The 109,540-nt window shown below is 61.6% G+C and carries 126 protein-coding genes and 3 tRNA genes (2 of these 129 running past the window's edge); 62 read left to right on the top strand and 67 right to left on the bottom strand.

The window, feature by feature from the left end:
* Together V7650_RS05725 and V7650_RS05720 are read left to right on the top strand one after the other, a co-directional pair.
* Positions 1-1,043, top strand: partial view of an alpha/beta hydrolase gene (locus V7650_RS05725; RefSeq protein ID WP_335655280.1) — the 3' portion only. It extends 202 nt beyond the left edge of the window; the window shows 1,043 of its 1,245 coding nt (coding positions 203-1,245); its start codon lies beyond the left edge, outside the window; its stop codon occupies positions 1,041-1,043.
* 21 nt (positions 1,044-1,064) lie between these two features.
* A complete protein-coding gene (locus tag V7650_RS05720) occupies positions 1,065-1,652 on the top strand; it encodes a uracil-DNA glycosylase family protein (protein ID WP_335655279.1) in 588 nt (195 codons plus the stop codon).
* Here V7650_RS05720 and V7650_RS05715 read toward each other — a convergent pair.
* Positions 1,649-2,140, bottom strand: coding sequence for a flavodoxin family protein (locus V7650_RS05715; RefSeq protein WP_335655278.1), 492 nt, complete (start codon positions 2,138-2,140; stop codon positions 1,649-1,651). The two genes, V7650_RS05720 and V7650_RS05715, sit on opposite strands and share 4 nt — an antisense overlap.
* Positions 2,141-2,204: 64 nt before the next feature.
* Between V7650_RS05715 and recJ the strand changes: the two genes are divergently transcribed.
* The 3 genes from recJ to V7650_RS05700 all read left to right on the top strand — a co-directional run bounded on the left by recJ (position 2,205) and on the right by V7650_RS05700 (position 5,370).
* Entirely contained in the window at positions 2,205-3,971 is a 1,767-nt protein-coding gene (gene recJ, locus V7650_RS05710) for a single-stranded-DNA-specific exonuclease RecJ (protein WP_335655277.1), read from the top strand.
* A gap of 111 nt (positions 3,972-4,082) precedes the next feature.
* Positions 4,083-4,157 (top strand) — tRNA-Glu (locus V7650_RS05705).
* 451 nt (positions 4,158-4,608) lie between these two features.
* A complete protein-coding gene (locus V7650_RS05700; protein ID WP_335655276.1) occupies positions 4,609-5,370 on the top strand; it encodes an NRDE family protein in 762 nt (253 codons plus the stop codon).
* A gap of 18 nt (positions 5,371-5,388) precedes the next feature.
* Here the strand turns inward: V7650_RS05700 and V7650_RS05695 are convergent, their stop codons facing one another.
* The 5 genes from V7650_RS05695 to V7650_RS05675 form a co-directional block, all read right to left on the bottom strand.
* On the bottom strand, positions 5,389-5,946 hold the full coding sequence (locus V7650_RS05695) for a DUF421 domain-containing protein (protein WP_335655275.1): 558 nt from the start codon (positions 5,944-5,946) through the stop codon (positions 5,389-5,391).
* A 29-nt stretch (positions 5,947-5,975) separates the two neighbouring features.
* The gene (locus tag V7650_RS05690; RefSeq protein WP_335655274.1) at positions 5,976-6,425 is read right to left on the bottom strand and encodes a hemerythrin domain-containing protein; all 450 of its coding nucleotides are present in this window, start codon (positions 6,423-6,425) and stop codon (positions 5,976-5,978) included.
* Between the two features lie 432 nt (positions 6,426-6,857).
* Positions 6,858-7,088: a hypothetical protein gene (locus V7650_RS05685; RefSeq protein WP_335655273.1), complete on the bottom strand. Its 231-nt coding sequence runs from the start codon at positions 7,086-7,088 to the stop codon at positions 6,858-6,860.
* A gap of 67 nt (positions 7,089-7,155) precedes the next feature.
* Positions 7,156-7,893: a Crp/Fnr family transcriptional regulator gene (locus V7650_RS05680; protein ID WP_335655272.1), complete on the bottom strand. Its 738-nt coding sequence runs from the start codon at positions 7,891-7,893 to the stop codon at positions 7,156-7,158.
* Positions 7,893-9,404, bottom strand: coding sequence for a sensor histidine kinase (locus tag V7650_RS05675; protein ID WP_335655271.1), 1,512 nt, complete (start codon positions 9,402-9,404; stop codon positions 7,893-7,895). Before V7650_RS05675 ends, V7650_RS05680 begins: the two co-directional genes overlap by 1 nt.
* A 146-nt stretch (positions 9,405-9,550) precedes the next feature.
* Here V7650_RS05675 and V7650_RS05670 point away from each other — a divergent pair, with 146 nt between their 5' ends.
* A complete protein-coding gene (locus tag V7650_RS05670; RefSeq protein ID WP_335655270.1) occupies positions 9,551-10,036 on the top strand; it encodes a pyridoxamine 5'-phosphate oxidase family protein in 486 nt (161 codons plus the stop codon).
* Positions 10,037-10,129: 93 nt separating this feature from the next.
* Here V7650_RS05670 and V7650_RS05665 read toward each other — a convergent pair whose 3' ends face one another.
* Positions 10,130-10,420 carry a DUF883 family protein gene (locus tag V7650_RS05665; protein ID WP_335655269.1) on the bottom strand — a complete coding sequence of 97 codons (291 nt, stop codon included), beginning with the start codon at positions 10,418-10,420 and terminating at the stop codon, positions 10,130-10,132.
* A 165-nt stretch (positions 10,421-10,585) separates the two neighbouring features.
* On the opposite strand from V7650_RS05665, the gene V7650_RS05660 reads away from it, so the two are divergent.
* The gene (locus tag V7650_RS05660) at positions 10,586-11,371 is read left to right on the top strand and encodes a response regulator (protein WP_335655268.1); all 786 of its coding nucleotides are present in this window, start codon (positions 10,586-10,588) and stop codon (positions 11,369-11,371) included.
* A gap of 138 nt (positions 11,372-11,509) precedes the next feature.
* Here V7650_RS05660 and V7650_RS05655 read toward each other — a convergent pair whose 3' ends face one another.
* Both V7650_RS05655 and V7650_RS05650 read right to left on the bottom strand, forming a co-directional pair.
* The gene (locus tag V7650_RS05655; RefSeq protein WP_335655267.1) at positions 11,510-12,100 is read right to left on the bottom strand and encodes a sigma-70 family RNA polymerase sigma factor; all 591 of its coding nucleotides are present in this window, start codon (positions 12,098-12,100) and stop codon (positions 11,510-11,512) included.
* A complete protein-coding gene (locus V7650_RS05650) occupies positions 12,097-12,261 on the bottom strand; it encodes a NepR family anti-sigma factor (protein WP_335655266.1) in 165 nt (54 codons plus the stop codon). The genes V7650_RS05655 and V7650_RS05650 overlap by 4 nt, the downstream gene beginning before the upstream one ends.
* 227 nt (positions 12,262-12,488) lie before the next feature.
* Here V7650_RS05650 and V7650_RS05645 point away from each other — a divergent pair, with 227 nt between their 5' ends.
* Positions 12,489-12,704 (top strand): hypothetical protein, encoded by a 216-nt coding sequence (locus V7650_RS05645; RefSeq protein ID WP_335655265.1) that lies wholly within the window; start codon positions 12,489-12,491, stop codon positions 12,702-12,704.
* Positions 12,705-12,803: 99 nt separating this feature from the next.
* On the opposite strand, the gene V7650_RS05640 is transcribed toward V7650_RS05645, so the two are convergent.
* Together V7650_RS05640 and V7650_RS05635 are read right to left on the bottom strand one after the other, a co-directional pair.
* On the bottom strand, positions 12,804-13,229 hold the full coding sequence (locus V7650_RS05640) for a BLUF domain-containing protein (RefSeq protein WP_335655264.1): 426 nt from the start codon (positions 13,227-13,229) through the stop codon (positions 12,804-12,806).
* Positions 13,230-13,329: 100 nt separating this feature from the next.
* Complete coding sequence (locus tag V7650_RS05635; protein WP_335655263.1) at positions 13,330-14,733, bottom strand: mechanosensitive ion channel domain-containing protein; 1,404 nt, start codon at positions 14,731-14,733, stop codon at positions 13,330-13,332.
* 132 nt (positions 14,734-14,865) lie between these two features.
* Between V7650_RS05635 and V7650_RS05630 the strand changes: the two genes are divergently transcribed.
* From V7650_RS05630 to V7650_RS05615, 4 genes are all read left to right on the top strand, one after another.
* Complete coding sequence (locus V7650_RS05630; protein ID WP_335655262.1) at positions 14,866-15,306, top strand: PA2169 family four-helix-bundle protein; 441 nt, start codon at positions 14,866-14,868, stop codon at positions 15,304-15,306.
* 37 nt (positions 15,307-15,343) lie between these two features.
* Positions 15,344-15,529, top strand: coding sequence for a PLD nuclease N-terminal domain-containing protein (locus tag V7650_RS05625; RefSeq protein WP_335655261.1), 186 nt, complete (start codon positions 15,344-15,346; stop codon positions 15,527-15,529).
* A 120-nt stretch (positions 15,530-15,649) separates the two neighbouring features.
* Positions 15,650-16,054, top strand: coding sequence for a YidH family protein (locus V7650_RS05620; protein ID WP_335655260.1), 405 nt, complete (start codon positions 15,650-15,652; stop codon positions 16,052-16,054).
* Positions 16,055-16,126: 72 nt separating this feature from the next.
* Positions 16,127-16,258: a hypothetical protein gene (locus tag V7650_RS05615; RefSeq protein WP_335655259.1), complete on the top strand. Its 132-nt coding sequence runs from the start codon at positions 16,127-16,129 to the stop codon at positions 16,256-16,258.
* A gap of 17 nt (positions 16,259-16,275) precedes the next feature.
* On the opposite strand, the gene V7650_RS05610 is transcribed toward V7650_RS05615, so the two are convergent.
* Complete coding sequence (locus tag V7650_RS05610; protein ID WP_335655258.1) at positions 16,276-17,688, bottom strand: phospholipase D-like domain-containing protein; 1,413 nt, start codon at positions 17,686-17,688, stop codon at positions 16,276-16,278.
* 85 nt (positions 17,689-17,773) lie between these two features.
* Here V7650_RS05610 and V7650_RS05605 point away from each other — a divergent pair, with 85 nt between their 5' ends.
* Both V7650_RS05605 and V7650_RS05600 read left to right on the top strand, forming a co-directional pair.
* Positions 17,774-18,658 carry a mechanosensitive ion channel family protein gene (locus V7650_RS05605; protein ID WP_335655257.1) on the top strand — a complete coding sequence of 295 codons (885 nt, stop codon included), beginning with the start codon at positions 17,774-17,776 and terminating at the stop codon, positions 18,656-18,658.
* Positions 18,659-18,739: 81 nt separating this feature from the next.
* Entirely contained in the window at positions 18,740-19,354 is a 615-nt protein-coding gene (locus V7650_RS05600; protein WP_335655256.1) for a GNAT family N-acetyltransferase, read from the top strand.
* A gap of 200 nt (positions 19,355-19,554) precedes the next feature.
* On the opposite strand, the gene V7650_RS05595 is transcribed toward V7650_RS05600, so the two are convergent.
* Entirely contained in the window at positions 19,555-20,136 is a 582-nt protein-coding gene (locus V7650_RS05595) for a DNA-3-methyladenine glycosylase I (RefSeq protein ID WP_335655255.1), read from the bottom strand.
* A gap of 31 nt (positions 20,137-20,167) precedes the next feature.
* The gene (locus tag V7650_RS05590; RefSeq protein WP_335655254.1) at positions 20,168-21,496 is read right to left on the bottom strand and encodes a methyltransferase family protein; all 1,329 of its coding nucleotides are present in this window, start codon (positions 21,494-21,496) and stop codon (positions 20,168-20,170) included.
* 153 nt (positions 21,497-21,649) lie between these two features.
* Here V7650_RS05590 and V7650_RS05585 point away from each other — a divergent pair, with 153 nt between their 5' ends.
* Positions 21,650-22,816, top strand: a complete 1,167-nt coding sequence (locus tag V7650_RS05585; RefSeq protein ID WP_335655253.1) for a PQQ-dependent sugar dehydrogenase — start codon at positions 21,650-21,652, stop codon at positions 22,814-22,816.
* Between the two features lie 17 nt (positions 22,817-22,833).
* On the opposite strand, the gene V7650_RS05580 is transcribed toward V7650_RS05585, so the two are convergent.
* On the bottom strand, positions 22,834-23,646 hold the full coding sequence (locus V7650_RS05580) for a DUF1499 domain-containing protein (protein WP_335655252.1): 813 nt from the start codon (positions 23,644-23,646) through the stop codon (positions 22,834-22,836).
* A 186-nt stretch (positions 23,647-23,832) separates the two neighbouring features.
* Between V7650_RS05580 and V7650_RS05575 the strand changes: the two genes are divergently transcribed.
* The 5 genes from V7650_RS05575 to acs all read left to right on the top strand — a co-directional run bounded on the left by V7650_RS05575 (position 23,833) and on the right by acs (position 28,782).
* Positions 23,833-24,345, top strand: coding sequence for a GNAT family N-acetyltransferase (locus V7650_RS05575; RefSeq protein ID WP_335655251.1), 513 nt, complete (start codon positions 23,833-23,835; stop codon positions 24,343-24,345).
* 47 nt (positions 24,346-24,392) lie between these two features.
* On the top strand, positions 24,393-24,953 hold the full coding sequence (locus V7650_RS05570; protein WP_335655250.1) for a DUF1285 domain-containing protein: 561 nt from the start codon (positions 24,393-24,395) through the stop codon (positions 24,951-24,953).
* A complete protein-coding gene (locus V7650_RS05565; RefSeq protein WP_335655249.1) occupies positions 24,950-25,549 on the top strand; it encodes a CoA pyrophosphatase in 600 nt (199 codons plus the stop codon). The genes V7650_RS05570 and V7650_RS05565 overlap by 4 nt, the downstream gene beginning before the upstream one ends.
* The gene (locus tag V7650_RS05560; protein ID WP_335655248.1) at positions 25,546-26,751 is read left to right on the top strand and encodes a CCA tRNA nucleotidyltransferase; all 1,206 of its coding nucleotides are present in this window, start codon (positions 25,546-25,548) and stop codon (positions 26,749-26,751) included. Before V7650_RS05565 ends, V7650_RS05560 begins: the two co-directional genes overlap by 4 nt.
* Before the next feature lie 114 nt (positions 26,752-26,865).
* Complete coding sequence (gene acs, locus V7650_RS05555; protein WP_442955265.1) at positions 26,866-28,782, top strand: acetate--CoA ligase; 1,917 nt, start codon at positions 26,866-26,868, stop codon at positions 28,780-28,782.
* Between the two features lie 179 nt (positions 28,783-28,961).
* Here the strand turns inward: acs and V7650_RS05550 are convergent, their stop codons facing one another.
* The gene (locus tag V7650_RS05550) at positions 28,962-29,639 is read right to left on the bottom strand and encodes a nitroreductase (RefSeq protein ID WP_335655247.1); all 678 of its coding nucleotides are present in this window, start codon (positions 29,637-29,639) and stop codon (positions 28,962-28,964) included.
* 104 nt (positions 29,640-29,743) lie between these two features.
* Between V7650_RS05550 and V7650_RS05545 the strand changes: the two genes are divergently transcribed.
* Entirely contained in the window at positions 29,744-29,923 is a 180-nt protein-coding gene (locus V7650_RS05545; RefSeq protein WP_335655246.1) for a hypothetical protein, read from the top strand.
* Positions 29,924-29,951: 28 nt separating this feature from the next.
* Here V7650_RS05545 and V7650_RS05540 read toward each other — a convergent pair whose 3' ends face one another.
* The 6 genes from V7650_RS05540 to V7650_RS05515 form a co-directional block, all read right to left on the bottom strand.
* Positions 29,952-31,706 (bottom strand): sodium:solute symporter family protein, encoded by a 1,755-nt coding sequence (locus tag V7650_RS05540; protein ID WP_335655245.1) that lies wholly within the window; start codon positions 31,704-31,706, stop codon positions 29,952-29,954.
* Between the two features lie 9 nt (positions 31,707-31,715).
* Positions 31,716-32,009, bottom strand: coding sequence for a DUF4212 domain-containing protein (locus tag V7650_RS05535; RefSeq protein WP_335655244.1), 294 nt, complete (start codon positions 32,007-32,009; stop codon positions 31,716-31,718).
* Between the two features lie 105 nt (positions 32,010-32,114).
* Positions 32,115-32,288 carry a hypothetical protein gene (locus V7650_RS05530; protein ID WP_335655243.1) on the bottom strand — a complete coding sequence of 58 codons (174 nt, stop codon included), beginning with the start codon at positions 32,286-32,288 and terminating at the stop codon, positions 32,115-32,117.
* 129 nt (positions 32,289-32,417) lie between these two features.
* Positions 32,418-34,691 (bottom strand): DNA topoisomerase IV subunit A, encoded by a 2,274-nt coding sequence (gene parC / locus V7650_RS05525; RefSeq protein WP_335655242.1) that lies wholly within the window; start codon positions 34,689-34,691, stop codon positions 32,418-32,420.
* Positions 34,692-34,913: 222 nt separating this feature from the next.
* The gene (locus V7650_RS05520) at positions 34,914-35,696 is read right to left on the bottom strand and encodes a ceramidase domain-containing protein (RefSeq protein ID WP_335655241.1); all 783 of its coding nucleotides are present in this window, start codon (positions 35,694-35,696) and stop codon (positions 34,914-34,916) included.
* Entirely contained in the window at positions 35,693-36,157 is a 465-nt protein-coding gene (locus tag V7650_RS05515; RefSeq protein WP_335655240.1) for a hypothetical protein, read from the bottom strand. Before V7650_RS05515 ends, V7650_RS05520 begins: the two co-directional genes overlap by 4 nt.
* Before the next feature lie 174 nt (positions 36,158-36,331).
* On the opposite strand from V7650_RS05515, the gene purC reads away from it, so the two are divergent.
* The 5 genes from purC to purQ all read left to right on the top strand — a co-directional run bounded on the left by purC (position 36,332) and on the right by purQ (position 40,946).
* Complete coding sequence (gene purC / locus V7650_RS05510) at positions 36,332-37,108, top strand: phosphoribosylaminoimidazolesuccinocarboxamide synthase (RefSeq protein WP_335655239.1); 777 nt, start codon at positions 36,332-36,334, stop codon at positions 37,106-37,108.
* Positions 37,109-37,248: 140 nt separating this feature from the next.
* Positions 37,249-38,490: a hypothetical protein gene (locus V7650_RS05505; protein ID WP_335655238.1), complete on the top strand. Its 1,242-nt coding sequence runs from the start codon at positions 37,249-37,251 to the stop codon at positions 38,488-38,490.
* Between the two features lie 9 nt (positions 38,491-38,499).
* Positions 38,500-39,918 carry a surface lipoprotein assembly modifier gene (locus V7650_RS05500; RefSeq protein WP_335655237.1) on the top strand — a complete coding sequence of 473 codons (1,419 nt, stop codon included), beginning with the start codon at positions 38,500-38,502 and terminating at the stop codon, positions 39,916-39,918.
* Between the two features lie 117 nt (positions 39,919-40,035).
* Complete coding sequence (purS, locus tag V7650_RS05495; RefSeq protein ID WP_335655236.1) at positions 40,036-40,290, top strand: phosphoribosylformylglycinamidine synthase subunit PurS; 255 nt, start codon at positions 40,036-40,038, stop codon at positions 40,288-40,290.
* The gene (purQ, locus tag V7650_RS05490; protein WP_335655235.1) at positions 40,290-40,946 is read left to right on the top strand and encodes a phosphoribosylformylglycinamidine synthase subunit PurQ; all 657 of its coding nucleotides are present in this window, start codon (positions 40,290-40,292) and stop codon (positions 40,944-40,946) included. The genes purS and purQ overlap by 1 nt, the downstream gene beginning before the upstream one ends.
* Before the next feature lie 254 nt (positions 40,947-41,200).
* Here the strand turns inward: purQ and V7650_RS05485 are convergent, their stop codons facing one another.
* A complete protein-coding gene (locus V7650_RS05485; RefSeq protein ID WP_335655234.1) occupies positions 41,201-42,310 on the bottom strand; it encodes an OmpA family protein in 1,110 nt (369 codons plus the stop codon).
* Between the two features lie 709 nt (positions 42,311-43,019).
* Between V7650_RS05485 and V7650_RS05480 the strand changes: the two genes are divergently transcribed.
* Positions 43,020-43,223: a hypothetical protein gene (locus tag V7650_RS05480; protein WP_335655233.1), complete on the top strand. Its 204-nt coding sequence runs from the start codon at positions 43,020-43,022 to the stop codon at positions 43,221-43,223.
* On the opposite strand, the gene V7650_RS18200 is transcribed toward V7650_RS05480, so the two are convergent.
* The 4 genes from V7650_RS18200 to V7650_RS05465 form a co-directional block, all read right to left on the bottom strand.
* Positions 43,165-43,293, bottom strand: coding sequence for a transposase (locus V7650_RS18200; RefSeq protein WP_442955264.1), 129 nt, complete (start codon positions 43,291-43,293; stop codon positions 43,165-43,167). The two genes, V7650_RS05480 and V7650_RS18200, sit on opposite strands and share 59 nt — an antisense overlap.
* Entirely contained in the window at positions 43,259-43,996 is a 738-nt protein-coding gene (locus V7650_RS05475; RefSeq protein ID WP_335655232.1) for an IS1595 family transposase, read from the bottom strand. Before V7650_RS05475 ends, V7650_RS18200 begins: the two co-directional genes overlap by 35 nt.
* An 84-nt stretch (positions 43,997-44,080) precedes the next feature.
* Positions 44,081-45,874, bottom strand: coding sequence for a cyclic nucleotide-binding and patatin-like phospholipase domain-containing protein (locus V7650_RS05470; protein ID WP_335655231.1), 1,794 nt, complete (start codon positions 45,872-45,874; stop codon positions 44,081-44,083).
* A gap of 59 nt (positions 45,875-45,933) precedes the next feature.
* Positions 45,934-47,013, bottom strand: a complete 1,080-nt coding sequence (locus V7650_RS05465; protein WP_335655230.1) for a DUF2855 family protein — start codon at positions 47,011-47,013, stop codon at positions 45,934-45,936.
* A 145-nt stretch (positions 47,014-47,158) separates the two neighbouring features.
* On the opposite strand from V7650_RS05465, the gene V7650_RS05460 reads away from it, so the two are divergent.
* The 3 genes from V7650_RS05460 (at position 47,159) to V7650_RS05450 (ending at position 50,942) form a co-directional block, all read left to right on the top strand.
* Positions 47,159-48,715: an alanine/glycine:cation symporter family protein gene (locus V7650_RS05460; RefSeq protein ID WP_335655229.1), complete on the top strand. Its 1,557-nt coding sequence runs from the start codon at positions 47,159-47,161 to the stop codon at positions 48,713-48,715.
* A 197-nt stretch (positions 48,716-48,912) separates the two neighbouring features.
* Positions 48,913-49,494 carry a YqaA family protein gene (locus tag V7650_RS05455; protein ID WP_335655228.1) on the top strand — a complete coding sequence of 194 codons (582 nt, stop codon included), beginning with the start codon at positions 48,913-48,915 and terminating at the stop codon, positions 49,492-49,494.
* Positions 49,495-49,568: 74 nt separating this feature from the next.
* Positions 49,569-50,942, top strand: coding sequence for a glutamate--cysteine ligase (locus tag V7650_RS05450; protein ID WP_335655227.1), 1,374 nt, complete (start codon positions 49,569-49,571; stop codon positions 50,940-50,942).
* Positions 50,943-51,179: 237 nt separating this feature from the next.
* On the opposite strand, the gene dinB is transcribed toward V7650_RS05450, so the two are convergent.
* The gene (dinB, locus tag V7650_RS05445; RefSeq protein ID WP_335655226.1) at positions 51,180-52,289 is read right to left on the bottom strand and encodes a DNA polymerase IV; all 1,110 of its coding nucleotides are present in this window, start codon (positions 52,287-52,289) and stop codon (positions 51,180-51,182) included.
* A gap of 39 nt (positions 52,290-52,328) precedes the next feature.
* Complete coding sequence (locus tag V7650_RS05440; RefSeq protein WP_335655225.1) at positions 52,329-53,894, bottom strand: pentapeptide repeat-containing protein; 1,566 nt, start codon at positions 53,892-53,894, stop codon at positions 52,329-52,331.
* A 92-nt stretch (positions 53,895-53,986) separates the two neighbouring features.
* Here V7650_RS05440 and V7650_RS05435 point away from each other — a divergent pair, with 92 nt between their 5' ends.
* A complete protein-coding gene (locus V7650_RS05435; protein WP_335655224.1) occupies positions 53,987-55,243 on the top strand; it encodes a multidrug effflux MFS transporter in 1,257 nt (418 codons plus the stop codon).
* Positions 55,244-55,266: 23 nt separating this feature from the next.
* On the top strand, positions 55,267-55,701 hold the full coding sequence (locus tag V7650_RS05430) for a DUF2147 domain-containing protein (protein WP_335655223.1): 435 nt from the start codon (positions 55,267-55,269) through the stop codon (positions 55,699-55,701).
* 90 nt (positions 55,702-55,791) lie between these two features.
* Here V7650_RS05430 and V7650_RS05425 read toward each other — a convergent pair whose 3' ends face one another.
* From V7650_RS05425 to V7650_RS05395, 7 genes are all read right to left on the bottom strand, one after another.
* Complete coding sequence (locus V7650_RS05425) at positions 55,792-56,811, bottom strand: SO2930 family diheme c-type cytochrome (RefSeq protein ID WP_335655222.1); 1,020 nt, start codon at positions 56,809-56,811, stop codon at positions 55,792-55,794.
* Positions 56,811-58,004, bottom strand: a complete 1,194-nt coding sequence (locus V7650_RS05420; RefSeq protein ID WP_335655221.1) for a parallel beta-helix domain-containing protein — start codon at positions 58,002-58,004, stop codon at positions 56,811-56,813. Before V7650_RS05420 ends, V7650_RS05425 begins: the two co-directional genes overlap by 1 nt.
* 86 nt (positions 58,005-58,090) lie before the next feature.
* Positions 58,091-58,786 carry an aspartate/glutamate racemase family protein gene (locus tag V7650_RS05415; RefSeq protein WP_335655220.1) on the bottom strand — a complete coding sequence of 232 codons (696 nt, stop codon included), beginning with the start codon at positions 58,784-58,786 and terminating at the stop codon, positions 58,091-58,093.
* Positions 58,787-58,819: 33 nt separating this feature from the next.
* Complete coding sequence (locus tag V7650_RS05410) at positions 58,820-60,364, bottom strand: NAD(P)(+) transhydrogenase (Re/Si-specific) subunit beta (protein WP_335655219.1); 1,545 nt, start codon at positions 60,362-60,364, stop codon at positions 58,820-58,822.
* The gene (locus tag V7650_RS05405; RefSeq protein ID WP_335655218.1) at positions 60,364-60,660 is read right to left on the bottom strand and encodes an NAD(P) transhydrogenase subunit alpha; all 297 of its coding nucleotides are present in this window, start codon (positions 60,658-60,660) and stop codon (positions 60,364-60,366) included. The genes V7650_RS05410 and V7650_RS05405 overlap by 1 nt, the downstream gene beginning before the upstream one ends.
* Positions 60,661-60,670: 10 nt before the next feature.
* A complete protein-coding gene (locus tag V7650_RS05400; protein WP_335655217.1) occupies positions 60,671-61,801 on the bottom strand; it encodes a Re/Si-specific NAD(P)(+) transhydrogenase subunit alpha in 1,131 nt (376 codons plus the stop codon).
* A gap of 16 nt (positions 61,802-61,817) precedes the next feature.
* Positions 61,818-61,940 (bottom strand): aa3-type cytochrome c oxidase subunit IV, encoded by a 123-nt coding sequence (locus V7650_RS05395; protein WP_335655216.1) that lies wholly within the window; start codon positions 61,938-61,940, stop codon positions 61,818-61,820.
* A 168-nt stretch (positions 61,941-62,108) separates the two neighbouring features.
* Between V7650_RS05395 and V7650_RS05390 the strand changes: the two genes are divergently transcribed.
* Positions 62,109-63,536 carry a sigma-54-dependent transcriptional regulator gene (locus tag V7650_RS05390; protein ID WP_335655215.1) on the top strand — a complete coding sequence of 476 codons (1,428 nt, stop codon included), beginning with the start codon at positions 62,109-62,111 and terminating at the stop codon, positions 63,534-63,536.
* 103 nt (positions 63,537-63,639) lie between these two features.
* Complete coding sequence (locus V7650_RS05385) at positions 63,640-64,242, top strand: hypothetical protein (RefSeq protein WP_335655214.1); 603 nt, start codon at positions 63,640-63,642, stop codon at positions 64,240-64,242.
* A 7-nt stretch (positions 64,243-64,249) separates the two neighbouring features.
* On the opposite strand, the gene V7650_RS05380 is transcribed toward V7650_RS05385, so the two are convergent.
* Positions 64,250-65,656 (bottom strand): DEAD/DEAH box helicase, encoded by a 1,407-nt coding sequence (locus V7650_RS05380; RefSeq protein WP_335655213.1) that lies wholly within the window; start codon positions 65,654-65,656, stop codon positions 64,250-64,252.
* Between the two features lie 107 nt (positions 65,657-65,763).
* On the bottom strand, positions 65,764-66,174 hold the full coding sequence (locus tag V7650_RS05375; RefSeq protein ID WP_335655212.1) for a hypothetical protein: 411 nt from the start codon (positions 66,172-66,174) through the stop codon (positions 65,764-65,766).
* 234 nt (positions 66,175-66,408) lie between these two features.
* On the opposite strand from V7650_RS05375, the gene V7650_RS05370 reads away from it, so the two are divergent.
* Together V7650_RS05370 and V7650_RS05365 are read left to right on the top strand one after the other, a co-directional pair.
* Complete coding sequence (locus tag V7650_RS05370; RefSeq protein ID WP_335655211.1) at positions 66,409-67,857, top strand: FAD-binding oxidoreductase; 1,449 nt, start codon at positions 66,409-66,411, stop codon at positions 67,855-67,857.
* 51 nt (positions 67,858-67,908) lie between these two features.
* Complete coding sequence (locus V7650_RS05365; protein WP_335655210.1) at positions 67,909-68,694, top strand: SapC family protein; 786 nt, start codon at positions 67,909-67,911, stop codon at positions 68,692-68,694.
* Positions 68,695-68,914: 220 nt separating this feature from the next.
* Here the strand turns inward: V7650_RS05365 and V7650_RS05360 are convergent, their stop codons facing one another.
* Complete coding sequence (locus tag V7650_RS05360; protein ID WP_335655209.1) at positions 68,915-69,799, bottom strand: N-formylglutamate amidohydrolase; 885 nt, start codon at positions 69,797-69,799, stop codon at positions 68,915-68,917.
* A 138-nt stretch (positions 69,800-69,937) separates the two neighbouring features.
* On the opposite strand from V7650_RS05360, the gene cpdR reads away from it, so the two are divergent.
* Complete coding sequence (cpdR, locus tag V7650_RS05355; protein WP_335655208.1) at positions 69,938-70,315, top strand: cell cycle two-component system response regulator CpdR; 378 nt, start codon at positions 69,938-69,940, stop codon at positions 70,313-70,315.
* A gap of 43 nt (positions 70,316-70,358) precedes the next feature.
* Positions 70,359-70,433 (top strand) — tRNA-Val (locus V7650_RS05350).
* Positions 70,434-70,446: 13 nt separating this feature from the next.
* On the opposite strand, the gene V7650_RS05345 is transcribed toward V7650_RS05350, so the two are convergent.
* The 4 genes from V7650_RS05345 to rpmF all read right to left on the bottom strand — a co-directional run bounded on the left by V7650_RS05345 (position 70,447) and on the right by rpmF (position 73,842).
* Positions 70,447-71,487, bottom strand: coding sequence for an AraC family transcriptional regulator (locus tag V7650_RS05345; protein WP_335655207.1), 1,041 nt, complete (start codon positions 71,485-71,487; stop codon positions 70,447-70,449).
* A gap of 111 nt (positions 71,488-71,598) precedes the next feature.
* Positions 71,599-72,570, bottom strand: coding sequence for a beta-ketoacyl-ACP synthase III (locus V7650_RS05340; protein ID WP_335655206.1), 972 nt, complete (start codon positions 72,568-72,570; stop codon positions 71,599-71,601).
* Positions 72,567-73,610 (bottom strand): phosphate acyltransferase PlsX, encoded by a 1,044-nt coding sequence (plsX, locus tag V7650_RS05335; RefSeq protein ID WP_335655205.1) that lies wholly within the window; start codon positions 73,608-73,610, stop codon positions 72,567-72,569. Before plsX ends, V7650_RS05340 begins: the two co-directional genes overlap by 4 nt.
* A gap of 52 nt (positions 73,611-73,662) precedes the next feature.
* Positions 73,663-73,842 (bottom strand): 50S ribosomal protein L32, encoded by a 180-nt coding sequence (gene rpmF / locus V7650_RS05330; RefSeq protein WP_082788395.1) that lies wholly within the window; start codon positions 73,840-73,842, stop codon positions 73,663-73,665.
* A gap of 212 nt (positions 73,843-74,054) precedes the next feature.
* Here rpmF and V7650_RS05325 point away from each other — a divergent pair, with 212 nt between their 5' ends.
* Complete coding sequence (locus V7650_RS05325; RefSeq protein WP_335655204.1) at positions 74,055-74,450, top strand: MAPEG family protein; 396 nt, start codon at positions 74,055-74,057, stop codon at positions 74,448-74,450.
* Positions 74,451-74,578: 128 nt separating this feature from the next.
* Here the strand turns inward: V7650_RS05325 and V7650_RS05320 are convergent, their stop codons facing one another.
* Genes V7650_RS05320 through V7650_RS05310 form a run of 3 tightly spaced genes read right to left on the bottom strand, consistent with a single transcriptional unit; the run spans position 74,579 to position 76,557 of the window.
* Positions 74,579-75,145 (bottom strand): DUF1993 domain-containing protein, encoded by a 567-nt coding sequence (locus tag V7650_RS05320; protein ID WP_335655203.1) that lies wholly within the window; start codon positions 75,143-75,145, stop codon positions 74,579-74,581.
* A gap of 37 nt (positions 75,146-75,182) precedes the next feature.
* Positions 75,183-75,845 carry an MBL fold metallo-hydrolase gene (locus V7650_RS05315; RefSeq protein ID WP_335655202.1) on the bottom strand — a complete coding sequence of 221 codons (663 nt, stop codon included), beginning with the start codon at positions 75,843-75,845 and terminating at the stop codon, positions 75,183-75,185.
* Positions 75,846-75,900: 55 nt separating this feature from the next.
* Positions 75,901-76,557: a S24 family peptidase gene (locus V7650_RS05310; protein ID WP_335655330.1), complete on the bottom strand. Its 657-nt coding sequence runs from the start codon at positions 76,555-76,557 to the stop codon at positions 75,901-75,903.
* Between the two features lie 129 nt (positions 76,558-76,686).
* Between V7650_RS05310 and V7650_RS05305 the strand changes: the two genes are divergently transcribed.
* Together V7650_RS05305 and V7650_RS05300 are read left to right on the top strand one after the other, a co-directional pair.
* On the top strand, positions 76,687-76,875 hold the full coding sequence (locus V7650_RS05305; RefSeq protein WP_335655334.1) for a hypothetical protein: 189 nt from the start codon (positions 76,687-76,689) through the stop codon (positions 76,873-76,875).
* A complete protein-coding gene (locus V7650_RS05300; RefSeq protein WP_335655201.1) occupies positions 76,865-77,257 on the top strand; it encodes a hypothetical protein in 393 nt (130 codons plus the stop codon). Before V7650_RS05305 ends, V7650_RS05300 begins: the two co-directional genes overlap by 11 nt.
* Here V7650_RS05300 and V7650_RS05295 read toward each other — a convergent pair.
* The gene (locus V7650_RS05295; RefSeq protein WP_335655200.1) at positions 77,211-78,212 is read right to left on the bottom strand and encodes a hypothetical protein; all 1,002 of its coding nucleotides are present in this window, start codon (positions 78,210-78,212) and stop codon (positions 77,211-77,213) included. The genes V7650_RS05300 and V7650_RS05295 overlap by 47 nt on opposite strands.
* A 16-nt stretch (positions 78,213-78,228) precedes the next feature.
* Positions 78,229-79,461, bottom strand: a complete 1,233-nt coding sequence (locus V7650_RS05290; protein WP_335655199.1) for a TIGR04063 family PEP-CTERM/XrtA system glycosyltransferase — start codon at positions 79,459-79,461, stop codon at positions 78,229-78,231.
* Positions 79,462-79,571: 110 nt separating this feature from the next.
* On the opposite strand from V7650_RS05290, the gene V7650_RS05285 reads away from it, so the two are divergent.
* From V7650_RS05285 to V7650_RS05275, 3 genes are read left to right on the top strand one after another with little or no spacing between them, the layout of a single operon-like run.
* On the top strand, positions 79,572-79,739 hold the full coding sequence (locus tag V7650_RS05285; RefSeq protein ID WP_335655198.1) for a hypothetical protein: 168 nt from the start codon (positions 79,572-79,574) through the stop codon (positions 79,737-79,739).
* Positions 79,732-81,144 carry a putative O-glycosylation ligase, exosortase A system-associated gene (locus tag V7650_RS05280; RefSeq protein ID WP_335655197.1) on the top strand — a complete coding sequence of 471 codons (1,413 nt, stop codon included), beginning with the start codon at positions 79,732-79,734 and terminating at the stop codon, positions 81,142-81,144. The genes V7650_RS05285 and V7650_RS05280 overlap by 8 nt, the downstream gene beginning before the upstream one ends.
* 35 nt (positions 81,145-81,179) lie before the next feature.
* A complete protein-coding gene (locus V7650_RS05275; protein ID WP_335655196.1) occupies positions 81,180-82,160 on the top strand; it encodes a dipeptide epimerase in 981 nt (326 codons plus the stop codon).
* On the opposite strand, the gene V7650_RS05270 is transcribed toward V7650_RS05275, so the two are convergent.
* The 4 genes from V7650_RS05270 to V7650_RS05255 form a co-directional block, all read right to left on the bottom strand.
* Entirely contained in the window at positions 82,157-82,450 is a 294-nt protein-coding gene (locus V7650_RS05270; RefSeq protein WP_335655195.1) for a putative quinol monooxygenase, read from the bottom strand. The genes V7650_RS05275 and V7650_RS05270 overlap by 4 nt on opposite strands.
* A 63-nt stretch (positions 82,451-82,513) precedes the next feature.
* Entirely contained in the window at positions 82,514-83,692 is a 1,179-nt protein-coding gene (locus V7650_RS05265; protein WP_335655194.1) for an acetyl-CoA C-acyltransferase, read from the bottom strand.
* Between the two features lie 109 nt (positions 83,693-83,801).
* Entirely contained in the window at positions 83,802-84,968 is a 1,167-nt protein-coding gene (locus V7650_RS05260; RefSeq protein WP_335655193.1) for a mechanosensitive ion channel family protein, read from the bottom strand.
* A gap of 66 nt (positions 84,969-85,034) precedes the next feature.
* A complete protein-coding gene (locus tag V7650_RS05255) occupies positions 85,035-85,799 on the bottom strand; it encodes a TlyA family RNA methyltransferase (RefSeq protein WP_335655192.1) in 765 nt (254 codons plus the stop codon).
* 50 nt (positions 85,800-85,849) lie between these two features.
* Between V7650_RS05255 and V7650_RS05250 the strand changes: the two genes are divergently transcribed.
* Positions 85,850-86,383, top strand: a complete 534-nt coding sequence (locus tag V7650_RS05250; RefSeq protein WP_335655191.1) for a hypothetical protein — start codon at positions 85,850-85,852, stop codon at positions 86,381-86,383.
* A gap of 305 nt (positions 86,384-86,688) precedes the next feature.
* Here the strand turns inward: V7650_RS05250 and V7650_RS05245 are convergent, their stop codons facing one another.
* The 5 genes from V7650_RS05245 to argH are packed head-to-tail and all read right to left on the bottom strand — an operon-like array spanning position 86,689 to position 90,858.
* Positions 86,689-87,168 carry a DUF2721 domain-containing protein gene (locus V7650_RS05245; RefSeq protein ID WP_335655190.1) on the bottom strand — a complete coding sequence of 160 codons (480 nt, stop codon included), beginning with the start codon at positions 87,166-87,168 and terminating at the stop codon, positions 86,689-86,691.
* Positions 87,165-87,941, bottom strand: coding sequence for a precorrin-2 dehydrogenase/sirohydrochlorin ferrochelatase family protein (locus V7650_RS05240; protein WP_335655189.1), 777 nt, complete (start codon positions 87,939-87,941; stop codon positions 87,165-87,167). The genes V7650_RS05245 and V7650_RS05240 overlap by 4 nt, the downstream gene beginning before the upstream one ends.
* The gene (lysA, locus tag V7650_RS05235) at positions 87,938-89,197 is read right to left on the bottom strand and encodes a diaminopimelate decarboxylase (RefSeq protein WP_335655188.1); all 1,260 of its coding nucleotides are present in this window, start codon (positions 89,195-89,197) and stop codon (positions 87,938-87,940) included. The genes V7650_RS05240 and lysA overlap by 4 nt, the downstream gene beginning before the upstream one ends.
* A gap of 31 nt (positions 89,198-89,228) precedes the next feature.
* Positions 89,229-89,480 carry an LPS translocon maturation chaperone LptM gene (lptM, locus tag V7650_RS05230; protein WP_335655187.1) on the bottom strand — a complete coding sequence of 84 codons (252 nt, stop codon included), beginning with the start codon at positions 89,478-89,480 and terminating at the stop codon, positions 89,229-89,231.
* A gap of 1 nt (position 89,481) precedes the next feature.
* Positions 89,482-90,858: an argininosuccinate lyase gene (gene argH / locus V7650_RS05225; RefSeq protein ID WP_335655329.1), complete on the bottom strand. Its 1,377-nt coding sequence runs from the start codon at positions 90,856-90,858 to the stop codon at positions 89,482-89,484.
* A 16-nt stretch (positions 90,859-90,874) separates the two neighbouring features.
* Here argH and V7650_RS05220 point away from each other — a divergent pair, with 16 nt between their 5' ends.
* The 3 genes from V7650_RS05220 (at position 90,875) to V7650_RS05210 (ending at position 92,800) form a co-directional block, all read left to right on the top strand.
* On the top strand, positions 90,875-91,474 hold the full coding sequence (locus tag V7650_RS05220) for a TlpA family protein disulfide reductase (RefSeq protein ID WP_335655186.1): 600 nt from the start codon (positions 90,875-90,877) through the stop codon (positions 91,472-91,474).
* Between the two features lie 129 nt (positions 91,475-91,603).
* Positions 91,604-92,119 (top strand): c-type cytochrome, encoded by a 516-nt coding sequence (locus V7650_RS05215; protein WP_335655185.1) that lies wholly within the window; start codon positions 91,604-91,606, stop codon positions 92,117-92,119.
* A gap of 6 nt (positions 92,120-92,125) precedes the next feature.
* The gene (locus V7650_RS05210) at positions 92,126-92,800 is read left to right on the top strand and encodes a cytochrome b/b6 domain-containing protein (protein ID WP_335655184.1); all 675 of its coding nucleotides are present in this window, start codon (positions 92,126-92,128) and stop codon (positions 92,798-92,800) included.
* A gap of 46 nt (positions 92,801-92,846) precedes the next feature.
* Here V7650_RS05210 and V7650_RS05205 read toward each other — a convergent pair.
* Positions 92,847-92,922 (bottom strand) — tRNA-Val (locus V7650_RS05205).
* 534 nt (positions 92,923-93,456) lie between these two features.
* Between V7650_RS05205 and dnaA the strand changes: the two genes are divergently transcribed.
* Positions 93,457-94,893: a chromosomal replication initiator protein DnaA gene (dnaA, locus tag V7650_RS05200; protein WP_442955261.1), complete on the top strand. Its 1,437-nt coding sequence runs from the start codon at positions 93,457-93,459 to the stop codon at positions 94,891-94,893.
* A gap of 11 nt (positions 94,894-94,904) precedes the next feature.
* On the opposite strand, the gene V7650_RS05195 is transcribed toward dnaA, so the two are convergent.
* The 3 genes from V7650_RS05195 to mutM all read right to left on the bottom strand — a co-directional run bounded on the left by V7650_RS05195 (position 94,905) and on the right by mutM (position 96,986).
* Complete coding sequence (locus V7650_RS05195; RefSeq protein WP_335655183.1) at positions 94,905-95,564, bottom strand: DUF4136 domain-containing protein; 660 nt, start codon at positions 95,562-95,564, stop codon at positions 94,905-94,907.
* A gap of 227 nt (positions 95,565-95,791) precedes the next feature.
* Positions 95,792-96,061 carry a 30S ribosomal protein S20 gene (gene rpsT / locus V7650_RS05190; RefSeq protein ID WP_335655182.1) on the bottom strand — a complete coding sequence of 90 codons (270 nt, stop codon included), beginning with the start codon at positions 96,059-96,061 and terminating at the stop codon, positions 95,792-95,794.
* Positions 96,062-96,173: 112 nt separating this feature from the next.
* Positions 96,174-96,986, bottom strand: a complete 813-nt coding sequence (gene mutM, locus V7650_RS05185) for a bifunctional DNA-formamidopyrimidine glycosylase/DNA-(apurinic or apyrimidinic site) lyase (protein ID WP_335655181.1) — start codon at positions 96,984-96,986, stop codon at positions 96,174-96,176.
* Positions 96,987-97,091: 105 nt separating this feature from the next.
* On the opposite strand from mutM, the gene V7650_RS05180 reads away from it, so the two are divergent.
* The 7 genes from V7650_RS05180 (at position 97,092) to V7650_RS05150 (ending at position 102,927) form a co-directional block, all read left to right on the top strand.
* Positions 97,092-97,832 carry a class I SAM-dependent methyltransferase gene (locus V7650_RS05180; RefSeq protein ID WP_335655180.1) on the top strand — a complete coding sequence of 247 codons (741 nt, stop codon included), beginning with the start codon at positions 97,092-97,094 and terminating at the stop codon, positions 97,830-97,832.
* A gap of 13 nt (positions 97,833-97,845) precedes the next feature.
* Complete coding sequence (gene ubiB, locus V7650_RS05175; protein ID WP_335655179.1) at positions 97,846-99,399, top strand: 2-polyprenylphenol 6-hydroxylase; 1,554 nt, start codon at positions 97,846-97,848, stop codon at positions 99,397-99,399.
* A gap of 51 nt (positions 99,400-99,450) precedes the next feature.
* Positions 99,451-100,734 (top strand): bifunctional phosphopantothenoylcysteine decarboxylase/phosphopantothenate synthase, encoded by a 1,284-nt coding sequence (locus tag V7650_RS05170; RefSeq protein ID WP_335655178.1) that lies wholly within the window; start codon positions 99,451-99,453, stop codon positions 100,732-100,734.
* On the top strand, positions 100,734-101,180 hold the full coding sequence (gene dut / locus V7650_RS05165) for a dUTP diphosphatase (protein ID WP_335655177.1): 447 nt from the start codon (positions 100,734-100,736) through the stop codon (positions 101,178-101,180). The genes V7650_RS05170 and dut overlap by 1 nt, the downstream gene beginning before the upstream one ends.
* 29 nt (positions 101,181-101,209) lie before the next feature.
* Positions 101,210-101,617, top strand: a complete 408-nt coding sequence (locus tag V7650_RS05160; protein WP_335655176.1) for a hypothetical protein — start codon at positions 101,210-101,212, stop codon at positions 101,615-101,617.
* Entirely contained in the window at positions 101,614-102,396 is a 783-nt protein-coding gene (locus V7650_RS05155; RefSeq protein ID WP_335655175.1) for a HesA/MoeB/ThiF family protein, read from the top strand. The genes V7650_RS05160 and V7650_RS05155 overlap by 4 nt, the downstream gene beginning before the upstream one ends.
* Positions 102,397-102,522: 126 nt before the next feature.
* Positions 102,523-102,927, top strand: coding sequence for an MAPEG family protein (locus V7650_RS05150; RefSeq protein WP_335655174.1), 405 nt, complete (start codon positions 102,523-102,525; stop codon positions 102,925-102,927).
* A 58-nt stretch (positions 102,928-102,985) separates the two neighbouring features.
* Here the strand turns inward: V7650_RS05150 and V7650_RS05145 are convergent, their stop codons facing one another.
* Positions 102,986-103,708, bottom strand: a complete 723-nt coding sequence (locus tag V7650_RS05145) for a helix-turn-helix transcriptional regulator (RefSeq protein ID WP_335655173.1) — start codon at positions 103,706-103,708, stop codon at positions 102,986-102,988.
* A 290-nt stretch (positions 103,709-103,998) separates the two neighbouring features.
* Here V7650_RS05145 and V7650_RS05140 point away from each other — a divergent pair, with 290 nt between their 5' ends.
* Entirely contained in the window at positions 103,999-104,409 is a 411-nt protein-coding gene (locus V7650_RS05140) for a hypothetical protein (protein WP_335655172.1), read from the top strand.
* A 42-nt stretch (positions 104,410-104,451) separates the two neighbouring features.
* On the opposite strand, the gene V7650_RS05135 is transcribed toward V7650_RS05140, so the two are convergent.
* Positions 104,452-104,805 carry a GFA family protein gene (locus V7650_RS05135; protein ID WP_335655171.1) on the bottom strand — a complete coding sequence of 118 codons (354 nt, stop codon included), beginning with the start codon at positions 104,803-104,805 and terminating at the stop codon, positions 104,452-104,454.
* Entirely contained in the window at positions 104,792-105,517 is a 726-nt protein-coding gene (locus tag V7650_RS05130; RefSeq protein WP_335655170.1) for an NAD-dependent deacylase, read from the bottom strand. Before V7650_RS05130 ends, V7650_RS05135 begins: the two co-directional genes overlap by 14 nt.
* On the opposite strand from V7650_RS05130, the gene V7650_RS05125 reads away from it, so the two are divergent.
* On the top strand, positions 105,498-105,710 hold the full coding sequence (locus tag V7650_RS05125; RefSeq protein WP_335655169.1) for a hypothetical protein: 213 nt from the start codon (positions 105,498-105,500) through the stop codon (positions 105,708-105,710). The two genes, V7650_RS05130 and V7650_RS05125, sit on opposite strands and share 20 nt — an antisense overlap.
* Positions 105,711-105,784: 74 nt before the next feature.
* Complete coding sequence (gene dapB, locus V7650_RS05120; protein WP_335655168.1) at positions 105,785-106,513, top strand: 4-hydroxy-tetrahydrodipicolinate reductase; 729 nt, start codon at positions 105,785-105,787, stop codon at positions 106,511-106,513.
* 154 nt (positions 106,514-106,667) lie between these two features.
* Here dapB and V7650_RS05115 read toward each other — a convergent pair whose 3' ends face one another.
* From V7650_RS05115 to V7650_RS05105, 3 genes are all read right to left on the bottom strand, one after another.
* Complete coding sequence (locus tag V7650_RS05115) at positions 106,668-107,060, bottom strand: type II toxin-antitoxin system HicB family antitoxin (protein ID WP_335655167.1); 393 nt, start codon at positions 107,058-107,060, stop codon at positions 106,668-106,670.
* 13 nt (positions 107,061-107,073) lie between these two features.
* Complete coding sequence (locus tag V7650_RS05110; RefSeq protein WP_335655166.1) at positions 107,074-107,250, bottom strand: type II toxin-antitoxin system HicA family toxin; 177 nt, start codon at positions 107,248-107,250, stop codon at positions 107,074-107,076.
* A gap of 461 nt (positions 107,251-107,711) precedes the next feature.
* Complete coding sequence (locus tag V7650_RS05105; RefSeq protein ID WP_335655165.1) at positions 107,712-108,296, bottom strand: hypothetical protein; 585 nt, start codon at positions 108,294-108,296, stop codon at positions 107,712-107,714.
* A 111-nt stretch (positions 108,297-108,407) separates the two neighbouring features.
* Between V7650_RS05105 and V7650_RS05100 the strand changes: the two genes are divergently transcribed.
* The 3 genes from V7650_RS05100 to V7650_RS05090 form a co-directional block, all read left to right on the top strand.
* A complete protein-coding gene (locus V7650_RS05100; protein ID WP_335655164.1) occupies positions 108,408-108,665 on the top strand; it encodes a hypothetical protein in 258 nt (85 codons plus the stop codon).
* 6 nt (positions 108,666-108,671) lie between these two features.
* On the top strand, positions 108,672-109,310 hold the full coding sequence (gene nth, locus V7650_RS05095; RefSeq protein ID WP_335655163.1) for an endonuclease III: 639 nt from the start codon (positions 108,672-108,674) through the stop codon (positions 109,308-109,310).
* An 85-nt stretch (positions 109,311-109,395) separates the two neighbouring features.
* Positions 109,396-109,540, top strand: the 5' portion of a protein-coding gene (locus V7650_RS05090; protein WP_335655162.1) for a hypothetical protein. Its footprint extends 275 nt past the window's final position; 145 of the gene's 420 nt are visible here — the first part of the coding sequence; its start codon is at positions 109,396-109,398; its stop codon lies off the right edge, out of view.

Genomic DNA, 109,540 nt, shown 5'->3' with positions numbered 1-109,540 from the left:
TGCCCGACTGCCGCACCGAACCGGTCGAACTGCTCAGCCAGCGAAGCGATGTCATTCGCTACGCGCGCTTCGGCGATCCCGCCGACATGGACATCACCGACGCGAAGGGCAAGGTGAAGACGCAGAAGCGCATCCCGATGGTGATGAACAACGACCAGCAATGGTGGGATGATCTGGCAGCGGCAACCCAGAAGCGGGATGGCCGCATCCTGCTCTACGTCCACGGCTTTCGCGAGACCTTTTTCACCAGCGCCCGCGACAGCGCGCAGATCGCCCGGCTTGCCGGGCTGGACATACCGATGGTGCATTACAGCTGGCCCTCGCAGGGCGAGTTACTGAAATATGCCGCCGACGAAACCAACATGTATTATAACGAACGCCAGTTCCGCAGCTTTCTGATCAAGCTGGCGCAGCAACCATGGACCAAGGAAATCATCCTTGTGGCCCATTCCCTGGGTGTGCGGCTGGCGATCCCGGCGATCGAATTTGTCGACCGCAACAGCAGCAATGCCGATTCGAGCAACATCTCCAATATCATTCTTGCCGCGCCGGACATCGACCGTCAGGATTTCGAGCGCGACATCGCCGAGACCGTGCTGACGATGCGCCGGGTCAACAATGACCGCCGGATCACGGTCTATGTGTCAGCCAAGGACCGGGCGCTTGGTCTGTCTTACAATTTTCACGGCTATCCCCGGCTGGGACGCCCCGATTGCTTCAATCCGTTCGAGGCGGAATCGTTGCGTGCGCAGGGATATCCCGAACGGTGCTATGCCGCCAAGACACGATATGACACGGAGCCGGAGAAGAGCGGCCTGACCATCGTCGACACCACCGCTGTCAGCCGCGGTCAGATCGGTCACAGCGACTATCTGCGCAGCGCCCTCGCCTGTTCTGATTTTGCTGCGGTCATCAACGGCACGGCCAGCAAGGCCAATGCGCGGCAGCCGACCCGACTAGCCCATGTTTTCGCGCTGGTCCCGGACCCCGATGGTCCGGAACCGGACCACGTCTCGGCCTGCCATCGCGAGACCGGCCCGTGACCTCCAGAATATTGCGAATCGATGCCGAGCAATTCCCGCGATCTGGATAAGCTGGTGGCAACCGTCCGGTCCTGCACCATCTGCACCGGACTGCCGCTCGGACCCAAGCCGATTTTGCAGGCTTCTGCCGGTGCCCGGATCCTCCTTGTCGGCCAGGCACCGGGCAGCAAGACCCACGCCAAGGGACGGCCGTTTGACGATGCGAGCGGCAAGCGTCTGCGCGACTGGCTGGGGGTCAGCGAAGCACAATTCTACGATCCGGATCTCTTCGCGATCCTGCCGATGGGTTTCTGCTATCCCGGAACCGGGACCGGCGGCGATCTGCCGCCCCGGCCGGAATGCGCGCCGGCCTGGCGCGAACCGCTGCTGCAGGCGATGCCGGCGATCGAGCTGACCCTTGTCCTGGGACAATATGCGCTCGACTGGCATATCGGAGATTCCCGGTCGAAGACCCTGACGGAAACCGTGCGACGCTGGCGCGAATTCTGGCCCGATCTGCTGCCCCTGCCCCACCCCAGCCCGCGCAACATCCGCTGGTTCCGCGCCAATCCCTGGTTCGAGGACGAGATCCTTCCCGTCCTTCGCGAGCGGGTCAAGGGGCTGATCTAGAAGACGCCCATGGCCAGGCCGGCGGCCAGGGTCGCCCCGGTTTCCCTGCAAGAGGCAAGATCGTCATCGCCGATCGTCTTCGGTGCCATAATGGCCTCTTCGGTCTGCGCATGGGTACAGACGATCAGCGAATCAATCACCCGTTTCAGCCGCCAGCCGGTCGCGATCCGTTCGAGCTGTCGCTGCGCATTCTCGCCATCCGACCCGGCGCAGATCATCGCGCCATAGGGCCGTCCCTCGATCCTGCCGAGCACCGGATAATAGCAGCGATCGAAAAACGCCTTCATCACCCCGGCGATTGCCGCGAGATTTTCCGGGGTCGCGAAAATATAGCCGTCGGCAGCGAGCAGGTCCTCCGGCTGGCAATCCTCGGCGCGCATCAGGCGAAGGTCCGTGCCTTCTTCTCCGCGCCCCGCGTCCGCCGCGGCCCTGGCCATCTGTTCGGTGCCGCCGGTATAGCTGTAATAGACGATCAATAGCCTTTTCATCCCGATCTCCTAGCAGCCAACTGACCGATTGTCAGCGGCGCCGGATTCCCGCATAGCGCGGACCATGAAGGCAGTATTGAACGTCGAGAATTCCCTGTCCGGCCAGAGCTGGCGCTGGCGCAGCACCAGCGCCGACGCGCGGGATCCCGGATTCCAGCCGGATGATCTGGTTACCCAGTTGCTGCTGGCCCGCGGTGCCAGTCGCGAGACGCTGGCGGTCAACCGCGAACCGACCATCCGCGGCTTCATGCCCGACCCGTCGGTCTTTCGGGACATGGACGCCGCCGCTGACCGCCTGAGCCACGCGATTCGCAACCAGGAGAAGGTGACGATTTTCGGCGACTATGATGTCGACGGCGCGACCAGCGCGGCGCTGCTGATCCGCCTGCTCCGGGACCTGGGGCTCGAGGCCGGCTATTACATTCCTGACCGGCTGATGGAGGGCTACGGCCCGTCGGGCGAAGCACTGGTCCGGCTGGGCGAGCAGGGCAGCAATCTGGTCGTCACCGTCGATTGCGGCGCAATGGCCTTCGAAGCGCTCGACATGGCCCACAAGGCCGGGGTCGAGGTGATCGTGGTCGACCATCATAAATGTGCCGCCGAGTTGCCCAGGGCCGTGGCGCTGGTCAATCCCAACCGGCTCGACGAGAGCGATGCCGGCGCGGCACACGGCCATCTCGCTGCCGTCGGCATGGCCTTCCTGCTCGGCGCGGCGCTGGTCCGGACATTGCGCGGCCAGGGCTATTTCGCCAACCGCCCGGAGCCGAAACTGCTCGAGCTGCTCGATATCGTAGCCCTGGGGACGGTCGCCGACGTCGCCCAGCTGCGCGGTCTCAATCGCGCCTTTGTCGCGCAGGGGCTGAAGGTGCTGGCCGGGCGCCAGAATATCGGGCTGGCGGCGCTGATCGACGCCAGCCGGCTGAAGCGCGCGCCGATATGCTCGGACCTCGGTTTTGCCCTTGGCCCGCGAATCAACGCGGGTGGCCGGGTCGGCAAGTCCGATCTCGGCGTCCGCCTGCTGATCTCGCAGGACCCGGAGGAAGCAGCAGCGATTGCTGCCGAGCTTGACCATCTCAACCAAGAACGGCGGGCGATTGAGGCGCATGTGCTTGAGGCGGCGGACGCGATGTGTTCCTCGCAACAGAACCAGGCGGTGGCGGTGCTGTCGTCGGAAGGCTGGCACCCCGGCGTCATCGGCATCGTCGCCGGCCGGATCAAGGAGAAGCTGAACCGCCCCGCGATCATCATCGCGCTGGATGACCAGGGCATCGGCAAGGGCTCCGGCCGCTCGATCGCCGGGATCGATCTCGGTGCCGCAATCATTGCCGCCAAGGACAGCGGCCTGCTGATCGCCGGCGGCGGCCACGCAATGGCGGCGGGCATCACCATCGCGGCGGACAGGGTCGATGCCTTTTCCGAATTTCTCAACGACCGGCTGGCGGACAGCGTCGGCAAGGCGCAGGACGGCAAGGCGCTGCTGCTCGACGCGGTGCTGTCGCCGAAGGGCGTCAATCCGCTGATGGTCGAGGCTATGGACGGCGCCGGTCCCTATGGCATGGGCTGGCCGGCACCGCGCATCGCCACCGGGCCGGTGCGAATCATCAAGTGTGACGTCGTTGGCACCGACCATGTCCGGATGGTCGTCGGCGGGGATGACGGCGCGTCGATCAAGACCATTGCCTTTCGCGCCGCCGAAAGCGACCTCGGCCAGGCGCTGCTCCACGCGCCGCGCGGACGCAAGTTGTGGATCGCAGGCCGCGCCAAGATCGACGACTGGGGCAGCCGCCCCGCGGCGGAACTGCACCTCGAGGATGCGGCCTGGGCCGATTGAGCGCACAACAGCGGCGCGTCAGCAAATGGCTCGGAATTTCCGGCGAAAAGAGGGTTGACCAATGCCGGTGACCCCCCTAATGGCCGTGGCTCGCCGACCGGCAATTGGTATGGCCCCTTCGTCTAGCGGTTAGGACGCGGCCCTTTCACGGCTGAAACACGGGTTCGATTCCCGTAGGGGTCACCATCATTCTCCCAGAGAATTTAGTGATGGCGCTTGCGCCCGACGCTGTGACAACCCTGCAGTTGTCCTGCAACCGGCCGAGCGCGCTTGTCCCGTCATTGCCGTTTCCCTTCCCTCATCCGCTTTACACGGAACGGATTTATTTATTTCCGTGACTTTAAGCCATATCACCCGGAAAAGCGCGGGTTTTGCACCCCCGCCCCCTTCCGTAGTGTGACCTTTCGTTTCGACTGCCGGAGTGCTGGCCTCCGTACAGGCCAAACTCAGGACATTCATACGGCAATTATGGCATGATCGGGGGGCTGTAGGAAAGGATGTTCGCCTTCGATACGGGCGTTGTTTCCAGGGTGATGCTGGTCCCTGGGTTGCAGGGGTCAGGGACCGGATCCGCACCGGCCGGGATCCGCCGGACAATCTGTTCGCAAAGCATCCGGCTTTTGCTATGGCCCAGCCCATGTGCATCATTTCCCTCGCCTGGCAGGCCCATCCCCGCTGGCAGCTGGTCGCGATCGGCAACCGGGACGAGATGCACGCGCGGCCAGCGGCGGCGCTCGAACGCTGGCCGGACCATCGGCATCTGCTTGCGGGCCGGGATATCCAGGCCGGCGGCACATGGCTCGGGGTTTCGGAGCGCGGCCGCTTTGCAGCGGTGACCAATCTGGCAGGCCATGGTCCGCCCGACAGCAGCCGCGCCTCGCGCGGCGATCTGCTGAAGGATTTCCTGACCGGCGAAGGCGATTATGCGAATCTGGACGCAGCACCCTTTGCCGCGTTCAACCCGTTCAATCTGGTGACCGTTGCGCACGGCGAAGCGCGGCTCCACAGCAATCGCCCCGAACCGGTCAGCCGGCGGTTGGCGCCGGGCATCCATGGCCTGACGAACGGCCCGCTGGACCGCCCGTGGCCCAAGGCCGCGACGCTCAACCGGGCGCTCGCCAACTGGCTGGAAGAGGGCACGGAAGAACCCGGCCCGTTGCTCGACGCCCTGGCCAGCCGAAAAAGCTATCCGCGTGCGGCGGCAGCGCTGCCCGGCCCGCCGGCACCGCTGGAGCCAGCCAGTTCCGCTATCTTCATCGACAACCCCGTCTATGGCACTCGCTGCAGCACGGTGCTGGCGATCGACCGGACGGGCGCGGGATGGATCCGGGAACGGCGTTTCGACGCCGCGGCGACCGTAACCGGTGAGGACTGTCTGCGCTTTCGCTGGCCCCTATGAGAGGGGCCGGTTGACGGGCTACGGGCGCGCGCGCTTCGTGTAGCGGTCACCCGCTATCACGCCCTCCAGCAGCTTCGGATCGATTTCCTGCTGTTGACCTGTCGCATGCAGGACACAGACATCTCCGGTGGTCTCGGCAACAACCGCCAGGACCTGCGAAAAATCGAAGGCGTTGGCCTCGCGCAATTTTCCCCACAAGTCGTTCTCGGTCATCTTCGCTTTTTTCAGCTGATCATGCTGGACCTCGCGGCCGATCATGATCAGCCGGGGCTTGTTGTCCGCCAGCATCTGCAGACCGGGAAACCGGCTGCGCAGGATGGCCATGCCGATCTGCAGGGCAAACAGGCAGATCAGCGCAGCGACCCCGCTGGCAAGCGGCGGATCCTTGCTGGTGATCACAGAGGCCAGCACCGAGCCGATCGCGACCGTGACGGCAAAGTCGAAGCCGCTCATCTTGGAAAAGCTTCGGACGCCAGCGATCCGGGTCAGCAGAATCACCGTCACGTACATGCCGGTGGCGGACAGCGCGATCAGACCCACTTGCGCCCAGCCAGTGCTGACCCACTCATTCAACATTCAATATGTCCGCAAAAGGCAGGATTGGCTCAGGCAACTTCCTTCTTCTCCACCGGCTTGCGCTCGTTGAAGATTTTCGCCAGCTCTTCGGCCCGTTCCTTGCTGAGATCCTTTTTGGCGGCCGCAAAAATCTCGTTCTCTTCCTCGTCCATATGATGTTCGAGCCGCTCCTTGAGCGTCTTGAACCGGGTCAGCCAGCCGGTGCTGCTGAATTCCATGTCGACCAGCTCTTCGAAATAATCCTCGGCCTCCTTGTGCTCGGCAACGGAATGACGGCCCTTGTCCTGGAGATCGGGGCGGGCCAGCATTTCGGCATAGAGCGACTGTTCCTCGGCATTGGCATGCGCAGAAACGTCGATGCGCAGCTTCTCGAAGGAATCGCGACGGTCTTTCGTGTCGCCGCTGGTGTCGGCGACATGGTCAAGCATCTCGCGGTGGCGGTCGTGATCCTGCTTCAGGCGGGTAAAGATATCGGTCATACAGTCTCCATTGGTCATTTGCTGTCCTGAAGACGCATGAACCTGCCATTGGTTGCAGTTCGGCGATCGCGCACGGTCCTCGCGACCCTCCGAACCGGAAGAGAAAGGGACAGGTTCGCGACACCAAAAATAACCCGGAAAAAAAATTTCGAACCGTTGCAACCAATTGTCCGGGAGAGGGTTTGATAAAGCGAATGGATGCCCACCCGCCACCCTGCGGTGCATGCATTCCCTGAAAACTGGCTGGAAAACGTGCGCGATAGTATGCCCCCCGTTTACCGAAGCGAACCTTTTCCAGCCACCTTTCCCGACCTTTCCATCCTGCCATCGTGAAATACTGACCAACGCCGCGCGTGCCATCAGGATTGCACCGGGCAAAAAAATGGCCAGGACATAATGCCTGGCCATTTTCTTGCGTCTGCGATGCAGAGCTTATTCTTCCGAAGGCATGGTCACATCAACGTCGGGAACGTCGACGGTGACTTCTTCCGAACCGACTTCGACGTCAGCCGTATCGACATCGACTTCAGGCATCTTGCCGGCGTCGCCAGAAACATCAACGTCCATCGAAGGCATTTCGCCTTCTTCCGTAACATTCGCTTCGCAACCGGTGAGTGCCAGTCCAGCTGTCATTACTGCTGCAATTGCAAATTTCTTCATCATGAATTCCCTTCAATGGTTCGATACAGAAAACGCACTATCGGCTATCAGGTTCCAATGCACGTTAAATTTATCCCCGGCCCAGCCGCATGCGAAACGCATCGAGATGAAAATAGCTGGAATCGAACTGGCTGATCTCGGCCAGCCGTGCCTGGTCCTTGAACAGGATCCAGCCATTGGTTCGCTCCAGCAGTTCGTCGCGTTCAAGCTGGCGCAGCACCCGGTTGGTGTGAATAGGCGTCAGGCCCAGGGCGTCGGCAATAACGGTCTGGGTCAGCGGGACGCGAAAGCCGTCGACGCTGCCCGAACCCGTGATCAGCACCCGCCGGTGCAGCTCGAGCAGGAAATGCCCGATCCGCTCGCGCGCCGTCTGCTTGCCGTTGCGGACGATCTGTTCGCGCAGAAAGGCCTCCTCCTGGACCTGCATCCACCAGAAGGCGAGAGTCAGTTTTCCGGACTCGGTCAGCAACTTGCGAAAGACCGACGGGCGGACCGACAGGCCGGTCAGGCTGGTCACCGTTTTGACCGAATGGTCGGCTTCTGCCGCCACCAGGACCTGAAGGTCGAACATGTCCCCGGGCAACAGCACATTGAGGACCTGACGCCGACCGTCCTCAAGCGTCTTGTAGCGGATCGCCCAGCCCTCCTTGACGATCAGCAAGCTTTCCAGTTCCTGTCCTGCATCGACGATTTCGGTGTTTTTATCGAACTGCTGCTCCCGCCCCTCGATCTGCATGATGACCTGCTGATCGGCTTCGTCCAGATCGGCATAAAAGGATATACGCCGGAGCAACGACTTGCGCGCCACTAACCGAGTTCCTGTTCTTCGGGGGCAGGAAAAACGATCGAGCACTGGAGCCCGTCGCGGTTCCATTCCCGCTTGATTTCTCCGCGCAGATTGCGGGTTATGCTGTGGTCGATCAGCGACGATCCGAAGCCGGCTGCGCCAGGGGCAGCCTCCAGCGCCGGCCCGTCTCTTTCCGACCATGTCAGTATGACCATATCCGGCCCCTCCTCGGCGGTCTCAATGTGCCAGTCTATCTTCACCCGGCCTGCCTCGTTCGTCAACGCCCCATATTTCGCGGCATTGGTAGACAATTCGTTCAGCACCAGCGAGATCGAAACCATCGCGTTCTCGGGCAGAATGATTTCGGGCCCGGACCAGCTGATCCGCGGATAGGTGTTGCACAAATCCCGTATCAGCGCGACGAACGATCCGGTCACGAAATTGGTATCCAGCAGGATTTGCTGGGCACGGTTGAGGGCGTTCAGCCTACTGTGGATCCGCTCGATATAGTCATCGATGGACGTGGCCGAGCCCTTTGTCAGTGTCATGATCGACTGGAGCGTCGCGAAAAGATTGCGCAGCCGGTGATGCAATTCCCGCGTGTGGAGCTTGAGCTGCTCCTCCTGGTCAACCGAATGGGTGATGTCCTTGTTGATGCCGGTCAGCGTCGGCCGGCCGTTGGACTCCAGATAATCGCCATATCCCTCGATCCACCGGATTTCTCCGGATGGCAGCACGATCCGGAACCGGGCTTCGAACTTTTCATTGTCGTCCGCCGCCGCGCTCATTGCCGCGCGCACCGAATCCCGGTCTTCGGGATGCACCCGCTCGAGCGCGGATTCCACTTCGGAGGCCGCTTCGCCGGCATCCGGCCCCCATATTTTCATATAGGCACCGCCCCATTCGATCAGGCCGCTTTCGAGGTCGATGCGAAAGCTGGCGATATCGCTGAGCGCCAGCGTGAGATCGAGGTTCGAGCGGGCGATCGCGGCGTTTCTCTGCGCCAGCTCGCGCAAACCGATCTCGCGGCTCAGCTCCATTTCGCTCATCACGATGTCTGCGAGACTTTTGAGCTGGTTCATCTGGTTCTTGGTTATCCGGAACCGCGGCGACGTGTCGGCAATCCACAGGCCTCCCAGAATTGTGCCATTGGGTGCGATCAGCGGCGCCCCGGCGTAAAAGCGGATTGCCGGATCGCCGCTAACCAGCGGATTGTTGAGAAATCGCGGATCGGCCGAAGCGTCCTCGACCACCATTGGCTCCCCGCTGTCGATCGATCGCGCACAAATTGAAACCCGGCGATCCGCCCGGAGAGTGCTGAAACCTACCGACGACTTGAACCACTCGCTATCCGCATCGACGAGCGAGATGGATGCGACAGGTGCGGAAAAGATGTCCGCCACCAGCCGCGTTATTCGGGAGAACGCATCTTCCGGCGCCTTTTCCAGCGCCTGATAGCTGAACAAGGTCGCCAGCCGGTCAGCCTCCCGTTTCAGCTCCGATGCGCTGTTCATCTGATTTCCCGCGTTCATCTGTATTCCTTACCCCACCCTGAAACCGTCGAAGGGCAAACGATTGACTCCCGATCTTGTTGCATCCGTGCGGAACCATAAAGCCAAGCAACGCGTAGATTGTTCATGGCGCCTGCACCGAAAATGATACCCAAGGAGACTTTGGCATGAATAGCGATGATCGTGAAGAATTATATGAATTGATTGAGGATATTGGGACGGCGATGCTGGTGACCGAGACCGATGACGAGCTCCGCAGTCGTCCGATGACCGGAAAATTGTACCGGGACAGTGGGGAAATATGGTTTCTCACCGAAAGCCATTCGGAAAAGGTCGAAGAGATCGCAGAAGACCGGACCAGCAATCTGACCTATGCCTGCCCCGAGAAGGAAGCCTATATTTCAATTACCGGCACCTCGCTGGTGAACAGAGACGCCGACAAGATCGACGACCTGTGGGGCCCGTGGGCCAAGGCCTGGCTGCAATGCGAAAAGGATGATCCCAAGGTTGCGGCAATCCGCTTCAAACCGGAGATGGCGGAATTCTGGTCATCACCGACGTCCTCGCTGGTACAGGCTTGGCAGCTGGCCAAGGCCAATGTCACCAACGAAAAACCCGATATGGGAACCAACAAATCCGTCAACATGTCCTAACCCCCCCTGTCTTGCAACTCCCAACAATAATTACGAAGGGCGAGAAATGCGCATTTCTCGCCCTTCGTTGCTTGTCGTGAATGGATTGTCGCCCTAGCGGCGCGCCATCATGGCGCCGACGATCAGTCCCAGTCCGGCGGTTGCCGCGATGCTGACGATCGGATTTTCCTTGATGGTGGTGCGCGCCTTCTTGCGGCCCTTGGTGCCTGCCTCGATCGCGTTGCTGCGCGCAGCGTCGAATTTCGTTTTCGCGTTCGCCCGCAGCTCAAGTGCATTGGCCTGAGCGTCCGCCTTGACGGATTTCGTCAAAGTTGCCAAATCTTCCTTCAGCGTCTGAAGGTCCGATTTCACCGCGCCCATTTCTTCCGAATAATTGCCTGTCATTTCATTTTGCTCCATCTTCTGTTTACTGTACTGTCTACGATCAACAGCCCAAATGGTTCCGGTGCAGACGCAAATTGACCCTTTCCAACATCGCCAGTCAGGCTAAAATGTTGCGGAACCCTTTTTTATTTCATGCGTTTGGAGCGCATCACGGAGATATAACATATGTCATTAGCTGAAAGTCTGAAGCCGCATCTTCCCTATCTGAGACGCTATGCGCGGGCTTTGACGGGAAGTCAGAAAAGCGGTGATACTTTTGTCAAGGCCACCCTCGAGGCGATAATTGCCGATCCACAGTCCCTCGCCAATGATGACAATGTCAGGGTCCATCTGTACCGGATTTTCTCGGGCATTTGGGAAAGCGCCCATGTCGGCGTGGCAGACGACCCGGACGACAACACTGCGCAGAGTCATCTCAATGCCATCCCGCCGATCAGCCGGCAGGTGTTGCTGCTGACCGCGCTGGAGGGTTTTTCGATCAGCGATGTCGCGAAAATTGCCGACGTCGGTGAAAACTCCATCAACGGCCTGCTCGAAGACGCCATCGCCGAAATCGACAAGGAAATCAGGTCCGACGTCCTGATCATCGAGGACGAGGCGCTGATCTCGATGGAACTGCAGCAGATCGTGTCCGGGCTCGGACATCATGTCTGCGGTACGGCGACGACCCACAAGGGCGCGCTGGAAGCGGTTGCCAAGGCCAAGCCTACTCTGGTCCTGGCCGACATCCAGCTTGCAGACGGCAGCTCCGGCATCGATGCGGTGAAGGATATTCTGGAGGAAATCTCGGTTCCGGTGATTTTCATAACCGCCTTCCCGGAACGGCTGCTGACCGGAGAGCGGCCCGAGCCGACCTTCCTGATCACCAAGCCGTTTCAGCCCAACGCGATCCGCGCCGCGATCAGCCAGGCACTGTTCTTTTCAACGGCGGAGCAGGAGGCCCAACGCTAGAGCGACGCCGCCACAGACCATGCGCAGCGGGCGTCAGGCCGGTTCCTCACGGGACCCGTCTGACGCCTCTGTTTTTTCAGGATAAGCGACCGCCTGCCAGAGGCAGAGGGTCTTGGGCACGCGACAAGCGCGGTGCCTTCAGGGTGCGATCTTTTCGACCGCCCCGATGATGTTCTCGAGCGCGGTTGCAGTTAGATTGCCGTGCCCCTCGGAGGCGGATGTGAAGCGTCCTTCTTCCAGAATGACCTCCAGCGTCTTGCGCGCGCGCGAAACCCGGCTCTTCATCGTGCCGACGGCGCAATTGGCGATCTCGGCCGCTTCCTCGTAGGAATAGCCACCCGCGCCGACAAGAATGATCGCCTCGCGCTGGTCATCGGACAGCTCCATCAGGCCCCGCTGCAGGTCCGCGAGATGCAACGGTTCCTGCTGCGGCGCGGGCGCGGACAATATCCGCTCGGCAACCAGTTCGTCATAGTTGGCGGTGAATTTCTTGCGGCGCATGCTCGAAAAGAAGGTGTTGCGCAGGATGACGAAGGTCCATGCGCGCATCGACGTCCCGGCGATGAACCGGTCCCGTGCGCCCCACGCCTTGAGCAGCGTGTCCTGAACCAGATCGTCGGCAACATCGCGGTCGCCGGAAAGGCTGCGCCCGAACGCGCGCAGATGCGGAATGGCTTCCGTCAGTTCCTTTTTGAATTGCGCGGGCGAGAGCGCCTCTTGCTTACTCATGCAGGATCAGACCCACCGGGTTCGGACTCGTCGCCATCGTCCACATCCAGCTCGTCGAGAAGCGCCAGCATGTCGTCCGGGAGCGGTTCGTCGAGAACGCTCAGGTACATGTTCTTTAATCCAAGGCCCAATCGCTGCTGCATGTCATCCTTGCTTTTCACGGGCATGTCCTTTGACTGCTTTGTTTCCTCACCAGGTTCCGATGAATCGTTCTGATTTTTGTCTGGGCTGGCCAAAACATGCCTCGTATTTGATTGCGTGAAGACAGAACACCTGATGATCCTAAAGGTTGCATATAAATTATTGTTAATAATGTCCAACGATGTGGAACATTATTTACCAACGCGGGTTGGCCTCTTGAACGGCTTTGAACAGCGGAGATATCAAAATGACCGACAGCAAGAAAAGTGAATCCGGCCTGAAAATGGAAGGCGAAGGAAGCCGCGAAGGCTCAAGGCGCTTTCAGGACGCCCAGCACGAATTTGCCGAGCACGGAGATGTGGAAGGAAAAGCCAAGGAAGCGGCAAAGGCACTGGACGGTGACGAAGCGGCCGAACTGGAGAAGGCGCGACGCGCCGCCGCCAATGGCGAGGCGGACCACTGAATTGATCCGGAAGATGTCCGGCCAGCGCGGCGTGACGAACCGAAATTAACCCGAGGGGCGATGCCTGTTTTCTGTCACCCAGCCTGGCAGAAAACCCGGCTAGTAGGCGGCCTTCGCCCCGAGGGTCAGGAAGTTCTGGAAAAACATTCTGGTAGGCTCGGCAACCGTTTCGCCCGCCAGGATTTCGGCGAGCGCGGTCGGATTGTGGTCGGCCTGCGGCGATACGAAAAATGCCGCCATATGCCACGGTGCAAATTGCCGGCCGGACGACTGACGCTGGTCAATGACCGCCATGCCGCTGTGCCGTTCATCCAGCCGGATGGCATGCAGGCGATCATTGGTGGTCCCTTTTTCGCCTTCGATGCACTGCATGAAGTTGAAGCCGTTGAACAGGATCAGCCCGGTCACGCCGCAACGCTCGTTGTTGCGCCGCGCGACCGAGATTATCGTTTTAAAATCGTCGTGATTAAGACCGGCCCTGGCGGTGCTCACATAAATGAGAGAGGTGATTTGGGAGTGGGGCACATCGGACTTTCTGTTTTCGGCGGTTGCCCAACCTCATGAACAAAGACATTTATCTGACTTGGCGGCGTCTTGCTATAACATAAGTTAACGCCGTTTACGATCATTCGACCGGTTGGCGGTCGTCCAGCAAGTCGGCCGACCCGTCGTCCGATCGTTCCGAGTTGACCAGTCTCTCGACATGATCCTCGGGTGAAACATCAAGCATGTTCGGCGACGGCTTCATCTCCTTCTGTAAGGGCGTCGAGCCACCTGCCTTCTGTACCGGCCTAGCCTCGGCAAGCTGCGGCGCTGCGTTGTCGAACCGCAGACGGTATATCGGTTCCGGCAGGGCGAAGCCGCATTCCTCCAGCGCGTTCTTGGTGACCCGGATCGCCGCGCCCCTCGCCTTCAGGAAATCGCTGTTGCGCTGGTCGACCCAGCCGTGGAAGCTGATCAGGATGTTGGAATCGCCCACTTCCTTGATTTCCGCCGTCGCTTCCGGCTCGTTCAGCACGAAGTCCTGACCGTTGATCGCGCGCAGCCCGGTCTCGATCGCGGCTGCCGGGTCATCATCGGCGTCCACCCCCAGTTCGAAGCTGAAGCGGCGCTGCGGATTGCGGGAATAGTTGAGAATTTCGGCCTTGAACACGGTCGCGTTGGGAAGGCGCAAATGGTTGCCATCAAGCGTCATCAATATGGTCGCGCGCGAGGTCAGGCGAACCACGCGCCCTTCCCGTTCGCCGATCAGAACATGATCGTTGGCCCGAAACGGCTGCCGAATGCTGAGCATGATGCTGGACATGTAATTGTCGACCGTGTCGCGCAGCGCAAAGCCAACGGCAAGGCCGATCACCCCGGCACCGCCTAGCACAGCTCCGAGCAACGCCGTCGCGTCGAGAATGTCGAGGCCAATGAATATGCCGACGAGGATGAAAACCACGCGCACGGCCCCGGCGACCAGGTCGGCCAGGAAAATATTGGGCGTTACCCGTTGCCAAAATCGCGAGAAGGACGCCAGCACATGACCCGCCAGCCCGAACAGGATGGCAACCGCCAGCGCGATGCCGATCAGCGGGAGCGCCGAGAGGAAATTCTGCAGGCTGGCCTCAAACTTGTCGACCACCGGCTCCACATTGCCGCCAACGGACAGGTCGCGTTGCAACTGCGTCTCCACCGTCACCACCCCTGATACGCGCTGCGCAATGGCTTCGGCGCGGTTCGCTGCAGCATCGTCGGGTACCAGCCCGGACAGGCGCACCACGCCCGCGTCGGCAGCGACCCTGACATTTTCGAGCCCGTTGATCTCCCGGAAAATCCCGCGCAGCCGCGCCGCGATGACCGCGTCTTGCGCCGCGGTGCCCTCCGGGGACGGCTCGATCAGGGGTTCAGGAGTGGCAGGCTGGGCGGCCGATTCCGCAGGGTTCAGTTGCGCCAGCGCTCGCTGTTCCAATCCAGGCGCTGCGGCGAATACCATGGCGGCAATGGCCAGGCAGGCAATGGCCACGAGCCGGCGATAAGTGGTCATTTCATTTCCAATCCGCAACGCTGCCATACTCGGCAGAATAACAAAAGTTCCTCCGCCCAGGTAAAATATAATTGGGAACCCGGATGGCTCTGCGATGTTTATCAATCAATATAGATAAAGATGAGGGACAATATGAAACATCCACCCGAGATCGCAATACTGAATGACGTTCTGGAGTCGCTTATAGACTCTACGGATGGATATGAGAAGGCGGCCGAAATTGCCAAGCGCGATACTTTTCAGAACTTTTTCACCCGCCGTGCCGCAGCGCGCCGGGCGATGGCTGCGGCGGTCCGCAACGAGATCGTTACACTTGGCGGCAAACCTGAAGATGACGGCACGATATTGGCATCGGCACACCGCGTGTTCATGAAGATCAGTGCCGCGATCCAGGACAATGACGAGGCGGCGATCGAAGCGGTCGAGACCGGAGAAGAACATCTCAGGATGACCTTCGAGCAGGCGCTGGAACGGAGCGAATTGTCTCCTGCCAGCAAATCATTGCTCAGCAATTTTCAGGGGGAACTGCGGGCCGATGGCCGGCTTATCGACCATCTGGAAGAGACCGCCTGAGCAGGCGACCGAACGAACTTAAACAAGGGAAACTATCATGGAATATGGAATTATCGGCCTACTGATTTTGGCTTTGGACATCTGGGCGCTGATCAGCATCTGGGGAAGCGGCTCTTCGACCGGTGCCAAGATTATCTGGTCTCTGGTCATTCTGATCTTGCCGGTTGTCGGTCTCATCATCTGGTTCTTTATCGGACCCAGAGGCTCGGCGCGGGCTATCTGAACGGATTGAAGCGCATGGCACATAGCTGGCGCTACCATATCGCTCCGGTATCCGGCCCCTTGCGGCCGGCTATCGGAGCTTTTTCGTTATCGGCCGCGCCCATGCGGCATCTGCAGGAACATGACAGACAAGCAATCCAAAAATAACCTCGCCAACGAGCGCACGGATCTGGCCGAAAACCGCACCGAATGGGCGGAGGACCGGACCATCATGGCCAACGAGCGAACGTTCGCCGGATGGATGCGCACCGGCCTGGCCGCGGTCGGGATCGGGCTGGGCTTCAACGCCCTGTTTGGCAAGCTTGAACCATTCTGGGTGCCCAAGGCCATCGCCTCGATATTCATGATCATCGGGATCTTCATTTTCTGGGTGGCGCAGCGCAATGGTTGCGCCGTGCAGGGCCGACTCAATTGCCATCACGCGACACCGGTCAAGCCGACCAATATGCGGATCATTTCGGGGCTGATGGGGACCGGTGCAGTGACGCTCATTGTTGCGATCTGGATGATGGACTTTCGCAGCTGAGCGTGGGCCGAGGCAACCAAATCCCCTGTCGCGGGTTTGTTTGGCATAGGATATCATGACAAGGAGAGTGACATGCGTTTCATTATCAGGACGATTGCAGCGGGTGTGGTTTCAATGGCCGCGCGCATCATCATCAAGAAGATCCAGGACAAGAACCAGCCGGAATCCGCAAACGATAGCCCGGTTGCACGCTCCTCTCTCTAGACCCTGAAGCCTAGACCCTAAAGGATGCCGGCAAAGACGTTGTCCGCCCGTTCCGGGTCGAAGACATCATTGTCGGCCAGCCACTTTTCGACCGCGTCGATATCGGGCGTCTCGTATGCTCCAAGCCGGCGCCCGTCCTTGCCAAGCATGTCGATCGTCTTGATCAGCGACTTCGTACGGCCGAAAGCATTCTCGACCTCCGCCAGGTCGACACCGAGATGCTCTGCCATCAAATCGTTGCGGGTATAGGCAATTTGCTCGGCCACCCGCCCGTCGCGGGCAGCCGACGCGTCCAGTGCAACGTCACATTCGCTATCGAAACCTAGCGAGCGGTTGTTGAAGTTCGACGAGCCGACGCGCAGAAACTGGTCATCGACGATCAAAATCTTCGCATGCACATAAACCGGCGTACCGGCATCGGTGAACGGGTGATAGATCCGGAACCGGCCGTACTTGTCCCTGGCCTTCAGCGCCTGATGGAGACGCGCGCGCCGGGAATCCATGATTTCGGATTCCAGCCAGCCTTCCGCGCTTTGCGGGTTGATGATGACGATCTCCGGGCCCGATTCCTCGTCCAGTCTCTTGGCGATTGCCGCCGCAATCTTGGTTGATCCAAAATACTGGCTTTCTGCATAGATAAAGTCTTTCGCCGTCGCGATCAGGTCGAGATAGAGATTCTCGATTTCATGGACGCCCTCCTGGTCATCCATTTCCGGGAGCGTGCGGGCAATCGCGATCGGGCAATCGCGAAAATCGGCCTCCAGCCCCTTCGGCCAGCAATCGGCGCGGGCCGTGACCGTCTTGAGCTGTTTACCGCCCGCGGCCTGCCAGTGCTGTTCGGCATATTCCGACAGCGCGCGGGCGACGTCGCCCTGCACCACCATGGCCGCATCATGCCACGGACCGGCATCATTGTTGTCCGGCTGCAGGCGGTGCTTCTGTTCTTCATCATGGGCCCTTGTGTCCCAGCGGTTGTTGGTGACGTCGATGCCGCTGCAGAAAGCCGTGTCCTCGTCGATCACGATAACCTTCTGATGGTGCGCAGCACCCACGGGATGATGGGCGTCGAGCTTGAAATGCACCCGGGGATGGAGATACCAGCGGATCAGCGTCATCAACCCGTTCGCCCGGAAGAACGACTTCAGCGCACCAGTATCCCAGCGCAGCACATAGATATCCAGATCGCGATTTTTCTTCAGCAGCCATTCGAAATAGGCGCCGATCCGCAGCGGCCCTTCGGGCGTTTCGACCGTGTCATGCATCTCGACGCGTTCGTCAAAATCCCATCCCAGCAACATGATTCGCTGCTGCGCCTGCGACAGCGACTTGCGCACCGCGCGAAAATAATTTTCCCCGTCGATAAGCATGGAAGAGCGTTCCGCATGCTCGACGCGCCAGCAGTTTTCTCCCGGTTTGAATATATGCGGCATAGATGATCTACTTTCCCGGTGTGTCAGGGTTCCCGCTACCACAATATTATTTGCAACCAATGCGTTAATTGAGAGTTTAGCAGCCATGGATGATCCCCTAGACCAATCGTTTGACACTTTCGAAATCCTGATCACGCAACTTCACTCGATGTGGGCCGGCCTCGTCAGCCTGCTGCCCAGTCTGGCCATTGCGCTCCTTTTCCTCGTCTTCACCTGGATCCTCGCCAGATTTGCCACGAAAATTGCCGACCGCCTGACCGCGAAGACGGCCATGCGCCCTTCGTTGCGGGAACTGGTCGAGACGCTCGTCCGGATCGCCATCTGGATGGTGGGATTGCTGATCGCCCTGACCATATTGCTGCCCGACCTCACGCCGGGCAGCCTGATCGCCGGACTGGGCGTGGGCACGGTCGCCATCGGCTTTGCCTTCCAGGATATTTTCGAGAATTTCCTGGCCGGCATCCTGATCATGATCCGGGAAAAGATGCGAATCGGGGACTATATCACCTGCGAGGGGATCGAAGGCCGGGTCGAGCAAATCATGCTCCGCGAGACGCATATCCGCCGACTGTCCAACGAACTCACCATCGTGCCCAATTCGATCCTGTTCAAGAACCCGGTGGAGATTCTCACCGACCGCGACCAGCGCCGGCACGAAGTCATCGTCGGCGTGGCGTACGACACCGATCTGGAGGAGGCGCGCGACGTCATCCGCACCGCGCTGGAAGCATCGGAGATCACCGACGACCAGAAGCCCGTCGATGTATTCGCCTGCGAGTTCAACAGCAGTTCGATCGATTTCCGGCTGCGCTGGTGGGCGGGCTCCACCCAGCGCGACATGCATGACAGCCGCGATGTCGTGATCCGGTCGGTGAAGAGCGCGCTGGACAAGGCCGGAATCGAAATCCCGTTTCCCTATGTCACGCATACCTTCAAGGAAGCCATACCGATGGCATCACAGCAAGATTGATGCTATTTCCTGCTCGCCCGGCACGGTCCGGCGCGCGTCATCATGCGGCTCACGCATGATGACATGGCGAGGAGAGAATCAGTGGCGGAGCCGAGATCGTTTCAGAACCGGATACGGTCGGTCGACGTCATTCTCGACAACGGCACGCCGGTATGTCTCCGGCGCATACGCCACTCGGACCGCGAGCAGATAGAGGCCGGGATCAGCCAGATGTCAGACAAGAGCCGCTATCTGCGGTTTTTTTCCGGCGCAAAGACCATGCCGCCGTCGGTCGTGGAACGGCTGGCCAATGTCGACGGGACCCATCATCTGGCCTGGGGCGTGGTGAAGATGGACGAGGACGATCGTCCCGCCATCGCTGCCGCACATGTGTTCCGCGAAGAGCAATCCAGCGACCTGGGGGAATTCGCCATTGCCGTTCTGGACTCCTATCACGGCCAGGGCGTGGCACGGATATTGATGACCACCATGTTTCTCGACTGCTACTGCGAAGGGATGCGCGAACTGCGGATAGAGATCCTGCGCGACAACAAGAAGGCATCGGGGCTGGTCCGGTCGGTGGGCGCCACCGCCGTCGCGATGGAGGGACCGGTGGCCCAATATGGTCTGGTCATCGAAGACGCGATCGCGGCGCTGGCGGAAATGAAATCCCCGGCGGGTGTCCAAACGATACTGGCGGCCTTCGCGGCCGACTGATGCCGAAACGGACGCACTGCAGATAAATTCGCGTGCGGTGCAACCAACCCGATTGGGCGGCGTTGTCCCGTATAATCAATGGACGATGTTCAAGTTCACCTTCGATCCATGGATTAGTGCCAGAAAACCCGGTCGCGATGCGTATGTACTGTCGTGGATCGCGTTTTCTGGCCTCCGCTCCCTCCCCCGTGCGCCATCCCTCAGGCTTTCCAGCAACCGGCGACGTGATCGTCGGTCATCCCGATCGCCTGCATATAGGCGTAGATGATGGTGCTGCCGACAAAGCTCATGCCGCGCTTTTTCAGGGACCGGGAAATGGCATCGCTGACCGGAGAGGTGGCGGGCATCTGGGCAAGATGTTGCGGGCGGTTGACCGGTGGCGCGCCATCGAGATGGCCCCACACCCAGGCGTCAAAGCTGCCATACTCCTGCTGAATCGCGAGGAACACCAGCGCGTTCTTGCGTACGGAATAGATCTTGAGCCGGTTGCGGATGATCGCCGGCTCGTCGCGCAGGGCTTCGAGTTCCTCATCGGTCATGGCCGCGCAGCGTTCGATATCAAACCCGTGGAAGGCACCGCGATAGCCTTCCCGCTTGCGCAGCACGGTTTCCCAGCTGAGACCGGCCTGCGCCCCTTCGAGGATCAGATTTTCGAACAGCAGCCGGTCGTCGTGGACCGGCACGCCCCATTCGCGGTCGTGATAGTCGCCGTAAAATTCCTTGCCCGCCTGGCCGCCGAAGCAGCGGTGCTTTCCGTCGGTTCCGATCACTGTCATGATCATCGACTAGCCGGTGCACCCGGCTTCCACAATCCTATTCGGCAGGCTGGACATCCGGTGCCCGGCCGTGGTCGGGGCCCCACCAGCCAATTCGCCGCTTGACCCGGTTGAGCAGGCGCGGGATCGGCGCATTGCGATCCATCCATTCGGCATAGTCCTTGTAGGCCGGATCGATCAGCAGATGCTTTTCCTCGGTCTTGGCGCGCCAGTAATAGACTCCGCTGACCAGCGCCATCAGGGCCGTGTTGCGGACGAAGTCGGCGATGCTGCCGGAGGTCACCAGGAACGGCATGCTGGCCAGCCACCAATAGGCATTTTTGGCGACATAGGCGGGATGCTTCGTCCAGCTGTAGGGGCCGTGGGTCAGGATGCCGCGATGGGTGAGGTTGGAGAACCGGAGGCCGAAGGCGACGGTGGCCCAGGCATAGACGGCGGTCAGGAACACCAGCAGCCCACCCCAGACCCACAGGATGGCGGAGGGCTGGCCGTCGAACCAATAGGCCCAGTCGGCGGTGTTGACATGATAGTTGAGCGGACCGTTGTCACCCATCAGGATGAACGGCGGATAGCACATCAGCGCCGCCACCCACCCGGCCAGATAGGGGTTGGCCGTGCGGATGTGGGCGTCGAGCGGCTTCATCGTCAGCAAATAGCCCACGGTCGCAAACTGGACGTCTACGACGAACATGGCGATGATCAGCCATTGCGCGATCGCCACCGGATCCCCCGCGATTTCGGCCAGATCGAGCCGGACAAGATCGCCGAAGCCGCCGGGCACGATCGAGATCATGAACGCCAGAAAGAAGCCCTTGACCGCCCAGGCGCGCAGATGGTGGTAGATCTGCTCGGCGGCCCACTCACCCTTGCCGCCGGTCAGCAATTGCCCGAAATGCCAGGCACCATCGCGCGGCTCGACCGTGAAGCGGTCCATGAACATGACGTAGGGGATCGACAGCACGAACAGCCAGGGCGCGGCGGTTTCCATCATCCGCATCGAAAATTCATATTGCCCGGTCCAGTACCAGCGTCCGACACAGTAGACGACCGCGATCAGGCCCCATGTCGCCCACAGGCCGGTCAGTTTCACCAGACTGACGTCGAACGTCTGCTTGAGCGATTTCGGGTTTTGCCAATCCATTCCCGTCGACGGGCGCAAGTGCACCTTGTCCATCAGCAGCGACCAGACAATCATGGGAACAGCGCAGGCGAGGCAGGCGGCGAGCGCGGAATAGGGGCCGTCCATCCCGTATTGCCGGGCGATCAGCACCCAGGCGGCAAGGCCAAGCAGGCCGGCTACGCCGACGCCATGCGAAACGGCTGACTCGGGACGGGGATCATCGCGAACAGATTTGGGTCCAAACATGGCGCCTGCTCTAGCCGATAATGGTAAGCAAGCGGTGAACGATGCCAATCTCCTGATAAATCCGCGGATTAACCTAGGAAATATTGCCCGGATCTACTATATCATCCTGTAAAGGCGGGTGGAATCGATTTGATGATGGAACACGGAAAACTTATGAAAAATATTGGACTTTCACTCTCGGTCGCCATCCTGACCGTTGCCTGCAGCAATAGCGATGATGCGCGGGCCACCGGCAATATAGTCGAAGAACAGCAGACGATGTCCGATATTTCCCCGGTTGATCGCAAGCCTTTCGAAACCGCCGCGATCGCAAGTTTTGACGAACCCTGGGCCATGACCTTCCTGCCCGATGGCCGGATGCTGGTTACCGAAAAGGCCGGCAAGCTGCTGCTCGTCGATGGCCAGGGCAAGAAAACCGAAATTGGCGGCGTACCCGAGGTGGATTACGGCGGCCAGGGCGGCTTTGGCGATATCGTCCTCGCTCCCGATTTTGCCACCAGCAACATGGTCTATCTGAGCTGGGTCGAAGCCGGAGAAAAGGACACCCGCGGCGCTGTCGTGGGTCGCGCCCGGCTGCAGCTCCAGGGTCAGAAACCCACGCTCAAGGACCTCAAGACCATCTGGACGCAGAATCCGAAGGTAAAGGGCAGAGGCCATTTTTCCCACCGCATCGCCTTTTCGCCCGATGGCGAATATCTCTTCATCGGCTCCGGCGAACGGCAGAAATTTGATCCGGCGCAGCACATGGCCGCCAATCTCGGCAAGATCGTAAGGCTCTATCCGGATGGCAGCGTTCCCAAGGACAATCCGTTTGTCGACAAGGATGGCGCGCTGCCGGAAATCTGGTCGCTCGGGCACCGCAACATCTTGGGCGTGGCCTTCGACAGCGAAGGTCGCCTATGGAACCAGGAAATGGGTCCGAAGGCCGGCGACGAACTGAATCTTGTCCAGCGCGGGGCCAATTACGGTTATCCGATCGTCTCCGAAGGCGATCATTATGACGGCAAGAAAATCCCCAATCACGACACCCGGCCCGAGTTCGAGGCACCGAAGGTGGCATGGGTACCGACGATCGCGCCCAGCGGCCTGATCTTCTATTCCGGCGAAATGTTTCCGGCATGGAAAGGCAGCGCGTTCATCGGCGGGCTCGCCAGCGAGGCGCTGATCCGGGTCAGCTTCGATGGCGACACCGCCAAGGAAGCCGAACGCTTCCTGATGGACAACCGCATTCGCGAAGTCGAACAGGGTCCGGACGGTGCCATATATCTGCTCGAAGACGGCGATGGCGGCAGAATGCTCAAGCTGACACGGGCCAAGTAAGCCGCCTCAGCCTTTGATCATTGCGATGCGGTGGTTGTCGTTCCGGACAGGTCGCTCAGAAAATCGCGGACACGCTTGGCATTGGTCCCGACGTCATGCAGGCCGACCCGGCTGACCGAGCGGACGTCGATGATGCTGGCAGAGCCATTTTCTGCCGCTCTCGCTCGGACGACGATGTCATCCTTGAACCGGAACAGCGAATAGGTGTCCGTGGCCTCCAGCTTGCCGCTCGCAGGCTCGATGCTAGCGATTTCCCAGCCGCGGTCTTCGGCGAGCCTTTTTGCCTTTTCGATCACCACCGCGACCGGCTGGTCAATGCGCGCCGAGCGAATGTCCGGATAGGCGTCCTGGTGCAGGGTTGCCCAACGCTGCCTCGGGTTCATGCCCGCCATGTCGCTGTCATCCGCGCCGGGAATCTTGTCCCAGTTGTCGTCGCGCAGGCTGAGCACGGTGAACCGTGGCGGGTCGGCGAGATCCGTGGTCACGTCGTGGATCGCCGGCAGCGTCAGCAGGGCGTTGCCATAAGGCGCCAGATACACCAGAAAGCCCAGCGTGGCCGCCATCCCCAGACCCATCAGCGGCCAGCGCGTCTTGCGCCCCTTGCGGCGGTCGAGCACGATGAAGGCAATCGCAACCAGAAGCGCGGCGACGGCGGCCAGCACAATCCACGGGATGGCCGAAAGGCCTGCCTGCCAGCCCCACAGGCCGATACCGCTGCCGCCCGCAGCAACCAGATAGGCAAGCGGCGCACCCACGCCGAGCAGCGCCACCAGCCAGCCCTTGGGGTCGCGGCGGAGGGAGGCGAGTCTGGTCGATCCATTGTTGTTCATGCTGGACGATCCACCATCCGATGAAGGGCTATGGCCCTGATTCTGGTCCGTCACTTGTACAAGCTCCTATAACAGAACAATCTTTTAGCTGGCGCGGCGGCATCATGCAATTGCAACCTATGCGGCTCGACTTTTGCTGCAAAGCCGGGTAGCGGGCGCCTTTTCCGGAAACACGAGACCAACGACTTGACCAGCATCATTCCCCTTGCGGAGATCGACCCGCAGCTCGTCGAAGCCCTGCTTGACGTCGCCTTCGGCGCGGACCGGCACGAACGCACCGCCTACCGGCTGCGCGAAGGCATGGCCATGCTCGAAGGCCTGTCGCTGGCCGCGGTGGATGAGGAACGGCACGAGCTGCTGGGATCGATCCAGTGCTGGCCGGTTGCCCTGACAGACGAACAGGGCAAGAAGCATCCGATGATCATGGTCGGTCCGGTGGCGGTCTACCCGGATTTCCAGCGCGAGGGCATTGGCCGGGCGATGATGGCGGCCCTGCTCAAGGAAATCCAGCCCGATGATCCGCTGCCGCTGGTGATGATCGGCGACCCCGAATATTACGAACGCTTCTTCGGATTTTCCGCAAAGGAAACCGCGGGCTGGTCGCTGCCCGGACCGTGGGAACCGTCGCGGCTGCTGGTCCGCAGCAACCCCGCCCATCCCCTGCCGGAAACCGGCACGCTCGGGCCCTGGACAAGTTAGCGAGTCTAAGGCTTTACAGAAATGCCGCCGGGCAATAGTCCGGTAGCATGCCCTATACACCGCCCCCCGAACTTGCCTCGCTTTCCATCGCGGAAATCGCCGAACTGGCCGCAGCCCAGAAGCTGCCCCCGGTCGACCAGTGGGACCCGCAGGAAAGCGGCGACAGCGAAATGCGGATCGCGGCGGACGGCAGCTGGTATCATCAGGGCGATCCGATCCGGCGGCCGGCGATGGTGCGGGCCTTTTCCAGCATCCTGCGGCGCGAAGCCGATGACAGCTACGCATTGGTCACCCCCTATCAGAAGCTCAGCATAGAGGTCGAGGACGCGCCCTTTGTCGCGGTGGAACTGGAAAGCGAAGGCAGCGGCGCCGAACGGACGCTGGCCTTCCGGCTCAACACCGATCATCTGGTGGTCGCCGATGCCGAGCACCCGCTGCGCTTTGGCACCGACAGGCCGCAGCCCTATCTGCAGGTGCGGCGCGGCCTCGAGGCGGTGCTGGCCCGGCCGGTCTATTATCAGCTCGCGGAGCTGGCGCTGGAGGAAGGCGCCGATCCCCTCGGCATCTGGTCGGGCGGCACCTTCTTCCCGATGGCGGGCGGCTCATGACGCTGCGCGACCGGCTCGAAAAGGCGCTGGTCAGGGGACATGAAAATGACCTCGACCATCTGCTCTACAACGAGCGCGACCATATCGACGATCTCAAGATCCTGCGCGATGCGGCGGTGCTGATCGCGGTCACCGACCGCCCCGATCCCGGCATCATCTTCGTCCAGCGCCCCAAGCATATGCGCAACCATCCCGGTCAGGTCGCCTTTCCCGGGGGCAAGATCGATCCCGGCGACCGGGACGCGATCGATGCGGCGCTGCGCGAGGCGCACGAGGAAGTCGCGCTGGAGCGCAGCCATGTCGATATCATCGGCATGACCGACAGCTTCCAGTCGGGCAGCGGCTACAATATCCAGCCGGTGCTCAGCGTCATTCCGCCCGACCTGCCCTTCGTCGCCGATCCGACCGAAGTGGAAAGCTGGTTCGAGGCACCGCTCGACTTCCTGCTTGATCCGAAGAACCGGACCACCCACGAAGGGACGTGGAACGGACGCAAGCGCCATTATTACGAAATCTACTGGCAGGAATACCGGATCTGGGGAATCACCGCCGGGATCCTGAACAATCTCGGCAAGAGACTGGGCTGGGAAGCATGAAACTGCCGGCGAGCGACTGGACCGAAAGACGCGGGCTTGCCGCCCTGATCGCCGCGCTGGACGGCAAGGTGCGCTTTGTCGGAGGCGCGGTGCGCGACAGCCTGCTCGGGGTCGCGGTCAAGGATGTAGACATCGCCACGCCGCTACTGCCCGAGGACGTGATGGAGCGGCTCTCTGCGGCGTCGATCAAGGTCATTCCCACCGGCATCGACCATGGCACGGTGACCGCCGTGCTGCCCGACGGACCGGTCGAGATCACCACGCTGCGCCGCGATGTCTCGACCGACGGCCGGCGCGCCACCGTGGCCTTCAGCGATGACTGGCGGGAGGATGCCGCGCGCCGCGATTTCACGATCAACGCGCTGTCGGCCGATCCCGAAACGCGGGAGATCTTCGACTATTTCGGTGGTCTGGCCGATCTTGAGAAGCGCCGCATCCGGTTCATCGGCTCGGCGGCGGAACGGATCGCCGAAGACCATCTGCGGATCATGCGCTATTTCCGCTTTCTCGCCCGTTTCGGACAGCATGAGCTGGACGCCGAGGCCTACCAAGCCTGCGTCGCGGGGGCGCCAAAGCTGGAGCAGCTGTCGCGGGAACGGGTTGCCGACGAACTGCTGAAACTGCTTGCGACCGATGACCCCCGCCTGGCTGTGGGCAAGATGCTGGACGGCAATATTGTCGACCATATCATCCCCGCGACCGATCCGCAGGCAATAGAGATACTGGGCCGCCTGGTCACCCGCGAACAGGCGCATGCGATTGCCCCTGCGGCGATCCGGCGTCTGGTCGCCCTGCTGCCGAAACAGGCGGACCAGGCCGGGACCATTGCCAAGGGACTGAAACTGTCGAGAAAACAGCAGCGGGCGATTCTCGACCGCTTGCCCGAAGGCACCGGGGCCGATGCCATCGCAATGGACATCCGCGCGCTGGCCTACCGGACCGGGATCGGGGCCGCACGCGACAGCGCCCTGCTGTTCGCCGACAATGCGGCGCTGCCCGGCCTGCTGGACCGGCTGAAGGACTGGCAGCCACCCGTCCTGCCACTGACCGGGGGCGACCTGATCGAGCGGGGCCTGAAGCCCGGCCCGATCGTCGCGCGGACCTTGACGAGCATCGAACAGGCGTGGATCGCCGGCGGCTTCCCGGATGAAAAATGGCTGAGAGAATATGTCGACGGTCTTGATTTCAGTGGCGGGACATGAGCAAGGTCGGCCAGAGACAAGACCAGATTTGGCGGGACATGGCGCCCGGCCAGGCAACATGAAGAGAGGCAAGAGATGACAGAGGCTGCGGCAAAAAATGATCCGGTGGAAATGATGGCATCGCCGCGCGGCGACGACCCGACCCATTGCAGCGCCGCGGATTATGACCGGCTCTATCGGGAAAGCCTCGACGACCCGGACGGCTTCTGGGCCCGCCAGGCCGAACGTCTGGACTGGGAGAAGGCCCCCGCCACCATAGCCAACTGGTCTTTCGATCCGGTGGCGATCAAATGGTATGAGGATGGCGTCCTCAACATCTGCCACAACGCCGTCGACCGCCATGTCGCTGCCGGCAAGGGCGATGTCACCGCGCTGATCTTCGAACCCGACGATCCGAAATCGCCCGGCCGCACGATCAGCTATGCCGAGCTGCAGGCCGAGGTCATCACCATGGCCAATTGCCTGAAAAAAATGGGCGTTCGCAAAGGCGACCGCGTCACCATCTACATGCCGATGATCCCGGAAGGCGCCTTCGCCATGCTCGCCTGCGCCCGCATCGGCGCAATCCACAGCGTAGTGTTCGGGGGCTTTTCGCCTGACGCGCTCGCCGGCCGGATCGAGGATTGCGACAGCAAGTTTGTCGTCTGCGCCGATGGCGGCTGGCGCGGCGGCAAGCCGGTCCCGCTCAAGGCCAATGTCGATGCCGCGCTGGAAAAGGTGGCGGTCGATGCCGTGCTGGTGATCAACCACACGGACAGTGAGGTCACCATGACCGAAGGCCGCGACCACTGGTATCACGAGCTGCGGACCGATGTGCCCGACAGCTGCCCCTGCGAACCGATGAACGCCGAGGACCCGCTGTTCATCCTCTACACCTCGGGATCGACCGGCAAGCCCAAGGGCGTGCTCCACACCACCGGCGGCTATGCGGTCTGGGTGGCGACCACCTTCCACTATGTATTCGATTACCAGCCGGGCGAGGTCTTCTGGTGCTCGGCCGACATCGGCTGGGTCACCGGCCACAGCTATATCGTCTACGGACCGCTGATCAACGGCGCCACCGAGATCATGTTCGAGGGCGTCCCCAACCATCCCGACCATGGCCGCTTCTGGGAAGTGGTCGAAAAGCACAAGGTCAATATCTTCTACACCGCACCGACCGCGATCCGCGCCCTGATGCGCGAGGGCGACGGCCCGGTGAAGGCGCACGACCGCTCCTCGATCCGCCTGCTCGGAACGGTCGGCGAGCCGATCAATCCGGAAGCATGGCGCTGGTATTATGATGTTGTCGGCGAAGGAAAATCACCGATCATCGACACCTGGTGGCAGACCGAAACCGGCGGCGTGATGATCACCACTCTGCCCGGCGCACACGGTATGAAACCGGGCAGCGCCGGCAAGCCCTTCTTCGGGGTCCAGCCGCAGCTGGTCGACGGCGACGGCAAGATTCTCGAAGGCGCGACCGATGGCAACCTGTGCCTCACCGCCAGCTGGCCGGGCCAGGCGCGCAGCGTCTACGGCGACCACGAGCGCTTCATCCAGACCTATTTCTCGACCTACAAGGGCAAATATTTCACCGGCGACGGCTGCAAGCGCGACGCCGACGACTATTACTGGATCACCGGCCGGGTCGACGATGTGATCAATGTCTCGGGCCACCGCATGGGCACGGCGGAGGTCGAAAGTGCCCTCGTCTCGCACCCCAAGGTCGCCGAAGCGGCAGTGGTCGGCTACCCGCACGATATCAAGGGCCAGGGCATCTACTGCTATGTTACGCTGAACGCAGGCGAGCCCTCATCCGACGAACTGGTGGCCGAACTGCGCCAGCACGTGCGCAAGGAAATCGGTCCGATTGCCACGCCCGATCATCTCCATCTGACCCCGGCGCTGCCCAAGACCCGCTCGGGCAAGATCATGCGGCGCATCCTGCGCAAGATCGCCGAGAATGACCATGGCGCGCTGGGCGACACGTCGACGCTGGCCGATCCCGGCGTGGTAGATTCCTTGGTCGAGGGCCGGTTAAACAAATAATGTGCTCCGCACTCGATGCGGAGCTCTGGCGGCAAGAATTACTGTTTACAGCGCAGGGCTCCGCATCAAGTGCGGAGCACATCCCGTTTACCTGCGAAGGCAGGTATCCATCTCCCGCGCGTTCCGCTTGACGCATTCGGGAGATGGGCCCCTGCCTGCGCAGGGGCACGCGATTTCAACTAACCATCAAAGCCCACAAACACCGCCGCCTCGTCCACCGGCTTGCGCGTCGACACCACCGCATTGGCCGGGAAACTCTCGTCCGGCCAGCCCAGCGCGATGCTCTTCATGATCACCTGGTCGTCGGCGATCCCGGCATGTTCGCGGACCACCGGCGACTGCATGATGCCCTGGCTGTTGATCACCGTGCCGAGGCCCCGCGACCAGGCCGCGTTGACCAGCGCGGTCGCCACCGCGCCGCAGTCGAACGGCGTGTCGTCGCTGCCGTCAACCGCCCGGTCGTAGGTGATGATCACGCAGACCGGCGCATCGAACTGGCGAAAGCCCCGCATCACCCAGTCCTGCCGCGCTTCCTTGTCGTCGCGCTCGATCCCCATCGCGGAAAACAGCTGCTTCGCCACGCCAATCTGCCGCTCGCGATGCGGCCCGGCAAAGGCCTCACCGGTCCGGAATTCACGCGATTGCGGCACCCCGGCCAGCATCCGCTCGGTGTTGCCGGCGCGGATTTTCTCCAGCGGCTCGCCGGTGATGACGTAGAAATTATAGGGCTGTGTGTTCATCGACGAAGGCGCGCGCATCGCCAGCTCGAGAATTTCCTCGATCAGTTCCCGCGGCACCGGTTCCGGCTTGTAGCCGCGGATGCTGCGGCGACCGAGGACAACTTCATCAAATTTCATGGCAGGCTCCCTGTGAATATTCATCGCTGGCTAGCCGACAAATGCCGCCGTGCAAAGCGCGCTATTCGGGTGCATGCTCGGGATAATCTGCTAAGCCTTGCTGCATGAAAGACCATTTCGAACGCCACAAGCAGCCCTGGACCACCGAAGAGGTGCAGAAGCTGCACGCCTTTGCCAAGAAGGACATGACCCTCAAAGCGATTGCCAAGGCGCTGACCCGCAGCGAGGAATCGATCAGGACCCGCGCCAAACAGGACAAGCTGAAAATCGCCAAGAAGCGCTGAGGGAGCAACGGGGAAGGCAAAGCCCGGATCAGGCGCGCGGCACCCGGATCTTGTCGACCAGCCAGCCGATTTCCTTCGGCGGCGCGCTGGTAAACCGGGCCACCGCAATCGCCACCGCAAAATTCAGCAGCATCCCGATCACGCCAATGCCCTCCGGCGAGATTCCGAACAGCCAGTTGGCCGCGACATTGCTGTCCGGTGACCAGAGCTTGAACCAGCCGATATAGAGGAAGGTGAAGCTGAGACCCGTCACCATGCCGGCAATCGCGCCCTCGCGGTTCATCCGCTTGGAGAAAATGCCCATGAAGATCGCCGGGAACAGCGAGGCGGCGGCCAGACCGAAGGCAAAGGCGACCACCTGCGCGACCCAGCCGGGCGGATAGATGCCGAGATAGCCGGCCACGACGATCGCGGCGGTGGCGGCCAGCCGGGCAGCCAGCAACTCTCCCTTCTCGGTGATCTGCGGCCGGAAGGTGCTCTTCAGCAGATCGTGGCTGATCGACGAGCTGATCACCAGCAGCAGCCCAGCCGCCGTCGACAAGGCCGCCGCCAGTCCGCCGGCCGCGACCAGCGCGATCACCCAGCCGGGCAGATTGGCAATCTCCGGATTGGCCAGCACCATGATATCGCGGTCGACATAGACTTCATTGGAATTGTCGTCCGTCGCCGCATTGGCAACCACGCGCTCGCCGCTGGTGCCGGTGCGTCCGGCAAATTCCGGCGCGCCCTCAAAGGCGTCGCCCTTGCCGAGCTGCATCTTGCCGTCGCCATTCTTGTCGCGCCAGGCGATCAGGTCGTTGCTTTCCCAGTTCCTGAACCAGGCCGGTGCCTCGGCATAGTCGGTGTCCTGCACGCTATCGATAAAATTGAGCCGCGCGAACGCGCCCACGGCCGGTGCCGTCGTGTAGAGCAGGGCGATGAACACCAGCGCCCAGCCCGCCGACTTGCGGGCATCCGATGCCTTCGGTACGGTGAAGAAACGCACGATTACATGCGGCAGGCCCGCCGTGCCGACCATCAGCGCCAGGGTGATGCAGAAAACATCGATCATCGACTTCTCGCCGCTGGTATAGGCGGCAAAGCCCATGTCCTGCAGCACCAGGTCGAGCTTCTGCAGCACATACAGCCCGGACCCGTCGTTGACCGTCGACCCGAGCCCCAGCTGCGGCACCGGATTGCCGGTGACCAGAAAGCTGATGAAGAAAGCCGGCACCATATAGGCGAAGATCAGCACGCAATATTGCGCGACCTGGGTATAGGTGACACCCTTCATCCCGCCGAGCACGGCATAGACGAAGACGATCCCCATGCCGATGATCACCCCAAGATTGATCGGCACCTCGAGAAAGCGCGAGAAGACGATGCCGACGCCGCGCATCTGCCCGGCAATATAGGTGAAACTGATGAAGATCAGGCAGATCACCGCGACCACCCGGGCGGCCTTCGAATAATAGCGCGTGCCGATGAAGTCCGGCACCGTGAACTGGCCGAACTTGCGCAGATAGGGGGCCAGCAGCAGCGCCAGCAGAACATAGCCGCCGGTCCAGCCCATCAGATAGACCGAGCCGTCATAGCCGGCAAAGGCGATGATCCCGGCCATCGAGATAAAGCTCGCCGCCGACATCCAGTCGGCCGCGGTTGCCATGCCGTTGACCACCGGGTTTACGCCGCCGCCGGCAACGTAGAATTCCTTGGTCGTCCCGGCGCGGGAGGCAATGGCGATGCCGATGTAGAGCGCGAAGGACAGGCCGACGAACAGATAGATGAGGGTCTGGGTTGCCATCAGCCGCGCTCAGTCGTCGAGATCATGCTGGCGCTCGATCCGCTTCATCCGGATGCTGTAAAAGACGATCAGCAGGATGAAGACATAGATCGACCCCTGCTGCGCAAACCAGAAACCGAGCGGATAGCCGCCGATGGCAAATTGATCGAGAAAATCGCGGAACAGGATGCCCGCGCTAAAGGAGACGAGAAACCAGATCGTCATCAGCACACAGAGCAGGCGGATATTCTGCGACCAGTAGGCCGTTTCGTTGGCGCTGGTTGCCTCCTGCTGGTCGCGCTGGTCTGCGTCGCTTTCGGTCATCCTGGTCTCCACCCTCTCGGTCTTTTTGGCAGGCTAGGGGGTGGAGCGTGATAGAGCAATCGCGTTTTGATAGCCGCGAATGGTCTGGGTAAGAGATCAGGCGAACTAGGCCGCCTTGTGCGCCTTGCTCGCGCGATCAATCTCGCCGAGCTGGCAGAGTTCTTCAATGGCGAGGTCGACATGAATGGCGGCGATGCTTGCGTTGATCGCGTCGAGTTGCGACAAAATCTGCTCGAGTTCGTCAACCCATTCCCGCAAATTCTCGTTGCCACCACTCATAATATCGCAATATTCTTCCTGCTATATGTCGAGCATACAAAATTGCCGTACGCCAATTGAGACTTTTTCTTCGCAGAGTCAATGGCTTCGCGACCAGCTGACAGCAGAGCGATCTATTCAGGCAATCTTTTAGTCAAACTTGCCCGTTTTCGGGAAACCCGTGGGTGGCAGACGCCCCGCCGCGCCGCGCGCAACCCGCCACATGGTCAGGTCATTCTCGGTGCGGGTGCGCCCCGTATCCCCGCCCATGGCCCAGCTCAGGCCTTCTTCCAGCCTGAACACGGTCGCATCGCTGAGTCCGCCATCCTTGTAGCGCTGCAGCATCACGCCCTGGCCCCTTGCCATTTCCGGCATTTCCGCCAGCGAGAATACCACCAGCTTGCGGTTGTCGCCGATCGCCGCGACATGGTCGGCGCCCTCGGGTATCGAACGGACGACGAGCAGCTTCGCATCGCCTTTCAGATTGGCGACCTGCCGCCCCTTCTTCGTCTCCGCCACGACATCGGCGATATTGCAGACAAAGCCCCGTCCCCAGCTGGAGGCGATCAGCAGCTTCGCCTTCATGTCGGCAACCATCAGCGCGATCGGCTCTGCGCCAGGCTCGAGGTCGACCATCGAACCGACCGGCTCGCCAAAGCCGCGGGCACCGGGCAGCTTGTCCGCCCCGATCGTGTAGAAGCGGCCATTGTCGCAGGCCATCAGCAGCTTGTCGGTGGTCTGCGCGTGGAAGGCATAGCGCGGGCCGTCGCCTTCCTTGAACTTGAAGCTGTCGGGCTGCGACAGGTCGGCATGGCTCTTCATCGCCTTGATCCAGCCGCGCTTGGACATGATGACGGTGACCGGCTCCTTCTCGATAAAGGCCTCCAGCGAAATTTCCCGCGCCGGGGCCGCCTCGACCAGCATCGTGCGTCTTTTGCCCAGATCCGTGTCCTCGGCATAGAGCTTGCGCAGGTCGGCAAGGTCCTTCTTCAGCCGTGTCTTCTGCCGCGCCGGGCTCTCGATCAGCTTTTCCAGACCATCCCGCTCCTCGAGCAGCTTGTCCCGCTCGTTGCGCAATTCCATCTCTTCCAGCTTGCGCAAGCTGCGCAGCCGCATGTTGAGGATCGCTTCCGCCTGCCGGTCGGTCAGCTGGAACTCGTCCATCAGCATCGGCTTCGGTTCGTCATGGTTGCGGATGATCTCGATCACGCGGTCGAGATTGAGATAGGCAATGATATAGCCTTCGAGCAGTTCCAGCCGCGCGGCGATCTTGTCGAGCCGGTGCTGCGACCGGCGGACCAGCACCTCGATCTGGTGGGTGATCCAGTGCTGCAACACCTCCTTGATGCCCATCACCTTGGGCACCCGGTCCTTGTCGAGCACGTTCATGTTGAGCGAGAAGCGGTTTTCCAGATCGGACATCCGGAACAAGGCGTTCATCAGGTCCTCGGGATCGACCGCCCGGCTCTTCGGCTCCAGCACGATCCGCACCTGCTCGTCCGATTCGTCGCGGATATCGGCAAGGATCGGCAGCTTCTTGTCGGCAATGATCTGGGCAATCTGCTCGATCAGCTTGCCCTTCTGCACCTGATAGGGAATCTCGGTGACGACAATCTGCCAGGCACCGCGCCCTTCGGCGTCTTCCTTCTCCCACTTGCAGCGCACCCGCATCGCGCCGCGGCCGCTTTCATAGGCGGCATCGATGACCGATTTCGGATCGACCAGCGTGCCACCGGTGGCGAGATCCGGCCCCCGGATGATGGCCATGAGCTCGGCATGTTCCGCCTTCGGCGAATCGATCAGCAGCGTTGCGGCGTCGATAATCTCGTGGACATTGTGCGACGGGATGCTGGTCGCCATCCCGACGGCGATGCCGCTGGCGCCATTGGCCAGCAGGTTCGGGAACAGGCCGGGCATCACCTCGGGCTCTTCGTCCTCGCCGTTGTAGGTCGGCTTGAAATCGACCGTGCCCTCGTCCAGACCGTGCATAAGCTCGATCGCGGTGCGCGTCAGCCGGGCTTCCGTATACCGATAGGCAGCTGCATTATCGCCGTCGATATTGCCGAAATTGCCCTGCCCGTCGACCAAAGGATAGCGAAGCGAGAAGGTCTGGGCGAGCCGGACCATCGCGTCATAGACGGACTGGTCGCCGTGCGGATGATATTTGCCGATCACGTCGCCGACCACCCGGGCGCATTTCTTGTACCCCTGCGACGGCTCCAGCTTGAGCAGCCGCATCGCCCACAGCAGGCGGCGGTGCACCGGCTTCAAACCGTCGCGCAGATCGGGCAGCGACCGCGCGGTGATCGTCGACATCGCGTAGATCAGATAGCGTTCGGACAGCGCCGCATCAAAGGGCGCTTCGACAATCGCGTCAAATTCATCTTCGGGAGCCGCTTCGGGCGCATCGGTGACATCACTCATGGCAGTGGCGATAGCAGGGTGGATTCACCGTTGGTAGGGGGAAAGTGGATTGGCAACGAAGAGATACCGTTCCCCGGCGCAGGCCGGGGCCCATCTTGTGATGGATGGTTCAGACGGGCGGGTAATTGGGCGCGTAAACGCGAGGGCGCGCGCGGAATGCCCATCGTGCCATGACGAAGGTTCACGAGATGGACCCCGGCCTTCGCCGGGGCACCGCCATACTCAACCCACCGCCCGCTCGCTCCGATAATAGAGAAACGCAAACCACAGCGCCACCGCGCCGAGCAGGTGCCAGATCGCATGGCCCTGCCACAGGCTTTCCGGACTGCACAGCAGTCCGCGCTGGTCGAGATTCCAGATGGTAAAGGCGACTATATTGGCGATCAGGCCCGCGACATAATAGCCGGTCCGCACCTGCGGACGGAGCGGCCTCGCAAAGACCAGTTCCAGGATGATCGCGATGATCAGCACCACCGCAAACAGCCACCGGCGGACTTCCGGCATTGCATAAAGGACCACGACCAGCACCGTACAGAGCAGCGCATAACCGATCATCGCCCGCCGGTCCGGAATATCCCGCCATTTCGCCACCGCGCTGACCAGAAAAAATCCGCTGACCAGATACATGCCAAGCACATCGAAAAACTGGCCCCACAAAGTCAGCGTGGCGTGCAGCAGTAGCGATCCGACCCCGACGATGATCGCCGCCAGTCCCAGAACGCTGGCGGCCAGCGGCGGAAAGGCCGATATCCCGTCGCGCGCCCGCGCCAATAGGATCATCAGCAACCCGGCAAGGACATAGCCGAAGGAGGAAATGCTGTTCGCCGGCTGCAGCAGCAGCGCCCCCGTCCTCGGCATCTCGCAAAAGCAACGGGTTTCAGTGCAGCTGGCCGGCGCGAAACGCGCCCATTCGGGGCCAATCAAATTCAGCACGGCAATCGTGATCGCGGCAATCACAGCAGTCAGCGCTGTCGCCACGACCAGCCGGTTGCCCGTGACCGTCATTGCGCCAGCCATTCCGCCGGCAGATCGAGCCCCTCCCGCTCATTGTCCCAGATAATGCTCATGATCCACCACCGGCCATTGGCCTGCCCATCCTCGCCCCGGCCATCATTCCACAGATGCACCATGTTCACGCCGCGGAATTGGATCTCCGGATGGTCCGGCGTTTCCCGCGCTTCATAGCTGCTGAAGACATGGGCAATCTGACCGAACACATCGGTCTTGCGGCCGATCTCGATCTCGTGGAAGCTCCGTCCCTCCAGCAACGGGATTGTCGCCTCGACAAATTCGTCGAAGCTGAAGGTGAAGGCGACCGGCAGGCCATCGACGATGCGTGTCCGGGTGATCAGCGCGCGCGGATGATAAATCTCGCGATCCCGCTCCCAGTCCTGTCCGCCCGGCGGTCCGGAAATATACTCATATACCGCATTCATCACTTCATCGATGGTTTGATATTGTGCCATCACGATCCCTTCCCTCCCCCTGCTTCGGGTCGTCACCATGAAACGGGATTGTTTGCGCCGCAAGCCGCTTTGGCATATAGCAAGGTTCGGTTGCCCCGATCCGTTCAATCCTCGATGATTCGAACTGTCGGGGCATGATTTTTTGTCGCTCTCTTTGCGAAGTGGAAACAGATAATGTCCCGTCGTCGCCAAATCTACGAAGGCAAGGCCAAGATTCTTTACGAGGGTCCCGAGCCCGGCACGATCATTCAATATTTCAAGGATGACGCCACCGCCTTCAACGCCGAGAAAAAGGGAACGATCAACGGCAAGGGCGTGATCAACAACCGGATCAGCGAGCATATCTTCACGCTGCTCGGCCATATCGGCATCCCGAGCCATTTCATCCGCCGCCTCAACATGCGCGAGCAACTGGTCAAGCAGGTCGAGATCGTGCCGATCGAGGTGATCGTGCGCAACGTCGCCGCCGGCTCGCTGTCCAAGCGTCTCGGCATCGAGGAAGGCACGCCGCTGCCGCACACCCTGCTCGAATATTGCTACAAGGATGATGCCCTGGGCGATCCGCTGGTCGCCGAAGAGCATATCGCCTGCTTCGGCTGGGCCAGCCAGGAGGAAATGCAGGACATTTCCGCCATGGCGATCCGGATCAACGACTTTATGGCCGGCATGTTCGCTGGCATCGGCATCAAGCTGGTCGATTTCAAGCTCGAGTTCGGCCGCGTGTTCGAAGGCGATTTTTCGCGGATCATCCTCGCCGACGAGATCAGCCCCGACGGTTGCCGGCTCTGGGACATCGAGACCAACGAAAAGCTCGACAAGGACCGGTTCCGCCGCGACCTGGGCGGAGAAGCCGAGGCCTATCAGGAAGTGGCCCGACGCCTCGGCCTGTTCCCCGAGGGCGACAGCGAAGTGCTCGATCTCAATAGTGAACGAAAGAAGCGCGGAAAGTAACCAAAGGCCTTCGGCTGTTCGTTACCCGGCCCCCCGCATGACGTAGCGGGGGCCGGTGAAAAGCCGCGATGGTTTACGCGAAATTAACCAAGCCGATGGTAGCACGGCCCCATGTGGAATCCATGTGAGGAATTTTTCCGATGCGCCTTTTGATCTTGCTTGCCAGTACAACCATGCTCGCCGCGTGCGGCGGCGCCGGTCCACAGTCCGTTGGCAGCAGCGCTCCTCCAACCGGCGGCGGTACGGGTGGTGGCACGGGCGGTGGGACAACCCACACTTTCGTCAATCCGACCGACCCGAAAACATATAAGGCTGTTGGTAGCTCTCACAGCTATAATTATACTGTGGAAGCGGCAGGCAATGCAGGTGCAGGCCAGACCGGCCAGCTCTATCAGGGCGACGCCACGACCGTTCGCAACAGCAATCTCACCATCGCCTATAATCCGCGTGATGCCATTTTTGACGTCAGCTTCAACAATGGGCTCGCCGGAACATCTACGGTCAGCCGTTTCCAGGATCCGCTGCATCGCACCGATTTTGGCGGACTCGTCGAACCACAGGACGGAACGCCCAATCTGGGGTCGACCCAATTCGGCATTCAGGGCATGAATTATCTAGAATCCGGCTCGTCAAACAATATTACGGCTGCAGTCCCGGGTGAATTTGCCTTTGGTCTGATCGATACCGGCCAGGGCGGCAGCTACGACGCGACCACCTTCTTCTACCAAACGCCGGGAACCGAAACCAAATATGTGACCTTCGCCGGGTACCTCCGCAACAATGCCACAGTGAGCAATGCGAGCATCGACAATCCGGACGGATCGACCAGCGAGTTCATTAGGCAGACTAATAAGCTTGAGCGCGGCGCATTCGCTTATGGCGAAATCACGGCCAACGACAAGGTGCCCACCACAGGTTCCGGATCATTTGAAGGCACCATGCTCGCCTCGATGGTGTTCAACGACCAGCCCGATACGCTGGGTAATTTCGACACCTATTTCCAGTGGATCGCGGGTCGCGCCACCACCAATGTCGACTTTGGCGCGAATACCTTTTCGCTCTCGCTTGACGGGCGGGTCGGCGCCCCGTTTCTCGACGGGACCAGCGGTCAGCACAGCATAATGCAGAACGCCCAGTTCCGCGCCAACGGAGGTGGCAGCATAAACCTCGTCACAGCCGGCGGATTCTTTGGTCAGTTCAACGAAGCCTGGTTTGTGAATCCGGGCGGCAACCGCCTCGACATGGTCATCGCTGGCTCCAGCATCGACGGGGCATTCTACGGCCCCAATGCTGCCGAGGTAGGGGGCGGTTACCGTATTGTCGGTGGCACACCGGATGAACGGATCGATATTCTGGGGACTTTTGTCGGCATTGAACGCTAGAGACGGGCTGTGTCCGGTCGTTATGTTCTGGCCAAAGCCACCGCTGCGTCCATCCTCGTTGCAGCTATGTCGAGCGCCGCGTCGGCAGAAACAGCATTGGCTGTGGATTCCGATGCAATCGCCGAGGAAGCTGATGTCGCTCCCCCATCCTGCGATGCGGCAGGCCAATGCCATCTCCGGGTAACCCCGACCCAGCTTCTGGCAAAAGCCGAAGCGCTGGTGCACGCCAAGCAATATCAGGCCGCCCTCCCGCTGGTCGAGGCGCTCGGGCAGGTTCCCGAACTGCGAATGCAGCAAAGGTTCCTGGCCGGATATATTGCGATAGAAACCGGTGACGTCAAAGGCGCGATAAAGCAGTTCCGGTCGATTCTGGATCAGAACCCCGGGCAGACCCGGGTCCGGCTGGAACTCGCCAGGGCCTATCTGCTGACCGGCAAGGAAGCCAGCGCCGACTATCATTTTCGCCTGGCCCAGAATGACGAGAATTTGCCGGACGAGATTGCCCAGACGATCCGCAACACCCGCAGCATCCTGCGCGATCAAAGGATCTGGCGATTCAGCTTCGATTTCGGCTTTGCCCCCGATACCAATTTCAACGGTGCCACCAACGCGGAAACCATCGACATCAACTTCGGACCGATCAAGCTGCCACTGCAGCTGGACGACAATGCACGGGAACGTTCCGGCATCGGCCAGACCGCCGGATTCTCGGGCGGCGTGCGGGTCAAAGCGGACGACCGGCTGGCGTTTCTCCTTGATGCCGACAGCAAGATCGTCAACTACAAGGGCAAGGAAGCCGACGATATGGTGGTGCAGATTGCCGCTGGCCCCGAACTGCGGATCGCGCGCTACTCCAGTATCTCGCTGCAGGCAGTGGGCTTGCAGCGCTGGTATGGCGGCCGTCTCGCTACCCGCGAATATGGCGGACGTCTCGGATATCAGCAGGCGCTCAGCGAAGGACAGAGAGTCGGTTTGGAACTGGACGCACGGCGAACCGAGTCGCAGATCAGCGACGCCTACAGCGGCTGGCAACTGGGCGCCAATGCCACCTATGAACAGCTGATCGGGAACTCGATGATCGCTTCTGCCAGTCTTTTTGTCCGGCGCGACCTGCTCAATGCCGAGGGCTTTTCCAGCTTCAACTATGGTGCCAATCTCGGGATCGGCGGGGAATTGCCGCTGGGACTGAATGCCGGTGTTTCCGCCAGCATCAGCCGCTCCGAATTTGATGCCCCATTGCTGCTCTATTCGACAGAGAATCGCCACGACTGGCGCGGCTTTGCCCGCGCCTATATCGGCAGCCGGAAACTCAAGTTTCTCGGATTTTCACCGTCGATCGACTATAATTACTCGCGCGTCGACAGCAATTACGACCTGTATCAGATGAGCCGCCACCGCGTGAACTTCAAATTCGCCCGCTATTTCTAGAGCCTTGGCGCGGTCCGGCCCGCTGGACCCGGCCAATTTTCCTACTTGCTCTTGCCCCGGAAAATCTTGTCGCTATAGCAAGGCGATATTGGCGGCAGAACAATGCGAGGGCGCAGTATGAAGGTCAGAATATTCGTAACGCTGAAAGACGGCGTCCTGGATCCTCAGGGCAAGGCCATCCATCATGCGCTGGAAAGTCTGGACTTCTCCGGCGTCATCGACGTTCGCGCCGGCAAGCTCATTGAACTGGATGTCGACAACTCGGTGAGCCGGGAGCAGATTGAGAAAATGTGCGACAAGCTGCTCGCCAATACCGTGATCGAGAATTACGAAATCGAACTGCCGGTTGCCGCGGCGGAATCGGCCTCCTGATGCAATCCGCAGTCATCGTCTTTCCCGGATCGAATTGCGACCGCGACATGGCAGTCGCGCTGGAAGCGGTTTCGGGGCAAAAGCCCCATATGGTCTGGCACGGCGACAGCGCGCTGCCAGCGGGACTCGACCTCATCGCCATTCCGGGGGGATTCTCCTATGGTGATTATCTGCGCTCCGGCGCCATGGCCTCGCGCTCGAATATTATCGGCGCGGTCGTCGCGGCGGCCAACAGCGGGGTAAAGATCCTTGGCGTGTGCAACGGATTTCAGATCCTGACGGAAACCGGACTGTTGCCCGGCGCGCTGATGCGCAACAGCAGGATCAATTTTGTCTGCCGGGATGTCGCTCTCGAGGTCGCCAATACGGACACGCTGTTCACGTCGCGCTACGCGGCCAACCAGCCAATTTCTGTTCCCGTGGCCCATCATGACGGCAATTTCTTTGCCGACAATGAGACGCTCGACCGGCTCGAGAATGAGGGACAGGTTGTGTTCCGCTACCAAGACGACATCAACGGCTCGGCCCGCAATATCGCCGGGATCGTCAACCAGGCCGGCAATGTCCTCGGCATGATGCCCCACCCCGAGCGGGCGATAGACAGCAAACATGGCGGAACCGATGGCCGGAGCTTGTTCGAAAGCCTGCTGGGCTAGCACGCTCCACCCGAACCCTTTTCTCTTCACCATAGCGAGACAAATCAACCGGCGACGACCTGACGAGGGCGCCGGGACAATCATCGCGCCCGCTCGCTATCGGAGCCGGGTTCCATAGGAGCGTGCTGACGATCGTCGAGCCCGCGAACGCCGACGAACAGGACTGCGGCCCTCAGATACCATCAAGACTGCAGCACATAAAAAAAGGGCCGGTCCGAAGACCAGCCCTTCTTGTTTTCTGTAGCAGGAAGCTATTAGTTGCCGGAACCTGGTCCGTACATAACTTCCACACGACGGTTCTGCGGTTCGCGAACACCGTCTGCGGTTTCAACGCGAGGACGCGATTCACCGAAGGCTTCGCTGGAGATCGCTCCGCCGCTGATGCCGCGCGATTCAAGATACGCACGAACAGCTTCGTTGCGACGCTGGGACAGACCGACGTTGTAGCTGGCAGAACCAGATTTGTCAGCGTGACCAGCCAGCATGACCTGAGCCGAACCACAATCGCCATATGCCGTAACCGCGTTGTCGAGAACCGAAGCCGCTTCTGGCGTGATGTCCGACTGATCCCAGTCAAAGAACACGATGTAAGGGCCAGGCGCACAGACCGATGGTGGTGGCGGTGGTGGCGGTGGTGGTGGTGGCGGTGGTGGTGGTGGAGGCGGTGGTGGCGGTGGTGCCGCTGGTTCGCCGCCAAAGTTGTAGATCAGGCTACCGAGGATCGAGTGGGTACGAACGCTGGTTTCTACGTCGCGTCCGATCTGGTCGACCATGTTGATCCGGGACTGGTTGAAGAAGCGATACTTCAAGCCAACATCCCAGCTATCGCTCAGCGGTGCGCGAACACCGGCAACAGCCTGCCAGGCAAAGCCCGTATCCGAATCGTCAAGATATGGACCAGCAAAGGTGTTGGAGATTTCCGTCCGTGCCACGCCAACGCCGCCGCCGACGAATGCCTGGATGCCGTCGTCATCGCCGAAGTCAACCATGCCGTTCAGCATGAAGCTGAGCGCGTTGAATTCGCCGTTGATTGGCGTCTGGCCTACATACAGTGGGCCACCACCGCCGACGCTCTGAGGGATACCCGGAGGGGCAACCAGGGTCTGGTTTGCCGCTGCCGACTTGTATCCAACTTCAGCTTCCAGACGGAAGCTTCCGAAGTCATAACCGACGATACCGTCAAAATCATAACCAGCGTCATGATCGGTAATCAATGAATCCGTCAATCCCGAGATATCTGCATCGATATCTTCAACCAGCATTGCGCCTCCTTCAACACCAACATACCACTGGTCATCACGAGCCAGTGCAGGTGTGGCGAGCGCAGTGGAGGCAAGCGCCATTCCTAAGGCAAGCTTCCGCATTTATATTCCCCTTCTCAATTAGGTTCTAAATTCACGCCGCTTTCTAGCCTTTCGCTACGGCCAGTGCAAGCTGCCAAATGACAGAACTGTTGCGAAAATGTCGCCATTTTCGGTGTTTAGCCCAAAAAACGCCGGCAGATTCCGCTTGAATCGCAGAATTTTCCAGCCGATCGGCAGGGTTAACGGAAATTATCCATCTGCCGCGAGAATCCCGGCGTTGCGCAGCACGCTCAGGATCGAATCGATCACCGCCCTGGCCTCCGCGTCAACCACGCTGCCTGACGCCGGAGCCGCTACGGCTTCCGCCAGATGCCAGGAGCCCCGCCGAAACCGGCAGGACCCGTGCCTTCCGGGCCGTCCGACCCGAATCACATTATTGCGATGTTCCTGATATGTCCCTGAATAGCGTGACGCAGGGCGTTTATATCTTTTACAAACCCAACACTTCCCAGATTGGTTACCCGCTGATATGAAAGTATTGTGTCCGGGGGAATTCTCTTTCAGTCATTATGGCGCTTACCGGCTTTGTGGTGACGTTTGTAATTGGCGGAATCAGTGCTCCCGACGGATGGCGGGCGAACTTGCTTTGGGGCGGTGCGGCGCTATCCGCGCTCGTCCTGCGTGTTGGTTTTTCCTACCTTCCGCATTTCCATCTTTGAGCGCCCTGCGGCCAATTATCCAATCTGTCGTTCAAAGTGGGATCGTCGTCATGGTGGGCACGGTTGGAACAGTGGCGATCATGCTTAGCCGCCAGAGGCCCAGAACCATCGATCTGGCGGACCTTGCGGTTCCACCAGGCGCAAAGTCCAATGCTGAAGTGCTGAAGGCCCTGCAAGATCCGAAGGATGACGCGGCTAACGGTGCAGATGCTTCTTTTGGCAATGCTGATAAACGCCGCGCATACCGCGCTTGAAGATGCTGAAAAAGTCTTCGATGTTGTTCGTGGTCTTACCGTCTTTCATACACTGGCCAGCGCCGTGCAGGACGCTGGTTTGAGACAGAATATTCCTTGCCCACCGCTTTGTATAGCGGGCTTCCATCGGTAACCAACTGGCTTTCGCGGTGGATGTTGGCGTGCACGATTCGGGCGACTTCATCCTTGACCAGACCGGGCGCATAAACCGAACGGGTTTTGCCGGTGCGCTTGTCGAGTAGGCTGACAACCCGCATTTGGTGGCCAGAGCCGCGAGTGCGCTTCATATAGCGCATTTCAGGCTTGTTGCCGATGTAGGTTTCATCCGCCATGACTTCGGCACCATTGCCGCCCATCATGTCCAGTTGACCGTCACGCATTGCTTCACGGATGCGGTGAGCAAGAAACCATGCGGACTTGTAAGTGATTTCGAGGGTCCGGTGCAGCTGGTGTGCGGAAACGCCCTTTTTGCTGCTGGTCATCAAATAGGTGGCTTGAAACATCTTGTGCAGGGGAATACGGGCGTGTTCAAAGACGGTGCCAACCTTGACGGTAAACTGCTTGCGGCATTCGCCGCACTTTTTGAGGCCATGACGAATTGCGCCTTCAAAGCTTTTCTTGGTTGGCTTGCCGCGAACGTCCGAAAGATCAAAAACCCGTCCATCGATCACGCCCCAATGAGGGCCGACAACGCCCTTTACCCAGATGATTTGTTCCAGATAGGTGAAGGTTTCTGCTTCATTATAAAAATATGGCTTCGAAAGAACGGACATTTGATAATTTCTTGAGGATTTTTTAGCATTTACCCGTAGGTGCGTAAAGTATATAATAGCATGACACAGTCAAGCACTTTTTACCTATTTGGTAAATTTTGTCCGGAATGCCTGGCTCGGGATTACCTCCTCACCAATATAGTCCGCAGCCATCGCCGCCAGTTCCCGGCCATGATGCCAGTCGAGAATCTGCATGCCCGGGATGATCGGCGGGTTCACCAATATGTCCTGGTCGTTCAGCATCTCCTTCGACGCCATCCGGCTCGCCACCACCATCGACCGCGACATGATCTCGACGATCGAGGGAAACGCGGTCTTCTGCTTGCGGCGCAACAGCACGTCGCGCAGCAGCGACCAGCGGCCGCGGATATCGTCATAATGGGCCTTGGTCCGCCAGACCTCGTTCGGATCGCCCAGCGACACCACGATATTCGGCCCCGCCTTGATCCCGTGCATCACCTTCACCGGCACATTGTCGAGCACGCCGCCGTCGACCAAGATATTGCCCGCGCCGTCGATGAACGGCGGCAATATCGTCGGCAGCGAGCCCGATGCCCGCACGCATTCCCACAACGGCCCGCGCCGGTGGATATGCAGGCCGTTGGTCGACAGGTTGGTCGACACACCGAAGAAATTGATCGGCTGGTCGGCGATATCCTTGGTGCCGTAGCGGGTCCTCAATTCGCTGTCGAACACCGTCGGATCGAGCAGCGAATAGAGCGGCAGGGTGAAGCGCCGCATCGCCTTGGCCTCGATGAACATCGCCTCCATCTGGTCGAGCGTCTCGTCGACCGACAGGCCGCGCGCAATCGCGCCACCCATCGCCGCGCCGGCGCTCGCCCCGCCGATGAAGTCGATCGGGATGTCGGCGTCGCGCAGCGCCTGGATCACGCCGAGATGCGCGCAGCCGAGGGCGCCGCCGCCGGCCAGCACCACGCCGACCGCGCGGCCGGTCAGGAAGCGGGCGACCTTGGCGAAGTCCGCCTCGTCGTCGAGCGCGACATGATGGTGCAGCTTCGGCGCGCGCGGATCAATCCATTCGCCGCTGCGGCTGATCGGCTTGCTGGCGCTGGTGCGCAGCAGCAGCAGGCTGCGCTGCGGCTTGGCGATCCAGTCCATCGCCGCCTGTTCCATGGCATTGGGCTGCGGATCGGTCTTGCCCGGCCGTCCGACCATCACCAGCGCATCGGCGTTGCGGCAGACCATCTGCCCCCAGTCGTCCGACCCGCTGCCGTCGATCAGCACATAGGCGCCCTTCGCCTCCTGCTCCGCCAGCCACGCCTGATATTCATGCGCATCCGCCGCCTCGCTGGTCGCCCGGTCGATCGGCACCACCGGCGTCCGCGCACCGACCACCGCTGCAAAGGCTTCGGCCAGCCGGTCGAGGAAGCCGTCCGGCATCTGGCTGGTGCCAGCGGGAAGCAGCGCGATCACCCGGGGATTCTTGGCGGTGATCGAGGCGGTCCGCGCGGTCGCCACCGCCAGCCGCGCCGACACCAGCTTGAGCATCGCCGCGTTAAGTTCCGGATGGCGGAGCGCGATCGCGTCAAACGCCGCCCGCGAAACCTCCAGCACGCTCGAATCGCGCATCGCCACGACATCGGCGGTGCGCTTGCCGCCGGCGAAAAAGGCCAGCTCGCCAACCGCTTCCCCGGTTTCGATATGGGCGACGACCCGGCTGCCGTTGATCACCACCCGGAACCGGCCGGACTCGACAAAATAGAGCGCGTCGGCATCGTCGCCCTGCTGCACCAGCGCCTCGCCGCCGGCGACCTGCCGCATTTCCGACACCGCCTGCAAAGCCTCCAAAGCCTCCGGCGCCACCCCCTCGAACAGGCTGTGCCGGCTCAGGTCCGGCTTGTCTGTTGGTTCCGCCACGCAATACTCCCCGTTGGTGCGACCCGTCAGAGATTTCTATCCCGCTTACCCCGCGACAATCAACCCCGGCTCCGGTCGAAATGGCAGATCAGCCCGCGGCTCGGGGCGACCTCGTTGGCCAGCATCGCCAGATAGGCAGACTGCAGGGCCTCCGGCCCCTCGATATCCTCGATTCCCAGATAGGCCCCGGCACCCTTGACAAAGGCGGCGAACTGCTCGTCCACCTGCGCGCGGAACGCCGCCGGCCCGATCTCCTTCATCAGGCTTTCCGCGGCGGTCGGCGCAAAGAACAGCTCCGGCTTCGGCCCCGGCAGATCACCCCCGCCGCCGCGCTCGTCGATATGGGTGACACCGACCAGCGAACTGAACTTGAGATTCTCGCCCCAGTGGCCATGAATATCCGCCAGCAATGGTCCGCTGCCGGCAAAGTCGACCGAGACCGCCGGCCGCCCGGCGTCGGCCGAGGCTAGCTGCTCATAGGCCAGCACCGCGTCATACAGCCCGGTCTGCTCGACAAAGGCCCGGTTGCCCGCCGAGGTCAGGCCGATCCGCCGGATCGCCGGGCTCAGGCTTTTCGCCACCATCGCCAGCCCCATCGAGGTCTTCGACGAGGCACTGGTCATCACCAAAGATTCCGCGCCGAACCAGTCATGCGCGCGCATGAAATGCTCGATCAGGAAGCTGGTGGTGAACAAGGGCTGGAAGATCGCCCGCTCCGCCTCGTGCGCGCCGATGTCCGTGCCCAGCCGGTGATACTGGTTGTAGATGATCGCCAGCCCCTGCCGGTGCGGCGCGCCGTCGATGAAGCCGCCGGCCTGCACATTGCCCGGCGTGACCAGCAGATGGCTGGCCATCGGCAGATAGCCATAGACCCGTTCGCCGACCGTGATATCGCCATATTGCGACGCCACGACCCTGGCAAAGCCCCAGACCGGCACGATGCCCCAGTCCGCCTCGCCGGTCGGAAAGAAATTCCAGTAGCCGAAACCGTCGCCGACAACGGCATAGGTGATATTGTTGGCGGTCAGCGCATATTTCTCGACCGCCAGCAGGATCTGCCCCTCGCCCACCGCCGGCGCCTCGCTGTCCAGCCAGCGCGTCTGCGCCAGATCATCCTTCTTCACCCACAGGCTCTGCATGATTCCGTCTCCCTCCGACATCCCGTTTCCGGCCAGCATAAGCGATGGCGGCGATTCGGCAAAAGCATTTGCCAAACAGCGCTCGCCTGCTAATCCTGCCGGCAATTGGAAATTGCGCGACAACGCGCCATCGGGGAGAATTTTAGTGAGTGCAGCACCGGTTTCAGCATTTGAAGCGGCGATCGCGCCCGTCACCAATGTTTCGGATTTCATCTGGGGCGGAACCTGGGACGGAGCAGAAATTCTGCCGATCCCGCCGATGGTGGTGATCCTGCTCGGGGCCGGCATCTATTTCATGATCGGCCTCGGCGGCTATCCGCTGCGCCGGCTGTTCCCGTCGCTCGCCGGACTGTTCACCAAGTCGGGCGGCGATGGCAAGGGTGAAATCTCTCCCTTCGCCGCGCTATCGACCGCGCTCTCCGGCCAGGTCGGCACCGGCAATCTCGCCGGCGTCGCCACCGCCATCACCCTCGGCGGACCCGGCGCAATCTTCTGGATGTGGGTCACCGCGCTGTTCGGCATGGCCCTGGCCTTTGCCGAGGGCGCGCTCGCGGTGCGTTTCCGTGAGCAGGCCGCCGACGGCACCTATCGCGGCGGCCCGATGAGCTACATCACCATCGGCCTCGGCCCGAAATGGAAATGGCTGGCGATCCTGTTCTGCCTCGGCACCCTGTTTTCCGCTCTGGTCACCGGCAACGGCATCCAGGCCAACAGCCTCGGCGACAGCGCCAACGAACTGTTCGGGGTCGAGGAATGGGTCGGCGGTGCCGCCGCCGCGGTCGCGGTGTTCATCGTCATCATCGGCGGCATCAAGTCGATCGGCCGCGTCGCCGAGACGATCGTGCCGTGGATGGCGGGCGCCTATCTGCTGATGGCCCTGATCGCCCTGATCATCAATCTGCCCGACCTGCCCGAAACCTTCAGCCGCATCTTCGGCGGCGCCTTCAACGCGCAGTCGGCAAGCGGCGGCTTTCTCGGCGCGGCGATCATCATCGCCATCCGCGCCGGTGTTGCCCGCGGCCTGTTCTCCAACGAGGCGGGCCAGGGCTCGACCCCGATCGCCCATGCCGTCGCCCAGACCAACGATCCGGCCGCGCAGGGCCGCTTCGCGATGATGGGCACGTTCATCGACACCGTGGTCATCTGCACGATGACCGCCCTGGTCATGCTGACCGTCGCCGGTGACTTCACCTATACCGACGCCAATGGCGTCCAGCAGGCGGTCGAGCACGCCTGGCAGTCGGACCTCAACGGCTTTGCCATGACGTCCGGCGCCTATGCTGCCGCCTTCCCCTTCCCCGTGTTCGGCATTCCGATCGGCACCCTGATCGCGTCGGTGGCGCTGATCCTGTTCGTGTTCACCACGCTGCTGACCTGGAGCTATTATGGCGAGCGGGCAATCACCTATCTCTACGACCTGATCCCCGGCTCGAACCTGACCGGAGAGAACCGGCTCCATCTGACCTGGCGGGTGCTGTGGTGCGTGGTGATCTTTGTCGGCTCCTTCGCGCCGCTCGAACTGATCTGGCGTCTCGGCGACATCTCCAACGCGGCGATGACACTGCCCAACATCATCGGCCTGCTCGCCCTGTCCAGCGTCGTCTTCGCCCTAGCGAAAGGCAACCGCGCCGCCGGCACCGACCATGGCCGGGAGACCCCGCAGGAACTGCTCGAGGAAGTCACCGGCGCGCCCGGCCACTAGAGGATGGACATGTTGACACCCCGGCGCCCGGCGCACCCATCCGCCTGTTCGGCTACCCTGTACCATTCCATCCCTTGTATCCATGGTCCGGAATCGATACCGAGCGCAGCGAGGCAAGGCCGGCCGGCCGTCGCGCCTTATTGGCGCGAAAGCCAAGCGGGCGGATGCCCGCGCCCGGCGACTGAGGTTTAATAAATATGCTCAAACGTCTCTATAACTGGATGCTCGACAAGGCGGGCCATCCGCAAGCCAGCAAATGGCTCGCCGGGATCAGCTTTGCCGAATCCAGTTTCTTCCCGATCCCGCCCGATGTGATGCTGGCACCCATGTGCCTGGCCAAGCCGGAGAAGTCCTACTGGTATGCCCTGATCTGCACCATTGCCTCGGTGCTCGGCGCCCTGCTCGGTTACGCCATCGGCTATTTTGTCTTCGAGACGGTGGGCATGCCGATCCTCGAATTTTACGGAGTCACCGACAAGTTCGACGTCTTTGCGCAGAATTTCAACGACCAGGGCTGGGTTGTGGTCTTTCTCGCCGGTTTCACGCCGCTGCCGTTCAAGGTGATCACCATCGCCGCCGGCAGCACCGCCATGCCGCTGCATATTCTGATCGGCGCGGCGATTCTGTCGCGGGCGGCGCGATTCTTTCTGGTCGCCGTTCTGCTGCGCTATTTCGGGCCACCGATGAAATTGTGGATCGACCGCAATTTCGCGCTGGCCACCACCGCGGTCGGCATCCTGTTCGTCGGCGGTTTTGCCGCGGTCAGTTGGCTGCTATGACAAGCAACAATTGCTTTCAGCGCAGCAGCTATTTTTACGTGGCCCAGCCGCGGCGGATTTTTTAAGGGCGAATCATGAGCACCAGACAGGTTTCAGACAGCAACGATCCCGTGATCGAGAATATCGCCCAGCTGGTCGAGCCGATGGCCGGCGGCGAAAAGCCCAAGGATCGCTGGCGGATCGGTACCGAGCACGAGAAATTCGTCTATTCCACCACCGACCATCACGCCCCCAGCTATGACGAGCCCGGCGGCATAAAGGACCTGCTGCTCTCGATGCGCGAATTCGGCTGGCAGCCGGTCGAGGAAGGCGGCAAGGTCATCGCCATGTCCGGCCCCGACGGTGCGATCAGCCTCGAACCCGCCGGCCAGCTCGAACTATCCGGCGCACCGCTGGAAAATCTGCACGAAACCTGCAACGAAACCGGCCGCCATTTGCAGCAGGTCAAGGCGATCGGGGCCAAGACCGGCACCGGCTTCCTCGGCATGGGCATGTGGCCGGACAAGGCCCGCGCCGAATTGCCGATCATGCCCAAGGGCCGCTACAAGATCATGCTCGACCACATGCCCCGGGTCGGCAGTCTCGGTCTCGACATGATGCTGCGCACCTGCACCATCCAGGTCAATCTCGACTATGCCAGCGAAGCCGACATGGTCCAGAAATTCCGGGTCGGCCTGGCGCTGCAGCCACTGGCCACGGCGCTGTTCGCCAATTCTCCCTTCACCGAGGGCAAGCCCAACGGCTACCAGAGCTTCCGCAGCCATATCTGGTCGGACACCGACCCGCACCGCACCGGCATGCTGCCCTTCGTATTCGAGGACGGCTTCGGCTACGAACGCTACGCCGAATATATGCTCGACGTGCCAATGTATTTCGTCTTCCGCGACGGCAAATATATCGACGCCGCCGGCCTCAGCTTCCGCGATTTCCTCAAGGGCAATCTGTCGGTGCTGCCGGGCGAAAAACCGACCATGTCCGACTGGACCGACCATCTCTCCACCGCCTTCCCCGAGGTACGCCTGAAAAGCTTCCTCGAGATGCGCGGTGCCGACGGCGGTCCGTGGAATCGGATCTGCGCCCTGCCCACCTTCTGGGTCGGCCTGCTCTACGACCAGACCGCGCTCGACGCGGCCTGGGACCGGGTCAGGCACTGGACGATGGAAGAACGCGAGGCGCTGCGCAACGGCGTTCCCGAGCACGGCCTCGACACGCCGCTGCCGCGCGGCGGAAAACTCAACGACCTGGCGAAGGAAATCCTCGACATATCCTCCGCCGGCCTCACCGCGCGCAACCGCCTCAACACCAGCGGCGACAATGAAAGCGGCTTCCTCGACCCGCTCCGCGAAGTCGTCGCCAGGGGCAAGTCCCCGGCCGCCCAGCTGCTCGACCGCTACCACGGCCAATGGAACGGCGACGTCAGCCGGATCTATGACGAAATGAGTTTCTGACAGCCACTGTGCAGGAGCCTGTGCTCCGCGCTCGACGCGGAGCTCTGGCGTCACAAGCGCTCTTCGTAACGCAGAGCTCCGCATCAAGTGCGGAGCACCGAGACACAAGCCCCAATTTCACTGCAGGAACATGAGGATTTTGTGCTCCGCGCTCGACGCGGAGCCCCGGGAGGCAAGAGCACGCGTTGTAGCGCAGGGCTCCGCGTCAGGCGCGGAGCACACCCCCTCTCCGCAACCCTAAAAGTCGAACGCCCGCTGTTCCACCGCACCGGGCTCCTCATCATCGACTGTTTCCGCTCCCTCCAGATTACCCAACGTTAGCCCCAGCAACCGAACCCCGTTCTCCACCGGCATGATGCTCGCCAGCAGATCACGCCCAATGCGCGCAAACTCGGTCTTGCCCGCGACATAATGATCCACCGAATACGACCGGGTCACCTGCCGGAAGTCGGCATATTTGGCCTTCAGCGTCACTGTCCGCCCGCGCGCCTCGCATTTCTCGATGCTGGTCCAGACGATGTCGATGATCGTCTCCAGCGCATCCTGCAGGTCGGTTTCGCTGACCAGATCATCGCCATAGGTGCGCTCGCCGCCGACCGACTTGCGGATCCGGTTCGACCGCACCTCGCGGTGATCGACCCCGCGCGAGGCGCGGAACAGATAGCCCGCCGACTTGCCGAAATGCTGCTGCAGATAGTCCTGCGACCGCGACCGCAGGTCGGCCCCCGTGTGGATATCCAGCTTGGCCATCCGCTCCGCCGTCTTGGGGCCGACGCCGAAGAAGCGCCGCACCGGCAGCCCGGCCACGAAATCCGCGCCCTGGTGCGGCTTGATCACGCAGATGCCGTCGGGCTTGTTCTGGTCGGAGGCGATCTTGGCGAGAAACTTGTTGTAGCTGACCCCGGCGCTGGCGGTGAGATTGGTCTGCTTCTTGATCTCGGCCCGGATCATCTCGGCGATCCGCGTGGCATTGCCGATTCCCATCTTGTCCTGCGTCACGTCGATATAGGCCTCGTCCAGCGACAGCGGCTCGACTAGGTCGCTGTGCATCCGGAAGATCGCCCGGATCTGCTGCGACACTTCGCGATAGACCTCGAACCGGTGCTTGACGAAGATCAGGTCGGGACAGCGGCGCTTGGCGGTCACCGAAGGCATCGCCGATCGCACCCCGAACTTGCGCGCCTCATAGGAGGCCGCCGCCACCACTCCCCGTTTCGACGAGCCGCCGACCGCCACCGGCTTGCCGCGCAGCTCGGGGAAGTCCCGCTGCTCGACGCTGGCAAAAAAGGCATCCATGTCGATATGGATGATCTTGCGCTGCAACAGATCGGGGGCGGAATCGGACATCGGACCAGTCTAGCGCCTGTTTCCCGGCTTGGGGAGCGGCTAGCGCTCCTCGCTCAGCGATTGCCGGGCGCGCCGGATCAGCGCCTCGTCGGCGTCGATGCGGATCGTCTCCCCGAAACTGGCGCGCATGCCGCAACTCATGAAGTCCGAGGCGTCCGGATATTGTTCATAGTCGGGCCGGCCGCCCGCGAAAATTTCGATCCGCCCGTCAAAGATGCGAAAGATCGGGATCGCCGGGCCTTCCGAAACCGGGATATACCAGCCCGATTTCCTGTCGAAATAGAGATGCGACGCGGACAGGCTGCACAAATGGGCGTTGGCACCCACGGCGCTGCCCCGGATCGCGTACAGGCCATTGTCGTCCCGTTCCACCAGTATCTCGGTCATCGATGACGCGACCAGCACCGGGATGATATTTTCGAACAGCGCGGATTGCCGGAACGCGGCCGGCAGCGGCAGCACATCATCGACAAACAGCGCGGCCTCCCCCTTCCCGAGCCAGCCGGTTTCGCCAAGCAGGCCGAGCAGCTGTCCCTTGCGCATGGCGTAGCTGTCCCGAATGCACTCGGATGGATAGTCTGCTGTCGCGCACCGGTTGCGCTGCTTCAGCCAGGCCAGCTGACCTGCCCTGACCCCGGCATCGACCGTTTTTGCCTGCTGATAGAGCGCAGCCATTTCGCGATCGGCACGCCGCAAGTCACTGGCATGTTCACCGCAAATTGCCTGCTCCACCTTGCTGGCCGCCTTTGCGCAGTCAAACGAGGCCACCGTCTCCGAGGCGGCTTGCCGGGTATTTTCGGCCAGCAGCTGCTGCGCGTCCCCGGCGCTTATCTCGACGTCCCGGTCGCCGCCGCGCAGCACCAGCGGACCACGAAACTCCGCCTCCGCCAGCGCCGGCAATTGCCCCGGCCCGATGATCGTCCGGTCGACAATCGCGCCGTTCAGGTCGGCATCATGAAGGCCAAAGCTGTGCAGCGTGGCCCCGGTCAAATCCGCGCCCCGCGCGCTGATCCCGTCGCCGCCCTGATAGACCGGACAGCCATCCGGCACCGTGATCCCGCAGGCAAAGACAAAGCCGGTCAGGTCGGCGCCATCGATGTTCCAGCCCTCGATGCTGCCCTCGAACCAGCCGCCATCAAAATGGCCTTGGGAGAAATCGGCACCGGTCGCGATGCTGTTCTTCAATCCGGCATTGCGGAACAGGACCCGCCGAATCGACGCTCCGGCCATATTGGCACCGGTCAGATCGGCTTGGACAAAGCCGGTTCCCGACGCCTTCACCTTGCTCAGATTGGCGCCCGCCAGCTTGCTCCCCTCAAAGCAGAGACTGGACAGGTTCGCACCGGTAAAATCCCAACCCGAGAAATCACCGCCCTTGATCTTCGTGACGCCCGAGGCCGGACCGCGCGTTGCATCCGCCAGGTCCGAAAGCGACCGGATCCGGTCGCCGTCGATTTGGCGAATGGCGCTTCCGGATCGATCATCTGCCCAGATATCACCATAGGCAGACCGACAGCTGCTTTCGCTCGTGGCCACTTGTGCATCGGCCGCGCCTGCCAATCCGATCAGCATCAGTGGCCATCCCCACGACAATCCTGTCTTCATCCGGAATTCTCTCCCCGTTCCTGTCCGAAAATCGCATCCTGCTCGTCATTTAGCCTATAGCCACAAGCGCCCGATCTTGCCATAGCGCGGCGGTGCAAAGCAAAGCCCCTCTCCCCTTCCCGATAGGCCGCATCGAACTGATCATCATGATGGCCAGCCTGATGTCGCTCAACGCCCTGGCGATCGACATCATGCTGCCGGCGCTGGGCCTGATCTCGGATGATTTTGCGCTGCAGACGGTGAATGACCGGCAATGGACGATCACTTCCTATATCTACGGCATGGCGATCGGCTCTATTCTGTATGGCTCGCTGGCCGACCGCTATGGCCGCCGGCCCGTGCTGCTGATCACCATCGCCATCTATACCGGATTCGGCATCCTCTGCGCGCTCGCCTGGGATTACGAACTGCTGCTCATTGCCCGGTTCATTCAGGGACTCGCCGCTTCGGCGATGGGCGTGCTGGCCAACAGCATCATCCGCGACCGCTATGACGGCGATGCCATGGCGCGGGCCATGTCGACGATCATGATGATCTTCATGATCGTGCCGATCACGGCGCCATTGCTGGGCCAGCTGGTGCTGCACGTCGCTCCGTGGAAGGCCATTTTTCTGGTGCTTTCCGCCGCCGGGCTTTTTTCCTTTCTCTGGGTGATGATCCGGCTTCCCGAGACGCTTCACCCGGACGACAAGACGCTGATCCAGTTCAAGTCCGTTACCGCTGCCTGGTATGGCGTGATCTTCAACCGCAACAGCTTAGGTCATGTCGTCGCCAGCGGCCTGATGATGGCACCGTTGTTCGCCTATATCGCCTCCGCCCAGCAGATATTCTTCGACATATTCGGCGCCGGCGACATTTTCGTCTATATTTTCGCCCTGAACGCTGGGGCCATGTCCGTGGCCAGCTTTACCAATTCCCGGATCGTCATGCGCTTTGGCGCACGGCGGGTGTCGCAGACCGCGCTGATCTTCTTCATCCTCGTATCGGCTGCCCAATTCGGGCTCGCCGAAGCCGGGTGGATCAACATATGGACCTTCACCGCTGTGCTCGTCCCCTCGATGGGCATGGTCGGGTTCACCGGTGCCAATTTCAGCTCGATCGCGATGCAGCCGTTCGGCAAGACCGCCGGCGTCGCCTCCTCGTTCCAGAATTTCACCCGGACCGGGATTTCCGCCATGATCGGTGCCGCGATCGGCCTGCAATTCGACGGCACGGTCCTGCCCCTTGCCACGGGTTACCTGGTCTGCGGTGTCGCCTCCCTGCTGCTGATAATCTGGGCGGAGAAGGGCAAATTGTTCCGCCGTGTTCAGACTGGCGTAACCGCCAAGGATCTATTGCCGCAGTCATAGACGCCCAGAACGAGGATGAACGCATGACAATCTCCGCTCCGATGAAAATGATCCTTGGCCTGATCCCCGCCGCTCTGGCTTTTGCAACGCCCGCGCAGGCCGCGAACTCGATTCAGGGCGACTGGATCACCGCCGACAAGGACGCGATCATCCGGATCTCCCAGTGCGGCAAGACCGTTTGCGGGCGGATTCACAAATATCTCGTCGCCCCGCCCAATGGCGTCGGTCAGAAGGACGTCAACAACCCCGACAAGAGCCTGCGCAGCCGGACATTGCTCGGCATGGCGATCCTCACCGGCTTCACCCCCGACGACGATATCTGGCGCGGCAAGGTCTATGACCCCAAAAGCGGCAAGACCTACCGCTCGGAAGTCAGCCTGCAATCGGCGAACAGGCTGAAGATGAAGGGCTGCATCGCCTTCATCTGCCAGGGCCAGGACTGGACCCGAGCGAAATAGGATGCAAGCGGGATAAAACCTGTTCCCCGGCGAAGGCCGTGGCTACTCGCGGGAAGGCGACGAGCTGGACGCCGGCGGGAACAGAAACGCTCAATCCTTCTTTTCCATCGCCGCAATCCACTCGCTCAGCAGCGCCACGCCCTCCGCATGGACCATCGTGCGCCCCACTTCCGGCATGCTGATCCCCGGCTCCAGGCTGTTCAGCCGATAGATCATGATGCTGCCGTCGGGATCGCCCGGCGCGATGTCGAAATCATGGGTGCCGCTGCCCCGACCCGCCGCCACCGGCCGCTTGCCGATGCCGATCCGCACCGGCATGTCCTCCTCATAGGTGAGGAACAGCCCGGAGTTGCTCGCCGAGCCATTGACATTGTGGCAATGGGCGCAATTGACGTCGAGATAGCCGCGCGCCCGGTCGTTCAGCGACGCGCTCGCCTCGCCCCACAGAGGCACGCGATAATCGACGGCCGGCGCCTTGTCGATCAGGCCCAGCCGCACAAATTCGGCCAGCTGCCCGTCGCGGGTCAGGTTGCGCGCCTTGGGACCGATCGGGGTCACCGCGCCGGACAGGCCGTGGCATTCCTTGCACTGGTTCTTGTTCGGCACGCCATAGTCGATCGAGCGCTGCTGTCCCGACGGATCGGTGAAGCTGACCGGTATCCGGGCCCCCGCGACCTTCAGCCGCGCCTCGGTCTGCTCGGCGTTCCAGACATAGGGCAGCGCCAGCCAGCCATCCGCCCGATGCAGCAGCACCCGCGTCTCGAGCAGCCTCGGCTTGCCGTCGATCTCGTAGCCGAAGCTCTTGATCAGCGCCGACCCGACCGGCAGGTCGAGCAGCCCGTCACCTTCGGCCTTGCCCTGCTGGTCCGGCGGCACGTAGATGAACCGATATTTCTCCGCATAGTCCGAGAACAGCGGCATGTTCAGCCGATAGGGTTGCACCCGGTCGTTTGGCTGCCAGCCGGCATCATCGCTGAAGAACCGATAGTCGGACAGCAGCCTGGGCAGGCCATCGGACAGGATCACCCCATCCGCCACCGGCTCCGGCGCCCGCGCACTGGCCGAAAAGGCCAGCCCGAGCACGGCACAAACGGACAGCAGCAGGCGCATTATTTGACAGCGTCCTCCATCGCCTGCGGCAGGGTGATCGGTTTCAGCTGCCGGCCGTCAAACGGCTCGCTCGCGGCCGCCGCCAGTGCCGGCTTGGCCTCGGTCAGCGGCTGGCCGGGCTTGGTCAGCCCCATCGACAGCACCGCGACATCGTCGCCGATCAGGATATTCTCGCCCGTACCGTCCTCGATGATCGGCGGGATCGCGCCGCCAAAGGCCGCCTTCAGCTGCTCGCCCCCGGGAAAGGCGGGCTTGTAGCCGGCGCGGCCATGGATATTGTCAAACACCCTGACGCCAATCGGCTTCGGGTTGTAGTTGGGATCGTCCTGGCCCTTGGTATAGGACACGATCAGCACGTTGCCCGTGCCATTTTCCGCGAGCTTGTTGCCGAACAGCTCGACCTCGTAATGCGACATCACCATCACCCCCATGCCGGTCGGCACTTCGGCGACGATATTGCCTTCGGGCGCGAAATTGGGGGTGTTGTTGTCAACCACCAGATTGTCGAACACCCGGACATTGCGGCCGCCCTGTTTCGGGATATTGGGCAGGTCGAACACCAGGATGCCGCCGGTGTTGTTGACCGCGATATTGTTGTGGACGTCGGCGCCGATGCTGTTCTCGATCTCGATCCCCGCGACATTGTAGCGCGCCACCGAATTGCGGACGATGATATTCTCCGACTGGCCGACATAGATGCCGGCATCCGACGATCCGATGGTGACCACGCTGTCGACCAGAACATTCTTGCTCTCGACCGGATAGATGGCATAGGCGCCATTTTCGGCATGCGGCCCGCGGGTCCATTCCACCCGCACCTTGTAGTAGACGATATCGTCGGCGCCCTTCGACTTGATGCCGTCGCCCTTGCTGTCCTCGATCGCGAAATCGCGCAGCACGACATGGTCCGAGGTGACCAGAAGCCCCTCGCCCGCGCCCAGCTGGCCGGCGAAATTGAGCACCGTCTGGTCCATCCCCGCACCGCGAATGGTCACGCCATCGACATCCAGCGACAGCCCGTCGACCAGGTCGAAGCGGCCGGCACCCAGCTGCACGACATCGCCCGGCTCGGCGAGGATCAGCGCTTCCTGCAGCCGTTCCTGCGCATCGGCGCCGGGGTCAACGGCAATGGTTTTGGCAAGGGTCGGGGCGCTCAGGCACAGCGCGGTGGCTACCATCAGACTGCGGATCATTATCTCTCTCCTCCAGGAAGCTGGGATAATGCCGCAAAATCATGTCGCTGCCAAGGGCATTGACATGGATGTCAGTAGATTGGCGCTCAGCCGTCCGACAGGATCCATTCCACCGCCGCGTCGGCGTGATTCTCGGTGCTGTCATAGATCGGCAGGATATTGGCCTTGGTATCGATGATCAGGTCGAGCTCGGTGCAGCCCAGGATCACCGCTTCGACATCGCCCTTGGCGATATTGGTGATATAGGTCTTCATCGTCCGCTCGGACTCGCGCTTCGCCTGGTTGAACATCAGTTCCTGGTAGATGATCCGGTCGATCTCCTCGACCCGCGCCTCGTCCGGTGGCGTCAGGGTGATTCCCTTGGCGACAAGCCGCTTGCGGTAGAAACCCTCGGTCATGACGTTGCGCGATCCCAGCAGGGTCGCGGTCTTGACGCCGTCCGCGACGATCTTGTCGCCCACGCAATCGGCGATATGGATGATCGGGATACCCACTTCCGGCTGCACCCGATCATAGATCTTGTGCATCGCATTGGAGCAGATCATGATCGCCGTCGCGCCACTGTTTTCCAGCCGCTTGGCCGAGCGCGTCATCAGGCCCGCCGCCGCATCCCAGTCGTCATCCGACTGCAGCCGGGCATAGTCGCTGAAATTGACGCTCTCGATCAGCAGGTGCGCGCTGGCAAAGCCGCCCAGCCGCTTTTGCACGGCGCTGTTGATCCGCGTGTAATAGCTGGCGGTCGATACCCAGCTCATCCCGCCAATCAGGCCCAATTTACGCATTACTGACTTCCCTGAAATATCCGAAGGTGGCGTCTACAGCGCCTTGACGATTTCCTCGCACATTTTCTTCGCATCGGAAAGCAGCATCATGGTCTGGTCCATATAAAAGACCTCATTGTCGACCCCGGCATAGCCGACGCCGCCCATCGACCGCTTGACGAAGAAGATGGTCTTGGCCTTTTCGACATCGAACACCGGCATGCCGTAGATCGGCGATCCCTTGTCGGTCTTCGCCGCCGGATTGACCACGTCATTGGCCCCGATGATGAAGGCAACATCGGCCTGCGCGAATTCGCTGTTGATATCCTCCAGCTCGAACACCTCGTCATAGGGGACATTGGCTTCCGCCAGCAGCACGTTCATATGACCCGGCATACGGCCGGCGACCGGGTGGATCGCATATTTGACGCTGACGCCCTGCTCCTTCAGCATGTCGCCCATTTCGCGCACCGCATGCTGGGCCTGCGCCACCGCCATGCCATAGCCCGGGATGATGATCACGCTTTCCGCCTGTTTCATCATATAGGCGGCATCCTCTGCGGAGCCGCGTTTCCACGGCCGGTCGATCTTGGCGGCGCCGTCGCTCGGCCCGCTTTCCGCGCCGAAACCGCCGGCGATGACGCTGATGAAGCTGCGGTTCATCGCCTTGCACATGATATAGGACAGGATTGCGCCCGAGGACCCGACCAGCGCGCCGGTGATGATCATCGCCGTGTTGCCGAGGGTGAAACCCATCGCTGCGGCCGCCCAGCCGGAATAGCTGTTGAGCATCGACACCACCACCGGCATGTCGGCACCGCCGATCGGGATGATCAGCAGGAAGCCGATCAGGAAGCTCAAGCCCACGATGGTCCAGAAAATCGCGCCCGTGCCCACGGTTGGCGCAATCGCGAAATAGGCGGTCAGGCCGATGATCCCGGCCAGCACCGCCAGATTGATGACATGGCGCATCGGCAGCATGATCGGCGCCCCCGACATGTTGCCGTTGAGCTTCAGGAAGGCGATCACCGATCCGGAGAAGGTGATCGCACCAATGGCGACGCCCAGACCCAGCTCGACGCGGCTGACCGTCAGTATTTCACCCGTTGCATCGAGAATACCGAAGGCGCCGGGATTGAGATAGGCGGCAATCCCGACCAGCACCGCGGCCAGGCCAACCAGCGAGTGGAATCCGGCGACCAGCTGCGGCATGTCGGTCATCGCGATCTTGCGCGCGACGATGAAACCGAAGCCGCCACCGATGGCAATGGCAATGGCAATTTCCGGCAGGCTGGCGATGCTGTGGGTGACCAGTGTCGTGACCACGGCGATCAGCATCCCGACCATGCCATAGCGGTTGCCCGCCCGGCTGGTTTCCGGAGAGGACAGCCCGCGCAGCGCCAGAATGAACAGCACGCCCGCCACCAGATAGGCCGCCGCTACCCATGGATTCACCGGCTCACCGGAAGAAGCCAGCGCCGGCGAAACCGGCAGCAGCAGTGCAGCTGCGAATGCAGGTGCCCATCTCGAGAACGACCGTCCGGACACAATGGCGCGGAAAGAACGCGCACCCAAGGCACGCTCAAAAGAAGCACCCATTATTTGCGCTCCTTCTTCTTGTACATTGCGAGCATCCGCTCCGTCACAGCAAAGCCGCCAAAAATATTCACGCTCGCCAGCACCACGCCGACCAGGCCCAGCCATTTGGCCGCCTGCCCGCCATCCGCCTGCGACCCCGCCGCCGCCGCAATCAGCGCCCCGACAATGATCACCGAGCTGATCGCATTGGTCACCGCCATCAGCGGCGTGTGCAGGGCCGGCGTCACCGACCAGACCACATAATAGCCAACAAAACAGGCCATCACGAAGATGGAAAGAATTGAAATAAAGTCCATTGCTAACCCCCTAGTTCGCCAGAAGGCGCTCGTTCACGACCTTGCCATCCTTGGTAAGCCGGATGCCAATGGTCACCTCGTCATCGTCGGGCAGAACCGGCCTTTTGGCTTCTTCGTCCCAGTAGGCGGAAAGGAAATTGTAAAGATTGCGCGAAAACAGCGCCGAGCTGTCCGCCGCCATCATCGCCGCGATATTGCGCGCGCCGATGATCTTGACGCCATGCTTCTCCACCACCTGGCCGGCAACCGCGCCCTCGACATTGCCGCCCTGTTCCGCCGCCAGGTCGACGATCACGCTGCCGGTTCGCATGGTCGCGATCTGCGCGTCCGATATCAGTCGCGGTGCGGCGCGCCCGGGGATCAGCGCGGTGGTGATGACGATATCCTGCTTGGCGATATGCGAAGACACCAGCTCTGCCTGGGCCTTCTGATATTCCTCGCTCATCTCGGTGGCATAGCCGCCGGAGCCTTCGCCCTCGATGCCTTCCACCGATTCAACGAAGATCGGCTTGGCGCCGAGCGACTGGATCTGCTCCTTTGTGGCGCTGCGCACGTCGGTGGCGCTGACCTGCGCGCCGAGCCGCCGGGCGGTGGCAATCGCCTGCAGGCCGGCCACGCCGACGCCCATGACGAAACAGCGCGCGGCGGAAACCGTGCCCGCCGCGGTCATCATCATGGGAAAGACCCGGCCATATTCGTTGGCCGCGAGCAGCACCGCCTTGTAGCCCGCCAGATTGGATTGCGACGACAAGATGTCCATCGACTGCGCGCGGGTGATCCGCGGCATGAATTCCATCGCCAACGCATCAATGCCCAGCTTGGCATATTCGTCGACCCGGGCGCGCTTGCCGAACGGGTCAAGGCTGGCCACCAGCCACGCCCCTTTTTTCATGCCCTTGAGCGATTGCGGATCGGGACCCTGAACGGCCAGAACGATGTCGGCATCCTTCAGGACCGCCGAGCGCGCAGCGATCGTCGCGCCCATCTCCTGATAGGCAGCGTCCGAAACGGAAGCGGATTCGCCCGCACCCTTTTCGACGGCCATGGTCGCGCCCAGGGCAATGAACTTCTTGACCGTTTCGGGCGACGCGCTGACGCGTGCCTCGCCCTCGGCGAGCTCCTTCAATACCGCAATTTTCACACTAGATTCCAATCCGTTAGGAAATGAGAATGACCACCAGAATTGCCACGATAGCGGTCAATATCGTGCCCGTCTTGAGCATCGAAAGAAATTTCGTGTAGGTTTCCTGCGCCGGTCCCAGATCATTGTTCGCTGTCATGATTACCCCATTTTTTATTTCAAATCTGGCGCGAGGTGTAACCCTATATTACCGGCGGCTCAAGTCCTACGCACCGTCAATTTGGATAGATTTTTTGTCGGGGCTTTAATCGGCTCTTTACCGGTTGCCGCTATCCGAATGCCTCATTGCGGGACATTCGGGATAGAGATGATACAAAACGGTACAAAACTCCTGCTGCTGATCGACGATGAGCCGGCGCAATGCCGGCTGATTTCGGCGCTGGCCTCGCGCGCCGGGTTCCGCACCATCTATGCCCGCGACGCAGAAACCGCGATTGCGACGCTGGGCACGCAGGATGGCATGATGCTCGACGCCATCATTCTGGACCATTGGGTCCCGGGTTCCGAGGCCACCGACCTGATCATCGAACTCAAGGCCCGCCGCCCCGCGCTGCCGATCCTGATGCTCACCGCGGTCGGTTCGATTGCCGAAGCGGTCGACGCCGTGCGCGCCGGCGCCACCGATTATCTGATCAAGCCGGTCGCGCCCGAACTGATGCTCAAGGCGCTGAATGCCGCGGTCGAATCGTCCAAGGACGCCGGCGAATTGCGGCCGCTGACCGAAAAAATTTCGGTGCCGCTGGCCTTCGAGGAAATCGTGGGCGCTGCGCCGGCCTTCCGTGCCGCGCTGGCGATCGCCGCCAAGGCCGCCCGCGCGCGGGTGCCGGTGCTGATCGAAGGCGAAGGCGGGGTTGGCAAGGAAGTCATCGCCGATGCGATCCATGCCGCCAGCCCGCGCTCGAAACAGCCCATGCTCAAGCTCAATTGCGGCGCGATCACCGGAAATCTTCTGGATTCCATCCTGTTCGGGCACGAAAAGGGCGCCTTTACCGGCGCCTTTGACCGCAAGATTGGCTTGCTGCAACAAGCCGAGGGCGGCACGATATTTCTCGACGAGGTCGACCGGATCCCGCCGGAAACCCAGGTGCGGCTGCTGCGCTTTCTCAAGCATTCCGACATCCAGCCGCTGGGCAGCCCGAACAGCTTCCAGCTCGACGTCCGGATCATTGCCGCGACCAACCGGACGCTGCTCCGGGAAGTCGAAAAGGACAATTTCCGCGAAGATCTCTACTACCAGATGAATGTCGTTCAGCTGACGATTCCGCCGCTGCGCGACCGGACCGGCGACATCCCGGCACTGGCCCGGCATTTTCTCGCCCGCCTGGCGCTCCAGCCGGGCCTGCGCAGCCTCGGCATCACCGATGAAGCCCTCAACCTGCTGCGCAGCTACCGCTGGCCCGGCAATGTTCGCCAGCTGCAAAGCGTCCTGTTCCGCGCCGCCGTGATGTGCGACCACAACGCGCTGAGCTGCGACGAATTTCCGCAGATCGCCTCATTTGTGGCCGAATCCGGCGACAGCAGCCCGCATCTGATGAACAGCCCGGAAGGCATTGGCATCACCCTCTATTGCGAGGATGGCAATTTGCGGCCGCTGGAGGAAATCGAAGCCGACGTCATCCGCCTCGCCATCGGCCATTATCGCGGCCGGATGACCGAGGTTGCCCGTCGCCTGGGGATCGGCCGCTCGACGCTCTACCGCAAACTGGCCGATCTGGGCATCGACAACGCCGCCTGACGCTCCGGCGGCACCCATCATTTGATATTTTCGGCCAAATTCAATTGGCGCGAATCCAACATCGCCATTGATGTTTCCCCCGGCTGCTCTTAAGTCTTGGCGGATGAACCACAAGCTTCCAAACCTTCCATTCGGTGCCGCGTTGACGCTGGCCCTGCTCCTCTCCGCCTGCGGCAAACAGGAAGCGGTGGGCGACGTTCCGTCCAGCGAAGAACTGGCCCGGCAGGCGGATGCCGCCACCAAGGCAATCCGTGACGAGGCTGCCAGCACCGAAGAAGGTGCCAAGGCCGCCGTCGATCTGGCCAGCATGGAAAGCTATACCAACGCCTTGCGCGGTTACACGCTCATGGTTCCCACCGGCTGGACCGTCGAGGAATCCGCCAGCGATGACAACGGACGGGTCTATACCGAGACCGCGACCGGCAGCAAGCTGGAGGTCCGGTGGGTCGAAAATCGCGAGGATGCCGCCTGGAGCAAGGCCGTCGAACAGGTCGAGGACGGCAACGAGGGCATGACGGGCGCCGAGGTCGACGCCAACGAATATCGCGCTTCGGGTGAAAAGACCAATGGCCTGAAATCAAGCCAACGCCTGCTCCGCAAGCCTGACGGCACGATGGTCATGGCGGAAGTCACCTATGCCGGGGACCAGTCAGCATCGACCGCACCGCTGGCCGCTGCGATCCTCGACAGCCTGACGCTGCAGTAATCCCAGCCTAGCGGCTTAGCTTGGCACCCAGGAAACTGGGCATCGGCCCGTTCCAGCCGTCATCGGCGTCATCGCTGTTCGGCACCACGGCCGGCTTCTCGCTCGCCGCCTTCCGGTCCGGAGCCGGCTTGTTCTGCACTTCTTGCCTTGGCGTCTTCGCACGATCATCGCGCCGCGTCCGTTTTGGCTTGTCGTCGCGCTCTGCCTTGGCCTCCGCCGCAGCCGGTTTGGCGTCGGCCGGCTTTGCCGGAGCAGCTTTCGCATCAGCCTTGTCGGCCGGCCGGTTGCCGGACTTTGCCTGACGCTCCTTGCGGACCGCGATTTTCATTCCGGTCAGCTTCTGGATGCTGTCGACATGCTCTGCATCGCTGCGCGTGATGAAGGTGATCGCGATACCGGTCGCGCCGGCGCGCCCGGTGCGGCCAATGCGGTGGATATAGTCATCCGGATGCCAGGGAATATCATAGTTGATCACATGGCTGACGCCCTTGATGTCGAGCCCGCGCGCGGCGACATCGGACGCGCACAAAATATTGATTTCACCCGACTTGAACCGGTCCAGTTCCGCCAGGCGCGAGCTTTGGTCCATGTCGCCATGGATCTGCCCGGCATCGAAACCGTCCTTGCGCAGGCTTTCGCACAGATCGCGGACCTCGGTCTTGCGGTTGCAGAAAATGATGGCGGTCTCGACGCCTTCATTGTCCAGCAGGTCGACGATCAGCTTGCGTTTGCCCTTTGGCGCCACCTCGATCAGTGACTGTTCGATTGAAGTATTGGCGGTCGCGGGTCGCGACACTTCGATATATTTGGGATTGTTGAGAAACTGGTCCGACAATTTCTTGATCGGTGGCGGCATGGTTGCCGAAAACAGCATAGTCTGCCGCGTGGCAGGCAGTTTCGAGCAGATCGATTCGATATCCGGGATGAAGCCCATGTCGAGCATCCGGTCCGCTTCGTCGATCACCAGCAATTCGCAGCCCGACATCAATATCCGGCCGCGATCAAACAGATCCATCAGCCGGCCGGGGGTCGCGATCAGGACATCGACGCCCTTTTCGAGCGCCTTGATCTGGTCACCCATCGACACGCCGCCGATGAGCAGGGCCATGCTGAGATTGTGGTTCTTGCCATATTTCTCGAAATTCTCCGCCACCTGCGCCGCCAGCTCTCGCGTCGGCTCGAGAATCAGCGACCGCGGCATCCGCGCCCGCGAGCGGCCATGCGCGAGGATATCGATCATCGGCAACACGAAACTGGCAGTCTTGCCGGTGCCGGTCTGGGCGATGCCGATAATGTCCTTCATCATCAGTACAGGGGGGATGGCTTGCGCCTGAATCGGCGTCGGTTCGTCATAGCCAGCGTCGGCTACGGATTTCAGCAGTTCTTCAGACAGGCCGAGATCGGCAAATTTCATATTGGTTCCGGAAAAATATAGGATGCACCCTTGCATCCTGCCTTAGCCTTTCGGCTGTGGCGGGCAATGATCGCATATCCCGAATTTGTCAAGCTTTCTCGCTTGCTCTAGCGTTCCGGAACAAGTTCGCGGAATCGGTCAATTTCGCATTTTGCCCCGGTGCGGGAATGCAGCACGTCCCGACCGGCACACATTTTGCCATCCGCAGATTTTTCCATATAGAAGCCGGAATAGAAGCTGCGCGCCTGGCAATTGTCCTCAAGCTCGGCCCTGATTCTCTTGCGGTCTTTGGTCAGCAGGTCGAGATAGCGGTCGGCAAACATCTGGACGCCGAGAATATTGTTCATCGGCACGCATTTGCCAATTTTCTTTTCCCGATAGGAGGAAGCAGCGGCGTCTTGCGAAAAATCCGTCATCGGGGCGAGAGGTGTTGGCCGGCGGCGGGGCACCCGGATGATCACCCTCTTTTCGATGCGGACCTGGGCATAAACCAGCGGATGCTCCGGCACATGATGCATGACGGTGTCCGCAGGCGAAACATCCGCCGGCCCAATCTCCCGCATTTCTGGCACAGAGAGCAACAACATCGCTGTAAGTGACAGGCTCACCATTATCCTTTAACTAACCCTTGCCTCGCCTATACCATCTGTGATTGAATATTGCATGAACTGTAAATTTGAAGCTGTCAGCGCGGGACATCCCTTACAGGGCCACGTTGTGACACGCCAGCACCATTGCGCGGGAACTTGAATATGTCGGACAACGCGGAATGGCGTGGACAGATGCAATCGGCGGTGGGGCCAAAGGGATTCACCAGCTCCGACGAGGATATGAAGCCTTGGCTGACCGACTGGCGCGGCCGCTATACCGGCCACGCGGCAGCCATGGTTTCCCCGGCGAATACCCGGGAGACATCGGAGATCGTCAGAATCGCCAATGCCAATTCCATCGCGATCGTGCCGCAAGGCGGCAACAGCGGGATGGTGGGGGGTGCGACACCAGACAATAGCGGACGCTCAATTATCCTCTCGCTTCGGCGGATGAACCAAATTCGCTCGATCGAGCCTGAAGACCAGCTGGTGCTATGCGAAGCCGGGGTGATCCTTCAGAATCTGCACGACGCACTTCTGACGGAAAACCAGCGATTTCCGCTGACGCTCGGCGGCAAGGGATCGGCGACGGTCGGCGGATTGATTTCGACCAATGCAGGCGGCACGCAGGTATTGCGTCACGGGACGATGCGGTCACTGGTCGCGGGGATCGAGGCGGTGCTGCCGGATGGCAGCATTTTCGACGGCTTGGCCGCGCTGAAAAAGGACAATCGCGGCTATGATCTGAAGCAGTTGTTCGTTGGCGGAGAAGGTACGCTTGGGGTGGTGACCGCCGCCACCCTGAAAACCGTGCCGGCTCTGGTCGATCGTTGCGTCGCGTGGGCGGGGGTCGATGGCACGGCTTCGGCCTATGAGCTGTTTCGCTTCCTCAACAAGCGCACGCCGCAATCGCTGGAGGGGTTTGAGATCGTACCCAATTCCTGCCTGGATTCGGTTCTGCGTCACATCCCGGGCACACGCGCGCCACTGGCAGAGTCGCACCCATGGCATGTGCTGATTGAAGTCGTCCGCGATCAGCCGGACGGGCCCGATCCCCGCCTGGTGATCGAAAAGTTGCTCACCGAGGCAATGGAACGACAGCTGATTGAAGACGCGACCCTGGCGGCGAGCGAACAGCAAGCCGAGGATTTCTGGAAAATCAGGGATTCGATCGCCGAAGCGGAACGTGCAAGTGGACCCGCGCTGCAACATGACATCAGTGTCCCCGTGCCTGGCATGGCGCGGTTTATCAATGAAGCCTCCTCGGCAATCGAAGCCCGATTTGCAGGCACCAAAGTTGCCGCGTTCGGCCATATGGGGGATGGCAATGTACATTTCCATGTGAAGGCGCCGCCCGGCGTACAGTCCCAAGAGTGGATGCACGACTTTGGTACACGGATCACGCCCGTCGTCCATGACCTCGTCATAGCCGCGGGCGGCTCCATTTCGGCGGAACATGGGATAGGCCAGAACAAGCGATCGGAACTGATGCGCTTGTCCTCCGACGCGCGACTCTCCATGCTGCGTGCAATTAAGATTGCGATTGATCCAAATAATATTATGAACCCGGGCAAACTCGTTCCTCTTGCGTCAGATCAGTCAGGCTCTTAAAGCGCAAGGCAACTATTCGGTATCAACAGCAATATTTCGGAGTATTTGACTATGGCGAGCACGCCGCAAGCACAAGCCCTGCCAATGTTCTACAAGGACCTGGTTCCGCTCAATTCGAAGGAACATGCAAATTGGAAAGTGAAAGGGCTCGACAACGCGTCTTTCATGCAGTCGCAACATGCGATCCCGATCACCTCCGACGAATTCATGAATGCGGCACGCAACTACCCGATCGTATTCTCGGTCGGGGAAACTAGCGTTCCCCTGATCCTGATGGGCCTGAACGAAGGTGTGAATACTTTCATGAACGACGAGGGCCAGTTCAGCGAACCCGCATATGTGCCCGCTTATGTGCGACGCTATCCGTTCCTGCTCGCAAAGCTGCGTCCTGATGTTGACGAACTTTCGCTATGCTTTGACCCGACAACCGACGCGATCGGAGATCACAAGGAAGGAGACGCCCTGTTCGAAGGCGATCAGCCAAGCGAAACAACCAAGAATATTCTGAATTTTTGCGAGCAGTTTGAACAGGCCGGCCACCGCACTGGCCAGTTCGTGCAGGAACTGGAGAGACTGGGCTTGTTGATGGACGGCGAAGTGTCCATCCAGCAGACTGGGGTTGAACAGCCTTTCATCTATCGCGGTTTCAAGATGGTCGACGAGGAAAAGCTGCGCGACATGCGCGGCGATGAACTCCGCAAGATTAACCAGAATGGCATTTTGCCGCTGATCTATGCGCATCTTCTGTCATTGCAGCTGATGCGAGATGTCTTTGCAAGACAGGTCAGCACCGGGAAAATGCCGCAGGTGACAGAAGCGCCATCCGTGCAGGTTTGATCCGCAGATTTATCGTCTGCTCAGCCTGATCGACCGAAACAGGCGAATGCAGATGATATTTTTCCTGCTTTTGGGTCTTGCAACTCGTTTGAACAGGCCCCACATAAAGCATGTATCGGTTCGCATCCCCCGATCGGATCGATACCGGCATTCCTCTGGAATGCCACCTCCCTGAACCTTGACCACCTCGCCATAATGGCGGGGTGGTTTTTTTATAGTCTCACTCGGCCGCTTCGAGTTGCCGACCCGACATCTCTTCCGCGAGCATCAGGCAGCAGTCGCGGATCAGTTCGGCGATCGCGCGGGACGCGGGAATAGGTTCGCGCATCTCGTTGTCGAGATAGAGCGCCCGATCGACTTCGAGCTGAAAGGCATGGATATTGCGCGCCGGCTTGCCATGCCGCTCCAGCATATACCCACCCGAATAGGGATGGTTTGTCTGAACCAGATGCCCGTGCTTGCGAAAATGGGCCGCCGTCAATTCTGCATATTGCGGTCCGCAGCTCCGGCCAAACCGATCGCCGACGACAAAGCCGATTTTCTGGGCGTTTTCGTCAAAGACCGAGGGCATGCTGTGCAGATCCAGAAGCAAAGCACAGCCAAATACTGCTTCTATGCTCGCGAGCAGGTCGGCGACGGCCTGGTGGTACGGTTCGTGATCCTGGCTGATCCGCTCGACAATCTGCTGATGATGCCATTTTTCCCGCCACAAATCTCCGACCCCGTGGAGCCGACGCGGCAATATCCCCAACCCGCCCCTTACTTTCTTGCTCATGTGGTGGGTTTGCGCCGAATCCACCCCCGCCAGCATGTCGGGATCAATCTCCCTGTGGCTGCGATTAAGGTCAATCCACGCGCGTGGCTTTTGCGCGATGATCGAAGGAAAGCCACAAGCGATGGCCGACGCCGCTAGCCGGTCTGCGTAACGGTCCTCCAGTCGGACCAGATGCGATGCCGGCACTTTCAGATTGTCGAGCAGCGCTGCTGGATAGTCCCGCCCGGAGTGGGGGACGCTGATCAGCACTGGATATTTGATCGCCTCGACATTGGACAATGAATAGGGCTGCGTGCGGAGTAGCGAATTGCCGGGAACAGAATCATTCATGCGCGCCACCGAGGAAACAGCTGCGAGCGATCGAAAATATCGTCGGCTTCGAGAAAAAATTAACCGATTTGCACTTATGTACCGGCCTTGGCATAACAGCCGGTCTGAATTCAGACATAATCTGGAAGGCGCGACAAAATGATCAGGATTCTCCTCGCGGAAGATGAACAGGCGATGCGTGAGCATCTTACACGGGCGCTGGAGAAAGCCAACTATGAAGTTGTCGCCGTCGATCGCGGAACCGCCGCTGTACCCTTGCTGGATAGCGAGAAATTTGATCTGCTGCTGACCGATATCGTGATGCCTGAAATGGACGGCATCGAACTTGCCCAGCATTGCGCCGCGGTCTGCCCCGACACTCAGGTCATGTTTATCACCGGCTTTTCCGGTGTGACATTGCGCGCCGGAGAGTCGGTTCCAAAGGCAAAAATACTGTCCAAGCCCTTCCATTTGCGGGATCTGGTTCTGGAAGTCGACCGGTTGTTCGAGCCAGACAGCGTGCGAGACCTGAATTAAGCCTTGCGCCAGCCGAAACGGCTGGCTACAGGGCCTCCAGTGTGGGCGTATAGCTCAGTGGTAGAGCACTTCGTTGACATCGAAGGGGTCGGGAGTTCAACTCTCTCTACGCCCACCATTTTCCGGATATTTCAGGCTGCAAGCGGGACGGTAACAGCAACGTCCTGGCTCGGCGGATGTCCGTACCAGCTCGAATAGGCCCGGGTAAAGGCGCTCAGTTCGCTGTAACCCAGCTTGCCGGCAATTTCAGAGAGATTCCTGTTGCCTTCAAGAAAGTAGAGATTGCACGTCTCGCGCCGGACCTTTTCCAGCAACTGGCGATAGGACAATCCTTCTGCCACCAGTTTGCGCCGCAATGTGCGTTCCGCCATACCAAAAGTGATGGCGGCTGCGTCCAGGCTGAGGCCGGATTTGTCGAGAAGGTTCAACAGATATTGATAGGTGAGCTTCACGAGATTTTCCGGCTCGAACCGGGCCCGGGAGTAAAATGAATGCTGTCGTTGGCTGGCCGTAAGGATGTCGGGATTGTGGCTATGGATCGGCTTGGCCATCGCCTGCCGGTGATATTCGAGATAGGCAGACGGTCGATTAAAATGGCACGGAATGGACCGGTCATCCGCGCTGCTGCCTGGAAATCCCCTGAAGCCTTCTGGCCGCGGATGGGTGAAGTGTAATGCCTTGACGGTTTTGAAACGCCCGTCTGCGAGCCGTTCGCCGAAATGGTAGATCAGAGCGAAGACCATGTGCACCAGATCTGGCGCAACGGCTTTTTCGTAGCTCCAGACCAATCGGTCGCCTGATGAAAGCGTCATTATTTTCATGATCGCCTGCCCTTCGCCCAGCCCTTGCTCCGCGACGAACTTGATCAGTGCATCTCCAAGGGTCGGTTGAAACAGAGCCGCATAGCCCAGATCGGAAAAGCCGCGCGGAACCATATTCCTGCTTATCGCCGAATGAATGGCGCTGCGACTCAGTTCCTCCTGAGCGGCATTGCACAGCGTTGTGATCGAATCATCTGCGAATTGATAACCGGGGTTGCGCAATGCCGATTCGGTGCATCGCAATGCGCTGAGGAGCCTGGGCTTTCTCGCATCAAGTGCATGACAGCCGAGATAGGCGCGGTAAAGAAACTGAGCCGAGATCTTGAATTTTTCGGAGGCCGGATAGTCCATGATTGCAAGCTACAAGCCCGCGTGCATTATTCTCAACCAACTTTCGACAAGGATGTAAAATCGGCGACGAACATGTAAATTTTAATCGGTTTCCGAAGAAACTGCCGAAATTCAGTAGCGAATGATCGATGCGCCCCATGTAAATCCGCCGCCCATGGCTTCGAGAACCAGCATGTCGCCCGCCTTGATTCGACCGTCCCGCACCGCAGTGTCGAGCGCCAGGGGCACCGATGCGGCTGATGTATTGGCGTGCATGTCGACCGTCTTGATCACCTTTTCCGGTGGCAGATTGAGCTTCTTGGCGGTTGCATCGAGGATCCGGGCATTCGCCTGGTGCGGCACCACCCAGTCGACATTCTCGACCGCCACCCCTGCTTCATCGAGCACTTCCCGGAGCACCGACGACAGGTTGACCACGGCGTGGCGAAACACCTCGCGGCCTTTCATTCGCAGTTTTCCCACGGTGCCCGTGGTACCGGGACCACCATCGACATATAACAGCTGGTTGTGCGCGCCGTCAGCGTGCAAACGCGTGGCGAGAATGCCGTTCTCGCCATTTTCGGCCGCCAGCACAATCGCGCCGGCACCATCACCAAAGAGTACGCACGTGCCGCGATCTTCCCAGTCCAATATGCGACTGAATGTCTCCGCACCGATGACCAGCGCATTCTGAGCGCTGCCAACCCTGATCATGCTGTCCGCCACGGAAAGCGCGTAGAGGAAGCCGGAACACACGGCCGCGACATCAAAGGCCACTCCGCCATTGCAGCCCAACGCATCCTGAACGATGGTGGCCGTGGCGGGAAATGTCTGGTCCGGCGTCGCGGTTGCAACGATGATGAGGTCGATATCGGCGCTGCTGAACCCGGCGGCCTGCAGGGCCTTTTGTGCCGCCTCAATCGCCAGAGTGGAGGTCGTCTCGTCCTCCTCCGCGATATGGCGGAACCGGATTCCGGTGCGCTCGACGATCCACTCGTCGGTGGTGTCGACGCGTTTGGCCAGATCGGCGTTGGACACGCGGGTGCGCGGCAAGGCCGAGCCCGTACCCTTGATGACCGCACGCCTGACAGCAGCGACACTCATTTCGCCGCCTCGACTATCGGCGCTGATTCGCTGATCTTCGTCAGATCCTCGCTGATGCGTTCCAAGATACTGTCCTCCACCAGCCTGGCGGCAACTTCGACGGCATTGGCCACGCCCTTCGCGTCCGCGCTGCCATGACTTTTGACGACGACGCCGTTCAGCCCGAGAAACACGGCGCCGTTGTGATTGTTGGGATCGAGCTGGTCGCGCAGCATTTCCGTCGCCGGCCGGGATATCAGGAATCCGATCTTGGATCGCAGGCTGCTCAGGAAGCTGCGCTTCAGCAGATCGGTGACAAATCGGGCGGTTCCCTCCAGCGCCTTGAGCGCCACATTGCCCGAGAACCCGTCGGTCACGATGACATCCACCTCGCCGGTGGATATCTTGTCGGCCTCGGTGAAGCCGAGGAAATCCATATGCAGGCCGCCGGCGTTTTTCAGCGTGGCAGCCGCTTCCTGGATGGTACCCGTGCCCTTTGCTTCTTCCGTCCCGATGTTGAGCAGTTTCACCTTGGGACGATCAAAGCCGTGCATGATGCGGCTGTAGGCCGCGCCCATCACGGCAAACTGGACCAGGTTCCGGCTGTTGCATTCGGTATTGGCGCCGAGATCGAGCATGACGACGTCGGTGTCTTTCATGGTCGGGAGCAATGCCGACAGGGCCGGGCGATCAATGCCCGGCATCGTGCGCAGCGCCAGTTTCGCGATCGCCATCAGCGCACCGGTATTGCCGGCGCTGACCGCAGCGCTGACCTCGCCGGTCTTCACCGCGTTGACGGCCATGCCCATCGATGTGGTCTTGGAATTGCGCAGCGCCTGTCCCGGCTTGTCATCGCCGGATACGACATCGGGCGCGTGCAGGATTTCGGATGCGGCGCTGAGGTTGGGATGATCCTTCAGCGCGTCCCTGATCTGGGTCTCGTCGCCGACGAAAAGGAACTGAAAACCGGCGTGACGGCGACGCGCAAGCGCGGCACCTGCGACCATGACGCGCGGGCCTTCATCTCCGCCCATCGCATCAATCGCGATTCGCGGCCTCATTCCCACCGGTTATTCCCCTTGATTGCGCGTCAGAAGCCTGAAGACTAGCCGATTAAAGATCGGCGGCCAAGACTTCACGGCCATTATAATGGCCACAGGCTCCGCACAAATGGTGCGGACGCTTCAGTTCACCGCAATTCGGACATTCCTGATAGGCTTCGACTTTCAAAGCATCATGAGACCGGCGCATACCGCGCTTGGACGGCGTAGTTTTTCTTTTAGGTACAGCCATTGCTAAGCCTGTTCTTTAAAATTTCAAAATACATAGCATGCTCAATATGCCAATCAGCCAAGTTTATCAAACCAGTCCCTGTTTTGCAGAGAATCGCTTGGTCTCGGTTCAGCAGATTGCACGCGAAGGGGCGCGTATAATGAATTTCCTGTGCGTTGCAAGCATTCTGCTTCTATAGGGGACCGATAATTTTTTCATTACTGGGGGGCAAGATGATTTTACCAATAACATTGACCGTGGCAGGCGCTGCGGCGCTGATCAATATCTGGCTTATGATCCGCGTGGGACAGGTGCGGACGAGCGAAAAAGTCAGCATCGGCGACGGCGGCAATGAGAAAGTCATCCGCCGGATGCGCGCCCACAGCAACTATATCGAGAGCGCGCCGTTCGTGCTGCTGCTGGTCGGCGCGATCGAACTGGCCAGCACCACCTCTCCTGTCTGGCTGTGGCTCGTCGGCGGTCTCTACCTGCTCGGCCGGGTTGCGCATGGTGTTGGCATGGATGACGGCAAATTTGGCAAGGGCCGGATGATCGGCACCATGGTGACTCTGCTGACGTTGCTCGGCCTTGGCATTTACGCGATCGCGATCCCCTATCTGCAGGCGTGAGCAGCGCCGGATTGGAAGAATTGGAAGGTTGGCCGCATGGTCGAGAATCGTCTGACAACCGCCATATATCGACATGCCTGCGGTTCCTGCACAGCAGCGGGAACCGCTGGTTTGTAGCGGGGCCTTTTTCAGCCGGCAGGCATCGTATCCGGGCGCAGATAGGGGAATAGGTGCGGGATGAAGTCCGCCTTGCCGAGGTCGACCGTCTCGCTGCGCAGGATGGCGTAGGCGGTCATCAGATGGAAATAGAACTGCGGCAGCGCCCAGTCGCGCGCATATTGCTCGGCCGTGAGGTCGAAAATCATGCCGTTCGGGAGCTCGTGCGCGATCTTCTTTTCGGGTTCGGCGTCGAGCGCGGCGGGAGCGACGCCACCAAGCAGCGCGAGGGCCTGGTCGATTCGCTGTTGCGCCTCGGCGATCGATCCGGGTCGCTCACTGCCGTTTCGCGCTTCGTCGAGCAACTCCGCGAGCGTTTCGGGAAATGCCTCGCCCCTCAGCCGGTGAACGGCTTCGTGCGCCTGCACGCAGGCAAAACGGATCTGCGTCGCCAGCGGGAACATGTCCGGTGCCAGGCGCGCCGACAGCAGCGCTTCCGCCTCGCTGGCCGGCAACTGGGCGCCCGCCTTGTCCAGCCAGCCGGATAGCGCCTTCAGCATCTGGCTATAAGTGGGGACGAGCAATCGGGTCAGCGACATATATATCCGTTCCTGTTCGAGTGGACCTTGTCAGCGCCTAGCGCGCGGCGAGGACATCATCCGCGACAAAGGCGTTGGTCTTGCGCTCGTAGCCGAACTGGCTGGTCGGTCCATGACCGGGAATGAAGGTGACGTCATCGCCCAGCGGCCAGAGCTTGCCGGTGATCGCATCGATCAGGTCCTGGTGATTGCCGCGCGGGAAATCGGTGCGGCCGATCGAGCCCTGGAACAGGACATCGCCGACCACCGCCAGCCGTGACGGCTGATGATAGAAAATCACGTGGCCCGGTGTATGGCCGGGACAGTGGATGACGTCGAGCACCAGATCACCCACCGTCACCTGGTCGCCGTCCTTGAGCCAGCGATCGGGCTCGAAGCTTTTCGCGACCATGCCGTAGCGCGCGCCATCGCCGTCCAGCTGGTCGATCCAGAATCGGTCATCCTCATGCGGTCCCTCGATCGGGATGCCAAGCTCCTCGGCGAGCATGCCGGCCTGGCCGCAATGGTCGAGATGGCCGTGGGTGATGATGATCTTTTCCAGATCCACGCCATGCTCCTCGACCGCGGCCTTCAACCGCGAAAGGTCGCCACCCGGATCGCTGAGCGCGGCCTTGTTGGTCTTGGTGCACCACAGGAGCGTGCAATTTTGCTGGAGCGGGGTGACCGGAATGATCACGGCCTTGAGGGGTGCATCTGTCATGAAACGCTATTTGGCGGCAACGGTCACAAGTTGCAACCCGCCTCTTTCTGTCCGCCTACAGCCGCCGCCCCGTCCAGACCACGCGCCCGATGATGTTGACGCTTTCGGCGCTGACATCTTCCCAGTCGGGATATTGCGGATTGTCGCTGCGGATGGTCAGCTTGCCGGAAGGGCCCATGGCAACCCGCTTGACCAGCAGCACATCGTCCATGCGCAGCACATAGATGCCGTCGCGCAGGGCGCGGGTGGCGGCGCCATGGTCGACCATGATGTCATCGCCATCGCCCAGCGTGGGGGCCATGGAATCGCCGTCGACGACGATCAGCGACAGATTCGCGGGATCGGCGCCCAGCCGCCTCAGCCATTTCGGCGCAAAGCCCATCGATTCGGCATATTCGTCATCCGCCAGGGATCCGGGCCCGGCCGACGCCCCGACCTGCAATTGCCGGATCCGCAACAACCCGTCGGAGGGTTCCGGGCGGGGCACGGAACGCGAGCGGGCGGCGGGTGTGCCGAGCAGGGCTTCATCCACGCCGTAAAATTCCGCCAGCCGGCGGCGATCATGTTCGTCCAGCTTCCTGGGCGAACCGCGCCGGATATATTGCTGGATATAGGCCGGATTCTTCCCGAGCATTTTCGATAGCGCAGCAAAATCATGTCCGTTCTCGCGGATCAGTCTTTCCAGATTGGCACGCGGATCGTCGGTCACCATCCCAATCCAATAGCGCCTCTGGCCAAAACTGGCAATAGGAATTTTCCTAGACATGTAGGAAATATCATTTCAGATAGGAATTTCCCTATTCATCGAGTCGGGCGGTGAGCAGCGAAAAGGAGAGTGGCGGTGCCCTTGTTGCGAAAAATCGAGATATTCCTCAACGAAACGGACATGCCCTGGACAAGATTCGGACGGCTTGCCGTGCGCGATCCGCGTTTCGTCCAGGATTTGCGGAACGGCCGGCAGCCCGGCGAGCGGGTTGCCAGGCGGGCCGAACATTTCATGATATTGTGGCGGGCCGATCATGCCGCCTGATCCGGCATCGCGAAACCCCGCCGGGCGTGGTCGGGCGACGCTGATTGCCGCGCAACTGGCCGGGCTGTTCGGCACCAGCGCCCGCGTTGCGTTGCAAGGCGAACAGGCGTGGGCGAGCGCCGTCTTTGCCGGAACGCGCTATCGCTTCGCTGTCGAATGGACCCCCTTGGCCAAGGCGGCCAAGCGGGCCAGCCTGGCGAAAGCGCTGCCCGATCACGAGTTTGATCTGACCGGCCATTTTGTCGCCGATCTGGTTGTTCGTGAGCAGTCGGACGACCGCTGGCTGATTGAAATCCTTGCCCTGGTTGATCCGGTCCGGAATGAGCGGGACGCGGTTAGCGCTGGGCCGTCATCCGCTCGAGCGTGCCAAGGGCAGCCTTGAGGGCGGCGTCCATGTCGGCTTGCCGGTTGTCTGCCCCCTCATCGGCCACGGGGCCAACCGACCGGAGCGGCGGAATCGATACCGGCTCCGGCGACGCAGAGACAGCGGATACCGGCGACGGTGCCGGCTGGGCACGGTGCGAGTCGTCCGATTCAGCCATTTGCAGGGCGTCGAGACGCGAGAGTCCGGCTTCCAGGCGGTCGGCCAGCTGGGCGAGCGTCAAGGCCGACAGATCATCCTTGCGGGTCTCGGCCTTGTCTGCCTGAGCCTTCTCGTCGTTCCCGACGGCTGCGGGCGCCTCGTCCCATCGCGAGGGCGCGTCGGAAGACCGGGCTTCTTGGACGGTTGCTTGCTGTTCCGCGGGCGCGACGACGACCGGCCCGTCATGGTCGAACAGCGGCTGATCAAAGCGCTGGATTTTTTCCGCGAGCGGCGCCCCGAGATCCGACGACGCGAAAATCGGTTGCCGGGCCGGCGCATCGGGATGGCGATCCGCCGACCTGATATCGGGCAAGTCCTTCAGGTCGGTCACCTGGCCAGGCGATTTTTTCGGCTTCTTGAGGAACCGGGTCAGCGATTTGGCCGAAAAATTCAACTTCGGAACCGCGAAACGCGACTTGTCCTCCCGGTCGCTATCCGCAGTATCCGTGATCATGTTTTTGCGCATTGCCAAGCCCATAGCGGAGCCCCCTTCATGTGATTTCGTTTTGTGGCTGAGGAACAGGTAGATCGCGGACGCGGATATCAGGCCCGCGACCACCGTGATCAGCCCGCGCGCCGTGTTGCCCAGCGGCGGGGCGGCGGCAGGAACGATTTCGGACAATCCGGTCGCGCCGACAATATCCTCGAGGTAGACATGCGGCAAGGTCGCGACAACCAGCGCCGCGGCGATGCCGCCGGCTGCAGCCATCACGGGCCGTCTAAACCTGGCCAGGTCCTGTTCTATCTGATCCACTTTTTTCTCCACCTTGTCATGCGGCGCGTTCGAGCGATTTGCCCGCAATCAAACTTTGGTAAACAGGAGTGTAACGCAAAATGTTTGACGACCAGTTACGATCCGCCATCACAAATTTCTTCGCAGTTTCAATGGTTTGTGCCCAATCGGCCCGATTGTCGAGCAGCGCGCCGAGTTTTTCCGCGATTTTTTCGGGCTGTCCCGCGGGGAATAATGTGCCGGTGATGCCATCCTCGATCAGCTCCTTGTGGCCGCCGACATCCGACGCCGCCACCAGCCGCCCCTGCGCCATCGCCTCGAGCGGCTTGAGCGGAGTCACCAGATCCGTGAGGCGCATCGACTTGCGGGGATAGACCATGATGTCCATCAGACCATAATAGCGCTCGACTTCGCCGTGCGGCACGCGCCCGGTGAAGGTTACGGCGGAATCCATTGCCAGCTGGCCAACCTGATCCTTCAACGCGTCTTCCATGGGCCCGCCGCCAACCAGCAGCAGATGCACATCCGGATGCGAGGCGCGCAGCAACGGCATCGCCGCGATCAGGTCATCCAGGCCTTCATAATCGTAAAAGCTGCCGATGAATCCCAGCACCGATTTTCCGTCCAGACCGAGGTCCGACAGCAGCTGCCGGTCATGCGCCGGGGGATGCCCGAACAGCTCCATGTCGACGCCGTTGGGCGAGACGATGATCTTGTCCGGGCTGACACCGCGCGCCACCAGGTCCGCGCGCAGGCCTTCGCAGATCACGGCAACGGCATCGGCGGCGCCGACCACATGGTTTTCCAGCTGCCGCGTCAGCCAGTAGCGTGCGCTTTTTTCCCTGCCAGTGCCATTGCCGACCGCGGCGTCTTCCCAGAAGGCGCGAATCTCGTAGACCAGCGGCAGCCCGGTTCTGTCGGCGGCCCGCAAGGCGGCGAGACCGTTGAGCGCGGGGGAATGGGCGTGCAATATATCCGGCTGCCATTCCCGGACGACCTGCTCGATCCGGTCCGCCAGCACCGCGATTTCGCGCCATTCGCGCACCGGCGACGGCCCGTGAACCGTGGCCAGCGTCCGGTAGAAGCACAGATCGTCAAATAGCTCGGACGCCTGCCCGGCGACATAGCCATGCTGGTTCTGGCGGACACCGGTGACGCCGGCCACCGTCAATCCGCTGGCAATCTGGGCCTTCATGATGGCCCGCGTGCGAAAGCAATAGCCGCTGTGCAGCGGCAGGCTGTGATCCAATATGTGCAGAATCCGGGTCATGGCGCAAAGCCTTGCCGAAAAAGGATTAACGTCCCGTCAACCCAATAGCTGTATCGCGCGATGACAGAAGGGCGCTTTTTTCACCGCTCGCACCGGGATGAAACGGGTAGATGGTCGACAACTTCTCTATCGCTTTGACGCACGGGCTGCTGCTGCTTGCAGCCTGGCGCCTGATGCATCGCGCCGATCTCGATGTCGAGGAACCGCCGGAACCCGATAGCGAGCCGGCCGGCTTTCTGCCCGGTGCCGGCGGCAAGGGTTCCTGGCCCGATGCGTGACCTCGTCTTTGTCGGCTATCTGGTGGCGCTGCTGTTCATCGCGTTCAAACGGCCGTTCCTGTTCACGCTGATCTATGCCTATGTCGACATCGTGGCGCCGCAGCGGCTGAGCTATTTCATGCTCAACTCCGTGCCGCTGTCCTTGATTGTCTTCGCTTTGGCCCTGCTGGGCTACATGTTCGCGGACAACAAGCAGGACAGCCGCTTTTCCTTCCGGCAGGCGATGATGATCCTGTTGCTCGGCTATTGCGGCTACACCACCGTGCAGGCCGAAGTGCCGATTGCCGCGCTCGAAAAATGGGACTGGGTGTGGAAGGCGCTGGTGTTCGCGATCTTCCTGCCGCTGACTCTCCGGACCAAGCTGCGGCTGGAAGCGCTGGCGCTGTTCATGGTGCTGTGCGCGGCGACCCTGATCATCACCGGCGGGATCAAGACCCTCGCCTCCGGCGGCGGCTATGGCGTCCTCGTGCTGCTGGTCGACAACAACAGCGGACTGTACGAGGGGTCGATCATCTCGACGGTCGCGATCTGCATCATCCCGCTGATTCTCTGGCTCGCCCATCACGGCACCGTTTTCCCGCCGGACTGGCGCGTGAAGCTGTTTGCCTATGCCCTGATTTTCGCGGCGCTGCTGATCCCCATCGGCACCCAGGCCCGGACCGGCCTCGTCTGCATCGGGGTCCTGGCGGTCCTGCAATTGCGCTTCGTGCGCTACCGGCTGGTCTATGCCGGCGCCGCCGCGGCGCTCGGGATCATGGCGATACCGTTCCTGCCGCAAAGCTTTACCGAGCGAATGGCGACAATCGAAAATTACCAGGCCGACCAGTCGGCCTCGACCCGGCTCGCGGTCTGGCAGTGGACGCTGGACTATGTGAAGGACCATCCGTTCGGCGGTGGTTTCGACGTCTACCGGATCAACAAGCTGACCTATGAACTGTCCGAAGTCGACGTCACGCAATATGAAGAATGGGGAATCGATCCCGATGAGGTCGATGCGCGGCTGGTCGAGGACGAAGCCCGCGCCTTCCACAGCAGCTATTTCGAGATGCTTGGCGAACAGGGCTATCCGGGCCTGATCCTGTGGCTGATCATCCATGTCGGCGGCCTCTGGCGGATGGAGCTGCTCCGGCGAAAATATGCACGGTCGAAGAAGGAAAGCGAGCAGTGGGTGGCGCCTCTCGCCATTGCCCTGCAGCATGGCCACGTGATCTTCCTGGTCGGCGCGCTGTTCGTCGGTATCGCCTATCAGCCGTTCATCTATATGCTGGTGGCGCTGCAGATCGGTCTCGACACCTATATGGCACGCCGGTCGGCCGAAGCGGTGTGGCGGCCGATTGCCAGGGACTTGACCGGCAGGGCAAGGCCCGCAGCGCTGCCGCAAGCGCCCCGCAGCCTGATAAACTGAGTGACGCCGTCATCGCGGCGCAGTACAATCCGGGCATGGCACTGTCGCTCTCCGTTTCGATTGAACAATGGCAGGTCGCGGGCTCGTTCATCATCAGCCGCGGGGCGAAGAATCACGTCGATGTGGTGTGCTGCGCGATTTCGGACGGCAGCAGCACCGGACAGGCAGAAGCCACCCCGATCTATTATGAAGGGGAGAGCGCAAGCCGCTGCGCCTCCGAAATAGAGCGGTTTTTCGAAGCCAACCCGGAACCGACCCGCGCGGCGGTGCTGCAGGGCATGCCCCGGGGTGCGGCCCGCAACGCGCTGGATTGCGCGCTCTGGGATCTGGAATGCCGGCAACGGAACATGGCGCTGTGGCAACTGGCGGGCCTGCCCGAGCCGGTGGCGACGCTGTCCGCGCTTACCATTTCGCTCGGTGCGCCGGAGGTGATGGAAGGACACGCCCGTCAGGCGGCGGCGCAGGGACATGGGCTGCTCAAGCTCAAGCTGTCCGGTGACCATGATCGTGAACGGGTCGCCGCCGTCCATCGCGGCGCGCCGGATGCGCGGCTGATCGTCGATGCCAATGAAAGCTGGAACGATCTCGATATCGAGGCGGAGGCCAGCTGGCTGGCCGAATATTCCGTGGAACTGATCGAGCAGCCGGTCAGCGCCGGCCGCGATCATCTGCTCGCCGGGGTCCGGTCACCCGTGCCGCTGTGCGCCGACGAAAGCTGCCACAGCAGCGCCGATGTCGAGCGGCTTGCGCCTTATTATGACGCGGTCAACATCAAGCTCGACAAGGCCGGCGGCCTCACCGAAGCGATGGCAATGGTCCGCGCAGCGCAAGCCGCGGAAATGAAGATCATGGTCGGCTGCATGCTGTCGACGTCGCTGGGAATCCGGCCGGCCTTCGCCCTCGCCCAGCTTGCCCAGTGGGTCGATCTCGACGGGCCGCTGCTGCTGGCCAGGGACCGGGCCGACGCTTTTCGCTTCGAATCCGGAATGATAATGCCCGCGCCGGGCGCTATCTAGATACCGTCCAGATATTCGATCACCGGAGCGGCGGCCATGCATGGGGCCAGCTTCGGGCCGCTGGCGCGGAAATGGTCCGACTTGCCGTGGGCGTCGAGCGCGGCCTGGTCGACATAGCGTTCGAGCACCTTATATTGCTGGGGATTGTCCTTGCTGCGGAACACCGAATAAAATTCATTGCCCGGCTCGTTGGCCCGGACCGCCGCCATCAGCTCGCTGAACGCCGCTTCAAACTCGTCATTCTTGCCTTCGGCTACGGTCAATGTCGCGATCACGCCTACTGCTGCCATGTCATGCTCTCCTGATAGAAAAAGGGCCGGCGACTTCCCGCCGGCCCTGGATGATATTGGGTTCTAGAAAATCTCGAACAGGCCGGCCGCGCCCTGGCCGCCGCCGATGCACATGGTGACCACGGCATATTTGGCGCCGCGGCGCTTTCCCTCGATCAGCGCGTGGCCGGTGCAGCGCGCGCCGGTCATGCCATAGGGATGGCCGATCGAGATCGAGCCGCCGTTGACGTTGAGCAGCTCGTCCGGAATGCCCAGCTTCTGCTGGCAGTAGAGAACCTGGACGGCAAAGGCCTCGTTCAGTTCCCACAGGCCGATATCGTCCATCTTCAGGTCAAAGCGCTCGAGCAATTTCGGGATCGCGAAGACCGGGCCAATGCCCATTTCGTCGGGCTTGGTGCCGGCGACGGCCATGCCGACATAGCGGCCGAGCGGGTTGAGGCCGGCCTTCTCGGCGGCCTTGGCTTCCATGACGACGCTGGCTGCCGAACCGTCGGACAGCTGCGAGGCGTTGCCGGCGGTGACGATCTTGTCCGGGCCGAGCACGGGCTTCAGCGACTGCAGGCCCTCGAGCGTGGTCGAGGGGCGGTTGCCCTCGTCCTTGCTGATCGTGACCTCGACGTGCGAGATTTCCTTGGTTTCCTTGTCCTGGACACCCATGGTGGTGGTGACTTCGACGATCTCGTCGTCGAACCGGCCGGCTTCCTGGGCGGCGGCGGTGCGCATCTGCGACTGCAGCGCATATTCGTCGCAGGCTTCGCGGCTGATGCCATAGCGCTCGCCGACCACTTCGGCGGTCTGCAGCATCGGCATGTAGATGTCGTCGTGCATCTTGAGCAGTTCGCGGTCGGGCTGGACGCGCATTTCCGGGGTCTGCACGGTCGAGATCGACTCCTGGCCGCCGCCGACGACGATGTCCATGCGGTCCAGCGTCACCTGCTTCGATGCCGTGGCAATCGCCATCAGGCCGGAGGAACATTGCCGGTCGATCGTCATGCCCGGCACCTCGATCGGGAAGCCGGCGCGGAGCGCGACCTGGCGCGCCAGATTGCCGCCCTGCGAGCCCTGCTGCAGCGCGCTGCCCCAGACGACATCGTCGATCAGGGCGGGATCGATGCCGGCCCGTTCCACGGCAGCCTTGGCGGCATAATGACCAAGCGTCGCGCCGGTGGTGGTGTTGAACGCGCCCTTGTAGGCCCGGCCGATCGGCGTACGGGCGGTGGAAACGATGACGGCATCACGCATGATGGAATTCCTTTATGGTTGATACGGGATTCGAAATTTGGCGCATTGTCCCCGTTAATCGGCCAATTAACAAGGAATTTCTTCAAGCCCTCGCTGCCGCTACGGCACGCTAGTCATTGGCAACAACCGCCCCGAATCCGCCTTCCGGATAAGGCAGGATCATCTCGCCGTCGGGCGCCGCGGTAAAGGTCGTCTGGGTCGGATAGGCAAATTCGAGGCCTTCCTCGTTGAACTTTTGCAGGATTGCCAGACCGATGGTGTGGCGGCCCTGGTAGACCACCTCATATTCGCTGCTCATGATATCGAAATCCAGTTCGAAATTGATCGAACTGTCGCCGAAGCCGACAAATCCGGAGCGAATGAACACCGCATCATTGTCCTCCACGATCTTCTGCAGCAGCGCCGGGATCCGGCGGGCGTCCTCCGGCCTGGTCTGGTAGATGACACCGATGCCGAAGCGCGTGCGCCGCCGCGCCAGGCGGGTCATGTTGACGATTTCCTTGTCCAGCAGATTGGTGTTGGAGATGATGATCTCCTCGCCGGTAATCGCCCGCAGCCGCGTGCTCTTGAGACCGATCTTCTCGATCGTTCCGACCGTCGTGTCGTAGCTGATCGTCTCGCCCCGGCGGAACGGCTTGTCGAAGATGATCGACAGCGCCGCGAACAGGTCGGAGAAAATGCCCTGTGCAGCGAGGCCGATGGCGATACCGCCAACGCCAAGGCCTGCGATCAGGCCGGTGACGTCCACGCCGAGATTGTCCAATATCATGATCGCCGCAATGGCAAAGAGGATGAAGGTGACGAACAGCCGGATCAGCGTCATCGCATTCTCGAGCGTTTCATGCTGGTCCGGATCCTGCGAGGTCCGGCGGACGATCAGGCCAAGGATGATTTCACGCAGCCAGATGGCGACCTGCAGCACCGCGGAAATCGTGAACAGCACGTGCACCAGGCGATCAAAACTCGATGGCGCGCTGGCGAAGTTCACGACCAGTTCGGCGGATACCATCAGCATGAAAAACTTGCTGGTCCGGGCGATGGTCTTGCCAAAGATCGCGCGATAGCCGGTCAGGTCGTCATTGTTGCGCACATAGCGCGCCGCCAGGCGCTTGATCGCGCCCAGCAGGAAGAAGATGATCGCGCCGACGGCAGCGGCGATCAGCAGCTCCACATAATGGTTCGAAAGCCAGTTCGATCCGTCGACGATCAATCGCTGAAAGGAAGCGCCGATATCGGGCGTGGCTGGCGCGGAGGCGGGGGCTGTTGTTTTTGTCATAGCGCTCCAGCTAGGGAAAAGCGCCGGTAATGACAACCCGCAGGATCAAGGAAAGTCCGGTTGCGGTTACGGATTGCGCGGCTTGCTGGCCCCGATCAGAAACTCCACATTGCCCTTCGGACCGGTGATCGGGCTTTCGGTAATCCCGGTCACGTGCCAGCCGGAGGCCACCAGCCAGTCCCTCACCTTTTCGCACGCCGCGTCCCGCACCGCTTCATCGCGGACCACGCCGCCCTTGCCGACATCGGCCCGTTCCGCTTCGAATTGCGGCTTCACCAATGCGACCAGCAGCGCACCGTCCCGGGCGAAGGTCAGCGGCCGTTCGAGTACCTTGACCAGCGAGATGAAACTCGCGTCGCAGACAATGATGTCGATGGCTTCGGGAATATGCTGGTCGGTCAGGATCCGGGCGCTGGTCTGCTCGTGCACCACGACCCGCTCGTCCTGCCGCAGCTTCCAGGCCAGCTGGTTGGTGCCGCTGTCCACGGCATAGACTTTGGCCGCGCCGCCAGCCAGCAGCACATCGGTGAAGCCGCCGGTGCTGCTGCCGACATCCATCGCCGTCATCCCGCTGACGTCCAGGCCGAAATGGCGGAGACCATGCTCCAGCTTGATGCCGCCACGCGAGACCCAGGGATGATCCTTGCCCTTCAGCTCGATCGCGGCGTCGCTCGCGATCTTCTGGCCGGGCTTGTCGATTTTCTTGCCGGCGACGGTCACAAGCCCGGCCATGATATAGGCCTGCGCCTTCGCGCGGCTGTCCGCGAGACCGCGATCCGCGAGGAGCTGGTCAACGCGCTGTTTGGCGACTTTGGGTTCGGGCTTGGGCATCGGAAATGAGGACTAGCCTAGCCCGATGCTTTTGGCCATATTCCTTGGTTATGAGAATCAACACCCCTTTGCTCGCCCTTTCGGTGCTTGCGCTTGCCGCCTGCTCGTCCGCACCGCCAGAGCCCGCTCCCGCGCCGCAACCGGTCCAACCGGTCACCACCCCGGCGCCCGCGCCCGCTCAACCGCAAGGCAGCTGGATCGACTGGCCGATTGCGTCGGGAACCTGGTCCTACCGGCAGGATGATCGCGGCTCGCTGGCGCTGTTTGGCCCTGCCGAGACGGATGCCCTGTTTGTCATCCGGTGCGACCAGTCGCGGCGGCAGCTTATCCTGTCGCGCGCAGGTTCGGTCGGCGAGGGCGCGACCATGGTGCTGCGCGCGACCGCGGGCATGGCCTCCTACCCGGCCAGGAATACCGGGGGAGAGCTGCCTTATGCCGCCATTGCCCTGGCCCCCACCGACATCATGATGGACCGCATCGCCTATAGCCGCGGCCGATTTGCCGTGGAAACCAGCGGCCTCCGGTCGATCGCGCTGCCGGCCTGGCCGGAATTCAGTCGGGTGGTGGAAGATTGCCGGCGGTAATCCGATGATTATCAGGCCGGAACGCGCAATTGTGACAGCAAATTAAAAAATTTCAAGTCTTGTTCGCGGACCGGAATTGATTCACACCTCAAGCGTCGAACAGCGGAGAGAAGTTCAATGCAACAGTTCGTATTTCATTCACAAGCGAAAGGAGGTGGTCCGATGTCTCATGGTTCAGCACAGGGGTCGGAAAAATCCGTTCGGGGGGCAAATCTGATCTAGAGATCAGGCAACCCGGCAGCGGCACTTCCTACCGCTGACCCATGTCCAGAGGCTGTTGGTCCTTCGGGACCGGCAGCCTCTTTTCATTTCCCGTTGCCGGAATTTTCCAGATATTCTTCGCGGATCATGAAATCCCGGATGCCGATCCGCACTTCGCGCGAGAATTGAACCAGGGCGACGGAGAGCAGCAGCACCGCTGCGATGAAGGCCCCCGCGACGATTTCCGGCAATAGCGGATAATTGGTCAGCCCCATCGCGAACAGCAGCCCGATCAGCACGCAGACCACGATCGCGCTGACCACGCTGAAGTAGATCGCGCTGTTCACATATTTGATGCGCAGCTGCAGGTCGCGCAATTCGTGGACACAAAGCATATGCTCCTGTCCCTGGGTTTCGAGATACAGGGCCTGCACGACGCGCGACCGGTCGATGATCCGCGCCAGCCGCCCGGTAAAGATGTTCAGCATTCCGCCCAGCGCCACCAGCAGGAACGCCGGCGCCATGGCCGTTTGCAGCACGGTGACGATATCCGTCTTGACCAGTTCGGGCAGTATCGAGATCATCGCTTCATCCGGATGCGGACGGTTCGGCCCCTTGGCGGATTTTCGTCCCAGAGCGCCAGCGCGTAGCGTTCCGCATCCGCCCTGGCGCGATCCAGCACGCCCTGCGGCACATCGTCGCCCGCAAAAATCTGGTCGGCCCGCCCCAGCGCCCGCGCCTGGCGAAGCGTGAGGTCGTCCGGATCGCTGCTGGCGAGCAGGATATCCTCGACCTCGGACAGGTCGTCCGCCGCCGGCATCGCCAGCCACGTCTCGAGATTGGCCGACGCGCTGTCGGACAGCACATCGAGAATGCCGCCGGGGTCAAGCGCGGCGTCGATCGCCTTGCGCCGTTGCGGCCCGTCTGGCCAGATCTGCCGGATCCGGTCCCGCGCGGCGGACAGGCCGGTTGCCAGATCGCCGAGATTCGCGGGAATCAGCTGCTCGAGCCGCTGGCGCAGCGCTTTGGCCAGCCCCGCCGACGCTCCCCCGGTGCCGATCGCGACCACCACCGGATCGCGGTCGATGATGGCGGGTGTCGTATAGTCGCACAGGGCCGATCGATCGACGGCGTTGACCAGATAGCCTCTGTCCCTGAGCCGCTGGACCGCCGCCGCGGCTTCTGCGTCATCCTCGAGGGCGACCACCGCCAGCGCCGCGTCCGCAATCGTCTCGTCGCCGACCACTTCGGCACCCGCCCGTTCATACAGCCGCCGCTTGGCTTCCGCCATTTCTCCGCTGCCGAGCAATATGACCTTCCGCCCGGAAAGATTCACAAAGATCGGCAGCTGGTTCATTTCAGCCAGTCGGGCACATGTTCGGCGGCCATGATCGTGGCCGGCTCGATCCGCTCCGCGACCACCGCATAGCGGTCACCGTCGACCAGCACCTCCGGCACCAGCGGACGGCTGTTGTACGTGTTCGCCATCGTCGCACCATAGGCACCGGCGGTGCGGAAAATCCCGAGGTCATCGGTCTGGACACGGTCGACCACGCGCTCCTTGGCGAAAATATCGCTGCTTTCGCATATCGGACCGACGATCGAGGCAACCATCGTTTCCCCGCTCGGCTCGACCGCCTCGAAATCGTGCCACGCATCATAGATGGCGGGTCGCATCAGGTCGTTCATGGCGGCGTCGACGATCACGAAGTCACTGTCCACGCCCGGCTTGATCCGGATGACCTGGGTGATCATCACGCCGCTGTTGCCGGCGATCACCCGCCCGGGTTCGAACATCAGCGTCACCCCCCAGCCCTGCGTCACCCGCGCGACCATCGCGCCATATTCCGCCGGGCTTGGCGGATTGTCTTCCGGCTTGTAGGGAACGCCGAGGCCGCCGCCGAGGTCAACATGGGTGATCTGGTGCCCGGCACTGCGCAGCTGCGCGACCAGTTCTCCCATTCTCGCATAGCATTTCTCGAGTGGATCGAGATTCTGCAGCTGACTGCCGATATGCACGGCGACGCCGCGCAGGTTGAGACCGTCGAGGGTCGACAGGCGCGCATAGATATCCGGCGCCACATCAATCGCTACACCAAATTTGTTTTCCTTCTTCCCGGTCGATATCTTGGCGTGCGTGCCCGCATCGACATCGGGATTCACCCTCAGGGTCGCCGATGCCCGCTGTCCGCGTTCGGCCGCGATTTCGGCCAGCATCTGGCCTTCTTCTTCCGATTCCAGATTGAACTGGCCAATGCCCTTTTCCAGGCCGAGCGCCAGCTCCTGACGGCTCTTGCCGACGCCGGAAAAGACAATATCCTCCGCCTTCATGCCGGCGGCCAGCGCCCGCTGCAATTCGCCGCCGGAAACGACGTCGGCGCCATAGCCCTGGTTGGCCAGAATCCGCAGCACCGCGAGATTGGGGTTGGCTTTCACGGCGAACGCCAGATGGATGTTTCCCGCATCCTTCAGGCCTTCGCGGAAAACCCGGGCATGACGCTCCAGCGTCGCCCGCGAATAGACATAGACCGGCGTGCCGACCTCTTTTGCGATCCGCGCCAATGAAATATCTTCCGCGTGGAGTACGCCATTCTTGATCTGGAAATGATCCAATTTCTTATGCTTTCAGACAGATGGTAGGGGGTCAGCCGGGTGGCGGAAGGTCGAATTCGTCATTCTGCCTTTTTTCCGACCGGCGCAGCAGTTCATCGCTCCGCTCCGGTCTCGCCTGGCTGGACGGCACCAGCAGTTCGTCGCCGCTGGGCGTTTTCATTTCGCCATAGACCGCAGCCGGCAGCACCTCGCCCTTGGCCGGCTCCAGCGCACCGCGGTTGCCGCAGGCAGCCAGCACCAGGCTGGCCGTGGCAAGCAGGAGGATGGAATGGGCTTTTTTCATATCAGCTCTCCGCACCAAGGGACGTCCTTGCCTTTGCAATCTGGACCCTTACCTGATCGGGCGCAGTCCCGCCATAGCTGGATCGGCTCGCCACCGACGCATCGACGCTCAGGACGCTGAAGACGTCGGCATTGATCCGGTCATCGATCGCCTGAAACTGCTCGAGCGACAGATCGGCCAGCCCGCAATCGCGTTCCTCGGCCAGAGCGACCACCGCCCCGGTCACGTGATGCGCTTCGCGGAACGGCAGCTTTGCCTCCCGGACCAGCCAGTCGGCAAAATCGGTCGCGGTCGAATAGCCCGCCTCCGCCAGCGCGCGCATCCGCTGGCTGCTGAATTCCACTTCCGCGACCATCCCGGTCATCGCGGCAATCGACAGGCCCAGCAGGTCATGGGCCTCGAACACCGGCGGCTTGTCGTCCTGCATGTCCTTGGAATAGGCGAGCGGCAGGCCCTTCATGGTGATCACCAGCGCGTTCATCGCCCCGGCAATACGGCCGCAATGGCCGCGCACCAGCTCCGCGGCATCGGGATTGCGCTTCTGCGGCATGATCGACGAGCCGGTGGAAAAACTGTCGGGCAGTTTGATGAAGCCGAACGGCTGGCTGGCCCAGATCACGAATTCTTCGGCGAGCCGGGACAGGTGCAGGCTGCACTGGGTGGCCGCCATCAGATAGTCGAGCGCGAAATCCCGGTCGGACACCGAATCCAGGCTGTTGCCGGTCGGCCGGTCGAAGCCCAGCGACGAGGCGGTTTTCTCGCGGTCGATCGGGAAGCCCGTGCCCGCAAGCGCCGCTGCGCCGAGCGGCGATTCATTCATCCGGTTCCGGGCGTCGGCAAAGCGGGAGCGGTCCCGCCGGATCATTTCATAATAGGCCATCAGATGGTGGCCAAGGCTGACCGGCTGGGCCGACTGCAAATGGGTGAAGCCCGGCATGATCGTGTCGGCATGTTGCTCGGCCCGATCCACCAGCGCCTTCTGCAGCGCGGCCAGCGCGCTGTCCGCCATGTCCATCGCGTCGCGCACCCACAGGCGGAAATCGGTCGCCACCTGGTCGTTGCGCGAGCGCGCGGTGTGCAGGCGCCCGGCCACCGGTCCCACGATTTCCGCAAGGCGCGCCTCGACGTGCATGTGGATATCCTCGAGATCGAGATTCTCGGTGACGCCGTCGGCGGCGAATTCCGCGGCGATCTGGTTGAGGCCGTCGGTGATCTGCTGCGCGTCCGCCGCCTCGACAATTCCCTGATCGGCCAGCATCGCGACATGCGCTAGGCTGGCGCGGATGTCGTGCCGCCATAATTTCTTGTCGAACGGGATGGAGGCGTTTATCTCGCGCATGATTGAAGAAGGGCCATCGGCAAATCTGCCACCCCACATGATATTGGAATTTTTTGTGACTTTTGTGATGCGTACCGTCCTGTCCATGGTCCTGTTGGTGAGCCTAGGCGCCTGCGATAGAGGCTCCGGCGAAGCGGGGCAAGAATTTGCTAACGGCAACGCCACGGAAGACGGCGAAACCATCGAAAGCGCGTCGGGTCTGGTCGGCAAGCTGGACATTGCGCAGCGCGGCACGGAGATGATCGACACCCAGTTTCAGGCGCCCGATGGCAGCGCGACGCGGTTGAGCGATTTTGTCGGCAAGCCGCTGCTGGTCAACATCTGGGCAACCTGGTGCGCGCCCTGCATCGTCGAGATGCCGATGCTGGACAAGCTGGCGGTGCGGGAGCAGGACCGGCTCAAGGTGCTGGTGGTGTCGCAGGACATCCAGGGCGCCGAAAAAGTCGACCCGTTTTTCGAACGCGGCGATTTTCAGCAGCTGGAACCCTATGTCGATCCGGAAAACGGCCTGAGCTTCGGCTTTGGCTCGGGACTGATGCCGACCACCGTCCTCTACGACGCGCAGGGGAAGGAAGTGTGGCGGGTGGTCGGGGCGATGGACTGGGATGGCGCCAAGGCGGCGGCGCTGCTCGAGGACACGCTGGCCGCCAATTGACGCAGACCGCCCGCGCCCTCCCTTCGATGGGCCGAATCGGCTGAATCCCATCGATGGCACAGACAGAAGCGATTGCGTTGCCGGCAATTGCCGTTATTCTCGCGTCATTTCGATCGATGGGAGAATATCATGAAACGGCACATATCACAGGTCACCCTTTCGCTGCTGGCCAGCGTCGCGCTGCTATCCGCCTGCAGCCAGAATGAAGAAACCAATGCCGTTTCCGAGACCGCCGGCGTCACGCTGGCCAATGGCATGACCGTCAAGGAACAGATCGAGGCGCGTCAGGGCCATCTCGAACGGATCGGCAAGGCGTTCAAGACGATCAGCGATCAGCTCAAGGCCGGCAGCCCCGACCTGGCTCAGATCCAGGCCGCCGCCGCCACGGTGCCGAAGGAAGCATCGGGCATGGCCGACTGGTTTCCCGACGGTACCGGACCGGAATCGGGCGTGAAGACCGAGGCGTTGCCGGTCATCTGGGAACAGAAGGCCGATTTCGGCGACAAGGTCGCGGCGATGCAGGATGCGGCGGCCAAGCTGGACAGCACCGCGCAGACCGGCGACATGGCCGCCATCGCGGCGGCCTTCCAGACCACCGGCGGCACCTGCAAGGCGTGCCACGACAAATATCGCGAAGACGACTAGCCCGCCATGACGGTCCGATCCGAACCGGTGCTGGTCTGGGATGGCGCGATCAGGCTGGTCCACTGGCTGATGGTTCTGCTGGTGCCGCTGCTCTGGTGGACCGCCGAGGAAGGCCATATGGACTGGCACCGGCGCCTTGGCCTGGCGATGTTCGGGCTGGTGCTGTTCCGGCTGCTCTGGGGGCTGTTCGGCTCCTGGACGGCGCGCTTTGCTCCGATGGTGCGGCGGATCGGCGCGTTGCCTTCCCATCTCGCCCGGTTGCGCCAGCGCGATTCAACCCCCAGCTTCGGTCACAGCCCGCTGGCCGTACTCAGCGTGTTCGCGCTGCTGCTCGCCCTCGCCACCCAGGTGACGACGGGGCTTTTTTCGGTGGACGTCGATGGCCTCGAATCCGGTCCGCTGGCGATCATGGTCTCGTTCGAGACCGGCCGGCAGTTTGCCGAGGTGCACGAATTCAACTTCAACCTGCTCGCCGTCCTGATCCTGCTGCATGTCGCGGCGATTGCCATCTATCGCTTCGTGCTCAGGCAGAAGCTGGTGAAGCCGATGGTGACCGGCCGGCGGCCGCGGGCGGATTTTGCCGGTGCGGACCTGCCCGACAATCGCGCGCGCCCGGCAGCGATGATCGCCACGGCCATTTTCTCGCTGGCCTGCGTGTGGGCTTTGGGCAATTTCGGCTGAAGCGCAGCACCGACCGGATTGCATGCTGCGCGGGAGCGGCGGGGAATGGTGGGCGATGACGGGCTCGAACCGCCGACATCTTCGGTGTAAACGAAGCGCTCTACCAACTGAGCTAATCGCCCCATGACACGATGCGCTGCGGCATCATCCGGGTCAGGCGAGCGCCATTGCCAAATCGCGGCGTCTTTGGCAAGCCTATTTCCATCCTGTCGCTCCCGCGAGCGTTTATGGCGATCGAGCCGCACGCGTCAGCCATGATTATTTTTTCGTTCAGCAGAATCCTAGCTGACTCCGCGATTCGCCTGTTATCCCTTCTTATCCACAGCAAATAATGTATGTATTCCAAGTACTTAACAAGATATTTAGAAAAATCCGAGGCTTGCCGCTGTCAATCTAAATATTTCACTTTTTTTACATCTGTTGGCTTGATCGACTCACTCGGAGAGGCTTACTAAGGCGGTTCGGCTGGTGGCCAGGATTGCGATATCGGGCCAAATTTTGAAAATATAGGTGATCGTTGAAAACGTGTTTTCAGCATCGGATCGGTGCGTCTGATTCATTCCCATGGCTGGGGGTAATGACGACTGTGCGAATACGGGATTTGCGATCATTTTTCGGCGCTGCGATGGCAGGCCAAACGGGGAAGTTGTCGGGGGATGCGAGTGAACGATATTGTACAGGACCGGGATGAGCCGGCCGCCGAAAGCAGCAATTTTATCGGGGAGACTGCCATTACGAGCGATCTGGAATCCATCTGGCTGACGATTTGTGCCGGACTGCGCCGCGATTTGGGCGGGCAGATTTTCGGCCAGTGGATCAAGCCGATCAGGGTTTCGGTCTTTGACCTCGATACCGGTATATTGGAACTGGAACTGCCTTCGGAATTCGCGGCGACCTGGGTTCGGGACCGCTATGCCGAGCGATTGCTGCTCGCCTGGAAGGCGCATCACCCGGCGGTCAGCGACCTGGTCTTTCAGGCGCGGTCGGGATCGGCCAAAATTGCCCGGCCGGCACCCGCGAACGGATCGGATACGCATGGCGCGCTGGCCTCTGCGGCCGAAAGCAAGTTCCGCCTCGACCTCGATCCCCGGATGACCTTCGACCAGTTCATCGCCGGCCATTCCAACGTGCTCGCGCTGAATGCCGCGCAGCGCACCGCGGCCGCGGAAAAACCGCTGTTCAGCCCGCTCTATCTCCAGTCCTCCACGGGACAGGGCAAGACCCATCTGATGCACGCGATCGGCCACGCCTTTCGGGCGGAATTTCCGTCCGCGACCATCATATACATGTCCGCCGAACGATTCATGATCGAGTTCGTCTCGGCCATGCGCCGCAACGAGGGCATGGAATTCAAGGCCTCGCTGCGCGAAGCCGACCTGCTGATGATCGATGACATCCAGTTCATCGTCGGCAAGAATTCCACCCAGGAAGAATTTCTCCACACCGTCGATTCGCTGATCAGCCAGGGCAAGCGCGTCGTCGTTGCCGCCGACCGTCCGCCACAGGCGCTGGACGGCGTTGACCAGCGCCTGCTCTCGCGCCTGTCGATGGGGCTGGTGGCAGATATCCAGTCCGCCGGACTGGAACTGCGCCGCGACATTCTTCAGCACCGCCTGGCGTCGATGCCGCACCAGCATGTGTCGGAAGAAGTCGTCGATTTCCTGGCCCGGACGATCAGCCGCAACCTGCGCGAGCTGGAAGGCGGCCTCAACAAGCTGCTCGCCTATGCGCAGCTGACCGGGCGCGAAATCAGCCGTGAACTGGCCGAGGAACAATTATCCGATATCCTGAGCGCCTGCCGCCGCCGGATCACGATCGACGAGATCCAGCGCACGGTGTGCGAATATTACCGGCTCGATCGCAACGAGATGTCATCGAAGCGCCGCGCCCGCGCGGTCGCCCGGCCGCGGCAGGTCGCCATGTATCTGGCAAAGGTGATGACGCCGCGCAGCTATCCCGAAATCGGGCGCAAATTCGGCGGCCGGGACCACAGCACGGTGATCCACGCGGTCAAGCTGGTCGAGCATCTCCGCGGCGAAGACAGCGAAATGGACAATGATGTCCGGATGCTGCTTCGCCAGCTGGAGAGCTGAGCGCCTCGCCTCTATTCCTTCTCGGGAGCGACCGAAATCCGGACCCGCTCGCCGCTGTTCCCCGGGAAATCGGTGAACATCGCTTCGACCAGGTTCGGCACCAGATAGGTCAGGTTCTTCGAACGCGACTGGGCTTCGGCCTTGCCTTCAAACAGGCGCTGGCCATCCACGGCGCGGTCGATCTTCATGTCGAGTTCGGACGTATAGACGGTAAAACTGCGCACGCCGTTATATCCGGAAAAGCTCGGTCCGCCGAACAGGAACGGGTCGTGATAGCCGTAACGATAGCGATGCCGTCCGTAAAAGCCTCCGAAACGATCAGCCCGATAAAATGGGTCGTAATCGGCGACCACCTTTTCCCGTCCCCTGTCGATGTCATAATCGAGGCTGACGATCAGCTCCGCGGCGGACGGGGCCGTGGCGCGGCGATAGCCGATATCGAGCATCCGTTGCTCGACCATGGCGGCATATTGGCCGAATTCCAGACCGCCGGCCAGTTCAGGATCGGCCGCGACCACGGCAAAGCTCTGGCCGGTGGTGTCTGGAAGCGCAACGAAACGCTGGACATCGGCGCGAAACGGGGTTGCGCAGGCGGCCAGCGTCAGGACAGCCAGAGGTGCGAACAGCGCCAGGCCCTTGCGATTGAATTTGCGTTTTGCGAAAACAGTCATGTTTGTTCCTTGATACTAAGCCCACCACCATTGCTGCGGGTATACAGCAATCAGGCTGAACCGCCTTTGAACAGCGACAGATCGAGAGGACGTCCACCGCGGGTGGCAAGAGGGCGTCAGACGCCGGTTACCGGGCAATATGCTGGCATTCGGCAATCGTGGCAAGCGCGCAAAAGAAAACCCGCCACAATCGGGCGGGTTCATCTTGTCGAAGCTATGAGGCCGGATCAGGCGGTTTGCAGCGCTGCAACCCGCTTTGTCAGGCGGCTGAATTTCCGCGATGCGGTATTCTTGTGATACAGGCCCTTCGAGACACCGCGTGCCAGTTCGGGCTGCACGGCCTTCAGGGCTGCCGCAGCAACGTCCTTGTCGCCGGATTCAACCGCTGCATCCACGGCCTTGATCTTGGTGCGGATCTGGCTCAGGCGATTCTTGTTGATCGCGGTGCGGCGCGTGTTGCGACGGATACGTTTTTTTGCTTGCGGCGTATTAGCCATGAAAAACCCTCAAAATCTGAAATTAAATGCCGAAACGTTATGTACCGCTTCCGGCTCAAGACGGCGGCCAATAGCGTGACAGCCGATTCCCGTCAATAGCTTAGTGAATGGCTTATTTCTGGCATTGCGAACAGTAAAAGGTCGACCGGCCGCTGTCGACTCGCCGACGGACCACAGCCCCGCACTGACAGGCCTGCCCCTCGCGGCCATAGACTCGCCAGTCCTTGGCGAAATAGCCCAGTTCTCCGTCGGGTTGCACGAAATCGCGCAGCGACGATCCGCCGGCTGCGATGGCTGCAATCAAGACCTGCTTGATCGCCGCAACCAGCCGCTCGTAGCGGGGGCTGGATATCGCGCCACCCTTCAGACGCGGCGATATGCCCGCCATGTGCAGCGCTTCGCAGACATAGATATTGCCGAGTCCCGCGACGATCCGCTGGTCGAGCAGCAGCTGCTTGATCGGCGCCTTGCGATCGCGGGTCGCGGCTTTCAGATAGGCGCCGGTAAAATCATCGCCCAGCGGCTCCGGCCCCATCGACAGGAAAGGCCGGTAGTCGCCCAGCGCCTCGGTCCGCACGATATCGAGCGAACCGAATCGGCGCGGGTCGTTGAGCGCCAGCCGGTGGCCGGCCGCGGTCTCGATCAGCAGGTGATCGTGCTTGCCGATGTCCTCCGGGTCGATTCGCCATCGGCCCGACATGCCGAGATGGAAGATCATCACGTCGCCCCGATCGGTTTCGATCAGCCCGTATTTTGCGCGGCGGCCCAGCATCGTCACCGTCGCCCCGGTCATCCGCTGCCGCAGGTCGACGGGAATCGGCCAGCGCAGGTCGGCGCGGCGCGGCTCCACCAGCGTCAACCGCTGCCCTTCGAGCACCGGCCGCAAACCGGCGACGGTCGTTTCCACTTCTGGCAGCTCGGGCATGGCGATCCTTGTCGGTTACGGTCCATTGGGCAGCTACAGAGTGATTGCAGTGCTGCCAAGGCTCGTCTACTTGGGTTTTCAGTTAAAAATCAGCACAGGCAAGAAATGGCTATCGAAAGCAAAACCGTATCCTTCGGCTATGAAGAAGTCGACGAGAGCGAGAAGACCGGCAGGGTCGGCGCGGTCTTTTCGAGCGTGGCCTCCAAATATGACGTGATGAACGACGCGATGAGCGCCGGCACCCACCGCCTGTGGAAGGACCGCTTCGTGCGCCGGGTCAAGCCGCGCGCCGGCGAGACGATCCTCGACATGGCCGGCGGCACCGGCGACATTGCCTTTCGCATGGTCGACAGCGGCGCGCATATCACGGTTGCCGACATCAACGCCGAAATGCTTGCCGAAGGCGTGGACCGGGCGCTGGCAAAAGACGAAACGCGGCTGGTGTGGAGCCAGCAGAATGCCGAAACGCTGAATTTCCCCGATGCCCATTTCGACGCCTATACGATCGTCTTCGGCATCCGCAACGTCACCCATATCGACCGGGCCCTGGCCGAGGCGCACCGGGTGCTGAAATATGGCGGGCGCTTCTATTGCATGGAATTTTCGCAGACCAAATGGCCGGGCTTCGACAAGGTCTACGAGACCTATTCGCACAAGATCCTGCCGAAGGTCGGCAAGATGGTGGCGAATGACGAGGACAGCTATCGCTATCTTGCCGAATCGATTGCCAAATTCCCGCCGATGGAGAAATTTCGCGCGATGATCGAAGCCGCCGGATTCGGCCAGACCAAGGTGGAGCCGATGATGGGCGGACTGGTCGCGATCCACAGCGGCTGGAAGGTCTGAGCAGCCGCCACGGATGACCAGCAACCGCACCCATATCTTCCGCCTGCTCAAATGGGGCCGTACGCTTGCCCGGCATGGCGCGCTGCGCGACCTGGAGAATCACAAGGCGACACCGCCGCAGGTCCGCCGGCTGTTCCGCATTGCCCGGCTCGGCACGATCCAGCCAAAGGAACCGAATTATTCCGCGGCGCTGCAGGCCATCGGCCCGGCCGCGATCAAGCTGGGCCAGACGCTCGCCACCCGTCCCGACGTGATCGGCGAAGCGGCTGCCCGCGACCTGCTGCAACTGCAGGACAGCCTGCCGCCCGTGCCGTTTGCGCATATTCGCGATGAGATCGAGCTCAGCCTCGGCAAGTCGATCGATGAATTATACAGCCATATCGACGCCGATCCGGTCGGCGCCGCCTCGATCGCCCAGGTGCATCGCGCGACCACGCTGGAAGGCAAGGATGTGGCGGTCAAGGTGCTGCGTCCCGGCATCATCAAGAAATTCACCCAGGATATCGAGACCTATGAATGGGCCGCCGCCCATCTAGAGGCGCTCGGCGGCGAGGCGAAGCGGCTGCGCCCGCAGCTGGTCATCGCCAATTTCCGCCGCTGGACCATGCGCGAGCTCGACCTGCGGCGCGAGGCCGCCAGCGCCTCCGAGCTGGCCGAGCATATGGCGCAGGTGGATCATTACGAGATTCCCGCGATCGACTGGGACCGGACCTCGGGCCGGGTGCTGACGCTCGACTGGGTCGACGGCATCAAGATCTCGAACCGCGAGGCGCTGGTTGCCGCCGGGCATGACCTCGACGCGATCGCCAACCGGCTGGTGCACACCTTCCTCAAGCAGGCGATCGAGGCCGGCTATTTCCACGCCGACATGCATCAGGGCAATCTGTTCGTGAAGGCCGACGGCACGATTGTCGCGATCGATTTCGGCATCATGGGCCGGATCAACAAGAAGGCCCGCGTCTGGCTGGCGGAAATCCTCTACGGCCTGACCACCGGCAACTACCGGCGGGTGGCCGAGATTCATTTCGAAGCGCAATATGTCCCGGACCATCACAGCATGGAGGAATTTGCCACGGCGCTGCGCGCGGTCGGCGAGCCGATGCGCGGCAAGCCGGTCAGCGAGCTGTCGGTCGGCGACATGCTCGACGGGCTGTTCGCGATCACCCGCGATTTCGACATGGAGACCCAGCCGCACCTGCTGCTGCTGCAAAAGACGATGGTGATGGTCGAGGGTATCGCCACCGACCTCAACCCGCAGATCAACATGTGGGACACCAGCGGGCCCTATGTGAAGCAGTGGATCCGCGGCGAGCTCGGTCCGGAAGCGGCGATCGCCGACCGGATCAATGACGATCTCGGCACCTTGCTGCTGCTGCCCGATATCGTGCGGCGCCTCGATGCCCAGCTCCCCCGGCAGGGCGGCGCCCCGCCGGCGCTGCCGCTGGCCGAAGTGGAACTGATCTGGGAGAAGCGGCAGAAGGGCCAGGGCGGCGGCTTCTGGCGCTATGCGCTGACCGCGATTGTCGCTGGCGGAGCCGGCGCCGCCGCAATGTTGCTGTGGGCCTGACCGGCCACATGTCGCTTGGCTTTGGCCCCGCTTGCTCCTAAATCACTGCGGATGGCAAGTTCCAAACATATCCTGCTGATCATCGGCGGCGGCATTGCCGCCTACAAGTCGAGCGAGCTGATCCGCCTGATCCGCAAGGCGGGCATGACCGTGCGCTGCGTGCTCACCGAATCGGGTGCGCAGTTCGTCACCCCGATGACGCTGGCGGCGCTGTCGGAGAACGAGGTGCACACCACGCTCTGGTCGCTGAAGGACGAGACCGAGATGGGCCATATCCAGCTCAGCCGCGAGGCCGACCTGGTCGTGGTCTGCCCGGCCACCGCGAATCTGCTGGCGAAAATGGCGGGCGGCATCGCCGACGATCTCGCGACCACCTTGCTGCTGGCGACCGACACCCAGGTGCTGGCCGTGCCGGCGATGAACGTCCGGATGTGGCAGCACGCCGCCACGCAGCGCAATATCGCCCGGCTGCAGGCAGACGGCATCCTTGTCATGCAGCCCGACGAGGGCGACATGGCCTGCGGCGAATATGGCCCCGGCCGATTGCCCGAACCGGCGGCGATCCTGACGGAGATGATCCGCTGGCTCGGCGCGGACGGGCCCTCCACAGCCCTTCTCGGGGAAAATGAGCTCGGCGCCAATCCGCTCGACGGCCAGCCCGCCTTCGCGCCGGACGAGCATCGGCCGCTCCATGGCAAGCATGTGCTGGTCACCGCCGGTCCGACCCACGAACCGATCGATCCGGTGCGCTATATCGCCAACCGCTCCTCCGGGCGCCAGGGCTTCGCCATCGCCGCTGCTGCCGCCGAAGCCGGCGCGCGGGTGACCCTCGTGGCCGGCCCCGTCCATCTGGCGACGCCGGCCGGCGTGCTGCGGGTCGATGTCGAAACCGCGGTCGAAATGGAGCGGGCGGTGCACGAAGCGCTCCCCGCCGATGTCGCGATCATGGTCGCAGCCGTCGCCGACTGGCGCGCCGACCGGCAGGCGGACCAGAAGATCAAGAAGGGAGGCGCCGCGCCCGCCGCTCTGCAACTCGCCGAAAATCCCGACATATTGGCCGGCCTTGCCCGGCACGAACAGCGGCCCGACCTGCTGATCGGATTCGCCGCCGAGACCGAGAAGATTGACCAGCACGCCACAGCCAAGCTCGAGAAGAAGGCGTGCGACTGGATCGTCGCCAACGACGTTTCCGGCCCGGTCGGCGACAGCGTGATGGGCGGCACCGACAACAGCGTCCATATCGTCACCCGCACCGGCACCGAGATCTGGCAGCGGCTGCCCAAGACGGAAGTGGCGCGGCGGCTGGTCGCCAGAATTGCAGAGGAACTGGCCTGATGTTCGCACCCGTCGATATTGCCGTGAAGCGGCTCGAGAATGCCGGCGACCTGCCGCTTCCTTCCTATGAAACCGCCGGGTCCGCCGGCATGGATGTGCGCGCCGCGGAAGAACGGGTCATCGCCCCGGGCCAGCGGGGGCTGGTCGGCACCGGCCTCGCCTTCGCCATCCCCGAAGGCTACGAGATCCAGGTCCGGCCCCGCTCCGGTCTCGCCCTGAAAAAGGGAATCGGCATCCCCAATACCCCCGGCACGATCGACAGCGACTATCGCGGCGAGCTGAAGGTGATCCTGATCAACCATGGCGAGGAGGAGTTCGTTATCGCCCGCGGCGACCGCATCGCCCAGATCGTCGTCGCCCCGGTCCAGCGCGGCAATCTCGTCGAGACCGACGATCTGGATCGCACCGATCGCGGGTCTGGCGGATTTGGTTCGACTGGCGTATAGAGTCAGGGAACGACAATCAGGAGGATATTATGCTCGATTTGCTGCTGGCTCTCGCACTTTCTGGTGCATCCGATCTTCCCCGCGACGACCTGGCCACGGCCATGCCGGCGAACTTTTCCAAGCTGGAAATGGCTAAATTTCGCAAGCCCATGACCTTCAACGAGCGGCACGAACGGGAAGCCGAACGGATTGCGAAAGCCGCCAATTGCGCATTGCCCGTGGTCTCCCGTTGGGTTTTTGCCAAGATGCACGCTGCCATGCTGGTCTCCGAAAATGGCGAAATCCTGAAGATCATACCGGTTGAAAACGGTTGTCCGGAACTTGAGCAATATACCGTCAACCACATCGCCAAATATGGAAGCAAAATTGCGCCTATCCCGACCAGTCGGGAACCCCAATGGTACCGAACAACCATGAATTTCCGCTGGCCTGAATGAGTCAACTGACTGACGAGCAGCTCGACCGCTATGCGCGCCATATCGTGCTCCGGGATATTGGCGGGGCCGGGCAGAAGAAAATTCTCGAGGCCCATATCCTGGTGGTGGGCGCCGGCGGCATCGGCTGTCCGGCGATCCAGTATCTCGCGGCTGCCGGTATCGGCGCGCTGACCATTGTCGATGACGATGTCGTGTCGCTGTCCAACCTGCAGCGGCAGATCCTGTTCACGGCTGACGATATCGGCAGACCAAAGGTGGACGCCGCCGGGGATTTTGCCAAGAGGCTCAATCCGGACATCAGGATTAACAAGGTTAATCAAAGACTTACCGCGCAGCATTTGGGTGGCGACAGCGCAGCATTTTTTGCCCCGTTCGACGCCATCGTCGACGGCACCGACAATTACCAGACCCGCCTGCTGGTGTCCGACCTGTCGGTCGCGCACCGCGTGCCGCTGGTGTCCGCGGCGATCGGCCAGTTCCAGGGACAGCTCGGCACGTTCCGCGGCTGGGAGCCGGACAAGCCCTGCTACCGCTGCTTCGTCGGCGACGCGCTCGATCCGGATGATTGCGACAATTGCAGCGAAGTGGGCGTGCTCGGCGCGATGGTCGGGCTGATGGGCAGTTTCGCGGCAATGGAGGCGATCCGCGTGGTCACCGGATTCGGCCAGGACCCGGCCGGCAAGCTGCAGCTGTTCGACGGACTCGCGCCCTCCATGCGCAGCATCAACCTGCCCAAGGATCCGCACTGCCGAAGCTGCGGGCCAGCCGCGGACGCTTGACCACCGCCGGACGTGCCGACCGCAACGCCGCAGGCTAGCTGTGCCGAATCGAGACCGCGCCGCCACCCCTCCGGATTGTGCTTTGCCGGCAATCGACTTAAATGGGAGGCAAACAGGAGCCCCATCATGACCTTACCGGTAACCGCCCTTGCTGCCGCGCTTTGCGCGCTGATGTTGATCTTCATGAAGTTCCAGGTCATCGGCCAGCGCATCCGCACCCAGACACTCTTTGGTGCCGGCACTGATCCGAAGATGGACATGGTCCGCGGTGCCCACGCCAATCTGGCAGAAAATGCGCCAATTGCGCTGATCCTGCTGGCGCTGCTGGAGATGGCGAACGCGCATCACCCGAGCCTGACCGCCCTGGCGACCCTGTTCCTGCTCGCGCGGGCGCTGCACATCTACGGCATGTACAATCATCTCGGCGGAGGCTCCGTCCGCTTCAGGCAGCTGGCCGTGATAGGCACGACCATTTCGATTATCGGGATGGCGCTGTGGGTGATCTACCTGTTCGTCACCGTCAATCTCTAGCGGCGGCGTCCAGACCGACCGGACCTGCACCCTGGCAGCGCCGCCGATGCGCGACCGGTCAGGTCCGGACCAGATCGATGCTGATAGCCTTGACCGCCGCCGAGGTGCGGTCGTGCACGTCGAGCTTGGCAAAGGCCCGGCGCATGTAGCTGTCGATCGAGTTTTCCGAGATATTGAGGATCGTGCTGATCTCGGAATTGGACTTTCCGGCCGCGGTCCAGGCAATGATCTGCATCTCTCGCTTCGAAAGGGTCTTCTCCAGTCCGAAGAGATTGGGAGTCAGCTGACAGAATCGCAGATGGGCCATCTGCGCAAACACGTGCAGCCGGTCACCCATCGCCGTATCCATCAGTTCTTTCGTTGCGGGCTTGCCGAACGAGCCCAGGCCCACACGGCCCTGCGGACCGAACAGGGGAAAGATCCAGCCATCGTCGAGACCCTGCCGATTGGCGTCGGCCAGCAGTTCCTTGCATTCGCTCTTGCGCGATGACAGCCCAACGAGATCGGTCCAGCGGAACGGGCGCGCGTTGACCAGACTGTTGGTAGAGGTGAGGTGGCCGCCGGCGATCAGCCCGCCGAAAACAAGGCTCTGGAACTCGGGCACGGTCATGCCCTGGTAGCGGAGCACCGTGGCCGGATCGGTCGGCTTTTTATATGGTGGCGGACAGGCGTAGACAATCGTGCGAAACCCCATCATCCTGCCGACCTTCAGACAATGGCGCCAAAGCGCGGCTATCTGGTGCTGGTTGGCAAGTTCCCCTGTAGCGACTGCGAGGTCCATCTTTGATCCCATGAAAAATTAAACAAAAAGCGGCCTGTCGATGTCCCTCGTCCCGCACCGCCGAACATCCCTGTCGGTCTTCGGGTTGGCAAGCGATTGACGCAAGTGGTAAGCTGAAATTTAACCCGAAGTCCTGCCCCGTCCGTGTCTTCAGATGGCATCACCTTCGGGCATCGCGCGCACGTTGCCACGTGAACTCGCCACAAGACCTGACTCCCGGGCCCTGTTAGGCTTCGAAACAGCCAAGGCGACGCAATTCAATATGGAGCTTGTTCTTACCGGAGAGAGATATGTCCACCGACCAGACCGACACGAACCACCGTCGAACCATGCCCGTCGCCGTTAGCGACGACCAGCGCTATGGGCTCGCCAGCGATATAGTCGCACGACAGCGGGCTCGGTCTGAATATATCCGCGGGATCAGTTTCGGCGAACCATGCTGGGATATTCTGCTCGACCTGTTCGTCGCCGAAGGTCTGCACCACCCCGCGACCATAGCGGACATCGCCGCGCGGATCGGTCTTCAGGAAATAATCTGTAGCCGCTATGTCCACTATATGCTGGACCAGCAGGTGCTGTTCAAAAATGCCAATAGTCACAGCGCCAAGGACATGCCGTTCCTGATCTCGCCCGAAAGCCGCGAGGGCATCCGACGATGGCTGGACCAGTGCTTGCTCTCGGAATGGATCCAGAATTCCTGACCGGGATCGCGCTCGTATCGGCCGCCGGGCCGACAGCAGCTGTCAGAATTTCGCCCCATCGACCTCCTGAACCGGCAGATGCCGCCAGTCCGCCGGATCGAACATCCGCATGTTCACCCCCATCCGGTCCGGCGAAGCCGTGATCGGGGTCCAGTGGCTGTGCGAGCCGCAGGTGCGGCAGTTCCATGTGGTAATCATCCGGTCGCCCTGGACATAGGGATTGAGCGCATCCGGGGCGGCCTTGACGGTCACCGCGTCGGGATGCCAGTAGCCGCCGATCCAGCCGGTCCTGCGGCACAGCGAACAGTTGCACTTGGTGACCTGCGCCGGTGGTCCGGCAACCGTGATGTGCACGGCACCGCAATGGCAGCTGCCTTTCAGTTCAGGTCCGCTCATCTGCGTTCTCCCGCAACAGGTCCTCGACCCAGCCGGGCACCAGTTCCCCTGCCCGGCCCATCCGGCTCTCGTGGAAATGGAAGCTGCCCTCCGACGGGTTGAGATTCATCTCCAGCGTGCGCGCGCCATGATAGCGCGCGGTCTGGACAAAGCCCGCCGCCGGATAGACCGCGCCCGAGGTGCCGATCGAGACAAACAGGTCGCAGCGCGCCAGCGCCCGCTCGATCCGCTCCATCTCGTAGGGCATTTCCCCGAACCAGACGATATCCGGGCGCAGCTGGCCGGGCTGGCGGCACACCGGACAGGCCGGCCCCTCCGCCATCAGCCCGTCGAACGGCGAGCGCGCATCGCAGCCCAGGCACCAGGCGCTGCCCAGCTCACCGTGCATGTGCAGCAGCCGCTCGGACCCCGCCCGCTCGTGCAGGTCGTCGACATTCTGCGTCACCAGCAGCAGCTCGCCCGGCCACTGCGCGTCCAGCTTCGCCAGTGCCCGGTGCGCCGCATTGGGTTCCACCGTCTTCAGCTTGGCGCGGCGCGCGTCGTAAAAGGCCTGCACCAGATCCGGATCGTGGGCAAAGGCCTCCGGCGTCGCCACATCCTCGACCCGGTGCCCCTCCCACAGGCCGTCGGGCCCGCGGAAGGTGGCAACGCCGCTTTCGGCGCTGATCCCGGCGCCGGTCAGGATGACGATATTGCTGATGTCGCGCGGCATATTGTCTTCCTTCGTCCTGCTGAACCTGCTTCGTCATGCTGAACCTGTTTCAGCATCCCTTCCGTTTCACGGAAATGGCTTAGAGCATAGCGGGGTCCTGAAACAAGTTCAGGATGACGAAAACGGGCACGGGGCAGGCTTCCCCTTTCAGGCCGATTTCGAGAAGCTTTGCACCCGTTCGAAAAACGGTTAGTGGTGAGCCGGTCGAACCACGCCTCTCGACTCTAGGCACCTTCGACCGGTTCAGGGCTAACGGGGTTAACCAGCATGGCAAAAATCGGAATTATCGGCAGCAAGGGCCGCATGGGACAGGCGCTGGCCGAGGCGATCGCGCAGGCGGGCCACAGCCATGCCGGCGGTGCCGACCAGGGAGACGACATCGGTGCGCTGGTCGCGGCGAGCGATGTGCTGGTCGATTTTTCCTCGCCGGCGGCGCTGCAGGCAACGCTTGATGCCTGCACCGCGGCGGGCAAGCCCGTGGTGATCGGCACCACCGGACTGGAAGACGCGCATCATGCCGCCATTGACGAAGCCGCAAAGCGGATCGCCGTGCTGCAGACCGGCAACACCTCGCTCGGCGTCAACATGCTGGCGGCGCTGGTCGAGCAGGCAGCGTCCCGGCTCGGCGACGACTGGGATATCGAGATTCTCGAAATGCACCACCGCCACAAGGTCGACGCGCCCAGCGGCACTGCCAAGTTGCTCGGCCAGGCCGTGGCGCGCGGCCGCAGCATCGATCTCGCGGCCAACAGCGAAAGCGGCCGCGACGGCATCACCGGCGCCCGCGCTCGCGGCGCGATCGGCTTTGCGGCGCTGCGCGGCGGATCGGTCGCCGGCGACCATATGGTGATCCTGGCCGGCGACGAGGAACGCATCGAACTCAGCCACCGCGCGGAAAATAGAATGATCTTTGCGCGCGGTGCGGTGAAGGCGGCGGGATGGCTGGTTGGGCAGAAGGCTGGTCGCTACGGGATGGACGGGGTTTTGGGGTTTTAGATTTTGCGGCCGGGAATAGGAACTGTCACGCTGACTCGGACTGGACCGTTGTAGGTTGGGTAGGCGACCAAGGTAATTTGGTCAGAATATCTCTCTGGATGAGCCATGCACATCAAAATGCCTGAGGACAAAAGTTGTAGCCCTCGCTGACAATTCACCCCACCCTCTTCTCCCGCAACGCCGACCGCGCTGCATCCGCCAGAAACCCCGACCGATTTTTCGCCACCCGGTCGATGGCGGCGACCAACCCTTCGTCAAGGGTGATATTGATCCGCACCGCTTTGCCCGGCCGTTCGGCCCGGACAAGGATGCGCGCCGCTTCCTCGACCTCCGGATCGTTCGGAATTGTGTCGAGCGGAGAGGGCGCAGCAAGGCTGTCGCCATATTCGGCGGATACGACCAGATGACCGGTGAGTGCCTCTTCGGCATTTTCCGCCGCCTCCTGTTCGGTCGCGCCAAAGGACGTGCAGCCCGGCAGGTCCGGAAAGAACACGGCGAAACCGCCGGTCGCGCGTTCGAGTATGGCGGGATAATAGATGCTGGCCAATCTTGCTTCCTTCCTATCGATTTCTCAAATCCACGCCGCTCTGGCGCTCGATGCTTTTCAATGTGCCAATCGGCAGATCGGATTTCGGGTGCGGCACCGTTACCGTGCCCGGGCGATCCGGATGCCGCAGATGCTTGTGACTGCCGCTCTGCCTGACCTCCTGCCAGCCGGCACGCTTCAGGCGCTTCAAGACCTTCCGGCTCCGCATCCATTCGCTTGGACAGTTGATAAATGATGTGTATCTATACACACTATAGGCGAAACTTCAACCAAGGATCTTTGCCGGGCAAATCGCCAGTAAAGCGCCTTCATTGATCGATGGTTGGCAAGATTCGGCAGTCCTGCCCCTTGAGGGCGAAGCCGCAAGAAAGCGCTGTCCTACACCCCTGTCCATCGGTTATTGTAGACGCCGCTCCCGCGACAGGCGCGGAGCCGGCTCTTTGACAATTTAATACAGGATGGCGTTTGGGGGAAACCGCGTCTATGGCGAAAAATTCGGAAGGTCACACTCGGCGCTCCGTTGGCAACCCGAAAAGACCGAAAAACCGGGGCTTGCAGGCAAAGGTCACGGAAATGAAAAGGAAGCGATTGTGTCAGGAACGCTGGTCAGACGCTTGAGCCTTGCGGCTGTTCCCATGGGCCTAGCCGCGTTCAGCTGCCGGGCAAACGGGCCTGAAATGAGCTTTCGTTCGGCGCGGGCACGGGGCGCAGGTCCATGGCAATCCGCCTTGGCTTGATGCCACCCGCGTCGCTACCGGTGCGGATGATCCGCGGCACCATCGATTCGGGCGCGGCGGCGACCGCTCCGACATCAATCGGCGCATCATCGGCCACCGACCGATCTGCGTGCTCGGCCGCTCCGGCATTCCCGCCCGCGTCACCGCCGAAATTCTCCTCGTTCCACGCCTGCAGCCGCTCCAGCCGGAGCCGATCGCGCTTGCGGGCCGGTTCCTCGGGCGCCAGAATCCGGACACCCTGTTGGTAACTGCCGATTTCAATGCTGGCATCGGCATATTGTGCCGCGGGCGCCTGCGTCGCTTTGACCGACGGCCTGGCAAAGGCATTCTGTCCGAGAGCGTAGCGCTCGACCGGATCGGCGGGTGCCTGGGAGGAGAGCCTGGGGTGCATGGATTGTTCGGTGACATGGCCGAGCGCCAGACCCGACAGGCAGGCGAGCGAAAGACCGATCGTGGCGCAGGAGAAAATTTCTGTCCATGGTGTCTGTCGATATCCCATGAACCCAGTACGCCCCGCTTGCCGATCGGTTCCCGCCCGGCGAGCGCCATCGCGCGGCACCGGTATCACGCGCCGCTTGCCAAGCCGGCATGTGCGCCATAGATCGGCAGCATGGATTTTGATGACCAGCTGCAGCGCTATTTTGGCACCACCGACCTCGCCGCGATCCAGCCGGAGGCGATGAACGCCGGGATCGAGCATATGCGGGTCGACTTCGGGCTGGAAACGGATCGCGGCCGGCGCTTTGCCTTGTGGGCGGTGCTCTACATGCTCGGCACCCATCTCGATCTGGAGAAGGCGTTCAAGGATCCCGCCGACCGGGACTCGGCACGCGACTTCATGGATCTGATGGACCGGATGCAGGACTGAGGCGGCATGAAGAAAGCCGATATCTTCGAATTTTATTCCCGCCTCGCCGCCGACAATCCGGCGCCGGAGACCGAGCTGGCCTATGGCAACACCTACCAGCTGGTGGTCGCGGTGGCGCTGTCGGCGCAGTCGACCGATATCGGCGTCAACAAGGCGACCCGCCGGCTGTTCGCCGAGGTGAAGACACCGCAGCAGATGGTCGATCTCGGGCTCGAGGGGCTGAAGGAGCATATCAAGACGATCGGCCTCTACAACACCAAGGCGAAGAATGTGATCGCGCTGTCGGAGATGCTGATCGCCGACTTTGGCGGCGCGGTGCCGGCGGACCGCGACGAGCTGGTCAAGCTGCCCGGGGTCGGGCGCAAGACCGCCAATGTCGTGATGAACTGCGCCTTTGGCGCGGAGACCTTCGCCGTCGACACCCATATCTTCCGGGTCGGCAACCGCACCGGCCTGGCGCCCGGCAAGACCGTGCTGGCGGTGGAGAAGAAGCTGGAGAAGCAGACCCCGGCGCCGTTCCGGGTCCACGCCCATCACTGGCTGATCCTGCACGGCCGCTATATCTGCAAGGCGCGCAAGCCCGAATGCTGGCGCTGCCCGGTCGCCGACCTGTGCCGCTACAGGAAGAAGACGCCAGCGCCCTGAAGCGAATCCTTGCCGGTCATTCAGATTTGCGACATCATGGATATGGTACGGATCGGGACGATCTATCAATCAGCGGAGAAAAATCATGCGCATTCTTGCTCCTCTCATGATCGGTGCGGTTCTTGTCACCGGCGGCTGCACGGCACTCGGCAGCGATATTGCCAGCAGCGCCCCGGTCGCAAGCGATCCTGGCGTCCGGACCGTGGGCGAACCGAAAAGCTGCATCCAGC

The sequence above is a fragment of the Parasphingorhabdus sp. genome (assembly GCF_036964565.1).
Lineage (GTDB): Bacteria > Pseudomonadota > Alphaproteobacteria > Sphingomonadales > Sphingomonadaceae > Parasphingorhabdus.
The sequence above is the reverse complement of the archived record's forward strand: the minus strand, read 5'-3'. Positions and strand labels throughout refer to the sequence as shown.

Bases quoted from the DNA above. Each gene is read 5' to 3' on its own strand.
- V7650_RS05615 (WP_335655259.1), top strand. From the start codon at position 16,127: ATGCGTTTCATTATCAGGACGATTGCAGCGGGTGTGGTTTCAATGGCC.
- V7650_RS05315 (WP_335655202.1), bottom strand. From the start codon at position 75,845: ATGACAGATGCACCCCTCAAGGCCGTGATCATTCCGGTCACCCCGCTC.
- purC (WP_335655239.1), top strand. From the start codon at position 36,332: ATGTCCCGTCGTCGCCAAATCTACGAAGGCAAGGCCAAGATTCTTTAC.
- V7650_RS05720 (WP_335655279.1), top strand. From the start codon at position 1,065: ATGCCGAGCAATTCCCGCGATCTGGATAAGCTGGTGGCAACCGTCCGG.
- V7650_RS05505 (WP_335655238.1), top strand. From the start codon at position 37,249: ATGCGCCTTTTGATCTTGCTTGCCAGTACAACCATGCTCGCCGCGTGC.
- V7650_RS05380 (WP_335655213.1), bottom strand. From the start codon at position 65,656: ATGAAATTTGCCGATCTCGGCCTGTCTGAAGAACTGCTGAAATCCGTA.
- V7650_RS05450 (WP_335655227.1), top strand. From the start codon at position 49,569: ATGAGCACCAGACAGGTTTCAGACAGCAACGATCCCGTGATCGAGAAT.
- V7650_RS05160 (WP_335655176.1), top strand. From the start codon at position 101,210: ATGCTCGATTTGCTGCTGGCTCTCGCACTTTCTGGTGCATCCGATCTT.
- V7650_RS05605 (WP_335655257.1), top strand. From the start codon at position 17,774: ATGGATGATCCCCTAGACCAATCGTTTGACACTTTCGAAATCCTGATC.
- V7650_RS05140 (WP_335655172.1), top strand. From the start codon at position 103,999: ATGTCCACCGACCAGACCGACACGAACCACCGTCGAACCATGCCCGTC.
- V7650_RS05410 (WP_335655219.1), bottom strand. From the start codon at position 60,364: ATGGGTGCTTCTTTTGAGCGTGCCTTGGGTGCGCGTTCTTTCCGCGCC.
- V7650_RS05620 (WP_335655260.1), top strand. From the start codon at position 15,650: ATGACAGACAAGCAATCCAAAAATAACCTCGCCAACGAGCGCACGGAT.
- V7650_RS05240 (WP_335655189.1), bottom strand. From the start codon at position 87,941: ATGAACCAGCTGCCGATCTTTGTGAATCTTTCCGGGCGGAAGGTCATA.
- V7650_RS05635 (WP_335655263.1), bottom strand. From the start codon at position 14,733: ATGACCACTTATCGCCGGCTCGTGGCCATTGCCTGCCTGGCCATTGCC.
- V7650_RS05570 (WP_335655250.1), top strand. From the start codon at position 24,393: ATGCCCTATACACCGCCCCCCGAACTTGCCTCGCTTTCCATCGCGGAA.
- V7650_RS05430 (WP_335655223.1), top strand. From the start codon at position 55,267: ATGACAATCTCCGCTCCGATGAAAATGATCCTTGGCCTGATCCCCGCC.
- V7650_RS05340 (WP_335655206.1), bottom strand. From the start codon at position 72,570: ATGAGTGTCGCTGCTGTCAGGCGTGCGGTCATCAAGGGTACGGGCTCG.
- V7650_RS05485 (WP_335655234.1), bottom strand. From the start codon at position 42,310: ATGCGGAAGCTTGCCTTAGGAATGGCGCTTGCCTCCACTGCGCTCGCC.
- V7650_RS05645 (WP_335655265.1), top strand. From the start codon at position 12,489: ATGACCGACAGCAAGAAAAGTGAATCCGGCCTGAAAATGGAAGGCGAA.
- argH (WP_335655329.1), bottom strand. From the start codon at position 90,858: ATGTGGGGTGGCAGATTTGCCGATGGCCCTTCTTCAATCATGCGCGAG.
- ubiB (WP_335655179.1), top strand. From the start codon at position 97,846: ATGACCAGCAACCGCACCCATATCTTCCGCCTGCTCAAATGGGGCCGT.
- V7650_RS05655 (WP_335655267.1), bottom strand. From the start codon at position 12,100: ATGAGTAAGCAAGAGGCGCTCTCGCCCGCGCAATTCAAAAAGGAACTG.
- mutM (WP_335655181.1), bottom strand. From the start codon at position 96,986: ATGCCCGAGCTGCCAGAAGTGGAAACGACCGTCGCCGGTTTGCGGCCG.
- V7650_RS05440 (WP_335655225.1), bottom strand. From the start codon at position 53,894: ATGAAGACAGGATTGTCGTGGGGATGGCCACTGATGCTGATCGGATTG.
- dapB (WP_335655168.1), top strand. From the start codon at position 105,785: ATGGCAAAAATCGGAATTATCGGCAGCAAGGGCCGCATGGGACAGGCG.
- V7650_RS05270 (WP_335655195.1), bottom strand. From the start codon at position 82,450: ATGGCAGCAGTAGGCGTGATCGCGACATTGACCGTAGCCGAAGGCAAG.
- parC (WP_335655242.1), bottom strand. From the start codon at position 34,691: ATGAGTGATGTCACCGATGCGCCCGAAGCGGCTCCCGAAGATGAATTT.
- V7650_RS05370 (WP_335655211.1), top strand. From the start codon at position 66,409: ATGTCGGACAACGCGGAATGGCGTGGACAGATGCAATCGGCGGTGGGG.
- nth (WP_335655163.1), top strand. From the start codon at position 108,672: ATGAAGAAAGCCGATATCTTCGAATTTTATTCCCGCCTCGCCGCCGAC.
- V7650_RS05310 (WP_335655330.1), bottom strand. From the start codon at position 76,557: ATGGTGACCGACGATCCGCGTGCCAATCTGGAAAGACTGATCCGCGAG.
- V7650_RS05300 (WP_335655201.1), top strand. From the start codon at position 76,865: ATGCCGCCTGATCCGGCATCGCGAAACCCCGCCGGGCGTGGTCGGGCG.
- V7650_RS05685 (WP_335655273.1), bottom strand. From the start codon at position 7,088: ATGATGAAGAAATTTGCAATTGCAGCAGTAATGACAGCTGGACTGGCA.
- V7650_RS05375 (WP_335655212.1), bottom strand. From the start codon at position 66,174: ATGCATCATGTGCCGGAGCATCCGCTGGTTTATGCCCAGGTCCGCATC.
- V7650_RS05425 (WP_335655222.1), bottom strand. From the start codon at position 56,811: ATGCGCCTGCTGCTGTCCGTTTGTGCCGTGCTCGGGCTGGCCTTTTCG.
- V7650_RS05150 (WP_335655174.1), top strand. From the start codon at position 102,523: ATGACCTTACCGGTAACCGCCCTTGCTGCCGCGCTTTGCGCGCTGATG.
- V7650_RS05595 (WP_335655255.1), bottom strand. From the start codon at position 20,136: ATGATCATGACAGTGATCGGAACCGACGGAAAGCACCGCTGCTTCGGC.
- V7650_RS05290 (WP_335655199.1), bottom strand. From the start codon at position 79,461: ATGACCCGGATTCTGCACATATTGGATCACAGCCTGCCGCTGCACAGC.
- V7650_RS05265 (WP_335655194.1), bottom strand. From the start codon at position 83,692: ATGCGTGATGCCGTCATCGTTTCCACCGCCCGTACGCCGATCGGCCGG.
- V7650_RS05405 (WP_335655218.1), bottom strand. From the start codon at position 60,660: ATGGACTTTATTTCAATTCTTTCCATCTTCGTGATGGCCTGTTTTGTT.
- V7650_RS05715 (WP_335655278.1), bottom strand. From the start codon at position 2,140: ATGAAAAGGCTATTGATCGTCTATTACAGCTATACCGGCGGCACCGAA.
- V7650_RS05275 (WP_335655196.1), top strand. From the start codon at position 81,180: ATGGCACTGTCGCTCTCCGTTTCGATTGAACAATGGCAGGTCGCGGGC.
- V7650_RS05420 (WP_335655221.1), bottom strand. From the start codon at position 58,004: ATGATCCGCAGTCTGATGGTAGCCACCGCGCTGTGCCTGAGCGCCCCG.
- V7650_RS05390 (WP_335655215.1), top strand. From the start codon at position 62,109: ATGATACAAAACGGTACAAAACTCCTGCTGCTGATCGACGATGAGCCG.
- V7650_RS05530 (WP_335655243.1), bottom strand. From the start codon at position 32,288: ATGAGTGGTGGCAACGAGAATTTGCGGGAATGGGTTGACGAACTCGAG.
- V7650_RS05480 (WP_335655233.1), top strand. From the start codon at position 43,020: ATGGTGGGCACGGTTGGAACAGTGGCGATCATGCTTAGCCGCCAGAGG.
- V7650_RS05475 (WP_335655232.1), bottom strand. From the start codon at position 43,996: ATGTCCGTTCTTTCGAAGCCATATTTTTATAATGAAGCAGAAACCTTC.
- plsX (WP_335655205.1), bottom strand. From the start codon at position 73,610: ATGAGGCCGCGAATCGCGATTGATGCGATGGGCGGAGATGAAGGCCCG.
- V7650_RS05255 (WP_335655192.1), bottom strand. From the start codon at position 85,799: ATGCCCAAGCCCGAACCCAAAGTCGCCAAACAGCGCGTTGACCAGCTC.
- V7650_RS05580 (WP_335655252.1), bottom strand. From the start codon at position 23,646: ATGAACAACAATGGATCGACCAGACTCGCCTCCCTCCGCCGCGACCCC.
- V7650_RS05360 (WP_335655209.1), bottom strand. From the start codon at position 69,799: ATGAATGATTCTGTTCCCGGCAATTCGCTACTCCGCACGCAGCCCTAT.
- rpsT (WP_335655182.1), bottom strand. From the start codon at position 96,061: ATGGCTAATACGCCGCAAGCAAAAAAACGTATCCGTCGCAACACGCGC.
- V7650_RS05345 (WP_335655207.1), bottom strand. From the start codon at position 71,487: ATGGACTATCCGGCCTCCGAAAAATTCAAGATCTCGGCTCAGTTTCTT.
- dnaA (WP_442955261.1), top strand. From the start codon at position 93,457: ATGCGAGTGAACGATATTGTACAGGACCGGGATGAGCCGGCCGCCGAA.
- V7650_RS05250 (WP_335655191.1), top strand. From the start codon at position 85,850: ATGAGAATCAACACCCCTTTGCTCGCCCTTTCGGTGCTTGCGCTTGCC.
- V7650_RS05155 (WP_335655175.1), top strand. From the start codon at position 101,614: ATGAGTCAACTGACTGACGAGCAGCTCGACCGCTATGCGCGCCATATC.
- V7650_RS05550 (WP_335655247.1), bottom strand. From the start codon at position 29,639: ATGAAATTTGATGAAGTTGTCCTCGGTCGCCGCAGCATCCGCGGCTAC.
- V7650_RS05180 (WP_335655180.1), top strand. From the start codon at position 97,092: ATGGCTATCGAAAGCAAAACCGTATCCTTCGGCTATGAAGAAGTCGAC.
- V7650_RS05145 (WP_335655173.1), bottom strand. From the start codon at position 103,708: ATGGACCTCGCAGTCGCTACAGGGGAACTTGCCAACCAGCACCAGATA.
- recJ (WP_335655277.1), top strand. From the start codon at position 2,205: ATGAAGGCAGTATTGAACGTCGAGAATTCCCTGTCCGGCCAGAGCTGG.
- V7650_RS05320 (WP_335655203.1), bottom strand. From the start codon at position 75,145: ATGTCGCTGACCCGATTGCTCGTCCCCACTTATAGCCAGATGCTGAAG.
- V7650_RS05675 (WP_335655271.1), bottom strand. From the start codon at position 9,404: ATGAACGCGGGAAATCAGATGAACAGCGCATCGGAGCTGAAACGGGAG.
- V7650_RS05515 (WP_335655240.1), bottom strand. From the start codon at position 36,157: ATGGCACAATATCAAACCATCGATGAAGTGATGAATGCGGTATATGAG.
- V7650_RS05560 (WP_335655248.1), top strand. From the start codon at position 25,546: ATGAAACTGCCGGCGAGCGACTGGACCGAAAGACGCGGGCTTGCCGCC.
- V7650_RS05415 (WP_335655220.1), bottom strand. From the start codon at position 58,786: ATGCGTAAATTGGGCCTGATTGGCGGGATGAGCTGGGTATCGACCGCC.
- V7650_RS05670 (WP_335655270.1), top strand. From the start codon at position 9,551: ATGAATAGCGATGATCGTGAAGAATTATATGAATTGATTGAGGATATT.
- V7650_RS05660 (WP_335655268.1), top strand. From the start codon at position 10,586: ATGTCATTAGCTGAAAGTCTGAAGCCGCATCTTCCCTATCTGAGACGC.
- purS (WP_335655236.1), top strand. From the start codon at position 40,036: ATGAAGGTCAGAATATTCGTAACGCTGAAAGACGGCGTCCTGGATCCT.
- V7650_RS05280 (WP_335655197.1), top strand. From the start codon at position 79,732: ATGCGTGACCTCGTCTTTGTCGGCTATCTGGTGGCGCTGCTGTTCATC.
- V7650_RS05215 (WP_335655185.1), top strand. From the start codon at position 91,604: ATGAAACGGCACATATCACAGGTCACCCTTTCGCTGCTGGCCAGCGTC.
- V7650_RS05105 (WP_335655165.1), bottom strand. From the start codon at position 108,296: ATGGGATATCGACAGACACCATGGACAGAAATTTTCTCCTGCGCCACG.
- V7650_RS05695 (WP_335655275.1), bottom strand. From the start codon at position 5,946: ATGTTGAATGAGTGGGTCAGCACTGGCTGGGCGCAAGTGGGTCTGATC.
- V7650_RS05385 (WP_335655214.1), top strand. From the start codon at position 63,640: ATGAACCACAAGCTTCCAAACCTTCCATTCGGTGCCGCGTTGACGCTG.
- V7650_RS05625 (WP_335655261.1), top strand. From the start codon at position 15,344: ATGGAATATGGAATTATCGGCCTACTGATTTTGGCTTTGGACATCTGG.
- V7650_RS05130 (WP_335655170.1), bottom strand. From the start codon at position 105,517: ATGCCGCGCGACATCAGCAATATCGTCATCCTGACCGGCGCCGGGATC.
- V7650_RS05135 (WP_335655171.1), bottom strand. From the start codon at position 104,805: ATGAGCGGACCTGAACTGAAAGGCAGCTGCCATTGCGGTGCCGTGCAC.
- acs (WP_442955265.1), top strand. From the start codon at position 26,866: ATGGCATCGCCGCGCGGCGACGACCCGACCCATTGCAGCGCCGCGGAT.
- V7650_RS05700 (WP_335655276.1), top strand. From the start codon at position 4,609: ATGTGCATCATTTCCCTCGCCTGGCAGGCCCATCCCCGCTGGCAGCTG.
- V7650_RS05455 (WP_335655228.1), top strand. From the start codon at position 48,913: ATGCTCAAACGTCTCTATAACTGGATGCTCGACAAGGCGGGCCATCCG.
- V7650_RS05590 (WP_335655254.1), bottom strand. From the start codon at position 21,496: ATGTTTGGACCCAAATCTGTTCGCGATGATCCCCGTCCCGAGTCAGCC.
- V7650_RS05610 (WP_335655258.1), bottom strand. From the start codon at position 17,688: ATGCCGCATATATTCAAACCGGGAGAAAACTGCTGGCGCGTCGAGCAT.
- V7650_RS05630 (WP_335655262.1), top strand. From the start codon at position 14,866: ATGAAACATCCACCCGAGATCGCAATACTGAATGACGTTCTGGAGTCG.
- V7650_RS05325 (WP_335655204.1), top strand. From the start codon at position 74,055: ATGATTTTACCAATAACATTGACCGTGGCAGGCGCTGCGGCGCTGATC.
- purQ (WP_335655235.1), top strand. From the start codon at position 40,290: ATGCAATCCGCAGTCATCGTCTTTCCCGGATCGAATTGCGACCGCGAC.
- V7650_RS05465 (WP_335655230.1), bottom strand. From the start codon at position 47,013: ATGCAGAGCCTGTGGGTGAAGAAGGATGATCTGGCGCAGACGCGCTGG.
- V7650_RS05365 (WP_335655210.1), top strand. From the start codon at position 67,909: ATGGCGAGCACGCCGCAAGCACAAGCCCTGCCAATGTTCTACAAGGAC.
- V7650_RS05535 (WP_335655244.1), bottom strand. From the start codon at position 32,009: ATGACCGAAAGCGACGCAGACCAGCGCGACCAGCAGGAGGCAACCAGC.
- V7650_RS05210 (WP_335655184.1), top strand. From the start codon at position 92,126: ATGACGGTCCGATCCGAACCGGTGCTGGTCTGGGATGGCGCGATCAGG.
- V7650_RS05690 (WP_335655274.1), bottom strand. From the start codon at position 6,425: ATGACCGATATCTTTACCCGCCTGAAGCAGGATCACGACCGCCACCGC.
- V7650_RS05665 (WP_335655269.1), bottom strand. From the start codon at position 10,420: ATGACAGGCAATTATTCGGAAGAAATGGGCGCGGTGAAATCGGACCTT.
- lptM (WP_335655187.1), bottom strand. From the start codon at position 89,480: ATGAAAAAAGCCCATTCCATCCTCCTGCTTGCCACGGCCAGCCTGGTG.
- dinB (WP_335655226.1), bottom strand. From the start codon at position 52,289: ATGTCCGATTCCGCCCCCGATCTGTTGCAGCGCAAGATCATCCATATC.
- V7650_RS05565 (WP_335655249.1), top strand. From the start codon at position 24,950: ATGACGCTGCGCGACCGGCTCGAAAAGGCGCTGGTCAGGGGACATGAA.
- dut (WP_335655177.1), top strand. From the start codon at position 100,734: ATGTTCGCACCCGTCGATATTGCCGTGAAGCGGCTCGAGAATGCCGGC.
- V7650_RS05540 (WP_335655245.1), bottom strand. From the start codon at position 31,706: ATGGCAACCCAGACCCTCATCTATCTGTTCGTCGGCCTGTCCTTCGCG.
- V7650_RS05285 (WP_335655198.1), top strand. From the start codon at position 79,572: ATGGTCGACAACTTCTCTATCGCTTTGACGCACGGGCTGCTGCTGCTT.
- V7650_RS05585 (WP_335655253.1), top strand. From the start codon at position 21,650: ATGAAAAATATTGGACTTTCACTCTCGGTCGCCATCCTGACCGTTGCC.
- V7650_RS05260 (WP_335655193.1), bottom strand. From the start codon at position 84,968: ATGACAAAAACAACAGCCCCCGCCTCCGCGCCAGCCACGCCCGATATC.
- V7650_RS05245 (WP_335655190.1), bottom strand. From the start codon at position 87,168: ATGATCTCGATACTGCCCGAACTGGTCAAGACGGATATCGTCACCGTG.
- rpmF (WP_082788395.1), bottom strand. From the start codon at position 73,842: ATGGCTGTACCTAAAAGAAAAACTACGCCGTCCAAGCGCGGTATGCGC.
- V7650_RS05520 (WP_335655241.1), bottom strand. From the start codon at position 35,696: ATGACGGTCACGGGCAACCGGCTGGTCGTGGCGACAGCGCTGACTGCT.
- V7650_RS05395 (WP_335655216.1), bottom strand. From the start codon at position 61,940: ATGACAGCGAACAATGATCTGGGACCGGCGCAGGAAACCTACACGAAA.
- V7650_RS05195 (WP_335655183.1), bottom strand. From the start codon at position 95,564: ATGACTGTTTTCGCAAAACGCAAATTCAATCGCAAGGGCCTGGCGCTG.
- V7650_RS05100 (WP_335655164.1), top strand. From the start codon at position 108,408: ATGGATTTTGATGACCAGCTGCAGCGCTATTTTGGCACCACCGACCTC.
- V7650_RS05170 (WP_335655178.1), top strand. From the start codon at position 99,451: ATGGCAAGTTCCAAACATATCCTGCTGATCATCGGCGGCGGCATTGCC.
- V7650_RS05545 (WP_335655246.1), top strand. From the start codon at position 29,744: ATGAAAGACCATTTCGAACGCCACAAGCAGCCCTGGACCACCGAAGAG.
- cpdR (WP_335655208.1), top strand. From the start codon at position 69,938: ATGATCAGGATTCTCCTCGCGGAAGATGAACAGGCGATGCGTGAGCAT.